105 protein-coding genes, 1 tRNA gene and 1 pseudogene are annotated in these 114,862 nt (G+C 59.1%); 62 read left to right on the top strand and 45 right to left on the bottom strand.

The genetic code is table 11. From position 1 onward, the window contains the following. Positions 1–68 precede the first annotated feature (68 nt). The 9 genes from queF to ACJ8PN_RS13825 form a co-directional block, all read right to left on the bottom strand. Entirely contained in the window at positions 69–908 is an 840-nt protein-coding gene (gene queF, locus ACJ8PN_RS13865; RefSeq protein WP_442535041.1) for an NADPH-dependent 7-cyano-7-deazaguanine reductase QueF, read from the bottom strand. Next, complete coding sequence (locus ACJ8PN_RS13860; RefSeq protein ID WP_004937338.1) at positions 886–1,782, bottom strand: queuosine precursor transporter; 897 nt, start codon at positions 1,780–1,782, stop codon at positions 886–888. Before ACJ8PN_RS13860 ends, queF begins: the two co-directional genes overlap by 23 nt. Further along, positions 1,783–2,397, bottom strand: coding sequence for a helix-turn-helix domain-containing protein (locus ACJ8PN_RS13855; protein ID WP_171454767.1), 615 nt, complete (start codon positions 2,395–2,397; stop codon positions 1,783–1,785). Positions 2,398–2,925: 528 nt separating this feature from the next. Further along, complete coding sequence (locus ACJ8PN_RS13850) at positions 2,926–4,227, bottom strand: cytosine permease (protein ID WP_004937343.1); 1,302 nt, start codon at positions 4,225–4,227, stop codon at positions 2,926–2,928. 20 nt (positions 4,228–4,247) lie between these two features. Further along, the gene (locus tag ACJ8PN_RS13845; protein ID WP_004937346.1) at positions 4,248–4,937 is read right to left on the bottom strand and encodes a helix-turn-helix transcriptional regulator; all 690 of its coding nucleotides are present in this window, start codon (positions 4,935–4,937) and stop codon (positions 4,248–4,250) included. A 27-nt stretch (positions 4,938–4,964) separates the two neighbouring features. Next, positions 4,965–5,375: a GNAT family N-acetyltransferase gene (locus ACJ8PN_RS13840; protein WP_004937348.1), complete on the bottom strand. Its 411-nt coding sequence runs from the start codon at positions 5,373–5,375 to the stop codon at positions 4,965–4,967. A 427-nt stretch (positions 5,376–5,802) separates the two neighbouring features. Beyond that, positions 5,803–6,717, bottom strand: a complete 915-nt coding sequence (locus tag ACJ8PN_RS13835; RefSeq protein WP_171454766.1) for an alpha/beta hydrolase — start codon at positions 6,715–6,717, stop codon at positions 5,803–5,805. Positions 6,718–7,353: 636 nt separating this feature from the next. Further along, entirely contained in the window at positions 7,354–8,238 is an 885-nt protein-coding gene (locus ACJ8PN_RS13830; RefSeq protein ID WP_171454765.1) for an ATP-grasp fold amidoligase family protein, read from the bottom strand. Between the two features lie 50 nt (positions 8,239–8,288). Continuing rightward, entirely contained in the window at positions 8,289–9,584 is a 1,296-nt protein-coding gene (locus ACJ8PN_RS13825) for a lysine N(6)-hydroxylase/L-ornithine N(5)-oxygenase family protein (protein ID WP_171454764.1), read from the bottom strand. An 854-nt stretch (positions 9,585–10,438) separates the two neighbouring features. On the opposite strand from ACJ8PN_RS13825, the gene ACJ8PN_RS13820 reads away from it, so the two are divergent. Then, complete coding sequence (locus tag ACJ8PN_RS13820) at positions 10,439–11,200, top strand: winged helix-turn-helix domain-containing protein (protein WP_442535011.1); 762 nt, start codon at positions 10,439–10,441, stop codon at positions 11,198–11,200. Continuing rightward, on the top strand, positions 11,190–11,675 hold the full coding sequence (locus ACJ8PN_RS13815) for a hypothetical protein (protein WP_171454762.1): 486 nt from the start codon (positions 11,190–11,192) through the stop codon (positions 11,673–11,675). Before ACJ8PN_RS13820 ends, ACJ8PN_RS13815 begins: the two co-directional genes overlap by 11 nt. A 131-nt stretch (positions 11,676–11,806) precedes the next feature. Here ACJ8PN_RS13815 and ACJ8PN_RS13810 read toward each other — a convergent pair whose 3' ends face one another. Next, positions 11,807–12,637 (bottom strand): winged helix-turn-helix domain-containing protein, encoded by an 831-nt coding sequence (locus tag ACJ8PN_RS13810; protein WP_253718499.1) that lies wholly within the window; start codon positions 12,635–12,637, stop codon positions 11,807–11,809. A gap of 422 nt (positions 12,638–13,059) precedes the next feature. Between ACJ8PN_RS13810 and ACJ8PN_RS13805 the strand changes: the two genes are divergently transcribed. From ACJ8PN_RS13805 to ACJ8PN_RS13760, 10 genes and pseudogenes are all read left to right on the top strand, one after another. After that, entirely contained in the window at positions 13,060–13,602 is a 543-nt protein-coding gene (locus tag ACJ8PN_RS13805; protein WP_171454760.1) for a fimbrial protein, read from the top strand. Between the two features lie 91 nt (positions 13,603–13,693). Next, a complete protein-coding gene (locus tag ACJ8PN_RS13800) occupies positions 13,694–14,236 on the top strand; it encodes a fimbrial protein (RefSeq protein WP_171454759.1) in 543 nt (180 codons plus the stop codon). Positions 14,237–14,282: 46 nt separating this feature from the next. Then, positions 14,283–16,849 (top strand): annotated as a pseudogene (locus ACJ8PN_RS13795) (outer membrane usher protein). Positions 16,850–16,851: 2 nt separating this feature from the next. Next, positions 16,852–17,607: a fimbria/pilus periplasmic chaperone gene (locus tag ACJ8PN_RS13790; RefSeq protein ID WP_171454757.1), complete on the top strand. Its 756-nt coding sequence runs from the start codon at positions 16,852–16,854 to the stop codon at positions 17,605–17,607. A gap of 81 nt (positions 17,608–17,688) precedes the next feature. Then, positions 17,689–18,195 (top strand): fimbrial protein, encoded by a 507-nt coding sequence (locus ACJ8PN_RS13785; protein ID WP_253718498.1) that lies wholly within the window; start codon positions 17,689–17,691, stop codon positions 18,193–18,195. Between the two features lie 57 nt (positions 18,196–18,252). Further along, positions 18,253–18,678, top strand: a complete 426-nt coding sequence (locus tag ACJ8PN_RS13780; RefSeq protein ID WP_171454756.1) for a type 1 fimbrial protein — start codon at positions 18,253–18,255, stop codon at positions 18,676–18,678. Positions 18,679–18,689: 11 nt separating this feature from the next. Continuing rightward, positions 18,690–19,178 carry a fimbrial protein gene (locus tag ACJ8PN_RS13775; RefSeq protein ID WP_253718497.1) on the top strand — a complete coding sequence of 163 codons (489 nt, stop codon included), beginning with the start codon at positions 18,690–18,692 and terminating at the stop codon, positions 19,176–19,178. Between the two features lie 39 nt (positions 19,179–19,217). Next, the gene (locus ACJ8PN_RS13770) at positions 19,218–19,733 is read left to right on the top strand and encodes a fimbrial protein (RefSeq protein WP_253718496.1); all 516 of its coding nucleotides are present in this window, start codon (positions 19,218–19,220) and stop codon (positions 19,731–19,733) included. Positions 19,734–19,786: 53 nt separating this feature from the next. Next, complete coding sequence (locus ACJ8PN_RS13765; RefSeq protein ID WP_253718495.1) at positions 19,787–20,758, top strand: fimbrial protein; 972 nt, start codon at positions 19,787–19,789, stop codon at positions 20,756–20,758. Between the two features lie 191 nt (positions 20,759–20,949). After that, complete coding sequence (locus ACJ8PN_RS13760) at positions 20,950–21,522, top strand: helix-turn-helix transcriptional regulator (protein ID WP_171454754.1); 573 nt, start codon at positions 20,950–20,952, stop codon at positions 21,520–21,522. A gap of 684 nt (positions 21,523–22,206) precedes the next feature. Here the strand turns inward: ACJ8PN_RS13760 and ACJ8PN_RS13755 are convergent. After that, positions 22,207–22,282 (bottom strand) — tRNA-Phe (locus ACJ8PN_RS13755). 704 nt (positions 22,283–22,986) lie between these two features. Between ACJ8PN_RS13755 and speF the strand changes: the two genes are divergently transcribed. Next, on the top strand, positions 22,987–25,152 hold the full coding sequence (gene speF / locus ACJ8PN_RS13750; protein ID WP_351108401.1) for an ornithine decarboxylase SpeF: 2,166 nt from the start codon (positions 22,987–22,989) through the stop codon (positions 25,150–25,152). Positions 25,153–25,200: 48 nt separating this feature from the next. On the opposite strand, the gene mltC is transcribed toward speF, so the two are convergent. From mltC to mutY, 3 genes are all read right to left on the bottom strand, one after another. Then, positions 25,201–26,277: a membrane-bound lytic murein transglycosylase MltC gene (gene mltC, locus ACJ8PN_RS13745; RefSeq protein WP_004937402.1), complete on the bottom strand. Its 1,077-nt coding sequence runs from the start codon at positions 26,275–26,277 to the stop codon at positions 25,201–25,203. Positions 26,278–26,340: 63 nt separating this feature from the next. After that, positions 26,341–26,613 carry an oxidative damage protection protein gene (locus ACJ8PN_RS13740; protein ID WP_004937404.1) on the bottom strand — a complete coding sequence of 91 codons (273 nt, stop codon included), beginning with the start codon at positions 26,611–26,613 and terminating at the stop codon, positions 26,341–26,343. Next, on the bottom strand, positions 26,610–27,710 hold the full coding sequence (gene mutY / locus ACJ8PN_RS13735; RefSeq protein WP_239043869.1) for an A/G-specific adenine glycosylase: 1,101 nt from the start codon (positions 27,708–27,710) through the stop codon (positions 26,610–26,612). Before mutY ends, ACJ8PN_RS13740 begins: the two co-directional genes overlap by 4 nt. 177 nt (positions 27,711–27,887) lie before the next feature. Here mutY and trmB point away from each other — a divergent pair, with 177 nt between their 5' ends. The 5 genes from trmB (at position 27,888) to ACJ8PN_RS13710 (ending at position 31,240) form a co-directional block, all read left to right on the top strand. Beyond that, positions 27,888–28,607 (top strand): tRNA (guanosine(46)-N7)-methyltransferase TrmB, encoded by a 720-nt coding sequence (gene trmB / locus ACJ8PN_RS13730; RefSeq protein WP_004937410.1) that lies wholly within the window; start codon positions 27,888–27,890, stop codon positions 28,605–28,607. After that, positions 28,607–28,933, top strand: coding sequence for a YggL family protein (locus tag ACJ8PN_RS13725; RefSeq protein WP_004937412.1), 327 nt, complete (start codon positions 28,607–28,609; stop codon positions 28,931–28,933). Before trmB ends, ACJ8PN_RS13725 begins: the two co-directional genes overlap by 1 nt. Before the next feature lie 95 nt (positions 28,934–29,028). Then, the gene (gene glsB / locus ACJ8PN_RS13720) at positions 29,029–29,952 is read left to right on the top strand and encodes a glutaminase B (protein ID WP_004937414.1); all 924 of its coding nucleotides are present in this window, start codon (positions 29,029–29,031) and stop codon (positions 29,950–29,952) included. A gap of 30 nt (positions 29,953–29,982) precedes the next feature. After that, the gene (locus ACJ8PN_RS13715) at positions 29,983–30,705 is read left to right on the top strand and encodes a DUF2884 domain-containing protein (RefSeq protein WP_015379052.1); all 723 of its coding nucleotides are present in this window, start codon (positions 29,983–29,985) and stop codon (positions 30,703–30,705) included. A gap of 100 nt (positions 30,706–30,805) precedes the next feature. After that, positions 30,806–31,240, top strand: a complete 435-nt coding sequence (locus ACJ8PN_RS13710; RefSeq protein ID WP_351108317.1) for a DUF29 domain-containing protein — start codon at positions 30,806–30,808, stop codon at positions 31,238–31,240. A gap of 37 nt (positions 31,241–31,277) precedes the next feature. On the opposite strand, the gene hemW is transcribed toward ACJ8PN_RS13710, so the two are convergent. The 6 genes from hemW to ACJ8PN_RS13680 form a co-directional block, all read right to left on the bottom strand. After that, entirely contained in the window at positions 31,278–32,420 is a 1,143-nt protein-coding gene (gene hemW / locus ACJ8PN_RS13705; RefSeq protein ID WP_088381924.1) for a radical SAM family heme chaperone HemW, read from the bottom strand. After that, positions 32,413–33,006 (bottom strand): XTP/dITP diphosphatase, encoded by a 594-nt coding sequence (locus ACJ8PN_RS13700; protein ID WP_171454752.1) that lies wholly within the window; start codon positions 33,004–33,006, stop codon positions 32,413–32,415. The genes hemW and ACJ8PN_RS13700 overlap by 8 nt, the downstream gene beginning before the upstream one ends. A 140-nt stretch (positions 33,007–33,146) precedes the next feature. Further along, entirely contained in the window at positions 33,147–33,440 is a 294-nt protein-coding gene (gene yggU / locus ACJ8PN_RS13695) for a DUF167 family protein YggU (protein ID WP_016930091.1), read from the bottom strand. Continuing rightward, entirely contained in the window at positions 33,437–33,991 is a 555-nt protein-coding gene (locus tag ACJ8PN_RS13690) for a YggT family protein (RefSeq protein WP_016930090.1), read from the bottom strand. The genes yggU and ACJ8PN_RS13690 overlap by 4 nt, the downstream gene beginning before the upstream one ends. Before the next feature lie 31 nt (positions 33,992–34,022). Next, positions 34,023–34,844: a pyrroline-5-carboxylate reductase gene (gene proC / locus ACJ8PN_RS13685; RefSeq protein WP_004937440.1), complete on the bottom strand. Its 822-nt coding sequence runs from the start codon at positions 34,842–34,844 to the stop codon at positions 34,023–34,025. Between the two features lie 19 nt (positions 34,845–34,863). After that, positions 34,864–35,571: a YggS family pyridoxal phosphate-dependent enzyme gene (locus ACJ8PN_RS13680; protein WP_015379048.1), complete on the bottom strand. Its 708-nt coding sequence runs from the start codon at positions 35,569–35,571 to the stop codon at positions 34,864–34,866. A gap of 20 nt (positions 35,572–35,591) precedes the next feature. Between ACJ8PN_RS13680 and ACJ8PN_RS13675 the strand changes: the two genes are divergently transcribed. Continuing rightward, positions 35,592–36,614, top strand: coding sequence for a type IV pilus twitching motility protein PilT (locus tag ACJ8PN_RS13675; RefSeq protein WP_442535010.1), 1,023 nt, complete (start codon positions 35,592–35,594; stop codon positions 36,612–36,614). Here the strand turns inward: ACJ8PN_RS13675 and ruvX are convergent. From ruvX to ACJ8PN_RS13645, 6 genes are all read right to left on the bottom strand, one after another. Beyond that, positions 36,611–37,033 (bottom strand): Holliday junction resolvase RuvX, encoded by a 423-nt coding sequence (ruvX, locus tag ACJ8PN_RS13670; protein ID WP_033632095.1) that lies wholly within the window; start codon positions 37,031–37,033, stop codon positions 36,611–36,613. The genes ACJ8PN_RS13675 and ruvX overlap by 4 nt on opposite strands. Further along, positions 37,033–37,596, bottom strand: a complete 564-nt coding sequence (locus ACJ8PN_RS13665; RefSeq protein WP_004937452.1) for a YqgE/AlgH family protein — start codon at positions 37,594–37,596, stop codon at positions 37,033–37,035. The genes ruvX and ACJ8PN_RS13665 overlap by 1 nt, the downstream gene beginning before the upstream one ends. A gap of 133 nt (positions 37,597–37,729) precedes the next feature. Next, positions 37,730–38,680, bottom strand: coding sequence for a glutathione synthase (gene gshB / locus ACJ8PN_RS13660; protein ID WP_016930084.1), 951 nt, complete (start codon positions 38,678–38,680; stop codon positions 37,730–37,732). Between the two features lie 10 nt (positions 38,681–38,690). Then, positions 38,691–39,422, bottom strand: a complete 732-nt coding sequence (gene rsmE / locus ACJ8PN_RS13655; protein ID WP_004937458.1) for a 16S rRNA (uracil(1498)-N(3))-methyltransferase — start codon at positions 39,420–39,422, stop codon at positions 38,691–38,693. Between the two features lie 69 nt (positions 39,423–39,491). Next, entirely contained in the window at positions 39,492–40,187 is a 696-nt protein-coding gene (gene endA / locus ACJ8PN_RS13650) for a deoxyribonuclease I (protein ID WP_085337148.1), read from the bottom strand. Between the two features lie 101 nt (positions 40,188–40,288). Further along, positions 40,289–40,801, bottom strand: coding sequence for a SprT family zinc-dependent metalloprotease (locus ACJ8PN_RS13645; RefSeq protein ID WP_004937462.1), 513 nt, complete (start codon positions 40,799–40,801; stop codon positions 40,289–40,291). A gap of 349 nt (positions 40,802–41,150) precedes the next feature. Here ACJ8PN_RS13645 and fumA point away from each other — a divergent pair, with 349 nt between their 5' ends. Further along, complete coding sequence (fumA, locus tag ACJ8PN_RS13640; protein WP_004937467.1) at positions 41,151–42,797, top strand: class I fumarate hydratase FumA; 1,647 nt, start codon at positions 41,151–41,153, stop codon at positions 42,795–42,797. A 151-nt stretch (positions 42,798–42,948) separates the two neighbouring features. Then, positions 42,949–43,815 carry a helix-turn-helix domain-containing protein gene (locus tag ACJ8PN_RS13635; RefSeq protein ID WP_171454747.1) on the top strand — a complete coding sequence of 289 codons (867 nt, stop codon included), beginning with the start codon at positions 42,949–42,951 and terminating at the stop codon, positions 43,813–43,815. Here the strand turns inward: ACJ8PN_RS13635 and ACJ8PN_RS13630 are convergent. Then, positions 43,739–44,791 carry an XdhC family protein gene (locus tag ACJ8PN_RS13630; protein WP_171454746.1) on the bottom strand — a complete coding sequence of 351 codons (1,053 nt, stop codon included), beginning with the start codon at positions 44,789–44,791 and terminating at the stop codon, positions 43,739–43,741. The two genes, ACJ8PN_RS13635 and ACJ8PN_RS13630, sit on opposite strands and share 77 nt — an antisense overlap. A gap of 8 nt (positions 44,792–44,799) precedes the next feature. After that, a complete protein-coding gene (locus ACJ8PN_RS13625) occupies positions 44,800–45,384 on the bottom strand; it encodes a nucleotidyltransferase family protein (protein WP_239043862.1) in 585 nt (194 codons plus the stop codon). Positions 45,385–45,592: 208 nt separating this feature from the next. Here ACJ8PN_RS13625 and ACJ8PN_RS13620 point away from each other — a divergent pair, with 208 nt between their 5' ends. Genes ACJ8PN_RS13620 through ACJ8PN_RS13610 form a run of 3 tightly spaced genes read left to right on the top strand, consistent with a single transcriptional unit; the run spans position 45,593 to position 50,165 of the window. Beyond that, positions 45,593–48,382, top strand: coding sequence for a xanthine dehydrogenase family protein molybdopterin-binding subunit (locus ACJ8PN_RS13620; protein ID WP_239043861.1), 2,790 nt, complete (start codon positions 45,593–45,595; stop codon positions 48,380–48,382). After that, the gene (locus ACJ8PN_RS13615) at positions 48,379–48,933 is read left to right on the top strand and encodes a (2Fe-2S)-binding protein (RefSeq protein ID WP_171454743.1); all 555 of its coding nucleotides are present in this window, start codon (positions 48,379–48,381) and stop codon (positions 48,931–48,933) included. The genes ACJ8PN_RS13620 and ACJ8PN_RS13615 overlap by 4 nt, the downstream gene beginning before the upstream one ends. Beyond that, positions 48,930–50,165, top strand: a complete 1,236-nt coding sequence (locus tag ACJ8PN_RS13610) for a cytochrome c (RefSeq protein WP_171454742.1) — start codon at positions 48,930–48,932, stop codon at positions 50,163–50,165. The genes ACJ8PN_RS13615 and ACJ8PN_RS13610 overlap by 4 nt, the downstream gene beginning before the upstream one ends. A 66-nt stretch (positions 50,166–50,231) precedes the next feature. Here ACJ8PN_RS13610 and ACJ8PN_RS13605 read toward each other — a convergent pair whose 3' ends face one another. Then, positions 50,232–51,608 (bottom strand): amino acid permease, encoded by a 1,377-nt coding sequence (locus ACJ8PN_RS13605; RefSeq protein ID WP_004937488.1) that lies wholly within the window; start codon positions 51,606–51,608, stop codon positions 50,232–50,234. A gap of 631 nt (positions 51,609–52,239) precedes the next feature. Between ACJ8PN_RS13605 and pdhR the strand changes: the two genes are divergently transcribed. From pdhR to yacL, 6 genes are all read left to right on the top strand, one after another. Further along, complete coding sequence (gene pdhR / locus ACJ8PN_RS13600) at positions 52,240–53,004, top strand: pyruvate dehydrogenase complex transcriptional repressor PdhR (protein WP_004937490.1); 765 nt, start codon at positions 52,240–52,242, stop codon at positions 53,002–53,004. Positions 53,005–53,169: 165 nt separating this feature from the next. Then, positions 53,170–55,833, top strand: coding sequence for a pyruvate dehydrogenase (acetyl-transferring), homodimeric type (aceE, locus tag ACJ8PN_RS13595; RefSeq protein WP_033632104.1), 2,664 nt, complete (start codon positions 53,170–53,172; stop codon positions 55,831–55,833). Positions 55,834–55,846: 13 nt separating this feature from the next. Next, positions 55,847–57,730 (top strand): pyruvate dehydrogenase complex dihydrolipoyllysine-residue acetyltransferase, encoded by a 1,884-nt coding sequence (aceF, locus tag ACJ8PN_RS13590; RefSeq protein ID WP_004937497.1) that lies wholly within the window; start codon positions 55,847–55,849, stop codon positions 57,728–57,730. A 233-nt stretch (positions 57,731–57,963) separates the two neighbouring features. Beyond that, entirely contained in the window at positions 57,964–59,388 is a 1,425-nt protein-coding gene (lpdA, locus tag ACJ8PN_RS13585) for a dihydrolipoyl dehydrogenase (RefSeq protein ID WP_004937500.1), read from the top strand. A gap of 514 nt (positions 59,389–59,902) precedes the next feature. After that, the gene (acnB, locus tag ACJ8PN_RS13580; RefSeq protein WP_043141310.1) at positions 59,903–62,500 is read left to right on the top strand and encodes a bifunctional aconitate hydratase 2/2-methylisocitrate dehydratase; all 2,598 of its coding nucleotides are present in this window, start codon (positions 59,903–59,905) and stop codon (positions 62,498–62,500) included. Positions 62,501–62,639: 139 nt separating this feature from the next. Then, positions 62,640–63,002 carry a protein YacL gene (yacL, locus tag ACJ8PN_RS13575; RefSeq protein WP_004937507.1) on the top strand — a complete coding sequence of 121 codons (363 nt, stop codon included), beginning with the start codon at positions 62,640–62,642 and terminating at the stop codon, positions 63,000–63,002. A 32-nt stretch (positions 63,003–63,034) separates the two neighbouring features. Here yacL and speD read toward each other — a convergent pair whose 3' ends face one another. The 3 genes from speD to ACJ8PN_RS13560 all read right to left on the bottom strand — a co-directional run bounded on the left by speD (position 63,035) and on the right by ACJ8PN_RS13560 (position 65,193). Next, positions 63,035–63,829, bottom strand: coding sequence for an adenosylmethionine decarboxylase (gene speD / locus ACJ8PN_RS13570; protein WP_033632106.1), 795 nt, complete (start codon positions 63,827–63,829; stop codon positions 63,035–63,037). 27 nt (positions 63,830–63,856) lie between these two features. Further along, on the bottom strand, positions 63,857–64,720 hold the full coding sequence (gene speE / locus ACJ8PN_RS13565; RefSeq protein WP_442535009.1) for a polyamine aminopropyltransferase: 864 nt from the start codon (positions 64,718–64,720) through the stop codon (positions 63,857–63,859). 125 nt (positions 64,721–64,845) lie between these two features. After that, positions 64,846–65,193, bottom strand: coding sequence for a YacC family pilotin-like protein (locus tag ACJ8PN_RS13560; RefSeq protein ID WP_004937515.1), 348 nt, complete (start codon positions 65,191–65,193; stop codon positions 64,846–64,848). Between the two features lie 217 nt (positions 65,194–65,410). Here ACJ8PN_RS13560 and cueO point away from each other — a divergent pair, with 217 nt between their 5' ends. Beyond that, a complete protein-coding gene (gene cueO / locus ACJ8PN_RS13555; RefSeq protein WP_351108338.1) occupies positions 65,411–67,078 on the top strand; it encodes a multicopper oxidase CueO in 1,668 nt (555 codons plus the stop codon). Positions 67,079–67,176: 98 nt separating this feature from the next. Then, positions 67,177–67,713, top strand: a complete 537-nt coding sequence (hpt, locus tag ACJ8PN_RS13550; RefSeq protein WP_048234659.1) for a hypoxanthine phosphoribosyltransferase — start codon at positions 67,177–67,179, stop codon at positions 67,711–67,713. 38 nt (positions 67,714–67,751) lie between these two features. Here hpt and can read toward each other — a convergent pair whose 3' ends face one another. Continuing rightward, positions 67,752–68,408 (bottom strand): carbonate dehydratase, encoded by a 657-nt coding sequence (gene can, locus ACJ8PN_RS13545; protein ID WP_015379031.1) that lies wholly within the window; start codon positions 68,406–68,408, stop codon positions 67,752–67,754. A gap of 210 nt (positions 68,409–68,618) precedes the next feature. On the opposite strand from can, the gene ACJ8PN_RS13540 reads away from it, so the two are divergent. The 3 genes from ACJ8PN_RS13540 to ACJ8PN_RS13530 all read left to right on the top strand — a co-directional run bounded on the left by ACJ8PN_RS13540 (position 68,619) and on the right by ACJ8PN_RS13530 (position 71,767). Beyond that, positions 68,619–69,542: an ABC transporter ATP-binding protein gene (locus ACJ8PN_RS13540; protein WP_021504747.1), complete on the top strand. Its 924-nt coding sequence runs from the start codon at positions 68,619–68,621 to the stop codon at positions 69,540–69,542. Beyond that, complete coding sequence (locus tag ACJ8PN_RS13535; RefSeq protein WP_004937535.1) at positions 69,539–70,309, top strand: ABC transporter permease; 771 nt, start codon at positions 69,539–69,541, stop codon at positions 70,307–70,309. The genes ACJ8PN_RS13540 and ACJ8PN_RS13535 overlap by 4 nt, the downstream gene beginning before the upstream one ends. A 177-nt stretch (positions 70,310–70,486) precedes the next feature. Then, positions 70,487–71,767, top strand: a complete 1,281-nt coding sequence (locus tag ACJ8PN_RS13530) for a polysaccharide deacetylase family protein (RefSeq protein ID WP_171454738.1) — start codon at positions 70,487–70,489, stop codon at positions 71,765–71,767. Between the two features lie 34 nt (positions 71,768–71,801). Here the strand turns inward: ACJ8PN_RS13530 and panD are convergent, their stop codons facing one another. The 3 genes from panD to panB form a co-directional block, all read right to left on the bottom strand. Then, positions 71,802–72,182 carry an aspartate 1-decarboxylase gene (gene panD, locus ACJ8PN_RS13525; RefSeq protein WP_004937544.1) on the bottom strand — a complete coding sequence of 127 codons (381 nt, stop codon included), beginning with the start codon at positions 72,180–72,182 and terminating at the stop codon, positions 71,802–71,804. 145 nt (positions 72,183–72,327) lie between these two features. Then, positions 72,328–73,182, bottom strand: a complete 855-nt coding sequence (gene panC / locus ACJ8PN_RS13520; protein ID WP_015379028.1) for a pantoate--beta-alanine ligase — start codon at positions 73,180–73,182, stop codon at positions 72,328–72,330. A gap of 23 nt (positions 73,183–73,205) precedes the next feature. Beyond that, the gene (gene panB, locus ACJ8PN_RS13515) at positions 73,206–74,000 is read right to left on the bottom strand and encodes a 3-methyl-2-oxobutanoate hydroxymethyltransferase (protein ID WP_004937548.1); all 795 of its coding nucleotides are present in this window, start codon (positions 73,998–74,000) and stop codon (positions 73,206–73,208) included. 166 nt (positions 74,001–74,166) lie between these two features. On the opposite strand from panB, the gene qseB reads away from it, so the two are divergent. Then, positions 74,167–74,829, top strand: coding sequence for a quorum sensing response regulator transcription factor QseB (gene qseB, locus ACJ8PN_RS13510; protein ID WP_004937550.1), 663 nt, complete (start codon positions 74,167–74,169; stop codon positions 74,827–74,829). Next, the gene (gene qseC / locus ACJ8PN_RS13505) at positions 74,826–76,184 is read left to right on the top strand and encodes a quorum sensing histidine kinase QseC (RefSeq protein WP_442535008.1); all 1,359 of its coding nucleotides are present in this window, start codon (positions 74,826–74,828) and stop codon (positions 76,182–76,184) included. Before qseB ends, qseC begins: the two co-directional genes overlap by 4 nt. Positions 76,185–76,189: 5 nt before the next feature. Here the strand turns inward: qseC and folK are convergent, their stop codons facing one another. From folK to thpR, 6 genes are all read right to left on the bottom strand, one after another. Continuing rightward, entirely contained in the window at positions 76,190–76,690 is a 501-nt protein-coding gene (gene folK, locus ACJ8PN_RS13500) for a 2-amino-4-hydroxy-6-hydroxymethyldihydropteridine diphosphokinase (RefSeq protein ID WP_004937558.1), read from the bottom strand. Then, on the bottom strand, positions 76,690–78,237 hold the full coding sequence (pcnB, locus tag ACJ8PN_RS13495; RefSeq protein ID WP_071591451.1) for a polynucleotide adenylyltransferase PcnB: 1,548 nt from the start codon (positions 78,235–78,237) through the stop codon (positions 76,690–76,692). The genes folK and pcnB overlap by 1 nt, the downstream gene beginning before the upstream one ends. A gap of 61 nt (positions 78,238–78,298) precedes the next feature. After that, positions 78,299–79,210 (bottom strand): tRNA glutamyl-Q(34) synthetase GluQRS, encoded by a 912-nt coding sequence (gluQRS, locus tag ACJ8PN_RS13490; protein ID WP_437189648.1) that lies wholly within the window; start codon positions 79,208–79,210, stop codon positions 78,299–78,301. A gap of 194 nt (positions 79,211–79,404) precedes the next feature. Beyond that, on the bottom strand, positions 79,405–79,860 hold the full coding sequence (dksA, locus tag ACJ8PN_RS13485) for an RNA polymerase-binding protein DksA (protein WP_004937569.1): 456 nt from the start codon (positions 79,858–79,860) through the stop codon (positions 79,405–79,407). 183 nt (positions 79,861–80,043) lie between these two features. Continuing rightward, positions 80,044–80,751, bottom strand: coding sequence for a DNA/RNA nuclease SfsA (sfsA, locus tag ACJ8PN_RS13480; RefSeq protein WP_351108353.1), 708 nt, complete (start codon positions 80,749–80,751; stop codon positions 80,044–80,046). Next, on the bottom strand, positions 80,748–81,290 hold the full coding sequence (thpR, locus tag ACJ8PN_RS13475) for an RNA 2',3'-cyclic phosphodiesterase (protein WP_004937575.1): 543 nt from the start codon (positions 81,288–81,290) through the stop codon (positions 80,748–80,750). The genes sfsA and thpR overlap by 4 nt, the downstream gene beginning before the upstream one ends. Positions 81,291–81,480: 190 nt before the next feature. Between thpR and hrpB the strand changes: the two genes are divergently transcribed. From hrpB to ACJ8PN_RS13440, 7 genes are all read left to right on the top strand, one after another. Then, positions 81,481–83,919, top strand: coding sequence for an ATP-dependent helicase HrpB (gene hrpB / locus ACJ8PN_RS13470; RefSeq protein ID WP_442535007.1), 2,439 nt, complete (start codon positions 81,481–81,483; stop codon positions 83,917–83,919). A 118-nt stretch (positions 83,920–84,037) separates the two neighbouring features. Further along, the gene (gene mrcB / locus ACJ8PN_RS13465) at positions 84,038–86,539 is read left to right on the top strand and encodes a bifunctional glycosyl transferase/transpeptidase (protein WP_016930056.1); all 2,502 of its coding nucleotides are present in this window, start codon (positions 84,038–84,040) and stop codon (positions 86,537–86,539) included. A 251-nt stretch (positions 86,540–86,790) separates the two neighbouring features. Then, positions 86,791–88,989, top strand: coding sequence for a ferrichrome porin FhuA (gene fhuA / locus ACJ8PN_RS13460; RefSeq protein ID WP_171454732.1), 2,199 nt, complete (start codon positions 86,791–86,793; stop codon positions 88,987–88,989). A 47-nt stretch (positions 88,990–89,036) separates the two neighbouring features. Next, entirely contained in the window at positions 89,037–89,834 is a 798-nt protein-coding gene (gene fhuC / locus ACJ8PN_RS13455) for a Fe3+-hydroxamate ABC transporter ATP-binding protein FhuC (protein WP_442535006.1), read from the top strand. Further along, a complete protein-coding gene (gene fhuD, locus ACJ8PN_RS13450; RefSeq protein ID WP_442535005.1) occupies positions 89,834–90,742 on the top strand; it encodes a Fe(3+)-hydroxamate ABC transporter substrate-binding protein FhuD in 909 nt (302 codons plus the stop codon). The genes fhuC and fhuD overlap by 1 nt, the downstream gene beginning before the upstream one ends. Further along, positions 90,739–92,727, top strand: a complete 1,989-nt coding sequence (gene fhuB / locus ACJ8PN_RS13445; RefSeq protein ID WP_171454729.1) for a Fe(3+)-hydroxamate ABC transporter permease FhuB — start codon at positions 90,739–90,741, stop codon at positions 92,725–92,727. Before fhuD ends, fhuB begins: the two co-directional genes overlap by 4 nt. Before the next feature lie 312 nt (positions 92,728–93,039). After that, positions 93,040–93,192, top strand: a complete 153-nt coding sequence (locus tag ACJ8PN_RS13440) for a Hok/Gef family protein (RefSeq protein WP_171455108.1) — start codon at positions 93,040–93,042, stop codon at positions 93,190–93,192. 124 nt (positions 93,193–93,316) lie between these two features. Here the strand turns inward: ACJ8PN_RS13440 and metK are convergent, their stop codons facing one another. Further along, on the bottom strand, positions 93,317–94,471 hold the full coding sequence (gene metK, locus ACJ8PN_RS13435; protein WP_171454728.1) for a methionine adenosyltransferase: 1,155 nt from the start codon (positions 94,469–94,471) through the stop codon (positions 93,317–93,319). Between the two features lie 908 nt (positions 94,472–95,379). Here metK and speA point away from each other — a divergent pair. The 3 genes from speA (at position 95,380) to ACJ8PN_RS13420 (ending at position 98,960) form a co-directional block, all read left to right on the top strand. Then, positions 95,380–97,356 (top strand): biosynthetic arginine decarboxylase, encoded by a 1,977-nt coding sequence (gene speA / locus ACJ8PN_RS13430; protein ID WP_004937600.1) that lies wholly within the window; start codon positions 95,380–95,382, stop codon positions 97,354–97,356. Positions 97,357–97,550: 194 nt separating this feature from the next. Then, a complete protein-coding gene (gene speB, locus ACJ8PN_RS13425; RefSeq protein WP_004937606.1) occupies positions 97,551–98,471 on the top strand; it encodes an agmatinase in 921 nt (306 codons plus the stop codon). A gap of 333 nt (positions 98,472–98,804) precedes the next feature. After that, positions 98,805–98,960 carry a Hok/Gef family protein gene (locus tag ACJ8PN_RS13420; RefSeq protein WP_442535004.1) on the top strand — a complete coding sequence of 52 codons (156 nt, stop codon included), beginning with the start codon at positions 98,805–98,807 and terminating at the stop codon, positions 98,958–98,960. 110 nt (positions 98,961–99,070) lie between these two features. On the opposite strand, the gene ACJ8PN_RS13415 is transcribed toward ACJ8PN_RS13420, so the two are convergent. Further along, on the bottom strand, positions 99,071–100,312 hold the full coding sequence (locus ACJ8PN_RS13415) for an MFS transporter (RefSeq protein ID WP_351108368.1): 1,242 nt from the start codon (positions 100,310–100,312) through the stop codon (positions 99,071–99,073). A 397-nt stretch (positions 100,313–100,709) separates the two neighbouring features. Between ACJ8PN_RS13415 and ACJ8PN_RS13410 the strand changes: the two genes are divergently transcribed. The 14 genes from ACJ8PN_RS13410 (at position 100,710) to ACJ8PN_RS13345 (ending at position 113,680) form a co-directional block, all read left to right on the top strand. Beyond that, positions 100,710–101,027 (top strand): non-heme iron oxygenase ferredoxin subunit, encoded by a 318-nt coding sequence (locus tag ACJ8PN_RS13410; protein ID WP_004937614.1) that lies wholly within the window; start codon positions 100,710–100,712, stop codon positions 101,025–101,027. 2 nt (positions 101,028–101,029) lie between these two features. Then, positions 101,030–101,338, top strand: coding sequence for a recombinase-like helix-turn-helix domain-containing protein (locus ACJ8PN_RS13405; RefSeq protein WP_004937617.1), 309 nt, complete (start codon positions 101,030–101,032; stop codon positions 101,336–101,338). Between the two features lie 20 nt (positions 101,339–101,358). Beyond that, positions 101,359–102,402, top strand: a complete 1,044-nt coding sequence (locus ACJ8PN_RS13400; protein WP_033632121.1) for an aromatic ring-hydroxylating oxygenase subunit alpha — start codon at positions 101,359–101,361, stop codon at positions 102,400–102,402. Then, positions 102,399–103,154 (top strand): SDR family oxidoreductase, encoded by a 756-nt coding sequence (locus ACJ8PN_RS13395; RefSeq protein WP_015379012.1) that lies wholly within the window; start codon positions 102,399–102,401, stop codon positions 103,152–103,154. Before ACJ8PN_RS13400 ends, ACJ8PN_RS13395 begins: the two co-directional genes overlap by 4 nt. A gap of 37 nt (positions 103,155–103,191) precedes the next feature. Continuing rightward, positions 103,192–103,986 (top strand): IclR family transcriptional regulator, encoded by a 795-nt coding sequence (locus ACJ8PN_RS13390; protein ID WP_004937625.1) that lies wholly within the window; start codon positions 103,192–103,194, stop codon positions 103,984–103,986. Positions 103,987–104,095: 109 nt separating this feature from the next. After that, positions 104,096–105,037 carry a VOC family protein gene (locus ACJ8PN_RS13385; RefSeq protein ID WP_171454726.1) on the top strand — a complete coding sequence of 314 codons (942 nt, stop codon included), beginning with the start codon at positions 104,096–104,098 and terminating at the stop codon, positions 105,035–105,037. Continuing rightward, the gene (locus ACJ8PN_RS13380; RefSeq protein WP_171454725.1) at positions 105,034–106,245 is read left to right on the top strand and encodes an NAD(P)/FAD-dependent oxidoreductase; all 1,212 of its coding nucleotides are present in this window, start codon (positions 105,034–105,036) and stop codon (positions 106,243–106,245) included. The genes ACJ8PN_RS13385 and ACJ8PN_RS13380 overlap by 4 nt, the downstream gene beginning before the upstream one ends. Before the next feature lie 23 nt (positions 106,246–106,268). Continuing rightward, positions 106,269–107,525, top strand: a complete 1,257-nt coding sequence (locus ACJ8PN_RS13375) for an MFS transporter (RefSeq protein ID WP_016930045.1) — start codon at positions 106,269–106,271, stop codon at positions 107,523–107,525. A gap of 32 nt (positions 107,526–107,557) precedes the next feature. After that, on the top strand, positions 107,558–108,082 hold the full coding sequence (locus ACJ8PN_RS13370; RefSeq protein ID WP_004937634.1) for a cupin domain-containing protein: 525 nt from the start codon (positions 107,558–107,560) through the stop codon (positions 108,080–108,082). Continuing rightward, positions 108,082–108,900 (top strand): alpha/beta fold hydrolase, encoded by an 819-nt coding sequence (locus ACJ8PN_RS13365; protein ID WP_351108374.1) that lies wholly within the window; start codon positions 108,082–108,084, stop codon positions 108,898–108,900. Before ACJ8PN_RS13370 ends, ACJ8PN_RS13365 begins: the two co-directional genes overlap by 1 nt. After that, positions 108,897–109,691 carry an SDR family oxidoreductase gene (locus ACJ8PN_RS13360; protein ID WP_351108377.1) on the top strand — a complete coding sequence of 265 codons (795 nt, stop codon included), beginning with the start codon at positions 108,897–108,899 and terminating at the stop codon, positions 109,689–109,691. Before ACJ8PN_RS13365 ends, ACJ8PN_RS13360 begins: the two co-directional genes overlap by 4 nt. Before the next feature lie 15 nt (positions 109,692–109,706). Next, positions 109,707–110,501, top strand: a complete 795-nt coding sequence (locus tag ACJ8PN_RS13355) for an aspartate dehydrogenase (protein WP_004937643.1) — start codon at positions 109,707–109,709, stop codon at positions 110,499–110,501. Positions 110,502–110,517: 16 nt separating this feature from the next. After that, a complete protein-coding gene (locus tag ACJ8PN_RS13350) occupies positions 110,518–111,987 on the top strand; it encodes an aldehyde dehydrogenase (protein WP_442535003.1) in 1,470 nt (489 codons plus the stop codon). A gap of 52 nt (positions 111,988–112,039) precedes the next feature. Next, on the top strand, positions 112,040–113,680 hold the full coding sequence (locus tag ACJ8PN_RS13345; protein ID WP_442535040.1) for a thiamine pyrophosphate-binding protein: 1,641 nt from the start codon (positions 112,040–112,042) through the stop codon (positions 113,678–113,680). Positions 113,681–113,722: 42 nt separating this feature from the next. Here the strand turns inward: ACJ8PN_RS13345 and ACJ8PN_RS13340 are convergent, their stop codons facing one another. Next, on the bottom strand, positions 113,723–114,475 hold the full coding sequence (locus ACJ8PN_RS13340; RefSeq protein ID WP_351108386.1) for a M48 family metallopeptidase: 753 nt from the start codon (positions 114,473–114,475) through the stop codon (positions 113,723–113,725). A gap of 238 nt (positions 114,476–114,713) precedes the next feature. Here ACJ8PN_RS13340 and ACJ8PN_RS13335 point away from each other — a divergent pair. Further along, positions 114,714–114,862, top strand: a 149-nt coding sequence (locus ACJ8PN_RS13335; protein ID WP_197665176.1) for a hypothetical protein, incomplete at its 3' end; no start/stop codon positions are given.

The following is a 114,862-nucleotide window of genomic DNA, read 5'->3' as shown; positions in this document are numbered from 1 at the left end:
CGAAAAATAACAGGGAGATGAAAGCGAGAGAAACAATGCTCCCTGGCGGGAGCATTGGGGGACGAGGCTTACTGTCTGATCAGGCGGCCGAGCGTCGGCGCCGTTTCGAAATCGCTGCGGAAGGGGTTGATGTCCAGGCCGCCGCGGCGGGTGTAGCGCGCAAACACGCTGAGTTTTTCCGGGCGGCAGCTCTGCTTGATGTCGTTGAAAATGCGCTCGACGCACTGCTCGTGGAATTCGTTGTGCTGGCGGAAGGAGATCAGGTAACGCAGCAGGCTTTCACGATCGATTTGGCGGCCTTCATAGCGGATCACCACGCTGCCCCAGTCCGGCTGATTGGTGACCAGGCAGTTGGATTTCAACAGATTGGAAGACAGCGTCTCCGCTACGTGCTCCCCTTGATCGGCCGCGCCGCTCAGGTATTCCGGTTTGAAGGCGAAGTCGTCGACCGCGATATCCAGATCGTCGATGTTGATGCCCGGCAGACGATCGATCTGCGCCGGATAACCTTCCAGACCCGGATAGAGCTTGACGCTGACCTGGCCGTTGGCCGCCTGCGACAGATCCTTCTGCATGGCGGCGCTCACCTGTTCCACGCTGTCGAAGCGCGTTTGGTTGAAGCTGTTGAGATACAGCTTGAACGATTTGGATTCGATCAGGTTCGACGAGGAATGCGGGAAGGTAAATTCGCCGATGCCCACCACCGGCTTGCCCTTGGCGTTGAGCCAGGACAGCTCGAAGGCGGTCCAGAGATCAAAGCCGCTGAACGGCAGTTGCCGCTCGTCCACGCCGATCAGATCGCGGCCGCGGGCACGCGGCAAGGCTTCGAGCAATGCGGGAGCATATTGATCCGGATAATCGGAGTTCGCGCCAAGATGGGTGATTTTATCTTGCTTTTGGATATGCATATTCATTGCCCTTTGCTTGTTCGGTATTGATGTAGCGATTAAACAGACTGCGGGTGGCGTAGATCGGCCCGACGCCCAGCAGGGCGTAAACCACCTTGATCAGGAACTGCGACAGGATCATGGTTTTGATGATGTCCCAGCTCAGCACGTTATAGAACGCCAGCGTACAGAACACCACGCTGTCGATGGCCGAAGCCACTACGGTGCTGGTGATCACGCGCACAAACAGGTAGCGGGAATTGGTCAACTCTTTGATTTTGCAGAGCAGGTAGGAGTTGACGTTTTCGGAGATCAGATAGGCCGCCGATGAAGCCACCAGCACCGCCATGATGCTGTGCACGATGCCGTTGTAGGTCTCGCTGTACTCCCACTGCGGAATGCTCGGCACCAGCGTCGTTACCCAAACGCCCAGGACGAAGGTCAGATTGGCGATAAACGAGATGATGATGGTGCGCCTGGCCAGCCGTAAGCCATAGAATTCGTTGAGGATATCCACCAGAATGAACGTGAGCGGGTAAATGAAGATCGCCGGCGGCGTGATGAGATTCAGCACCGGGATTTGGATCGGCTTGACGCCGCACAGCGTTGAGAAAATATAAATCACGCTGAGCGCCACGGTAATAATCAGGTAGGCGTACCAGGATCGTTCATGGCGATCGCTGAGCTCGTAGGCGGTTTTTTGTTGGTTGTCACCATAGAGTTTACGGTACAGCGCCTGCAGCTCATGCCGGCTTAAATCTTCTGATATTTCGCTGTCGGCCAGCTCATTCAGCCCCATGGTGATGGTTTTGCCGGTGGCCAATACCATGACATTGGCCGCGATGGTGCCATGCCGGGTGAAGCCCAACAGCTTGAACTTCTGATTCGGTTCCATTTATAGCCTTTCTCCAACGATGTAACCCAGGAATTGCACGGTGTCCTGAGGGCGTTTGTCCATGCTTTCGCTGTCTTTGTCGTCAACCACAAAGAAGCCGCTTTTTCCCGAGTGATACAGCAAAGGCGAATCGCAAATCAGTGCCGGCGGGCGTTTGATGATGATGACTTCGCCGGGAATAAATGACCCTTTAATTTCGGTCTCTATTTTCATTGCCAACATGTTCGACTCATCGCCGAAGAAATAAGTCAAAGGGAACTCAGTGACCAGTTGCCCGATCTTGCGCTGCGAGACGGCCAGATAGCGCGACTGCGGGATTACCGGAATGGCGGAAGGGTTCTTGTTGCCTTCGGTGGACAGCGTTTCGTTAAGCAGCTCCAGCTTTTCCAGATCGTAATCTTCGATCTCTTCACAGGAGACACCGAAGAAATCGGAGATCCGATTCACGGTGGATTGCTGAACGTTGTTCACTCTTCCGTCAAGAATTTTGTAGAGAGTCGTGCGCGTCAGGCCGCTACGATTGGAAAAGGAAGCCTTGGTTTCACCGCGGGTACGCATCAGATATTCAATATTTTTAATGATGTTGATTTTGCGCTGTGCGTTGGTGGTTTTCATTGGCTGTCCTTACAAACATTACGCAGGCTTCACTATATCTTACGCATTGGCGTTGTCCAGATAAAAAGGCGCAGGCGAGCAGGTAACGAACTGATTATTAGCAGTAATTATTGTTTTCCGTCAGCCGTTTAGCGCAATGATATCAGCGGAGGCGGTCTGATTCCTCTGCGCGAAAGATAAAGCCGTGCAAATCAATTGATTAGGTTTTTCTTATGGAAAAGTGAACACAAAAGCCGGTTTTATGTTTACTTTTATGTTGACCAAAGCCGATTTCATGGGCTACTGTTCATGCAAGCTGAAGTTTCTCTTTACGATCAAAACACGGAAGCCGACGGTTTTTATAATAAAAAGCTCAGAGGGGCGTTGCCACACTCTGAGCATAATGGATAGCTTGCTACCGACACCAGGGACCTTAACCACCATGGCCGTTTGTCTGCGCGATCGGCTCATTCTTTTGCATTGAATCCCCTTTTCGAGCGCCTAACACTCCCCCGTTACCGGAGGAGTGCATTACCGCGTTCACGAAAATCAGAGCGATTTCTGTGATGCCAGCGGTTTTTGCGCCCGGCTGAAGACCAGTTTAAGCAGCCAATACAGCAGGCTGGCAGCGACCAGAGAATTGATGGTTGGTACGCCCCATTCGGTCGCCAGGCCAACGGCGCCGCCGGCGATGCTGGCGACGATCGCCGCCCAGCCGATAGTTGGCGTTTCGTTCGGCAGCTGGCCGGTCCGGCGGCTCTCATCCAGGATCTTACGGTGGCTGCGCAGCAGATAATAGTCCACCAGCATGATGCCGATAATCGGCGGGAAGACCACGCCAAGCACCGTCAGGAAGTCGACAAAGCGGTCAAGAATGCCCAGCACCGACAGGGTGGTGCCCAGAATACCGATCACCAGCGTAGTGTAGGTGTACTTCAGCTTCTTGCCGGTGATGCCTTCCACCGCATTGACGATGCCCAGCGAAGAAGAGTACAGGTTGAGATCGTTGACGCGCAGGGTGGAGAACACCACCACCAGCAAACCGGCGCCGCCGGCCGCTTGCGACATGATGGTGACCACATCCGCGGTGCCCAGGGTTTTGGCGATCAGGATCGCCAGGCCGTTCACCACGAACTCGCCGGCGATAATGGTGAAGAGCGTGACGCCGAGCACGTGCTTGCCGTTTTTGGAGTAACGGGTCAGATCGGGGGTCATCAGGCTGGCCACGATGGCGCCGCCGACGACGATGGTGATGCCGGCGCTGATGGTCAGCGGTTCACCCGGCGGCGCCAGCTGGATGATCTCCTGCAGGTTATGGCCGGAAAGCGCGGTCACCGAAATATAGGCCACCAGCATGATGAACATCGGCACCGCGATACGGGCGGCGATGCGCAGCGCCTTGAAGCCGAACGCCACCAGGATGGTCAATAGCGTGCCCGAGAGCCCGGCAGCCAGGCCGAAGCCCAGCTTATTGCCGAGCGCGAAGTCGAGCGACTTGGCGAAAATGGCGTTCTGAATGCCGAACCAACCCAGCAGGCTGACGGCAACCACCACGCCTATCAGCACCGAGCCCAGACGGCCGAAGCCGCACCAGCGCGCCAGCAGGCTGCCGGAAATGCCTTCGCGCATGCCCGCCAGCCCCAGGCCGTAGGTCACCACGCCGAAGATCAGGCTGCCGACGAAGATGGCGGTGAAGGCGTCAATCAGCGTCATGGAATTGCCGAGTACGGCGCCGAGCATGAACTGGTCCAGTGCGGTCAGCATGCCCATATGCACGATGGCCACGCTTAAAAACGAAACTCGTTTATCCTGCGGCACCCGGGTGAGCGGATAATCTTCGATCTTTATCACGGTGAGATCTTCCTTGCGGTTCAAATAAACTGAATGCCTTTGGTTATCAGGCGATCGGGAATGTAGTTATCCAGATTGGCGTATTTGCAGTATTCCTCAAATTGCTGCTGAGTATGCACGTTGGCCTTCTGGTAAATGTTATAAATGCGGTTTTCGATGGTCTTATTGCTGACATTATAGATTTTGGCGATCTCTTTCACCGTAAATCGTTGCAGCATAAGGAAAATAACATCGAGTTCGGCACGGGTGAACAGCTCGTTATTGACTTCGGTGGTCAACACGCTGGGTTTTTGCTGATTGATGTACTTCAGCGGCGACAGGCTGTTCATCGGCTTGGCGTTCCAGATCACGCCAATCACCTGTTTGTCATCGTTGTACACCGGCAGCTTTTCGCTGATAAACGGCGTCAGGCTGTCTTTGCCGTACCAGTAGTGCGTTTCTATGACCGTGACCCGATCGCGCGCCGCTTCGGTCATCTTGTCATGCTCGATAAAGTCGGCGGCGGAGTCGGCCCAGTCGGCGGGGAACTCGTGGTCATATTTGCCGGCGACGTCGAAATTCAGCGGCGTATTGGTATAGAGATAAGCGGCGCGGTTCATATAGAGGTGGCGGGACAGGTGGTCTTTGATGCCCCAGGGTTCGCTCAGGTGCTCCATCATGGTGATGAGGCCCTTAAAATAAGATTCATTATTTTTATGTGATGAACCCATACCCACCTCTGTGCCGCTCAGGCCGCGTTACAGGCTTTTAGCCAGATAATGGCGGGTGTGGCGATGCGCATAGTCGCCCAGCTCGCCGTAGACCCGGTAGCCCAATTTTTCGTAGAAGCCTCTGGCCTGGAAATCGAAGGTATCGACATAGGCCATATGGCAACCGCGCTTGCGGGCTTCTTCTTCGGCCAACTCCATCAATTGGCGGCCATAACCGCTTTTGCGGCATTGATCGCCAACCCACAGATACTGCACTTCCAGGCCGCCCCACCAGGTGCGCGCGACCAGGCCGCCGACGATCTGCTGGTTGTCGTCGGTAACGGTCAGGAACAGCGGGTGAATGTCTACGGGCTGGGTTTTGTGATTGTGCGCCCAAAGGCTGTCTATAACGAACTCTTCATCCTGCGGGTTGGGTTTGTCGGTGATATTAATATTCATTTTTAATATAATTCCCTGATTTAATTATTCAAAACTGAACTAGGCGCTTTCGCCCCAACCGCTTCTAATATCACTTTCGTTAATGTATTTCAAGGGTGGTTTTCACCCTTTTCCGCCTGGTGAACGGGCGCTTATGATAGGCGCCACAGGGAGAAGAAAATAGTGAAACAGGCGGTATTAAAACGCTGAAATGCCCTGCTTACACCATCTTTTCCTACTTGCGCCTCACCAGGGCCCCACCGGGAAAACTGCAGTACTGTATGGCTCCACCGGATAGAGCAAGCTCACTTGCCGACGGGGGAGCCACTTTGTTTTTTGACGCGCCCGCCCGCGGCCACCGTTCTCTGTCTCAGATATTAAACACTCTTCTTATCAGAAGATATGCGCCGCAGATGAAAATGTGGCCGATACCTTCTGAGCCGCGAATTCAGTCTTCTGCGATGACGCTTCCCAGCGCCGGCTCGATGGTCGCGCCCAGCATGGCGCCGTGCCCTAAGGCGGGCCATTCCCGATAGCCGACGGTGAAACCGTCGAGCTGCGCCAGCTGTTCGGCCAGCAAATGCGTTGCGTCCGCCGGCAGAGCGGGGCTCTTTACACCGGGCGGGGCCGCGCGATCGCGTTCCGCCAGGCCAACCCACAGTTGCAGCCTTATCGCCGGCGCCGCGCGCCGTTCCGTCATCCGCTGCGCTTCTTGCAGGATCATGCCGTTGCCCCACCACAGCGAGGGTTCCACGGCGATATAGCGCTGAAAGGCTGCAGGATGGGTAAACAACGTGTGCAGAACGAAGAGCCCGCCGTAGGAGTGCCCCCACAGCGTCTGCCGCTGCGGATCGACCGCCAGTCTGGCGGCGATCGCCGGTTTGATCCGAGTTTCAATCAATTGCAGGAACGCATCCGCGCCCCCGCCAGCCCGCGGCGGTGTCTTCATGCCTGCCGGCAGAGGGAGCGTATAGTCGTAGGCGCGGCCGGCGGCATCGATGCGCAGATCGTTGTCATAGCCGATCATGACCAGCACCGGCGGCCGCTTCGCCGCTGCCAATTTGGCCAGTAAGGCGGCGTTTAACTCCATCAGCACCGCGTTGCCGTCGAGGAAATAAACCGTTGGATAGCCGCCCGGCTCAGGCGCCCGATGCGGTTGGGCGATGCGAACGCGGTAATGCCGTCGGCCATCGGCGGAGGTGAAGCGCAGGTCGCTGAAGCGGTAATCCGCAGAATCGCTATCGGCTACGGTAGTGCCGATCTTGCGTTCCAAATCGGGCCTGGCCAGCACGGAACCCGGCAGCCAAAGGCCGATGGCGAGCGCCAGAAGCGCAGAGATAACATGCCGGTTGGACAAAAACATGCGGGTTAACACCTTCGGAAAAAGGCCGATAGTAGCATCCGTTCGCGCCCGGAAAAAACCTACCTTTAGGGCGGACATTCCGGCCGCGAATGGCGGCCAAAACCCGGAAGGGGGCCGCCAGTTGCTTTGCCGGGTTAATAGCAACTCATTGTTATTATTGGTAAGTCAGGAATAAGGGAGATTGCAATTAATTAGAAATGGTTATGGTTTTTATGGGGGAAATGGCGAATAGCGGGGGAAACACACGGTTATCAACGATTTTTAGCAAAAAAAGCCCTATAAAATAGGGCAAAGACACACAACAACACCAGGGAAACTTTCCGGTATCTTATATTATAGCTTCCTATACATATAGAACATTTTATTATAAATATGTAAGTGATTCTTATTGATCATTCAATGCCATTATTTTTCAAATGGTTATGTGGTCCGGCTGAGGTGTTGCGCCTGGGGCGGTTGCGGGCTATCAGGGATAGGTGGCGGGGTTTTTCTGTAACGGCGGTATGAACAAGCGAGATCATTGGCCCGATACCTTCAGGGCAATACCGGCCGGCAGGCTGCGAACATACCGGCCGGTATTCCTCCTCGCGCTGGGCACTGCGCCGCCCGATCTTCCCTGCGGGCGTCCGGTGAAAATCAGTGCTGCTGCAGCGTCAGCATCTTGCCAAGCAAAATATCGGTCGGCGGCAAAATATCCGTATCCAGTCCGGCGGAGGGGGTAAAGGTTAGCTCGCCAAAAATGATGTGGCCTTGCGAGATGTAGAAATCAACGCGAACAAACTCAAAGGGCGCCGACAAGCGAGTGGCGTACTCAAACAGTTCATCGTATCCCTCAGGCTTCACGAAAGCGTCTATCTCCTCCTGGCTCAATGCCAGACAGTCCTCGCTATAGCAAAGGAACTTGAATTCTTTGTCGAAGAAGTAATATTTTGGCGTCCCGGTATCCCTGCCGACGCACAGCAAGGTGCAGTAAGGCACACCGCGGAAACAATAGATTTTATAGTCTTCAGGCCCGTGACCATTGGCCGATTCGATATATTTTTCCCCAATGATCTTTTTTTGTATCCCTTTGTAGTTGAGTTCTACATAGGTTTTCCAGTAATCGTCTTTCATCCATCCATCGATCAGATGAGAGGCGCTTTTAATGTTCAACGATTGTTTATTTTGGCAAATTAAATTATACCCTGAACCGTGGTTTCCCTTAATGACAAATTTATCAGGTAGCGTTTCCCACGGTATTTCCTGCACCGAATCACAGGAAAAATACAACTCATTAAGAATCTCTTCGCATCCCTTTTCTTTGATGTACTCTCTCACCGCATATTTATCTGCACATTGAGTCACTAATGCGTTATTACTGTAGTCATTCAACTTAAGATGATTTATTTTTTCATTCCAGGTTGAGGGCGACTGTAAATTCAGCGGTTTGCCAAATGCCCTTTTGTATATCAATCTGGCCTTGAACTCGGGGGCTAATACGGCCAGTTGATTTAGAATAAACTTCTTGAATTGTCTCTTCATATACGTAATTCCATCAAAGCATAGTGACAATGATTAAGACGTTCTTGTATTTAAAACGCGGGCGGTACGCTTTCACTGCGCCATTGAATGGCTGTCGGCGTTGTTCCCAGATCAAATGGCTTGTGGTCTAACGCCCGATTAAGAATGCGGGCCGATCGCCAGGCCATCAGGCTCAGCTGAGGATCGGCAATGCCGTGATTATGCATACTGGCGTTCATCGCAAATAAGCAGTTCTCCGCTGGGCCTTCCCACTCAAAGGTAAAGTCCGGGGCTATGCGGTATTCGCCGTCCGCAGTCTTTAACAACCGGTGGGCCAAAGGCTCAAGAAACTCAGGCGTCGCCGATTGATAACCGGTGGCAAAGATCACCACGTCCGCCTTGAAGGTTTCCTGGCCGTGATCGAGATGATGACGCGTTTCGAGCTGGTAGGCGTTATCCAGCGTGTGTTTCACGGCCGTCAGCGAACGGCTGGGCAGCAGGCGCACCCATAATTTCTCGCGCAGGACGTCGAAGCGGTGGTACATGGCGCGATAAATCGCCAGCAGCGACTCACTGGTGATGCCATCTGAGGTCATCTTCTGTTCGGCCAGCATATGCCGCTTGGCCGCGCTGTCCAGTGAGTAAAAGCTCTCGACGTAATCGGGCGTGAAGTATTCGTTGGCAAAAGCAGCCTCATCGAGCGCATTGTAGTTATTGCGGCGCGATATCCAGTCGAGCTGCGCCGGCTGCCCCCATTCCCCTTTAAACATATTCAGGAACAGATCTGCGCCGCTCTGGCCGCCGCCGACGATCGCCACGCGTTTGCCGGTCAGATCGGGGTTGCGCAGCATCATTTCGCTGGCATGGAAACAGCGATCGCTTTGCGTCGTCACGCAATCCGGCAACTTTATTTTCTTGCCTATGCCAATGCTGACGTGTTTGGCGTGGAAGACCTTATTCGAGGTGGTCACCACGAACTGGCGCTGCCGATCGTCAAATTCGACTCGCTGAACGTCTTGATTGAATGCCAATGATCCCATCCCGGCGGCGGCCCAGGTGAGGTAATCGGCGAACTCTTCGCGCGATGCGGTGCGCTGCTCCGTCGTCAGGAAACGATAAAATTTTCTGTTTTTTACCAGATAGTTGAGAAAGCTGTAGCGATTGGTTGGGGCAACCGCGCTCACTAAATCTTTTAAAAAGTTGGTCTGCATACTGCAATCCGCCAGGATCATCCCTGGGTGCCAGGAGAAATGAGGTTTGCGTTCAAGGAATTGTCCCGTAAATCCCTCTATTTCACTTCCTAAGGCTGCCAGGCTAAGATTCGACGGGCCAAGGCCAATACCGATGATATCCAAACGCTGATTCATTAATAAGCTCCAGTATAATGAGAATAATACCCAGAAATACGACTGCAGATAGGGTGGCTTATAGCAACCAGGCTGCCTTTTTCTTATAAGTAAGCTTCACGAATTAAATGTAATTAAAGGTGCATGGGCCCAAATACCGCATTACTTAAATGCAAAGGCTACGGGCGTATTTTTCCATGAAAACCCCAATGAAAGCTTGCGTGTGTCTATAATTAACTCGGTTAGGTATAAATCCGATAAAGTCTTATTTGTCATTCCATGAAAACGCCAACCCAGGGAAAAGAAAAGTCGCTGGGTTTTCATCAGTTGTTCTCGTGTCGACGCTGGCCTGCGCTCGTCTTATGTCTCTGGGATCAAGTATTCGCTGCTTAGAATAGCCCTAAAATGCGTCCTGGGAAGGTGAAATAACATGATATTAGAAGCAAAGGGTGTTTTGAAAATATGAAATTAAAAGTGAAATTATGAAATCAGCGCATCATAATTTGTTTTTTACAATATAATTCAAAGTGTTGAGTTGTTATTCGTAATGGCGTGGCGAGCCAGTGAGCTGGGGTTTTTCCTGCTGCAGTGAGCCTCTTCCTTCGCTGTATCCCTTCTGAATCCTAAGCATTCCCTCCCTGCGGGCACTCATCGATTGAGCAAAAATTGCTCATGTTGTATGCAAAATGCGCTGTTCGTTTAGTGGACACCGGCTCAATGCCGGCGGAAGGTCAGAGAGGCTGGCCGTCACGCTCGACGTGGTTACGTTGTGAGAAAGACTTGCCTACCCGCGTGGCGGTTAATTGTTCGTGTGATAGGAAGATTCTTATGTTTCAGCTATAATCCGCGCCAGGAGTAGGTCTAAGAGAGCGATTATGAGGTTCTTAATCAATAACCGAATTATCTTCGATGAGGATAACTCGACGCTGGCGTTGGCGGAGGAGAGCCTCGATCCGGTGACGCTCACCACGATAGCCAATCGTCTGCTCGCGCTGTTGGTAAAAAATAACGGCATCTTGATTAGCCGGGACTTTATTTTTTCCACCGTCTGGGACGATCATGGCAAAACGGCCTCGAACAGTAACCTGAACAACTATATCGCCAGCCTGCGACGGACGTTCGCCGGCCTGGGCGAGAGCGAGATCTTGGTTACCGTACCGCGACAGGGGTTCATGTTTAGCGCCGCCAGCATCACTTCAGCCGCAGACGGCCTGCCCGTGGTGGGGACTGACACGGTGCGGCCCGCGTTGCCGAAAAAACGCCGTTGGGAGCGGGCTGTGCCTTGGGGAACCGGATTTTTGGTCGGTGTGGCGCTGCTGTTGGCTGGCATCGAGTTATTTTATGAACATTACGACACGGCCTATCAACGCCAAATCGCCAATTATAAATCATGCCGCGTTGATACGCTGAACGCTAATGCCCGAGTGGACGAGCAATACGTCGCCAGCGCCTTGAATATGCTTAAACAACGCGGTTTTGATTGCGATGTACCGGCATCGGTTTACTTTTACCAACTGAAGTACGATGACCAAAACAACAAAAAGCAAGTCAACTTCCTGTCTTATTGTCCGCCGTCTCGGGGGAAAAATGTAGACTCGCGCTGCGAAGCTGCGTATGAGGTGATCAATGAGGGTTAATATACACTACGGCGTCTATGCGGCACTTTCGCTGTGCGCCATTCTGGCTATCGGTATTTTTGGCTATGTGCTTTTTGCTGAGCGTGATATTCCCGAGTGCAGCGCTTCGTTATCGGTAAAGCGCATATTGCCGTTTGAAACTGTGCAAAGCGTAACGCATATCAATATCACGCGCTCGGGTTGGCGCCGCGCGACGATCATCATCAATGGCCATGCATACAGCGGCGGTAAGAAACAGGTGGTCGCCAGAGTCTTGGAGGCGAAATATAGCTATTCGCGGGGTTACTATTACATTACCGTTGAAAAAAAAACCCGCCAACATACCGATACTTTTTTGCCCGATGAGGCGAAAAAATTTTTGCTGGGCGTCGACAAACAGTTTTATGTTTTGAAGATAGGGCAATTGAATGATGGCAATTTTGTGATGTACAACGGCCGGATGCCGGAGTTGTTGTGTTCTGCAACCCGAAAGTAACTTGCACATCCCATAACGAGAGCATTATGGGATGCGGTTGGTGATGGCGTAAAAGCAAATGGTAAAGGCATGCTTGTGTTCATGGGCGAACATCTTGCTGTTTTAGGCAGAAAAAAACGGTATTTACTTATTCATGGAATATAAATCACTTCACATGATTCTTGTCCGCTGTTTTCCCGGCAGGATACAAGCATTTTCTCTGTCTGCCGGCGGTTATCCGGTATAACCTTGTTATAGTAATAAACGCTGGTTTTCCTCTGGCAGTTGACATACGGCTGAACGACCTCCGCTAAGTTATCTTCATGCAGTCCCATATTGTAAATCCTGCAACTATCCAGTTGCGCATGGCTGAGCGTATTCTCACGGCCTAAGGACGGGACATTAATCAGTATCAAAAGTGTGGCGCTGAGCAACGAAAAAAACGTCAGGACATTTTTCCTCGAACAGTATCGTAACCAATACGATAACTTATCCCCGCTACCTCTCCCTCTTTTCGCCGCATGGTGATCGGATTGTTCTAATTGCGCGGTGTTTTGCAACGTGTCTTGCAACATATCCATTTCCGTCATGACATGACGGGTAACCTTCTTGGCGACGAACTTAAACCCTTGTCTTGGATAAGTGATTATCAACTCATCCTCGCCAAACAGTGATAAGTGGCGGCGCAAGAGCGAGATATAGTTATTTAAGTTGCTGTTTGTTCCTTTTAGCCCTCTTTCCTCCCAGACCTCTTCAAGTAACTGTTGGCGCTTAACCAGCATACCGTTGTTTCTGACGAAAATAGACAACAGGCGGCATGTAGTGGCAACCAGCGGTTGTACCTGCTGAGGGGCATCGACATCTTCAAGGGTTCCTTCATATTCATTGAATTTAACCCTTCCATTAATAATGAAAATCATAGGAATCCTCTCATTTTTGTTTCGAGGTGGATTTTGCGTCGAGAGGTTCGTTTTTTCAATCATTCGAATTATCTGCGTTTTGCAATTTTCCTTGTATTAGTCACTAAATGATAATTTAGACATAATTAAAGTTTTATGTAGATGTAAATTTCTCACAACTATTTGTCATTTTTAGATGTGTCTTGTAATTATCGGTGTTTTTTAAGTTTTTTATTCTGTATTTTTGTTGTTATGTAAAATAATGTTTTGTTTGTCTTGGGTGGGCGGTAAATTATGTTCATCCCGGCGATGGCGCCGTTCATCGATACGGGGATAACAGATAGGGTAATTCAATTTTTGAATGTGTTGGTGGTGAGTTATAAGCAAGGGCTATTCGGCTCCGAGTGCTTAAAAACCGGAACGCGTAGTCTCTGCTTTAGCCGACCGTTACCCTTTTCCATCTTTATCGTCGGTACTAACTCGTACAATTAAGGATAATTGGTTATATGAAACTGAATAAAATTATGCTGGCTGCCGCAATGGCGTTTGGTGTTTCTTCTCTGGCACACGCCGCCGATCAGGGGCACGGTAAAGTGACCTTTAGCGGCTCGATCATCGACGCACCTTGCTCTATCGCGCCAGAGTCTCTGGATCAGACTGTTGAGCTGGGCGCCATTTCCAATGTGGCGCTGAAAAACGGCGGTAAATCCACACCGCGTAACTTCCAGATCAAGCTGGAAAACTGCGAGCTGACCACCGCCGCGCCAGGCAAAAACAACACCGTTTCGCTGACCTTCTCCGGTTCAGCGTCGGAAGCGGACAGCAAGCTGCTGGGCATCACCGGTACCGCTAAAGGGGCTGGCATCGCCATCACCGACGGCGCCGGTACCAACATCGAACTGGGCAAGGCTTCTAAAGCACGTGAGCTGCAGAATGGCGCCAACACCCTGAGTTTCGCCGCTTACTTGCAGGGCAGCAGCGCGTCCAATGCGACGATCGTTCCAGGTGAATTCCAGTCCGTTGCCGACTTTACCCTGGCTTACCAGTAATTCGTTAGCCTAACGAAATACGCATAATTATCGGCATGTGGGGCAACCCGCATGCCATTTACAGGGAATCGTTATTTCACGGGAAGAGATAATGAAGCATCAGATAACAAAGTTAGGGGCGTTTTGCCTATTGTCGGTGCCGTTTTTCTTTGTGTCGCAGGCTATTGCTGCTTCGCAGGGCGAGGGGCGCGTCAATATGCAAGGGGCCATTAATGATGCAGCTTGTGCGATCGCTATGGAAAGCCGTGAACAGATTATCGATATGGAGGTTATATCTCTTTCAGATATTGCTCGGAATGGGCAAGGGAAAAATATCTCTTTCAGTATCAAATTAGTGAATTGTGTCTTAGGGAGGGCAGGTAAAACCTTACCTGGATGGAAGCAATTTCAGGTGACTTTTGATGGCCATGCCGATGGAGAGATGTTTGGCATTCGCGGAGAAGCCTCCGGCGTGGCGTTAAAGATAAGCGATGATGACGGCAATATCGCCAGGCCCGGTATGCCGTTGCCGTTAATGAATATTTCTCTGGAGAGTTATCGGTTGAATTACGTCATAAACCTCATGGCGAATCGTCAACCACTAACGGCAGGAAGTTATTTTTCATCGGTTAGATTCAAAATGGATTATTACTGAATCGGTCGACTATTTCAGGGAAGTTAAAAGATAGAAGGTTTGGAACATGATGTTTTTGCCTGCTGTAAGATCATTTCGTTTATCAATCTTGAGTACCTGGGTGGCGTTGTGCTGCTTTGGTTTCACCTCTGCTGCCGGCGCTCAGGAAGAAATCCAGTTCAATATTGATGTGCTGGACGTGAACGATCGCAAAAACATCGATTTGAGCCAGTTCTCACGCAGCGGTTACATCATGCCGGGCCTCTATGGTATGGCAGTGAATCTGAATAAAAATAATTTGCCGGAACAACAGGTACCGTTTTACGCACCGGAAGACGATCCTGGCGGCAGTCGTGCCTGTATTACCAAAGGGCTGGTCGCGCAGTTGGGGCTGAAAGAGGAGATGAAAAAGGGGCTGACCTGGTGGCATCAAGGCGAGTGCCTTGACGAAAGCAGCCTGAAGGGGATGGAGGTTCGCGGTGATTTGGCCACCTCGTTGCTATATATCAGTATTCCTCAGGCCTACCTTGAATACACCTCGGACGATTGGGATCCGCCAGCACGTTGGGACGAGGGCATTGCGGGGGGCGTACTAGATTATTCCCTCAATGGACAAGCACAGCAGCAACTGCGCGGGGGAGAACGGAGCTATAACGTCAGTGGTAACGGGACGGCGGGCGTTAACTTGGGGGCATGGCGAGTACGCGCCGACTGGCAGGGGCAATTCAACCATCAGAGCGATGGCGGGGTAAATACGAGTAAGCGGTTGGATTGGAGCCGTTATTACGTTTATCGGGCGCTGTCGGACATGGGGGCGAAATTAACCATCGGTGAAGATTATCTGGATTCCGGCTTGTTCGACGGTTTTCGTTTTGGTGGTCTGAATTTACGTTCGGACGATAGCATGTTGCCGCCTAATTTACGTGGTTACGCGCCGGAAGTGGTCGGTGTGGCAAAAAGCAACGCCAGAGTAACTATCAGCCAGCAGGGAAGGGTGCTGTATGAGACCCAGGTAGCGGCCGGCCCATTCCGCATTCAGGATATCAGCGATGCGATATCCGGAGAGCTGAACGTACGGGTAGAGGAACAGGATGGCAGCGTGCAGGAATTTCAAATGAACACTGCCAACATACCTTATCTGATGCGCCCAGGTTTGATTCGTTACAAACTGGCCGCCGGAAAGCCATCCGATATCGATCACCGTTATTACGGGCCGATGTTCGGCACCGGTGAGTTTTCCTGGGGAGTGAGTAACGGTTGGTCGCTCTACGGTGGTGCGTTGCTGGGGGGGACTATAACGCGCTGGCGTTGGGGGTTGGACGTGATTTGATGGCTCTGGGGGCTCTATCGTTCGATGCCACCCAGTCGAAGGCGAAAATACCGCAAAACGGCGCAGTACAAAATAAAGAAACATTAAGCGGCGGTTCGTATCGCCTTAGTTATTCGAAAACTTTCGATGAGCTGGACAGCCAGGTGACCTTTGCCGGGTATCGCTTCTCGGAGCGAAGTTTCATGACCATGGGTGAGTTTCTGAATGCGCAGACATTTGGGGTACGGGCTGGTAACAGCAAAGAGATGTACACCATCACTTATAACCAGCAACTGAGGGACCTGGGGCTGAGCGCTTATCTTAACTACAGTCACCAAACCTATTGGAACCGGCCAACCAATGATCGTTATAACCTGACGCTTTCACGTTATTTCGATATCGGGCGTGTCAAGAACCTGAGTTTATCGATGTCGGCGTATCGCAATCGCTACAACGATACCAATGATGACGGCATGTACCTGTCGCTGTCAGTACCGTGGGGCAATGGTGCCAACGTTAGTTACAACGCGGCGTTCGATCGCAACAGTAACACCCAACGCGTGAGTTACTACGATCGCCTCGACGAGCGCAGCAACTATCAGTTGAGCGTCGGCGGCTCACGCAGTGGTGCCAACCTGAGCGGTTACTACAGCCGCGATAGCGATGTGGCACACGTTAACGCCAACGTCAGTTATCAGCAGGATCGTTACAGCGCGGTCGGGCTGTCGGCTCAGGGCGGTATGACATTTACCGCCGAAGGGGGAGCGTTGCACCGGAACAATATGCCAGGCGGTACCCGATTGTTGTTGGATACCGATGGCGTGGCCGGGATACCCGTACGCGGCTATGGAAGTTCCACGGCGAGCAATCGTTGGGGCAAAGTGGTGGTGACCGACGTCAACAGCTATTACCGCAACAAGGCCAGTATCGACCTGGATCGCCTGAACAGTAATGCAGAAGCGATCGAATCGGTGGTGCAGGCGACACTAACCGAAGGTGCTATTGGTTACCGTCATTTTGACGTGATCGCCGGGGAGAAAGCGATGGTGGTAATTAAGTTGGCTGATGGCAGCGAACCGCCATTCGGCGCCACGGTGCAGAATGCCCGCAAGCAGGAGACCGGCATCGTTAATGATGGTGGTGGCGTTTACCTGAGCGGCATCAAGGCCGGAGAAAGTATGACGGTGCACTGGAATGGCGCAGCGCAGTGTCGGGTGCAACTGCCTGAACTGCTTCCGCGAGAGATACTGAGTAACGCTTTATTGCTACCGTGCCACGCGTTGAACGCGGGTAGCGGCAATGAATCTGGAATTAAGGAGTTTTAATCATGAAACAACGCAACATTATCGGCTTATTCGCCACGCTCTCTCTACTGACAGGGGCTGTAGCCCCGACGGCAAATGCTGCTATCGCCCTGGATCGTACCCGGGTGGTTTTCAACGGTGGTACGCAATCAGTGAGCCTGAGCATCAGCAATCAGAACAAACAGTTGCCCTATCTGGCCCAAGGGTGGCTGGAAGATGAGCAGGGCAACAAGATCCAAAGTCTACTGACGGTATTGCCACCGGTACAACGTATCGAACCGGGCAAGCCGAGTCAGGTTAGGATCCAGGCATTACCGGCGGCTAAACAGCTGCCGCAGGATCGCGAGACGCTGTACTACTTCAACCTGCGCGAGATCCCGCCAAAGAGTAATAAACCGAACTCGCTGCAAATAGCGTTGCAGACACGTATCAAGCTGTTTTATCGCCCGGAAGCGATCGCCTCGGAAAGAAATGCGGCACCGTGGCAGGAGCAATTGACGCTGACTAAACAAGGCGACAAATACGTAGTGAATAATCCTACGCCGTATTACGTCACCATTGTCGATGCCGCCAATCGCAAAGGGGCTGCAGGCTTGCAAAGTTTCGAGCCGTTTATGGTCCCCCCTAAAGGGAGTTCGCTGCTGACGGTGAGCGCCGCCAGCGTAGGCAGTAATCCGGTACTGACGTACATCAATGACTACGGTGGTCGGCCGCAGCTGAGTTTTAGCTGCAACGGTAACGTGTGCACTGTGATGGCGGAGAAAAAATCTGACCGGTAAAGCGTGATGACACATGCTCGACACTGCACCGTTGGCAATGAGTAAGGAGGATAAGTGAAGCACTGGCGATGGAGGGTGGCCGTGGCGTTGATTACCGGGATGGCAGCACATGGCGCAGCGGCTGCGGAGGATAATCTGTTGTTACATGGGGCGTTGGTAGAAGAGCCGTGTGTGTTAAAACCTGGAGATGAAGATATTCGACTGGATTTCGGGGGGATCATTGACAAGTACTTATATCGCTATGGCCGTACTCAGGCTAAACCGTTCAACCTGACGCTGCAGGATTGCGATGTTAGTTTGGGCAAAACGGTAACGATTAGCTTTAGAGGTACGGAAAGCAAGGCGCTGCCTGGCCTGCTGGCACTCAATGGCGACAGCCGGACCAGCGGCATCGCTTTGGGGATAGAAACGGTAGCGGGTAAGCCGATACCGTTGAATAAATCGGGTCGGGGGTATGTCTTGGTTAACGGGGATAACAGCTTGCAGCTGCAAGTCTATATCCAGGCTGAGGCAGAGGCGATAGCGAAAAAAACGATCGAACCCGGTGAGTTTGCCGCCGTCGCTACCTTTGGGCTGCAGTATGAGTAACGGCATGACGCGGTCATTCCGTCTTGGTGATGTCAGTGACTCAAAAAAGGAAAGGGTATGGCTGGGAAAAAAGTAAAGGGGTACGACTGGGCTTATCTCCGTCTCGAAGCGCTCTATTACGCGAATTTGGCCGGAGTGGCATTAATGTTACCCCTCAGCCTTGCGGTCCTGCTGTGGTTGTTGCCAGCCGTACAGGCGGCAAATAACTGGGACGTTGAGGGCGATAATGGTGTGTTGTATATCGAAGGGGCCTTGGTGGAAAGCGCCTGTCGGTTGGAGATGGACAGCGATATACAGAATATTCGGCTGGGTGAAATTGGCACCGGACGGTTGCTGCGAGCGGGAGAGCGTGGCGAGCCGCTGCAACTGTTGCCGGGGAATAATTATGTGCTGTCTTATCGGGTGAGCACGGAGCGCACTCGGGCGCCGCTGAAAGCAGGGGCATATTCGGCGATTGTGGATTTCAGATTGACCTATGACTGATGGGGGAGGCGATGGGCAGAAAACTGCGTAAAGTGGCATGGCTGCTGGTACTGTCAATGATGCCAATCAGCTCTCTTCAAGCGCATACCGAAATTCGCTTCAGTGGGGTCGTCACCGTGCCATTGCCTTGCGTGATTAGCGGTAAACAAGCAATAGAAACCCATTTTGGCGATGCGTTGGTGACGACCCAGGTGAACGGCGATAATTATCTGAAAACGGTGAGTTACGATCTGATATGTCGCAATAATAGTTCGAACTCGCTGCGCATGAAGATTCAGGGCAATGCCGCTGATTTCAATCCGCAAGCGCTGCAGACGAATATGCATGATTTGGGTATTGAACTGCGTGCCGATGGCCAGCCATTGCTGCTGAATGCCTGGTTCAATTTTACCTATCCCGAGCTGCCCAAGCTGCAGGCAGTGCCGATAAAACGCCTTGGCAGCACGCTGCCAACCGGCTCGTTCTTAGCGACGGCAACGATGCTGGTGGATTATCAGTAGCCGAGGCATAAGTCATTTTTTCATTTAAGGAGGCTACCCATGTGTTTGCGCTGGAGCATGAATTTGGTGAAATGGCGAAATGGCGCGCTGATTGGGTTGCTGCTGACGTACGGTGATACGTTACACGCTGCGGCTATCGCCGATATGGTTTTTTCCGGGACGTTGAACATCGCACCGGCATGCACTATCAACCATGGGCAAAAGGTAGAAGTGGATTTTGGTACGGGGGTTGGCGTGAATAAAGTGAATGGCCAGGATAATTTGCGGACGATTGGCTACAACGTTACCTGTGAACCAGGGGGGCACGGGATGGCTCTGTGGCTGACGCTTTCCGGGCCGGTCAGCAGCTTTGATAAACATGCTTTGCAAACTAATATCGCGGATTTGGCTATTCGTATTTTACGTGATGGTGAGCCGCTTGAATTAAATAAGCGCATCAATATCGCCATCACTAATCCGCCGGTGTTGCAGGCGGTGCCGGTGAAAAGGGCCAGCGTGGAGTTGAAGTCAGGAGCCTTTAGCGTAACGGCAACGTTATTAGCGGATTATCTCTAGTGAGGCGAGTGGTCATTAAATTTACTCATGGTGAATGTTAATCAGGGTTCAATATGATGCGAAAAATTCATTTCCCCAGTGTTTTTCTGGGTGTGTTTCTGTTTTTATTGGCGGGTGAGACGCAAGCCTTTACCTGTAAAACAGCCGACGGTAGTATTATTCCTCCTGGCGGCTCTGGTGATCCTGTTCCGGTTAGAGTAAAAATTGGGCCTAACTTAAGTGATGGGAAAAATGAAATAGGTAATATCGGTCAGGTTAGCTGTAAAAGCGATATTGCTAATTGGATAGATTACCTGTATGCAGCCTCTGTCATGCTGACGTCTCCAAGTCTGGAGTTTGGCAGAGTTGGTATTACGATTAATGGTGTAGATTATGATTTGTCATCTCCTTCTCTCGACAGTATTAAGGTGTTGGAAGTGACGGGGTTGAAGACGGTTAGTGTTCCCGTACAGTTGTATTTGAAGATAAATAGGAAGGGGCCGTCTAGAGATATAAAGATATCAAAGGGAGAAACATTTGCCATCATAAATTTTTATCAGAAAAACGATCAAAAAGGCTGCCCTAATTGCGGATTTTATCGGTGGAGCTTGATTGCGGATAATGACGCTTATTTTACTACGACAACATGTACGATTAATAACGGCAAGCCGATTGACGTCGATTTCGGCCGTATTGGGCAAGACAACTTCACTGAGAATGTGAGTAATGCTGTATTTAAGAAAGAACAGAGTATTTCCTATCATTGCCCTGATTCTAATGCTACGCAAGATATCCTGGTGAGATTGGTTAGCGATGTTAGCGGATTTTCACCCACTGCCATTAAAACCAGTAATGCGGATGTTGGTGTTGTCATGATGTATAACGGTAACATTGTTAAGCCATTTGAAACATTTAAATCCAGAATTCAAAATGGCATGGGAAGTGATACGCTGACCTTTGTGCCGATCAAAAGTGGTGTCTCTGCGGACAAAATCGCTACCGGGCCGTTTTCCGGTTCGGCAACACTGATATTCAGCTCTCCCTGAGGTGGATAATATCATGGCAGAGAAATACTGACGGAAAAAACCTTGCATAAAATTATATTTTATTTCTATTCGTAAAGATTAGGCATTGCCGCTAGCGATGAACATCTTCAGAAAGTTACCCACCCTCTGGGGATGTTGTCATTTAATCCTAAAAAAGAGGAAGCAAGACCGTAATTCACGGGGGATGAATCATGAAACCATTGAATATTATCATTGATGACGAGAATCTTTATTTTGCTGCAGGTTTGCAATTTAGTATCGCGGAGTATGCACGAATCAATGGCGTGGCTGTGAGTTTTATCACGATGGAGGAAGAAGGCGGGGGGGATGTAATTTTTGCCTCGGAAGTACGACGCATACAGCATTGGTGTACGCCATGGCGTAAGGGAAACATAGGACAGATCGTGCTCATCAAAGGGCGTGTAGTTGGCCGCCGGGAAGATAGGGTTGATGTGTTATATCGGACGGGAGCAATAGATGAACTTTTCATTATCTTGGATAGACTTTTTTCTGAACGGCTCGAAGGTAGGCAATGGAATACACCACAATGGACATTTACACAGCGAGAAAGTCAGGTGATTAATTGCTTGCAGCGTGGGTTTGACCAATCCCAGACCGCCCAAATAATAGGTGTTAGTGTTAAAACGGTACATAGTCACAAACGCTCGATAATGGGAAAGTTGATGTTGACAAGGCAACACGATTTTATATATTGGTTGTTGGCACAAAAAATAGAGAAATATAAGGTGGTGTCGAAAGGGTAATCCATATTTATCTAATGCTTGTTCATTGTGTTTTGTGGTGATCTTTTTTTAGTTGCGCGGGGGGGAGTGAATTTTGTTTTTTTGAAGTTTTCTTTTTTCTGCTGAGTATCTATTCATTTGTGTGTCATGCTAGGCATATCAGGAAAAAACGACTGATTATACAAAAAATTTTCAGCAACATGTTGTAATGCTGTGATTTAACGGTTATTAAAAAAACAAGATTCTATATTGCTTATATCATTCTTTCTTCTTGAACCCACATTTTTCATGGTGAGGCCTTTAGGTCGAATAATCGAACGCAGTTCGATGGAGAGCCCTGTCCCTGAAAAGCAAAAACCCAGCCATAGGCTGGGTTCTCTAAAAATGGTGCCCGGACTCGGACAACCGGCGCTGGCGCCGCGTTGAACAGCGCTTTAGCGCTGGCCCGCAGGATGAGGCCTCTGGCCGAATAATCGAACGCAGTTCGATGGAGAGTCCGTACCCCAGAAAGCGAAAAACCCGCCATAGGCGGGTTCTTCTGAATATGGTGCCCGGACTCGGACAACCGGCGCTGGCGCCGCGTTGAACAGCGCTTCAGCGCTGGCCCGCAGGGTGAGGCCTTTGGCCGAATAATCGAACGCAGTTCGATGGAGAGTCCGTACCCCAGAAAGCGAAAAACCCGCCATAGGCGGGTTCTTCTGAATATGGTGCCCGGACTCGGAATCGAACCAAGGACACGGGGATTTTCAATCCCCTGCTCTACCGACTGAGCTATCCGGGCAACGGGGCGCATTAAACCGTATTGGCCGGATGGCGTCAATCGCTTTCTGTCACAAAGCCGATCGGTTGCTCTATTTTCAGGCAGCAAGCCCGGAGGGGCGGGGGACGGGGAGATATTCGCATTCAATAAATATGCATATAAAACGTGTATTTATACCACCTTAAAACGCGCGATTTTTAGCTTTTCAATTAAATAACAATGAATTATGCTTTAATTAATGGGCGTTCAATCAAGGCGATTCTCGCTTGAACCCTGCAACGAATCATGCAATCATTACGCAAATTTTAGCACTCTCCGTTCCCTGACGGTGTTTCCGCTTCTTATAAGCCAGAGGGTTATTGGCATGACTGGTTTTGTTGCTCAAGCGCTGCTGCGCACCAGACATCTGACGCCGCCACCGTTCCGCCGTTGTTTCCTCCGTACGTCATCCGCCCGAATACGCCTGCCGGCCATGCGGTAAGGCCGCCTGACGCTCGCTGTTAGGCATGCGTAAAGCCAGCGCTGCGGCCCTGATTTTACTGATGCCTGTCGGACGCTGCCAAGACCAGTTCCCCGATAGCCGCCTGATGATCCCCGATCATGAGCCGGTCACGCACGCCGCTTATGCTGCCGTGCCCGGGTATCGCTTTTACCGGGATAACCGCGTTATCTCATTACCGTGCCGGTGGCACACCCTCATCCTTCACCGTTTGAGAGTCAGCATGATGAAAGAATTGAAAATCGCGACCAGCGCCAGCCTGGTCGCCACCATTGAGACGCTGCGCCAGATCGTGCGCGTAGAGCAGACGGACTATACCGACGTGGCGGCGGCGGTGGTGTCGGTCGCCGACGTGAACGCAGGCATTCTGGCGCGCTTGCAGGCGACGGGGTTCGACATTCCGACCTTCGTGGCGGTGGAAGGGGACGAGCATCTCTCGCCGGACTATCTGCCGTTTGTCAGTGGGGTTTTCGCGCTGCTGGCCGGCGCCAGCAAGCCATTCTACATGGCGCAGCTGGAGGCCGCCGCCGACGCCTACGAGCAGGCGCTGCTGCCGCCGTTCTTCAAAACGCTGAAGACCTACGTCGAGATGGAAAACTCAACCTTCGCCTGCCCGGGGCATCAGGGCGGCGAGTTCTTCCGCAAACACCCGGCCGGCCGGCAGTTTTTCGATTTCTACGGCGAGACCCTGTTCCGTTCCGATATGTGCAACGCCGACGTCAAGCTGGGCGATTTGCTGATCCACGAAGGCTCGGCCAAGGATGCGCAAAAGCACGCGGCGCGGGTGTTCAACGCCGATAAAACCTACTTCGTGCTCAACGGCACCTCGGCGGCCAACAAGGTGGTGACCAACGCGCTGCTGACCCGCGGCGATCTGGTACTGTTCGATCGCAACAACCACAAATCCAACCACCACGGGGCGCTGATCCAGGCCGGCGCCACGCCGATCTATCTGGAAACCGCCCGCAACCCGTTCGGCTTTATCGGCGGCATCGATGCGCACTGCTTCGACGAACGCTATCTGCGCGAGCAGATCCGCGAAGTGGCGCCGGAGAAAGCCGCGGCGGCGCGGCCGTTCCGGCTGGCGATCATTCAGCTCGGCACTTACGACGGCACGATTTACAACGCTCGCCAGGTGATCGACACCATCGGCCACCTGTGCGATTACATTCTGTTCGACTCCGCCTGGGTGGGCTACGAAGGCTTTATTCCGATGCTGAAAGAGTGCTCGCCGCTGCTGCTGGAGCTGGACGAGCACGATCCGGGCATTTTCGTCACCCAGTCGGTACATAAACAGCAGGCAGGGTTCTCGCAGACCTCGCAGATCCATAAGAAAGACGACCATATCAAAGGGCAAAAGCGCCACTGCAACCACAAGCACCTGAACAACGCGTTCATGCTGCATGCGTCGACCAGCCCGTTCTATCCGCTGTTCGCCGCGCTGGACGTCAACGCCAAGATGCACGCCGGCCCCGCCGGGCGCCGCATGTGGATGGACTGCGTCAAGCTGGGCATCGAGACGCGCAAACAGCTGCTCACGCGCTGCTCGCAGCTGAAGCCGTTTATTCCGCTGCAGGTGGCGGGCAAAGACTGGCAGGATCACGATACCGATCTGATCGCCAACGACGCGCGCTTCTTCACCTTCGTGCCGGGGGAGACGTGGCACGGCTTCGAAGGCTATGCCCAGGATCAGTATCTGGTGGATCCGTGCAAGCTGCTGCTGACCACGCCGGGGATTGACGCCGCGACCGGCCAATACACCGAGTTCGGCGTGCCGGCCACCATTCTGGCCAACTTCCTGCGCGAGAACGGCATCGTGCCGGAGAAGTGCGATCTCAACTCGATCCTGTTCCTGCTGACCCCGGCGGAGAACCCGGCCAAGATGGAACAGCTGGTGGAGATGCTGGCGCAGTTCGAACGCTATGTCGAAGAGGATGCGCCGCTGAGCGTGGTGCTGCCGACGGTGTACCGCAAGAACGAGCAGCGTTACCGCGGCTACAGCATTCGCCGGCTGTGTCAGGAGATGCACGATCTGTACGTCAGCTTTGACGTTAAGCAGCTGCAAAAGGAGATGTTCCGTCAGGAGCATTTCCCGCCGGTGGTGATGAACCCGCAGGACGCCAACGTGGAGTTTATCCGCGACAACGTCGAGCTGGTGCCGATCGGCCAGGCGGAAGGGCGCATCGCGGCGGAAGGGGCCCTGCCGTATCCGCCGGGCGTGCTGTGCGTGGTGCCGGGCGAAGTGTGGGGCGGCGCGGTGCAGCGCTACTTCCTGGCGTTAGAAGAGGGCATCAACCGCCTGCCGGGCTTCTCGCCGGAGCTGCAGGGGGTCTATATCGAGAAAAAAGATCACGGCTGGAAGCGCATCTTTGGCTATATGATCAAGCAGTAAAAAAAGGGCCGGTTCGTACCGGCCCTTCTCCTATCCACGCGGGAAGCGCTACTTTCTGCGGTAGCTCTTCTGCGCGGTATTCACTTTCACCAGATAGCGGCGCGACTCGGCGGCCGGGTGCTTGGTGGTCAGCGTTTGGTACACGTCGCCCGGCTGCATGCCGTTGATGATGCCCACCGCGCGCGTCCTGTCGCTGGAGAACACCCGTAGCACGCTGCCGGCGCCGCCGTTGTAGGCGGTGATCACCGCATAGCGGCGCGAGGTCGGGTTCTGAATGCCGCCCAGGTAGTTGTTCTGCAGGATCGCCAGGTAGGCGGTGCCGGTGTCGATGTTGTTCTCCGGATCGAACAGGTAGCTGCGGCTCGGGGTGCCCCATTTGCCGCGCATCTGGAACACATCCTTACCGGCGGTGTGCTGCACCACCTGCATCAGGCCCAGCGCGTCCGAACCGCTCACCGCATACGGGTTGAAGCTCGATTCGGTCTGCATGATCGCCAGAATCAGCGACTCGTCCACGCCGTATTTTTCCGACGCCTTGCGCACCATCGGCAGGTATTTGTGCGCACGTTTGTCCAGGTGGTTCGGCACCAGCTGGATGGTGACCGAGTAGATGACGTGCAGGCCGGAGGTGCGTTTTTGCAGCTTGGTCTGCAGCAGGTAATCGGCAAAGTGCGCCGCGCGCCATTCCCAGCGGATCGGCGCGCCTTTGTTATCCAGCACCTGGCCGTACAGGAACGGCTCTTTGCTGATCTGGATATCGTTGGCGTCGGAATAGAGATCGATGGAACCCGGATCGTCACCCATCAGCAGCGTGCTGATGATCGCCTGGCGCAGGTGCGCGGCCGGATCGGTGGTGGCGATGGTTTCGATGGTGATGGCACCGGTGTCGAAGTTGATGTGGCTGCGGGTTTGGTATTGGTCGGTATATTTGACGTAGTCTTTCGGCCCGGCGATCAGAACTTCGTTCAGACCCCAGATGTTCTCGATGTTGTGAGCGAATTGCCCCATCAGAATGTCGAAGCCGTTGGTGTCTTTGATCCAGGCTTCGTTGATTTCTTCACTTTTTTTGCCGGAACAGGAGATCAGCAAAGGCGCTATTACGAGCAAAGCTAAAATTTTCTTCATCTTAAAGCCGTTTGGAAGAAGTATAAGAGGATTGAAGCGGGCCAGCGCCTGGCCCCAACAGCGTTATTCGCTCGGCGGCGTATAGCCTTCGATGTGCACGTCGTGCCCTTCGAACAGGAACTTGATCATTTCCTCTTCCAGCAGTTTGCGATCATCCACGTTCATCATGTTCAGCTTCTTCTCGTTGATCAGCATGGTCTGCTTCTTCATCCACTCGCCCCAGGCTTCCTTGGAGATCTCGTTGTAGATGCGCTTGCCGACGTCGCCGGGATAAAGCTGGAAGTCCTGGCCCTCGGCGTCGCGCTGCAGGAAAGTACAAAAAATGGTGCGGCTCATGCTAATTCCTCGTCGATGGCGCTATCGCCATATAAGTTTTGTTGGATCGGGGGCTGCTTCGCCAGCTGTTGCAACAGGCGATCCACCGGCGCTGCCAGCCCGACCGACGGCGGCTGCGCTAAGTTATACCAGAGACCCGCGCCCTCATCCATGCCGCTGCCCGCCGCGCCGAGCGACAGCCACATCGGCACGATATCGAGATGGAAATGGCTGAACGTGTGGCGAAACGCGGTCAGCTGTTCCAGGCGCTTGCCTTTCAGACCGCGCTGCTGCAGCCAGAGTTCCAAATCCACGCGCGCGCTGAACTGTGGGAAGCAGAACAGGCCGCCCCACAGGCCCACCGCCGGGCGCTGCTCCAGCCACACGCGGTCGCCGTGCTGCAGCAATAAGAAGTAGGCGGTTTTTTCCGGCAGGGTCTGTTTGGGTTTCTTGCCGGGGTAGTTGGCCCAGCTGTGATTGGCATAAGACAGGCAGCCAACGTTGAGCGGGCAGAGTTCACACTTGGGCTTGGAACGAGTGCAGACCATGGCGCCCAGATCCATCATCGCCTGGTTGAACTGGCCGACGCCCTGCGCCGGGGTGACCTCTTCGCTGATTTTCCACAGCCGGTTTTCGACTTCTTTCTTGCCCGGCCAGCCTTCCACCGCGTAGCAGCGAGCCAGCACGCGCTTCACGTTGCCGTCGAGGATCGGATAGTGTTGGCCCAGCGCCAACGACAGCACCGCGCCGGCGGTGGAGCGGCCGACGCCCGGTAAATCGGCGATTTCTGCGAAGGTTGTCGGGAACTCGCCGCCGTGCTGTGCGACAATGGTCTGCGCCGCCTTGTGCAGGTTGCGGGCGCGGGCGTAATAGCCGAGGCCGGTCCACAGATGCAGCACTTCGTCCAGCGGAGCCTCCGCCAGCGCGCGCACGTTGGGAAAACGGGCCATAAAGCGCTGAAAATAAGGAATGACGGTGGCAACCTGAGTCTGTTGCAACATCACCTCGGAGAGCCATACTTGATAGGCGGTTTTCTCCAGCTGCCACGGCAGGGTCTTGCGACCGTAGCGTTGGTACCAGTCAAGCACCACCTGTGCGAATTGTTGTGCTTGCATCATGAGCAGCGTCGTTATCCGGCAGAAAATGAAGCGAGATTGCAGCATAGAGTCATGATGCTGTAAACCGGAACTTTCCGACGCCGCACGGCGGGTACAGAAGATGAACACTTGCTAAACCAATGTATCTTTGCATAATGCGCGTTTCCCTAATTGGCAGCCAAACAGACAGAAAGCACTATGATTAATGACGTCATCTCCCCGGAATTTGATGAGAACGGCCGCGCGATGCGCCGTATCCGCAGTTTTGTCCGCCGCCAGGGGCGGCTGACCAAAGGCCAGCAGCACGCGCTGGAGAACTATTGGCCGGTGATGGGCGTGGAGTATCAGGCTGACGCTGTCGATCTCGCCGCGCTGTTCGGCCGCGAAGCGCCGACGGTGCTGGAGATCGGTTTTGGCATGGGCGCCTCGCTAGTGACCATGGCGGGCAACAATCCGCAGCAGAACTTTTTAGGGATCGAAGTGCACTCGCCGGGCGTGGGCGCCTGCCTGGCCGACGCCCACGAGGCGAAGCTGAGCAACCTGCGCGTGATGTGCCACGATGCGGTTGAAGTGCTGGAAAACATGATCCCGGACGGCTCGCTGGACATGGTGCAGCTGTTCTTCCCCGATCCGTGGCACAAGGCGCGCCACAACAAGCGCCGCATCGTGCAAACGCCGTTTGTCGAACTGGTACTGCGCAAGCTGAAGACCGGCGGCGTCTTCCACATGGCTACCGATTGGCAACCTTATGCGGAACATATGTTAGAGGTTATGAACGGGGTCGCAGGCTACCGTAATCTTTCCAGCGATAATGATTACGTGCCGCGTCCGGATTCGCGCCCGCTGACGAAATTTGAATTACGCGGCCAGCGCCTGGGACATGGCGTTTGGGACTTGATGTTTGAGAGGAAAGAATAATGGCTAAGAACCGCAGTCGTCGTTTACGTAAAAAGTTGCACATTGAAGAATTTCAGGAGCTGGGTTTCTCCGTAGCCTGGCGCTTTGCCGAAGGCACGTCGGTGGAAGACATCGACAGCACGCTGGATACCTTCATCGATGAAGTGATCGAGCCGAACGGCCTGGCGTTTGATGGCAGCGGCTACCTGCAATGGGAAGGTCTGATCTGCCTGCAGAAGATCGGCCACTGCACCGACGAGCATCGCGAACTGGTGAAAAACTGGCTGGAAGCGCGCAAACTGACCGACGTTAAGGTCAGCGATCTGTTCGATATCTGGTGGGATTGATCGCGCTTGCCCGATGAGCGCGGCTTCGCGCCGCGCCGTTTTATTGATCTCAGGTGCCTTAACGGCGCCTTTGTTTTGCCCGGAGTGTGACCGAGGTGGTAACAACATTGGATAACGCGTTGCTGGAAGAGATCCTGCAACAGGTGCGCCCGCTGATTGGCCAGGGGAAAGTGGCCGACTACATCCCGGCGTTGGCGGAAGTGCCCGCCGACCGGTTGGCGATCGCCGTGTGTACGGTGGACGGTGAACTGTTCCAGGCCGGCGACGCCGCGGAGCGCTTCTCCATCCAGTCGATCTCCAAAGTGCTGAGCCTGACGCTGGCGCTGACGCGCTATCAGGAGCCTGAGATCTGGCGGCGCGTGGGCAAAGAGCCTTCCGGCCTGCCGTTCAATTCGCTGCTGCAGCTGGAGATGGAGCAGGGCAAACCGCGCAATCCGTTTATCAACCCCGGCGCGCTGGTGGTGTGCGACATGCTGCAAACCCGGCTCAGCGCCCCCAAACAGCGCATGCTGGAGGTGGTGCGTCAGCTGGCCGGCGAAGACGATCTGGCCTATGACCTGCGGGTGGCGCGTTCCGAATTCGAACACTCCGATCGCAATGCGGCCATCGCCTATCTGATGAAGTCGTTCGGCAACTTCGAAAACGACGTGATCACCGTGCTGCAAACCTATTTCCATTACTGCGCGCTGCGCATGAGCTGCGTGGAGCTGGCGCGCAGCTTCGTCTATCTGGCCAATCACGGCCGCGATCTCAGCGGCGAGGCGGTGATCAGCCCGCTGCAGGCCCGGCAGATCAACGCCCTGATGATGACCAGCGGCATGTACGACGGCGCCGGCGAATTCGCCTATCGGGTGGGAATGCCGGGCAAGTCCGGCGTGGGCGGCGGCATCGTGGCCATCGTGCCGGACGAGCTGTCGATCGTCGTCTGGTCGCCGGAGCTGGATGCTTCCGGCAACTCGCTGGCGGGAACTGCGGCGCTGGAACTGTTGTCTCAACGTATCGGTCGTTCGATTTTTTAATCCCAGTCTGGATGGGAGTCAGGAGAAGCTATGTTGAAGAAAACCGGGTTAGCCTTACTGCTGCTGGCGGCGACTGCCGCGCAGGCCCACGCCGAGTACCAATGCAGCGTTAAACCCCAGGACGATGTGATCATCAGCCCGCAGAGCGTGCAGGTGAAAGGCGCCAGCGGCGACCTGCAAATTTCGCCGGATGGCGACGTGATCCGCAACGGCCAGGCGCTGAGCCTGAACGATAGCCAGCGGCAGAAAGCCTTCAGTTACCAGAGCGCCTTGCGCAAGCAGCTGCCGTGGATCGACGACGGCGCGCAGAAACACCTGGAGAAAGCCCGCGCAGCGCTGGATAAAGTGATCGTCAAAGAGCTGGGCAGCAACAGCAACGTGCGCAACCGGCTGACCACCCTGAACGGCCAACTGAAACAGCAGATGAACCGCATCATCGAGCACCGCAGCGACGGCCTGACCTTCCACCACAAGGCGATCGACCAGGTGGAACAGGATGGCCGCAACATCGTGCAGCAGAGCATGGGCGGCGTGCTGCAGGACAGCCTGAACGAAATGGGCGTCAAACAGGCCGCCAACAGCGGCGGTAACCCGCTGCAGGCGATCATGGGCAACCTGGGCGGCTTGCAGAAGGCGATTCAGAACGAATGGAACAATCAGGAGCAGGACTTCCAGAACTTCGGCCATGATGTGTGCAACCGCGTCACCGCACTGGAAACCCAGCGCAAGGATCTGCTGAAAGCGTTGAAATGATTTAAGAACCTTCTCGGTAGTCTGTTTTTTGACCTTCCGAAGCTTATCTGACAGACTGGTCAAACTACGTACAAATTTATGGATGTTTACGGAGGACGCTATGAGCCATACACGCTACGAAACCGATGTTGTTGCCTGGGCAAATGAACAGGCCGCTCTTTTGCGCTCCGGAAAATTGTCTGAGATCGATATTGAAAAGATCGCCGAGGAGATTGAGGACGTTGGGAAGAGCGAGCAAAGGGAACTTGCTAGCCGGATGACGGTGCTGATTGCACATTTGCTTAAATGGAAATATCAGCCGGCCAGGCGCGGAACCAGCTGGGAGAGAACGATTAAAGCGCAGCGTAAAGAGGTGCTTTACAGCTTGAAAGAGTCGCCGAGCCTAAAAGGTAAACTGGGCGATGCTGATTGGCTGGATGTCGTTTGGTCGAAGGCCGTTGCGCTCGCTACGGCCGAAACTGGGCTGGATGTACATCCGGAAAACGGCATCTGGGAAACTCAGCAGATTCTGTCTCAGACGTTTTACCCGGATTAATACCAATAAAAAAGCGCTGATTATTCAGCGCTTTTTTTTACTCGTCGTCCGCCAGGAACAGTTCCAGCAGCGAGTTGAGGAACAGTTTGCCCTTCTCGGTGATCTGCCAGTGCTCTGCGGTTTCTTCCAGATAGCCTTTGGCCAGCGCCTCGTCCAACTGAGGGCGAATGACGCTTTCCGCCAGCCCGGTGTAGTTGACGAAGTCGGCGCGCGGCGCGGCTTCCAGCAAGCGGAAGCGGTTCATGAAGAACTCGAACGGCCGATCCGCCGCCGCCACCTCATGCTGCTTGTCCATGTAGTCGCCGCGCATAAAGCCGCGTGGGTGCTTGGTCTTGGCGGTGCGCAGGATGCGTCCGTCGCTGAAGGTCACCTTGCCGTGCGCGCCGCAGCCGATCCCCAGATAGTCGCCGAAGCGCCAGTAGTTGAGATTGTGCTGGCATTGGTAGCCCGGCTTGGCGTAGGCCGAGGTTTCATACTGCTGATAGCCGGCGGCGCTCAGCAACTGGTGGCCACGCTCGAAGATGTCCCACAGCGCATCGTCGTCCGGCAAAACCGGCGGGCGCGAGCTGAACAGGGTGTTCGGCTCGATGGTCAGCTGATACCACGACAGGTGCGGTGGATTGAGGGCGATCGCCTGGCGCAGATCGTCCAGCGCCTCTTCCAGCGATTGGTCCGGCAGGCCGTGCATCAAATCGAGGTTGAAGCTGCGCAGGCCAAGATCGGTCGCCAGCGTCGCCGCGCGTTTGGCCTCTTCCGGGCCGTGGATGCGCCCCAGGCGGTTCAGCTTCTCGGCGCTGAAGCTTTGCACCCCGATGGAGATGCGGTTGACGCCGGCGCGCTGGTAGCCGCTGAAGCGATCGGCCTCCACGGTGCCGGGGTTGGCCTCCATGGTGATTTCGGCGTCGTCGGCGACGCGAATGCGCGCCCGCACGCCGTCCAGCAAGGCCTGCATTGCCTCGGCGCTCAGCAGGCTGGGGGTGCCGCCGCCGATAAAGATAGTGCTGATTTCCCGGCCGCCGGCCAGCGGCAGGTCGGCATCCAGATCCGCCAACAGATGATCGACGTACTCCTGATGCGGCACGTCGCCCTTCAGCGCATGGGAGTTGAAGTCGCAGTACGGGCATTTCTGCACGCACCACGGGATGTGGATGTAGAGACTCAGCGGGGGCAGCTTAAGCATTGCGCATGGCTTCCAACATCAGCTTCAGCGCCTTGCCGCGGTGCGAAATCGCCCGCTTCTCGTCGCGGCTCAGCTCGGCGGCGGTGCGGCCCAGCGCCGGCACGTAGAAGACCGGATCGTAACCGAAACCGCCTTCACCGGCGGCCTGTTCGGTGATTTCGCCGGCCCAACTGCCGTGGAACACCAGCGGCGTCGGGTCTGCCGCATGGCGCAGATAGACCAGCACGCAGTGGAATTGCGCGCCTCGCCGGCCCGGCGCCACGTCTTTCAACGCCGCCAGCAGCTTGTCGAGGTTCTGCCGATCGTCGGCATCTTCACCGGCATAGCGCGCGGAGTAGATGCCCGGCGCGCCGCCCAGCGCGTCCACTGCCAGGCCGGAGTCGTCGGCGATCGCCGGCAGGCCGGTGACCTGCGCCGCATGACGCGCTTTCAGGATGGCGTTTTCGATAAACGTCAGGCCCGTTTCTTCGGCGGACTCCACGCCCAGATCGGTTTGTGCGACCACGTCCAGGCCGAAATCGGCCAACAGGTCGGCGAGTTCGCGCACTTTGCCCGGGTTACCGGTGGCAAGAACGACTTTTTGCATAAGTGACTACCTTGAAAATTATTCGATGATACTCTGCGTATCTGAAGCCGCAGCCGCGTTGGCTGCACGCTCTCACCCCAGTCACTGGAGTGACCCAGCTCCTGGGGACTCAAGCCCTTGCCGCCTTGCTGCGGCTCCAGCTACTTTGTGTATAGCGCTGCGACCACGGCGGGGATCTGTTGCGGATTCACGATGCGTAACTGTTTATGCCGCCCCAGTTCGCCTTTCTCGATGGTGACGTTGCTTTTCGCCACTTTGAACTGCTTGGCGATAAACTTGATCAAATGGGCGTTGGCTTGGCCGTCGACCGGCGGGGCGGTGATGGCGACTTTCAGTTCGTCGCCATGCAAGCCGATAATTTGGTCGCGGCTGGCTTTCGGCTGAATATATAGCCTGATCGCCAGCCCGTCCAGCACCGGAGTGACTGCACTCACAGCAGGAACCAGATCTCACCGAACAGATCCATGCCCAGGTAGTTGATCAAATAGAGGATCAGGATCACCACCATGGCGGAAAAGTCGATGCCGCCCATCGCCGGGATGATGCGACGGATCGGCGCCATCAAGGGTTCGGTCAGTTGGTACATCACGTAGTCGATCGGGCTGCGACCCTGGCTTATCCAGCTCATCAGCGCACGAATGATCATCACCCAGAAGATCAGGTAGCCAGCGGACTTCACCAGCGAGATCAGGCCGAACAGCAGGTTATACGGGCTGAGCGACATCGCGCCGCCCTGAATCAGCAGCAGCAGCGGGTACTTGATGGTCATCAGCAGGAACGCCAGCAGCAGCGAAGCGCTGTCGATGGGCCCCAGTGACGGGATGATGCGGCGCAGTGGGCCGACCACCGGCTGGGTGATCTTCACCACAAACTGTGAGAACGGGTTGTAAAAATCGGTGCGCGCCCACTGCATCCAAATGCGCAGCAACAGCACCATCACGTACAGATCAATAACGGTCTTGACCAGGAAAGTCAGCGTTAGCATGAAGTGGTCCTTCTCCTTAACTCGCGGTTATTTAAAATAATTTTTCCATCTCTTGGGCGCGGGAAACGGCGGCCTGCATCGCTTGCGCCACGGTTTCCGGCAGTTGGCGTTCGTTGAACACCCGCAGCGCTTCGGCGGTGGTGCCGCCTTTGGAGGTCACCTGCTCGCGCAGCGTGCCCAGCGGCGTATCCGGGTTGGCTTCCACCAATGCGGCGGCGCCGGAAGCGGCCTGTTGTACCAGATCGCGCGCGGTCTGGCTGTCGAAGCCCATGCGCTCGGCCTCTTTTTGCATCGCTTCCATAAACAGGAAGAAATAGGCCGGGGCGCTGCCCGCGGCGGCGATCACGCCGTTGATGCCATTTTCGTCATCGACCCAGCAAACTTTACCGACCGACGCCATTAAATCGCCGGTGTAATCGCGATCCCGCTGGCTGACCTGCGCCGGCGCGTACAGCCCGCTCATGCCCTTGCCGACCAGCGACGGAGTGTTGGGCATGATGCGCACGATGTCCAGCTTGTCGCCGAGCAGCTGATAGAAACGGCTGACCTGAATACCGGCGGCGATCGACAGCACCAGCTTGCCGCTGAAATCGACCTGTTCGCGCAGCGGCTGACACACGTCGGCCATCATCTGCGGTTTGACCGCCAGCACCACCACCTCGGCTTCACGCGCGCAGGCGACGTTGTCGCCGCTGCTGACGATGCCGTAGTCTGCAGCCAGCGCATCACGGTTTTTCGGCGAAGGGGCGCAGACGCTGATGGATTTGGCCGGATAGCCGCCCGCCACCAGGCCGGCGATGATTGCACGCGCCATGTTGCCGGCGCCGATAAAGGTAATCTTGCGATGTTGCATCAAATCCCTCGTCTGTGTGTCAGGCCTGCGAGTAGTCGCGGGCGCCAAAAATTGCGGTGCCGATGCGCACCAGGGTGCTGCCGGCGGCGATCGCCGCCGCCATATCGTCCGTCATGCCCATCGACAGCGTATCGGCCTGCGGATAACGCTGACGCAGGGCGAGAAATGCGTCGTTCATCCGGCTGAATACCGCCAGCTGCCGCTGATAATCCGCTTCCGGCGCCGGAATAGCCATCAGGCCGCGCAGCGTCAGGTTCGGCAGCGCGGCGATCGCTTCGGCCAACGCCGGCAGCTCGGCCAACGCAATGCCGGATTTGCTTTGCTCGTCGCTGATGTTGATTTGAATCAGAACGTTGAGCGGCGGCATGTCGGCCGGGCGCTGATCGCTCAAGCGCTGGGCGATGCGCAGCCGATCCACGGTATGGCACCAGGCGAAGTGTTCCGCCACCAGCCGACTCTTATTGGATTGCAGCGGGCCGATAAAGTGCCACACCAACTCGCCGCTTTGCGGCGACTCGGCGAAATGCCGGATCTTGTCTACCCCTTCCTGCACGTAGTTCTCGCCGAAGGCGCGCTGGCCGGCGGCGATGGCTTCTTCGATCGCCGCCACAGGTTTGGTTTTGCTGACGGCAAGCAGGGCAACTTCTTCTGGCGCCCGCGCGCAATTTCGCGCGGCGGCCGCAATGCGGTTTCTGACATCCTGCAGGTTCTGTTGGATAGTGCTCATTATTGACCCGGGAGAGTGATATGGATATCGATGAATTCGTGGCCCTTAGTGTAAAGCATAATGCTTCCGATCTGCACCTTTGTGCCGGTCATCCGCCGATGTTGCGCATCGACGGTGAACTGCAGCCGCTGGCGGCGGCGCCAACGCTGACGGCGCAAGGCGTGCAGGCCCTTTGCAACGGATTGCTGAATGCGCAGCAGCGCGAGAGCCTGCGGCGGTTGGGGCAGGTCGATCTGGCGCTGCACAGGCCGAGCGGGGAGCGGCTGCGGGCCAACGTTTTTCAGCAAAGCGCGGGGATTTCTCTCGCGTTGCGGCGTATCGCCGGGCAATCGCCTTCGCTTGCCGAGCTGGCGGCGCCGGCCATCGTCCCGGCGCTGCTGCGGTGCGCCGACGGATTGATCCTGGTCACCGGCGCCACCGGCAGCGGCAAGTCCACCACGCTGGCGGCGATGATCGACGAGATCAACCGGCACCAGCCGCGGCACGTTTTGACGCTGGAGGATCCGATCGAATTCCTGCACCGCAGCCGGCGATCGCTGATCCAGCAGCGGGAGATCGGCCGTGACAGCCACAGCTTCGATGCGGCGTTGCGCGCCGCGCTGCGCGAAGATCCGGATGTGATCCTGCTGGGTGAGCTGCGCGATATTGCCACCATCCGGCTGGCGCTCACCGCGGCGGAGACCGGGCATCTGGTGCTGGCGACGCTGCACACCCGCAGCGCGCCGCAGGCGGTGGAACGGCTGGTGGACGTGTTTCCGGCGGAAGAGAAACCCTATGTGCGCGCCCAGCTGGCCGGCAGCCTGCAAGCGGTGATCGCGCAAAAGCTGATGAGGCGCCCTGGCGGCGGACGCGTGGCGATCTTTGAAGTGCTGACGGCGACGGCGGCGGTCAGCAACCTGATCCGCGAAGGGAAAACCCATCAGTTGGCGAGCGTGTTGCAAACCGGCGCGCAGTCCGGCATGCAAACCTTTGAGCAGGGTTTGCAGCAGCGGATCGACGCCGGTGTGTTGGGGGAGTGCGCGGGGGAGGGGACGGGCGTTTAGCCCAGCTGCCGTTCGAACCAGCTTTCGAGGATCACCACCGCGGAGGCGGAATCCACGCTGCCTTTATCAAGGGCGCGGAAGCCGCCGCGATCGAACAGGTTGGCGCGCGCTTCCACGGTGCTCAGGCGCTCGTCTTGCAGCTCGATCTGGATGCCGAAGCGACCGTGCAGGCGGTTGGCGAACTTGCGCGCCTGGGCGGTAACGGGCTGTTCGGTGCCGTCCATGTTCAGCGGCAGGCCGACCACCACCAAATCCGGCTGCCACTCTTTCAGCAGCTTTTCGATTTTCAGCCAGTCCGGCGAACCGTCCTGCGCTTTGAAAGCCGGCAGGGCGCGGGCGCTGCCGGTCAACTCCTGGCCGATGGCCGCGCCGATGCTTTTGGTGCCAAAGTCGAAGGCGATAATGGTGCGGTTGCTCATCAGGCGTGTCCTGCGTGGTTGGCGATGCTGCGAATATCGATGCCCAGAAGGTTCCCCGCCTCGCGCCAGCGGCTGGCGATCGGCGTGCGGAACAGAATGTCGGTGTTGGCTTCGATGGTCAGCCAGGCGTTTTCCAACACTTCCTGCTCCAACTGGCCCTTTTCCCAACCCGCATAGCCCAGCGCCACCAGCACGTCGTCCGGTTGCTCTGGCGTGCCGAGCGTTTCCAGCACGTCTTTCGAGGTGGTGATCATGGTGTTGGGCGAAATTTGAATGCTGGCGCCGAAGCCGTGGCGCGGCGTATGCAGGATAAACCCGCGATCGTCCGCCAGAGGCCCGCCGGCGAACACCGGTTTGTCCAGGCTGATGGCCGGATCGCGCGCAGGCGGCATGATCTTCAGCTTGCTCAGCACCGTGGCTACCGTGAATTGCTCCACCGGTTTATTGATCACCAAACCCATGGCGCCTTCTTCATTGTGCTCGCAGATATAAATCACCGAGCGTTTGAAGCGAGGATCCTGCAGCGTTGGCATGGCGATCAGAAAATGGTGCTGTAAATTCATGGCGTTAGTATAAGGTAATCAATGGGTGAGAAAATAAACAGCCGCCAGTATGCGGCTATACCCGCCGCCTTTCAAGGCGCGCTTTGGCGGGCGCGATGAAGAACAGCGGGCGGCATGCCGCCCGCATTGCGCATTATTTCGCCGCCAGGCGCTTTTCAATGGCGTCCATCAGCATGCCGGTAATCGAAATCGGGAATGCCGCCTCGATCTCGCGCGCGCAGGTTGGGCTGGTGACGTTGATCTCGGTCAGGCGATCGCCGATCACGTCCAGGCCGACGAAGATCAGCCCTTTCTCTTTCAGCGTCGGGGCGACGGCGCGGGCGATTTTCCAGTCGCTTTCGCTCAACGGGCGCGCTTCGCCGCGGCCGCCGGCCGCCAGGTTGCCGCGGGTCTCGCCCTGCGCCGGAATGCGCGCCAGGCAGTAAGGCACCGGCTCGCCGTCCACCACCAGGATGCGCTTGTCGCCGTCCTTGATCGCCGGCAGGAAGTTCTGCGCCATGCAGAAACGGCTGCCGTGTTCGGTCAGGGTTTCGATGATCACTGACAGGTTAGGATCGTCCTGCTTCACGCGGAAGATAGACGCGCCGCCCATGCCGTCCAGCGGCTTCAGGATGATGTCGCCGTGCTGCTGGTGGAATTTGCGGATGTGCGCGGCGCTGCGGCTGACCAGCGTATCCGGCGTCAGTTCCGAGAACCAGGCGGTGAACAGCTTCTCGTTGCAGTCGCGCAGGCTTTGCGGCTTGTTGACCACCAGCGTGCCTTTAACTTCGGCGCGTTCCAGAATGTAGGTCGCGTAGATATATTCGGTATCGAACGGCGGATCCTTGCGCATCAGGATCACGTCCAGCTCGTGCAGCGCCAGATCCTGCTCGGCGCCGAAGCTGAACCAGCTCTCCTTGTCTTCCTTCACGCTCAGCAGGCGGGTGCGGGCGCGCCCGTCGCCGGCATGCAGATAGAGATCGTTCATCTCCATGTAGTGCAATTCGTAACCGCGGCGCTGCGCTTCGAGCAGCATGGCGAAGCTGGTGTCTTTCTTGATGTTGATGGAATCGATAGGATCCATCACGATGCCGAGCTTAATCATCTTTTCTCCTTTAACCCAGGTCGCCGAAGCGGACCTGCAGAGCGGTAATGGCGGTGAGCGCTGTGGTTTCGGTACGCAGAACGCGTGGTCCCAGCAGAATATCAGTAAATCCGTGGTCGGTGGTCATGGCGATTTCGTCGGCGGACAAACCGCCTTCCGGGCCGATCAACAGGCGAACATGATCCACCGGCTGCGGCAGCGTGTTGATGCTGTGGCTGGCGCGCGGGTGCAGGTTGAGTTTCAGGCTGCCGTCCTGCTCGGCGCACCAGGCCTCCAGCGACATCGCCTCGCGGATTTCGGGAATGCGGTTGCGGCCGCACTGTTCGCAGGCGGCGATGGCGATCTTTTGCCATTGCTGGATTTTCTTCGCCAGACGCTCGCCGTCCAACTTCACGCCGCAGCGCTCGGAAAACAGCGGGGTGATGACGTTGACGCCCAGCTCGATGGATTTCTGGATGGTGAACTCCATCTTCTCGCCGCGCGAGATCACCTGGCCCAGATGCAGGTTGAGCGGCGATTCGATGTCATCCACGCGGCCGTCGCCGAGGCGCACCAGCACGCTCTTTTTGTCCACCCGGATTATTTCGGCGTCGAACACCTGGTTGCTGCCATCGAACAGTTGCAGCGCCTGGCCGGCGCTCATGCGCAGCACGCGCCCGACGTGGTTGGCGGCGTCCTCGCTGAGGGCGATCTCCGCCCGGTCGGTCAACGGCTGCGGATGGTAAATGCGGGGTATGCGCATGGGTAGTCTGATCCTGACGAAACGGCGCCGCAGGTTGGCGGCGCCATGAAAGATAAAGGCTATAGTAGGTTAGCTTTTCCGCTGCTGACAAGCCTGTTGAATATAGGGGTTGTGGTTGCCCTGCACCTTGGCGATACGTGCTTCGCGCTGACATTCCCATTGGCTCACCGGATATTGCCGGTTCCACACCTCGAACAGCTGGGTTTGCTGGCGTGACAGCCGCAGCTGGTAGCGATCGCGCATGTAGAAGTAGGTGCGGGCAATGGCGCCGCGGGCGCGGGCGGGCGGCTCCGCCTGTTTATTCTTGAAGTCCACCTTCATTGGGCACTGCCCGTACTGGCCCGCGCCGCCGTTCCATTGGCTGTACATGAAGTTGTTGCGGTCGCCGTTCACTTCGCCGATCGCCGGCTGCAGGTTGTGCAGATCGGTTTCTATCTGGCGATAGGTGGCGTCCTTGTTGCAGTTTTTGCGCCCGCCGTCTTGCCAGCACTGCAGCTGGTGGCCGAACTGCCAGGCCGGCACCACGTGTTCCCACTCGATGCGCTGCGCGCGTTGGGCGTTCTTACGCACCTGATAGCCGCAGCCGGCGAGATCGGGAATGCCCTTCTTGCCTTGCCACTCGATGCGGCAGCCGCAGTAAAAACTGCCCGGCGCATCCTGGTTAATCTTGGCCGCCGCCGCTTTGGCCTGAGAGAAGTTATTGATGCCGTGCGCCTGTGCGGCGCCTGCGGCGAAAACCGCCATAAACAAAATTCTGCGAAGCATATTCCAAAACAGCTCAAAATTGGAAAAGCAGGCAGGGTAACGGAACTTGTCGGCAGTGGCAAATGGCGATATTTACTTGTTTTAACGTATAAATCGTTTAACTAAAGGTTCTCGCTAGCAAGAAATTTCAGTTTTTCGCCGCACCGGCGGCAGCGGTATTCGCTTTCGCCGCGCAGCACGCGGTTATGGCGGCGAATGGTGAGCTGGTGCTGCCCGCAGCCGCAGCGATAGGGGAAGGTTTTGCTTTGCACCGAGGCGGTTTCGAAACGATGAGTGCGGCTGGCGGGCGTCAGCAGCACGCTTTCCATCATCCAGCGCCATTCGCGGCCGTGCGGCGCTACCCGGCCGAATTGGCGAAACACCAGCAGGTGCGCCAGTTCGTGCGGCACCACTTCATCGATAAACGGCTGTTGGTTTTCCAGCAGCAGCACCGGGTTCAGACGGATTTCCCAGCTTTGCAGCCAGGCGGTGCCCGCGCTGGTGCCGCGTTGCTGATAGACGATGCTGGGTTCGGGGAACTCGACGGCAAAATGCTGGCGGGCCAACTGCAGCTTTTCTCGCAGGCAGCGCATCACCGCTTGTTGCAGCGCGATGGGGATTCTCGGTTTGTTCATTGCGGCTAGCTTAAGCAATGGCGCGGCGGCTGACAATATGCCCCGGCGCAAATCGCATCCGGCGCTTTTTCACCACATTGATAAGACGATCGCCGCCGATGGATTGTAATCAATGTGTTAACTGCGGGATAATAAAGCGTGCATGATGAGTCTGTACCCGCAGTTCTCACCGAGCAAGGTTGAAACGCCGCCTGTGGCAATCCCTTACGCAAATAGCGGTTATTTTGCGATTTAGCGCAATAACTGACTGATTAAAAATACGTAAGGTGGAGGCAGTTTTTTGACAAGGCGCCGCGTCGCGCGCCGCGAGTGTGAATTTAACGCAGCTGATGTTGCAAGTGAGAGATCAATGTCGAATAAACCGTTCCACTATCAAGATCCGTTCCCGCTGAAGAAAGACGATACCGAATACTACCTGCTGAGCCGCGACCACGTTTCCGTGAGCGAATTTGAAGGCCAGGAAATTCTGAAAGTTGCCCCTGAAGCGTTAACCCTGCTTGCCCAGCATGCGTTCCACGACGCCTCGTTCATGCTGCGCCCGGCGCACCAACAGCAGGTGGCCGATATCCTCAAAGATCCGGACGCCAGCGAAAATGACAAGTACGTTGCGCTGCAATTTCTGCGTAACTCAGAAATCGCCGCCAAGGGTATTTTACCGACCTGCCAGGACACCGGCACGGCGATCATCGTCGGCAAAAAGGGCCAGCGCGTCTGGACCGGCGGCGGCGATGAAGAGGCGCTGTCGCGCGGGGTGTATAACACCTACATCGAAGAGAACCTGCGCTATTCGCAGAACGCCGCGCTGGATATGTACAAAGAGGTCAATACCGGCAGCAACCTGCCGGCGCAGATCGATCTCTACAGCGTGGACGGCGAAGAGTACAAATTCCTGTGCATCGCCAAGGGCGGCGGCTCCGCCAACAAAACCTATCTGTATCAGGAAACCAAGGCGCTGCTGTCGCCGGGCAAGCTGAAAAACTACCTGGTCGACAAGATGCGCACGCTGGGCACCGCGGCCTGCCCGCCGTATCACGTGGCGTTCGTCATCGGCGGCACCTCGGCGGAAGCGACGCTGAAAACCGTCAAACTGGCCTCGACCAAGTATTACGATGGCCTGCCGACGGAAGGCAACGAGCATGGTCAGGCGTTCCGCGATCTGGAACTCGAAGCGGAACTGCTGCAAGAAGCGCAGAACCTGGGGCTGGGCGCACAGTTTGGCGGCAAATACTTCGCACATGATATCCGCGTAGTGCGCCTGCCGCGCCACGGCGCCTCCTGCCCGGTCGGCATGGGCGTCTCCTGCTCGGCGGACCGCAACATCAAAGGCAAGATCAACCGCGACGGCATCTGGCTGGAAAAACTGGAGCACAATCCGGGTAAATTCATTCCTCAGGAGCTGCGCCAGGCCGGGGAGGGCGAGGCGATCAAGGTCGATCTCAACCGCCCGATGGCCGAGATCCTCAAACAGCTGTCGCAGTACCCGGTTTCCACCCGCCTGTCGCTGAGCGGCACCATCATCGTTGGCCGCGATATCGCGCACGCCAAGCTGAAAGAGCGTCTGGATCGCGGTGAAGGCTTGCCGCAGTACGTCAAGGATCACCCGATCTACTACGCCGGCCCGGCTAAAACGCCGGAAGGCTATGCATCCGGTTCCTTGGGGCCAACCACCGCCGGGCGTATGGATTCCTACGTCGACCTGCTGCAATCTCACGGCGGCAGCATGATCATGCTGGCGAAAGGCAACCGCAGCCAGCAGGTGACGGATGCCTGCCACAAGCACGGCGGCTTCTACCTCGGCAGCATCGGCGGCCCGGCGGCGGTGCTGGCGCAGCAGAGCATCAAGAGCCTGGAGTGCGTGGAGTACCCTGAGCTGGGCATGGAAGCGATCTGGAAAATCGAAGTGGAAGATTTCCCGGCGTTTATCCTGGTGGATGACAAAGGCAATGACTTCTTCCAGAAGATCCAGGCCGGTCAGTGTTCCAGCTGCCTGAAATAATCGCCGCTCCCCTCCACCGCCCGCGGGCGGTGGAGGGGATTGTGTAAAGTCCTGTAGCTTGCTGGACGTCGAGTTTTAACCTGTATACCCTACGCGAATAGCACTAAAATTCGACTAATGGAATATCGGCAACATAAGGTTCGGCAAGCACATGGGCACGCAGGAAAGTCACATCAGGGAGTTACTGGTCTGGATTGAAGATAACCTGACCAATCCGCTGTCGTTGGATATCGTTTCCGCCAAGTCAGGCTATACGAAATGGTACCTGCAGCGCATGTTCAAGAAGCAGACCGGATTATCGTTAGCTTCCTACATTCGCGCTCGCCGCCTCTACATCGCCGCCTTCGCCTTGCGTTTCACGCAGAAGAGCATCCTTGATATTTCGGTCGAGTATCAATTCGATAACCAGCAGACGTTCTCGCGCTGTTTCAAGAAACATTTCGCCGAATCGCCCAGCGTGTATCGTCATGCCCGCAAACAGGACTTCAGCAATCTGGTGCGTTCGCTGGCGGCCAGCCAGCCCGGCGATATTCAGGTCGAACGCGTCAGTATCGCCAGAGGGCAGTACGCCTTTCACGGCAAACAGTACGCTTATCACCTGGATATCGAAAAGTTGGATAAGTCGCATCTGCCGCAGCGCAGCGCGCTGCGGGCGCAGTTCTACACTTTGTTGGGCGAGCGTCCGGCGCAAACCTATTCATTTACCCAACTGGTGCCGGACGGCGAGCGGGTCAGGGTCGACTATACCCTGGGCGTGACGGCGGACTACCCGCTGCGTGAAGGCGTGGCGCTGGAGCCGCTGCCGGACATCCACGGCGAGTTTTGCCGTTTTCGCTATTCCGGCAAGCCGGTGGCGCTCAATGATCACATCATTCAAATCTACACGCAGGTGCTGCCCGAAATGGGGCTGGCCCGCGGCGACGGGCCGGACATGACGGTGTTCAGCTATTCGCTGAGCGGGAAAGAGGAGCTGCACCTGGAGCTGCAGCATCTGGTGCCGGTGGTGCCGCTGCACTGATCCCGTCGGCGGCCGGCAGCCGGTTTTTTTGCTGCACGATCGCCGCCATCACCGCCAGGGCGATTTCCGCCGGGGTTTTGCTGCCGAGCGGCAGGCCGATCGGCGCATGGATGCGTTCCAGCTCCTGCGGCGTGAACTCGGCGATCTGCTGCAACCGCTGGCGCCGGCGCGCGCTGTTTCTGAGCGAGCCCATGGCGCCGATATAAAATGCCGGGGTGTGGATCGCTTCCATCAGCGTCAGATCGTCCATACGCGGATCGTGGGTCAGCGCCACGACGGCGGTATTGGCGTGGCAGCCCCCCTCTTCGATGAACTTGGCCGGAAATTGGCGCAGCAGCGTCACGCCGGGCTTCAGCTCGGCGGCGAAGTTGTCCAGCGCCTCCGGGCGGTTCTCGCACACCAGCACCTCAAACCCCAGCGCCACGGCGAAATCGGCGCAGTACAGCGCCACGCTGGACAGCCCGGCGATCAGCAGGCGCGGCGCGGCCGCGATGTGCAGGGTAATCTGCTCGAGCCGGCGTTCGACCTGAGTGGCGCTGGTGAAGTGGCTTTGCTCGAGGCTGTGGCAGGCGTTGGGCAGCGTCAGGCGTTTGAGCAACGCGTGATGCCCTTCCAGCGCGCCGGCGATGCGCTGCAGGTAAGCGACGCTGGCTTCTCCCGCCGGCAGATACTCGATCAGCACGTCCAGCACGCCGCCGCACGGCAGCGCCACGTTGGGCGTCATACCGCCTTCGCCATAACGGATCACCTGGCTGGCCGCCTGATACTCCCCGGCGGCCACGCGCCGCAGAAAGTCCTCCTCCACGCACCCGCCCGACAATGAGCCGCTGTAGCGGCCGTCACGGGTCGCCGCCATCAACGCGCCCGGCGAGCGCGGCGAAGAGCCATAGGTGCTGAGCACGGTGCATAACCAAACCGGCTGTTGTTGCAGCCAGCTTATCGCCTGGCTGACCACGGTGACATCAAGATGTTGCATAGGTGAATTTACTCGCTGGCCGGGAGTTGCGATGGAAGATCAATATCCCGCACGACGCCGGGGTGCTCAAGCGGCAGCAGGTGGACTGCCGCGCCTTGCAGCAGTTCACGCGCGCCATTATCGCCGCGCAGTTGGCAAAGTGGTTTGCGCAATCGGGCGGAAAAGCCGACCGGGTGACCGGGCTGTTGCGCATAACAGGGGCGCACGATCGGGTGCTGCCGTAAGGCATCCGCCACCTGTCGGAAAACGTCGGCGCCGACGAATGGCATATCGGCCAGGTGGATCAGCCAGCCCTGCCAGTGCGGCGTGGCCGCAACGCCCGCGGCGATCGAGTCGCCTAGGCCCGCGCTGGCGAGCAGGGTGGCCGGCACCTGGTTGGCGGCGCAGGCTGCCAGCACCGGCAGATTATCCGGCCGGGTCACCACCTGTACCGGCAGGCCGGAGGCCAGCGCCTGGCATAGGGTGTGCTCGAACAGCGAACGCCGCTCGCCCGCCGCATCGGCAAACCCGGCGTTCAATTTGTTGCCCTGGCCGCCGGCCTGAATAAAGCGCTCTCCGCGTCCGGCGGCGGTAATGACAATGCCCGTGGTCATGGTTGAAGTCCGCGTTTGCGCAAATTATTTATTAGCCTACAAACTACCTGTGTTTTGTAAATGTTTTTTTGTTGAAAACAGCCTGTTAATCATCACATAATTTTAGTTATAAGCATATGCTTATGACGTCTACGGCAAGGTCGTCAGCGTTTGCGCAACAACACCGCGAACAAAAACCAATTACAAGAAAGACGTGAAGGACTTATTTATGAGCAATTTCAACCCGTCGCGGCGTCGCTTTATCAAAAGCGCCGTGATTGCGGGGGTCTCCGTGTACCTCGCCCCCCTGTACAGCCGCGCCTACGCCGCGCTGTTCGAGCAAAAAATCCTCCAGTCACCCAACTGGGATCCGCAGGCCAAGCGCGTCCGTTTCCGCATCGACGGCCGCGCCAAGGTTATGGGGCAGAAGGTGTTCGCGCGCGATATCCGCGCGGTGGACATGCCGCACTGGCCGCAGAAACAGGCGCACGCCTTCATTCTGCGCGTGACCAAAGCCGACCGGCTGTTCGAGGGGGTCGATCTGTCGCTGTTGGGGGACGATCTGCAGCCCGATCGCCTGGTGACGGCGGAAGATCTGGCGCGCGATGGCCTGGCCTTTCCGGCGTTCTACGGTGACGACATGCTGCTGCCGAACGGCAAAACCCCGGCCTATCTCGGCCAGGCGGTGGCGATCCTGATCTATCACGACTTCGCCCGTTTCCGCTTCGCCAAGGACAAGCTGAAATTCCGTGAGGAAACCATCAAATACGGCGCGGTCACCGGCCCGCTGGAGCGCGATCCCTGGGGCAGTTTCCGTTACGTGCGGGTGGGGGGAGAACAGCCGTTCGACGACGATCGCTTCTCCAGCCTGAAGGACACGCCGATCTTCCCTGTGTCGATGAAAAAACACCTGCCGGTGTGGCCGGAAGGGCGCGAGGGCGGCAAGCTGGATCAGGAAGGCATGCGCTATGCAGGGATGATCGCCGACGAGTTGGCGAATCCGCCGGCCGACTGGCTGGTAATGTCGCGCCGCTACACCACGCAGTCGATCGACACCTCGGCGCTGGAGCCGGACAACGCCAATGGCTGGTTCGACGCGCAGACGCAAACCCTGCATCTGGTGGTGCCGACTCAGTCGCCGCAGGAAGTGGCCGACGAGATGCCGCGCATGCTGGCCAAGCGCAATCCGCCGGTGAAACAGCTGATCCTGCACCCGTGCTACACCGTGGGCTACGGCTCGAAAGACCACTACAACTTCCCGTATTACGGCGCGGTGGCGGCGATGTACGGCGACGGCCACCCGGTGCGCCTGGCCAATGACCGTTTCGAGCAGTTCCAGACGGCGCTGAAGCGCCATGCGTTCGACATGAACTACCGCATCGCGGTGAATAAGCAGACCGGCGTCATGCAGTCGTTCCTCGGTGACATGACGGCGGACGGCGGCGGCCGCAGCAACTTCACCCCTTCGGTGGTGATGGTCGGCGCGACCGCCGCCCAGTCGATTTACTACTTCCCGAAAAGCGATCTGTCGTCGGTCGGGCTGGCCTCACGCGCCATCGACGCCGGCTCGGCGCGCGGTTACGGCACGCTACAGAGCATGGCCGCCACCGAGATGATGGTGGATGAGCTGGCCGCCGAGCTGAAGATCGACCCGATCGAGTTTCGCCTGCGCAACGTGCTGAAATCCGGCATGAAAAACACCCAGGGGGCGATCCCGGCCGGTGCGATCCGCGCTGATGAAGTGCTGGAGAAGGCGGCGAAGCACGAGATGTGGCTCAAGCGCGCCGAACGCAAGGCCGAGTTTGAGAGCCGCCATCCCGGCAAGCGCTATGGCGTCGGCTTCGGCTGCGTGCAGAAAGACTTCGGCACCGGGGCGGAAACCTCGTTCGCCCGGGTGGAGCTGAGCGAAGATGGCCGCATCACGCTGCATCACAGCGGCGCGGAGATGGGCACCGGCATGTCGACCTCGCAGTCGGTATTGTGCGCGCAGTGGCTGGGCAAACCGGCTGACGAAGCCCACTTCTCGGTCACCGACTGGTCGGTATTGCCGATGGTCACCAGCGGCGATCCTTACCTGATGTCGCAGGAAGAGCAGGATAAGCTGCAAACCAACCCCAACTGGACGCCGAGCTACTGTTCGCCGTCGAGCGCCAGCAACTCGGCCTATTACTTCTCGCACAGCACCCGCGAAGCGGCGCGCCTGATCTTCGATCACGGCCTGTGGCCGGCGGCGATGGCGCTGTGGCAGGCCGGTATCGGCGGCGGCCAGGCGGCGCCGCTGGTGGTGCGGCGCGAAGATGCGCGTTGGGTCGAAGGCGGCCTGACGGCGGCGGGCATGTCGGTGCTGAGCCTCGAGCTGCTGGCCAAGACGGCTTATCAGATGGGCGGCGTCACCGGCGCGGCGGTGCACGTGTTCAACCGCTGGCAGTGGGCGGAGGCCGATTTCACGTTGAACGGCAAAAGCGAACGCCTGCCGATCGACGGCATGGCGCTGCGCAACGCCGGCGGCGAATTCAAACCGCTGGCGCGCGGGCAGGTCTATTATCCGCCGACCCAGCGCAACAATGCGGCGGTGACCTACTACAGCGCCGTCGGCACGCTGGCGGAAGTGGCGGTGGATATCGCCACCGGCCAGGTGGAGTTGCTGAATCACCACTCGATCATGGAGTGCGGCAACCTGATCGTGCCGGAACTGGTTTCCGGCCAGCTGCAGGGCGGGCTGGCGATGGGCATCGGCCATGCGCTGCACGAATATTTACCGCTGTACGAAGACGGCCCGGGCAACGGCACCTGGAACTTCAACCGTTACCACCTGCCGCGCGCCAGCGACGTGGCGGTGTGGAAACAGAGCGGCGACATCCTGCCGGCGCTGTCGGAAACCGATCCGCCGAAAGGCATGGCGGAAGTGGTGATGATCCCGATCGTGGCCGCACTGGTCAACGCCATTGCCGACGCCACCGGCCACCGTTTCCGTGATTTGCCCGTTCGTGCAGAAAATATTCGTGAGGTATTACAATGAGCATTAAAACCCAGCCGATTTCCCTGACCATCAACGAGAAACAGTACGGCCCGATCGAGGTGCCGGAAGGCTTGATGATGATCGATTTCCTGCACGAGTATCTCGATTTGACCGGTTCGCGCCTCGGTTGTGGGCAGGGCATTTGCCACGCCTGCGTGGCGATTGTCGATCACCCGAGCGGCACCAGCGAAGAGGTGCGTACCTGCATCACCGGCGCGCATTTCTTCAACGGCAAGAAAGTGCGCACCGTCGAAGGCCACGCCAGGCTGGACGAACAGGGGGAGGTGGTTGAGCTGTCGCCGATCCAGCAGGCGTTTCTGGAGCACTACAGCTTCCAGTGCGGCTACTGCACGCCGGGCTTCGTCAACGCCGCCACCATTTTCGTGGAAAAGCTCAAGCGTGAGCCGATTGCCCGCGATCAGCTGGAGAACGCCATCGAGCAGGCGCTGGACAGCCACATCTGCCGCTGCACCGGCTACGTGCGCTACTACGAAGCGGTGCGCGACGTGGTGCTGAAAACGCCGGGCCTGCTGAAGGAGACGGCGCAATGAAAAAACGTCTCGCAGTGTTGATTGTGCTGGTGGCGATCGTGGTGATCGCGCTGCTGTGGTGGCGGGAAAACCGCCGTTACGACGGCCCGGTGCAGCAGGTGACCGCCAGCGCCGAACAGATCGCCCGCGGCCGCTATCTGGCGCAGGCCGCCGACTGCGCCGCCTGCCATACCGCCAGCGGTGGGGCGCCGTTGGCCGGCGGCTATCCGCTGGACACGCCGTTCGGCACGATTTACGGCAGCAACCTGACGCCGTCGGCCGACCACGGCATCGGGCGCTGGAGCAAGGACGACTTCTTCCTGGCGCTGACGCAGGGCGTGGCGCCGGGCGGGCGGCACCTGTACCCGGCGATGCCTTACACCTCGTACAAGGGCATTTCGCGCCAGGACGCCGACGACATCTACGCTTACCTGATGACGCGCCCGGCGGTGGACGTGGCCATTCCGGCCAACGAGATGCCATTCCCGTTCAACCAGCGCATGGCGCTGATCGGCTGGAATCTGCTGTTCCGCAGCCAGGATCCGTTGCCGGCCAGCTCGCAGGGCAGCTCGCCGCAATGGCAGCGCGGCCGCTATCTGGCCGATGTGCTGGGCCACTGTGGCGAATGCCACACGCCGCGCGGCGCGCTGGGGCAGATGGATCTCGGCAAACCGATGCAGGGCGGCGATCTCGGCCGCTTCATGGCGCCGGACATTACGCCGCACGGTCTGGCGCAGCGCGGCTGGACGCCGCAGGACGTCAGCCGCTTCCTCAGCACCGGCCTTGCGCCGCAGGGTTCGGCCTTCAGTGAGATGCACATGGTGGTGGATCTCAGCACCCGTCATTTGACGCCGGAAGATCATCAGGCGCTGGCGCTGTATCTGATGGGCGAGCAGCCGCCGGCGGCGGTGCCGGTGAAAATGGGGCAGGGCAGCGATGCCGGGCGCATGACCTATCTGGATCAGTGCGCCGGCTGCCATGCGCGCGAAGGCGAGGGCAAACCGCACGTCGCACCGGCGATGCGCGATAACGCCACGCTGCGCCAGGCGGACGGCAAGAACCTGATCGTGTCGGTGCTGGACGGCCTGCCGGCCCAGCAGTTCCCGAACGGTGAAAGCATGCAGAGCATGCCGGGCTTCGGCGAGCGTCTGAGCGATGCTGACGTGGCGGCGCTGGTGAATTACCTGCGGGTGACCTGGGGCGGTTTGCCGGCGGACGTCACCGCCGAGCAGGTGAAAGCGCTGCGCAAGTAAGCGGCGTTCAGGCAAAAAAATGGCCCGCATCTGCGGGCCTTTTTGTTTACTGCGCGGTCACGGGATTCAACGGCTGGTGACGCCGTCGACGCGTTGGCTGCGCTGTTTGATGGCGTAACCGACGGCCAGGATCGCCACCCACACCGGGATCAGCAGCACCGAGATTTGAATACCCGGCGTCAGGTACATGATCACCAGGATACCGGCCATGAACAGCAGGCACAGGTAGTTGCTGAACGGATACCAGAACGCTTTGAACTTCGGCACCACGCCCTCGCGGTTTTTGGCGGCGCGGAATTTCAGGTGCGCCAGGCTGATCATCGCCCAGTTGATCACCAGCGCCGACACCACCAGCGCCATCAGCAGTTCGAAGGCGCGGCCCGGGATCAGGTAGTTAATCAGCACGCACAGCGCGGTAGCGAGGGCGGAGATGCCGATAGCCACCACCGGCACGCCGCGGCCGTCGACCTTCAGCAGGCTTTTCGGGCCGTTGCCTTGTTGCGCCAGGCCGTACAGCATGCGGCTGTTGCAGTAGACGCAGCTGTTGTAGACCGACAGCGCGGCGGTGAGCACCACGATGTTCAGCACGGTCGCCACCAGGTTGCTGTTCAGCGCGTGGAAGATCAGCACGAACGGGCTGCCGCCTTCGACCACTTTGCCCCACGGGTACAGCGACAGCAGAATGGCCAGTGAACCGATATAGAAGATCAGGATGCGGTAGATCACCTGATTGGTGGCTTTCGGAATGCTTTTTTGCGGGTTGTCGGCTTCGGCGGCGGTGATGCCGACCAGCTCGAGGCCGCCGAAGGAGAACATGATCACCGCCATCGCCATCACCAGGCCCATGACGCCGTTCGGGAAGAACCCGCCCTGCGCCCACAGGTTGGTGACGGTGGCTTCCGGGCCGCCCATGCCGCTGAACAGCAGGTAGGCGCCGAACACGATCATGCCGATAATCGCCACCACTTTGATGATGGCGAACCAGAACTCCATCTCGCCGTAAACTTTGACGTTGGCCAGGTTGATGGCGTTGATCGCCAGGAAGAATACCGCGGCGGAAACCCAGGTGGGGATCTCCGGCCACCAGTACTGCACATAGATGCCGACCGCGGTCAGCTCCGCCATCGCCACCAGGACATACAGCACCCAGTAGTTCCAGCCGGAGGCGAAGCCGGCGAAGTTGCCCCAGTATTTGTAGGCGAAGTGGCTGAAGGAACCGGCGACCGGCTCTTCCACCACCATTTCTCCCAACTGGCGCATGATCAGAAACGCGATGAAGCCGCCGATGGCGTAGCCGAGGAGCACTGACGGGCCGGCCATTTTTATTGTTTGAGCGATACCGAGAAATAACCCGGTGCCGATTGCGCCACCTAAGGCGATGAGCTGAATATGGCGGTTTTTCAGGCCGCGCTTCAGCTGGTCACCATGCTGTTGACCATCCATCAATCTAACCCTCTGTCGTTGTGAATGCCCACCTGCCTGTAAAGCAGTGGTTACGATGTGTGTTTTGTTTTATTTACGGCGTTATAGCTATTAATTCAACGGCGCCGCTACCGTTTGGCAGAGAATAATGTTATGCGCGTCGGTTTGCACCTGCTTTGTCGTGTGAGTGATTAAGATTGCAGCAGTTTAGGAAACAAAATGCGGGTTGTGTGACGGCAGGGGGGATTCAGTGCATGAAATAAGCAACAAATCACATAATGCGCAAAAATAACGTAGATCTGAACGGTGGGGTGCGTTCAAATAATGAACGAATCGCCGTTGCGCTGCTCGCCAAATAGCCATTCATTAAAGCGTAATAACCATGCAATAAAACTCGGGCAAAAAGTTTGCACTCTGCCTTGCGTAAGGTTTGGTAAAAGTTAAATCCCCAACCCGCCGCGTAAATGGTAATACCATCACGGCGTTACCGGTTTGCAGCGGGGTTTTCAGCGGGGTGTTAAAATGTGCGGGTAACCTGATTTCGATCAAGGCCCGTATGGACAGGAGGTGAATACTTTGTTACTTTACCGTCACGTTTTTGAAATTGGTATTACCAATTGACTCCGCGCCATTCGCAGAGAAGAATTCACTCATGGCCTACAGCAAAATCCGCCAACCCAAGTTGTCAGATGTTATCGAGCAACAGCTCGAATACCTGATCCTCGAGGGGACACTGCGCCCAGGCGAAAAACTGCCTCCGGAGCGCGAGCTGGCGAAACAATTTGATGTCTCCCGTCCTTCTCTGAGAGAGGCCATTCAGCGCCTTGAAGCGAAAGGGCTGCTCCTGCGCCGTCAGGGCGGCGGCACCTTCGTGCAAACTAATCTGTGGCAGAGCTTCAGCGATCCGCTGGCCGAGCTGCTGGCCGACCATCCCGAATCACAGTTCGATCTGCTGGAAACCCGTCACGCGCTGGAAGGCATTGCCGCCTATTACGCGGCGCTGCGCGGCACCGATGAAGATCTGGCGCGCATCCGCGACTGCCACATCGTGATTCAACAGGCTCAAGACAGCGGCGATCTCGACGCCGAAGCCGATGCGGTCATGCAGTATCAAATCGCCGTGACCGAAGCCGCTCACAACGTTGTGTTACTTCACCTGCTACGCTGCATGGGGCCGATGCTGGAACAGAACGTGCGTCAGAACTTTGAATTGCTCTACTCGCGCCGTGAGATGTTGGCAAAAGTGAGCAGCCACCGCGCCGGAATTTTTGAGGCGATTGTGGCACGCGAGCCGGAAAAGGCCCGTGAAGCCTCGCATCGCCACTTGGCGTTTATCGAGGAAATCTTGCTGGATCTCAGCCGGGAGCATACTCGGCGCGAGAGATCGCTGCGGCGTCTCCAGCAACGCAAGGATTAAGAGCTGTCCTCTTCAGGGTACACCAGCCTGCGGGGGTTAAGTTCGAGGTACTTAGTTAAGTACTTAAGCGGCAACTAAACTGATGGGCCTGTCTTCGTGTGTTTTTTCACAGAGCACAGGAAGACAGGCTCCAAACAAACCATTAGACAGATAAGGAATACCACCATGTCAGAACGTTTAAACAATGACGTGGATCCGATCGAAACCCGCGACTGGCTGCAGGCGATCGAATCGGTCATCCGTGAAGAGGGTGTTGAGCGAGCTCAGTTTCTGATTGATCAGGTATTGGGAGAAGCCCGCAAAGGCGGCGTTAACGTTGCGGCCGGTGCTGCTGCGCACAACTACGTCAACACCATCGCGGTAGAAGACGAACCGGCTTACCCAGGCAACCTGGATCTGGAACGCCGCATTCGCTCTGCGATCCGTTGGAACGCGATCATGACCGTTCTGCGCGCATCCAAGAAAGACCTGGAGCTGGGCGGCCACATGGCTTCCTTCCAGTCTTCCGCGACCTTCTATGAAGTCTGCTTTAACCACTTCTTCCGCGCACGCAACGAGAAAGACGGCGGCGACCTGGTCTACTTCCAGGGCCACATCTCTCCGGGCGTTTACGCGCGCGCCTTCCTTGAAGGCCGCCTGACCGAAGAACAGATGAACAACTTCCGTCAGGAAGTGCACGGCAACGGTCTGTCCTCTTACCCGCATCCTAAGCTGATGCCGGAATTCTGGCAGTTCCCGACCGTATCCATGGGCCTGGGCCCAATCAGCGCCATCTATCAGGCGAAGTTCCTGAAATACCTGGAACACCGCGGCCTGAAAGACACCTCTGAGCAGACCGTTTACGCCTTCCTGGGCGACGGCGAGATGGATGAGCCGGAATCCAAAGGCGCCATCACCATCGCCACCCGCGAGAAGCTGGACAACCTGGTGTTCGTCATCAACTGCAACCTGCAGCGCCTGGACGGCCCGGTCACCGGTAACGGCAAGATCATCAACGAACTGGAAGGCATCTTCTCCGGCGCAGGCTGGCAGGTGCTGAAAGTGATCTGGGGCGGCCGTTGGGACGAGCTGCTGCGCAAAGACACCAGCGGTAAACTGGTTCAGCTGATGAACGAGACCCTGGACGGCGACTACCAGACCTTCAAATCCAAAGACGGCGCTTACGTGCGCGAGCACTTCTTCGGCCGTTACCCGGAAACCGCGGCGCTGGTCAAAGACATGACCGACGACGAAATCTGGGCGCTGAACCGTGGTGGTCACGATCCGAAGAAAATCTTCGCTGCACTGAAAAAAGCGCAGGACACCAAAGGCAAACCGACCGTTATCCTGGCCCACACCATCAAAGGTTACGGCATGGGTGAAACCGCGGAAGGTAAAAACATCGCTCACCAGGTGAAGAAAATGAACATGGAAGGGGTTCACCACTTCCGCGATCGTTTCAACGTGCCGGTTGCCGATGCTGACATCGAAAAACTGCCGTACATCACCTTCGAGAAAGATTCCGAAGAGTACAAATACCTGCACGAACGTCGTCAGGCGCTGAAAGGCTACGTGCCTACCCGTCTGCCGGAGTTCACCCAGAAGCTGGAAATGCCGGCGTTGGAAGATTTCAGCTCGCTGCTGGAAGAGCAGAACAAAGAGATCTCCACCACTATCGCCTTCGTGCGTGCCCTGAACGTGATGCTGAAGAACAAGTCGATCAAAGATCGCCTGGTGCCAATCATCGCCGACGAAGCGCGTACCTTCGGTATGGAAGGTCTGTTCCGCCAGATCGGTATCTACAGCCCGAACGGCCAGCAGTACACCCCGCAGGACCGTGAGCAGGTTGCTTACTACAAAGAAGACGAGAAAGGCCAAATCCTGCAGGAAGGCATCAACGAACTGGGCGCAGCCTCTTCCTGGCTGGCCGCAGCGACCTCCTACAGCACCAACGATCTGCCGATGATTCCGTTCTACATCTACTACTCGATGTTCGGTTTCCAACGTATCGGCGACCTGTGCTGGGCAGCGGGCGACCAACAGGCGCGCGGCTTCCTGATCGGCGGGACCTCGGGCCGTACTACCCTGAACGGCGAAGGTCTGCAGCACGAAGATGGCCACAGCCACATTCAGTCTCTGACCATCCCTAACTGCATCTCTTACGATCCGGCTTACGCGTACGAAGTGGCGGTGATCATGCACGACGGTCTGGTGCGCATGTATGGCGACAACCCGGAAAACGTGTACTACTACCTGACCACGCTGAACGAAAACTACCACATGCCTGCGATGCCGCAGGGTGCGGAAGAAGGTATCCGCAAGGGTATCTACAAGCTGGAAACGCTGGAAGGCAGCAAAGGCAAGGTGCAGCTGCTGGGCTCCGGCGCCATCCTGCGCCACGTGCGCGAAGCTGCGCAAATCCTGGCGAAGGACTACGGCGTGGGTTCCGACACCTACAGTGTGACCTCGTTCACCGAACTGGCGCGCGACGGCCAGGATTGCGAGCGCTGGAACATGCTGCACCCAACCGAAGCGCCACGCGTGCCTTACATCGCTCAGGTGATGAACGACGCGCCGGCGGTAGCCTCTACCGACTACATGAAACTGTTCGCCGAACAGGTTCGTACTTATGTGCCGGCCAGCGATTATCGCGTACTGGGCACCGACGGCTTCGGCCGTTCGGACAGCCGCGAAAACCTGCGTCACCACTTCGAAGTCGATGCGTCCTACGTGGTGGTTGCTGCTCTGGGTGAACTGGCTAAACGCGGTGAGATCGAAGCTTCTGTGGTTGCTGACGCAATCAAGAAATTCGACATCAACCCGGAAAAAGTTAACCCGCGTCTGGCCTAAGAGGTACTGAATAATGTCTATCGAAATCAACGTACCGGACATCGGTGCAGATGAAGTCGAAATCACCGAGATTCTGGTGAAGGTCGGCGATAAAGTTGAAGCGGAACAATCGCTGATTACCGTGGAAGGCGACAAGGCTTCCATGGAAGTGCCCTCCCCGCAGGCGGGCGTGGTGAAAGAGATCAAAGTGGCGGTCGGCGATAAAACCGAAACCGGCAAACTGATCATGATCTTCGAAGCGGCAGGCGCAGCGGAAGCTGCTCCGGCGGCGAAAGCGGAAGAAAAACCGGCGGCAGCAGCTGCTGCTCCGGCTGCCGCTGCGGCCAAAGACGTTGCCGTGCCGGACATCGGCGCCGACGAAGTCGAAGTGACCGAGATCCTGGTGAAAGTGGGCGACAAGGTGGAAGCCGAGCAGTCCCTGATCACCGTGGAAGGCGACAAGGCTTCCATGGAAGTCCCTGCGCCGTTCGCGGGCACCGTGAAAGAGATCAAGATCGCGACCGGCGACAAAGTGAAAACCGGTTCCCTGATCATGGTGTTCGAAGTGGCCGGCGCCGCTTCCGCTGCTGCTCCGGCTGCGGCTGAAGCACCGGCTGCCGCTGCAGCGCCTGCTGCCTCTGCGGCCAAAGACGTCGCCGTGCCGGACATCGGTGGTGACGAAGTCGAAGTGACCGAAGTGATGGTCAAGGTAGGCGACAAGGTTGCCGCCGAGCAGTCTCTGATCACCGTGGAAGGCGACAAGGCCTCTATGGAAGTGCCAGCGCCGTTCGCGGGCACCGTGAAAGAGATCAAGATCGCGACCGGCGACAAAGTGAAAACCGGCTCCCTGATCATGGTGTTCGAAGTGGAAGGCGCTGCGCCTGCCGCTGCCGCCGCGCCAGCCGCTAAAGCGGACGCTGCGCCGGCGCCGGCCGCCGCTAAAGCCGCCGCGCCGGCTGCGAAGGCTGAAGACAAAGGCGAGTTCGCCGAGAACGCGGCCTACGTGCACGCGACTCCGGTCATTCGTCGTCTGGCGCGTGAATTCGGCGTTAACCTGGCGAAAGTGAAAGGCACCGGTCGTAAAGGCCGCATCCTGCGCGAAGACGTTCAGGCTTACGTGAAAGACGCGGTGAAACGCGCTGAAGCGGCACCGGCTGCTGCCGGCGGCGGTCTGCCAGGCATGCTGCCATGGCCGAAAGTGGACTTCAGCAAGTTCGGCGAGATCGAAGAAGTCGAAATGGGCCGCATCCAGAAGATCTCTGGCGCGAACCTGAGCCGCAACTGGGTGATGATCCCGCACGTGACTCACTTCGACAAAACCGACATCACCGATCTGGAAGCGTTCCGCAAGCAGCAGAACGAAGAAGCGGCCAAGCGCAAGCTGGACGTGAAGTTCACGCCTGTCGTGTTCATCATGAAAGCCGTCGCTGCCGCTCTGGAGCAGATGCCGCGCTTCAACAGCTCGCTGTCCGAAGATGGCCAGAAGCTGACGCTGAAGAAATACATCAACATCGGCGTGGCGGTAGATACCCCGAACGGCCTGGTGGTTCCGGTGTTCAAGGACGTGAACAAGAAGAGCATCACCGAGCTGTCTCGCGAGCTGATGACCATCTCCAAGAAAGCGCGCGACGGCAAGCTGACCGCGGGCGAGATGCAGGGCGGCTGCTTCACCATCTCCAGCCTGGGCGGTATCGGGACGACTCACTTCGCGCCGATCGTCAACGCGCCGGAAGTGGCTATCCTGGGCGTCTCCAAGTCTGCGATGGAGCCGGTCTGGAACGGTAAAGAGTTCATGCCGCGCCTGATGATGCCGATGTCGCTGTCCTTCGACCACCGCGTTATCGACGGTGCCGATGGTGCGCGCTTCATCACCATCATCAACAACATGTTGTCCGACATTCGCCGTCTGGTGATGTAATGCAAAAGGGGCGCAGCATGCTGCGCCCCTGACGATTCTGTAGCAGTTTTGTCGGATTTTGCATAACTCGACAAAATTGTTGAGACACGGGTCACTCGAACACGCTTTGCAGATTATTAACAATTCTGTAAACTGCTCGCGGTGTAAGCGTCCCGGTGGATGAAGGGCGTTATGAGATCGATTAGCAATAAAAATGACGTCTGACCCGCCGGACAATCAATTAAGAGGTCATGATGAGTACTGAAATTAAAACTCAGGTCGTGGTACTTGGGGCGGGCCCGGCAGGTTACTCTGCAGCCTTTCGTTGCGCTGACTTAGGTCTTGAAACCGTTCTGGTTGAACGTTATTCCACTCTGGGCGGGGTTTGCCTGAACGTGGGATGTATCCCTTCCAAAGCACTGCTGCACGTTGCCAAAGTGATCGAAGAAGCCAAAGCGCTGGCCGAACACGGCATCGTTTTCGGCGAGCCGAAAACCGACATCGACAAAGTGCGCGTCTGGAAAGAAAAAGTCATCACTCAGCTGACCGGCGGTCTGGCTGGCATGGCCAAAGGCCGTAAAGTGAAAGTGGTCAACGGCCTGGGCAAGTTCACCGGCGCTAACACCCTGGTTGTGGAAGGCGAAAACGGCCCAACCACCATCAACTTCGACAATGCCATCATCGCCGCAGGTTCTCGTCCGATCCAACTGCCATTCATTCCTCATGAAGATCCACGCGTGTGGGATTCTACCGATGCGCTGGAACTGAAAACCGTCCCAGAGCGTCTGCTGGTTATGGGCGGCGGCATCATCGGCCTGGAAATGGGCACCGTATACCATGCGCTGGGTTCACAGATCGACGTGGTTGAAATGTTCGATCAGGTTATCCCGGCGGCAGATAAAGACGTGGTGAAAGTCTTCACCAAACGTATCAGCAAGCAGTTCAACCTGATGCTGGAAACCAAAGTGACCGCGGTAGAAGCCAAAGAAGACGGCATCTACGTCACGATGGAAGGTAAAAAAGCGCCGGCAGAACCACAGCGTTACGACGCGGTGCTGGTGGCGATCGGCCGCGTGCCGAACGGCAAACTGCTGGATGCCGGCAAAGCCGGTGTTGAAGTTGACGAGCGTGGCTTCATCAACGTCGACAAACAGCTGCGCACCAACGTGCCGCACATCTTCGCCATCGGCGACATCGTCGGTCAGCCGATGCTGGCGCACAAAGGCGTGCACGAAGGCCACGTCGCCGCAGAAGTTATCGCCGGCATGAAGCACTACTTCGATCCGAAAGTGATCCCATCCATCGCTTACACCGAGCCGGAAGTGGCATGGGTGGGTCTGACCGAGAAAGAAGCGAAAGAGAAAGGCATCAGCTACGAAACCTCCACCTTCCCGTGGGCGGCTTCCGGCCGTGCGATCGCTTCCGATTGTGCAGACGGCATGACCAAACTGATCTTCGACAAAGAAACTCACCGCATCATCGGTGGCGCGATTGTCGGCACCAACGGCGGCGAGCTGCTGGGTGAAATCGGTCTGGCTATCGAGATGGGCTGCGACGCGGAAGACATCGCGCTGACCATCCACGCTCACCCGACCCTGCACGAATCCGTGGGCCTGGCGGCGGAAATCTATGAAGGCAGCATCACCGACCTGCCTAACCCGAAAGCCAAGAAGAAGTAATTTTGCTGGCTTGACCGGTTAACAAGCGGCTCCTGAAAAGGGGCCGTTTTTTTTTGCTCAGATGCAGAACGCGATTTTTTGTGGCCGCTGCGCCAAATTCCGATCCTCATGCTTATATCCATTCTAACTATATGGATATAATGTCCTGCTAGTCCGGCAGCCGATTACGCTGCGCTCAACGATTCAGCAAAGATTTAATGTTGCTTTTATGTGAACGAATTAACAACCGTTTCAAATCCTGATATGCTGGCTGAGCGGAACCGGGCACTGTACCTTACAGTCCAGGACATCGACAGCAGTGCCCCGTCAGGATAGATGGCATCAATATCGCCGTGCGCTCTACCCATCAGTCTTTCATGCTGTAACGCTGTTTGACCGTGCTTGTTTGCCCCAATCACCGTTTCGGGGCCTTTACGGGCCGATCGCCTAGCCACAGAGTGAAACCCAAAGGGTATAAACCCGGTTTGCATATACGCCAGGCACAATAAATGACAATGAGAGCGAGGAGAACGTCGTGCTAGAAGAATACCGTAAGCACGTAGCCGAGCGTGCTGCTGAGGGCATCGCCCCTAAGCCGCTAGACGCCACCCAAATGGCCGCGCTGGTCGAACTACTGAAGAATCCGCCAAAAGGCGAAGAAGAATTCCTGTTAGACCTGCTGATTAACCGTGTTCCACCGGGCGTCGACGAAGCCGCCTACGTCAAAGCAGGTTTCCTGGCGGCCATCGCCAAAGGTGAAGCGACATCCCCCCTGGTTACCCCCGAGAAAGCCATTGAACTGTTAGGCACCATGCAGGGCGGCTATAACATTCACCCGCTGATCGAAGCGCTGGACAACGAAAAGCTGGCGCCGATCGCCGCCAAAGCGCTGTCCCACACGCTGCTGATGTTCGACAACTTCTACGATGTGGAAGAGAAGGCGAAAGCCGGCAACGCGCACGCCAAGCAGATCATGCAGTCCTGGGCCGATGCCGAATGGTACCTGTCGCGCCCGGAGCTGGCGGAAAAGATCACCGTCACCGTGTTCAAAGTGACCGGCGAAACCAACACCGATGACCTGTCCCCGGCGCCGGACGCCTGGTCGCGCCCGGACATCCCGCTGCACGCGCTGGCGATGCTGAAAAACGAACGTGAAGGCATCGTACCGGATCAGCCTGGCAGCGTCGGCCCGATCAAACAGATCGAGCTGCTGAACAAGAAAGGCTTCCCGCTGGCCTACGTCGGCGACGTGGTCGGCACCGGTTCCTCCCGTAAATCCGCCACCAACTCGGTGCTGTGGTTTATGGGCGACGACATCCCGCACGTGCCGAACAAGCGCGGCGGCGGCGTGGTGCTGGGCGGCAAGATTGCGCCTATCTTCTTCAACACCATGGAAGATGCCGGCGCCTTGCCGATCGAAGTGGACGTGTCCGAGCTGAACATGGGCGACGTGATCGACGTTTACCCGTACAAAGGTGAAGTGCGCAACCACGAGACCGGCGCGCTGATTGCCAACTTCGAGCTGAAAACCGACGTGCTGCTGGATGAAGTGCGCGCCGGCGGCCGTATCCCGCTGATCATCGGCCGCGGCCTGACCACCAAGGCGCGCGAAGCGCTGGGTCTGCCGCACAGCGACGTGTTCCGCATCGCCAAACCGGTAGCCGCCAGCAGCAAAGGCTTCTCGCTGGCGCAGAAAATGGTCGGCCGCGCCTGCGGCGTCGCCGGCATTCGCCCTGGCGAATACTGCGAACCGAAGATGACCTCCGTCGGCTCTCAGGACACCACCGGCCCGATGACCCGCGATGAGCTGAAAGACCTAGCCTGCCTCGGCTTCTCCGCCGATCTGGTCATGCAGTCGTTCTGCCACACCGCTGCGTACCCGAAACCGGTCGACGTGACCACGCACCACACGCTGCCTGATTTCATCATGAACCGCGGCGGCGTCTCGCTGCGCCCGGGCGACGGCGTGATCCACTCCTGGCTGAACCGCATGCTGCTGCCTGACACCGTCGGCACCGGCGGCGATTCCCACACCCGCTTCCCGATCGGCATCTCCTTCCCGGCCGGTTCCGGCCTGGTGGCGTTTGCCGCCGCGACCGGCGTCATGCCGCTGGATATGCCTGAGTCGGTGCTGGTGCGCTTCAAAGGCAAAATGCAGCCGGGCATCACCCTGCGCGATTTGGTGCACGCCATCCCTTACTACGCGATCCAGCAAGGTCTGCTGACCGTCGAGAAGAAGGGCAAGAAAAACATCTTCTCCGGCCGCATTCTGGAGATCGAAGGCCTGCCGGATCTGAAGGTCGAGCAGGCGTTTGAGCTGACCGATGCGTCCGCCGAACGTTCCGCCGCCGGTTGTACCATCAAGCTGGACAAGGCGCCGATCGAAGAGTACCTGAACTCCAACATCGTGCTGCTGAAGTGGATGATCTCCGAAGGCTACGGCGATCGCCGTACGCTGGAGCGCCGTATTCAGGGCATGGAAAAATGGCTGGCGGATCCGCAACTGCTGGAAGGCGATGCGGATGCGGAATACGCAGCGGTGATCGACATCGATCTGAACGAGATCAAAGAGCCGATCCTGTGCGCACCGAACGATCCTGACGACGCACGCCTGCTGTCCGACGTGGCCAACAGCAAAATCGATGAAGTGTTCATCGGTTCTTGCATGACCAACATCGGCCACTTCCGTGCGGCCGGCAAGCTGCTGGATCAGCACAAGGGCCAGCTGCCGACCCGTCTGTGGGTGGCGCCGCCAACCAAGATGGATGCGGCTCAGCTGACCGAAGAAGGCTACTACAGCGTCTTCGGCAAGAGCGGCGCGCGTATCGAGATCCCGGGCTGCTCGCTGTGCATGGGCAACCAGGCGCGCGTGGCGGACGGCGCGACGGTGGTTTCTACCTCAACCCGTAACTTCCCGAACCGTCTGGGCACCGGTGCCAACGTCTATCTGGCGTCTGCCGAACTGGCCGCGGTAGCGTCCCTGCTGGGCCGCCTGCCGACGCCGGACGAGTACCAGACCTATATGGCGCAGGTCGACAAGACGGCGGCGGATACCTACCGCTACCTGAACTTTGACCAGCTGGGGCAGTACACCGAAAAAGCCGACGGTGTGATCTTCCAAACCGCCGTGTAAGCCGCTATATTGCGCAACTGTTTAACGGGAGGCCTTGGCCTCCCGTTTTATTTTGCTCAGTTGCCAACTTTGCGAGCGCTCACTGAGTTAGTCCGCCATTTATGTTTACACTAAGAAAAAGGGCTCAGGAGGGCATGCTATGGATTACGAATTTCTGCGTGACGTCACCGGTCAGGTGATCGTCAGATTTTCGATGGGGCATGAAGCGATTGGCCACTGGATCAACGAAGAAGTCAAAGGCGATTTCAACCTGCTGGACCGCATTGAAGCCGGTGCGGCCGAGGTCAAAGGCAGCGAGCGTCAATGGCAGCTGGAAGGCCATGAATATACGCTGCTGATGGATGGTGAAGAAGTGATGATCCGCGCCAATCAGTTGGAGTTCGAGGGCGATGAAATGGAAGAGGGGATGAACTATTACGACGAAGAAAGCCTCTCATTCTGCGGCGTTGAGGATTTCCTGCTGGTGTTGAAAGCCTATCGTTCTTTCATGCTGAAGTACTAAGCATCAGGGCGCGGCGTGCCGCGCCCTTTCCATCACAGATGCGGAATATTGCGGCCGTAATAGATTTCCTGCATCTCTTTCCATAACAGATCGGTGATCTGCTTGCGCTCGGCGGCGCTCAACGCCTCCGGTTGCGCGTTAAACAGGTAGTGCTTCAGATCGAAATCCTTCAGCAACATCTTGGTATGGAAGATATTTTCCTGGTAAACGTTCACGTCCATCATGTGGTACAGCGCCTTGATGTCTTCCGACATAAAGTTCTGGATCGAATTGATCTCATGATCGATGTAATGTTTCACGCCGTTCACGTCGCGGGTAAAACCACGCACGCGATAGTCCATGGTGACGATGTCGGATTCCAGCTGGTGAATTAAATAGTTCAGCGCCTTGAGGGGCGAAATGACGCCGCAGGTCGAAACCTCGATATCGGCGCGGAAGGTGCACAGCCCGCCTTCCGGATGGCTTTCCGGGTAGGTGTGTACGCAGATATGGCTTTTGTCCAGGTGCGCGACGACCGTATTTGGCAGCGGACCGGGGTGTTCCGACGTATCGACGTCTTTCGGATCGATCGGCTCTTCGCTGACCAGGATGGTGACGCTGGCGCCCTGCGGCTCGTAGTCCTGACGCGCGATGTTCAGAATATTGGCGCCGATGATCGAGCAGGTTTCGCTCAGGATCTCGGTTAACCGGTTGGCGTTATATTGTTCGTCTATGTAGGCGATATAGCCATCGCGATCGTCCGCGGTTTTGGCGTAACAAATATCGTAAATACAAAAACTCAGGCTCTTGGTCAGGTTGTTGAAGCCGTGCAGTTTTAGCTTATGCAATTTGGGCCACCTCCTTTATCTTCTCGCTTAACGTGTTACGTTCAGGGCATTGAGCAAATATTGCGGCAGGGCAAAGCTGCCGACGTGAATTGCCGGGTTGTAATAACGGCAGTGTAGACCGCTTTGGTTAAAGCGCTGTTGCAGGGCAGGCAGATCGCGCTGGCGCAGCACCGGGTCCTGGCTCGCCCAGGCAAAGGTCATGATGCCGCCGTAATAGGTCGGGATCGCCGCCTGATAGAAGCTGACGTCGCTAAAGTAGCGGCTCAGTTTGGCGTGGCTGTTGATCGCCTCGTCCTGCTGCAGGAAACAGACACCGTTCTGCGCGACGAAAATGCCGCCCTCATTCAGGCAGCGGGCGCAGCCTTCATAAAACGCCGAGGTGAACAGGCTTTCGCCGGGGCCGATCGGATCGGTGCAGTCGGAGATGATCACATCGAACGTTTCGTCGGTTTGATTCACGAAGTTGACGCCGTCGTCGATCACCAACTTGAAGCGCGGATCGTCATAGGCGCCGGCGCTGTGGTTGGGCAGGTACTGGCGGCAGAACTCGACGACGCCGGCGTCGATCTCGACCATGGTGATCTGCTCCACGCCTGGGTGCCGGCTGACTTCGCGCAGCATGCCGCCGTCGCCGCCGCCGATGATCAGCACTTTCTTCGCCCGGCCATGCGCCAGCAGCGGCACGTGGGTCAGCATTTCGTGATAGATGAACTCGTCACGTTCGGTGGTTTGCACCACGCCGTCGAGCGCCATCACGCGCCCCAGCTCCGGGTTCTCGAAGATCACCAGATCCTGATGATCGGTCTTCTCGCGGTACAGCACCTTCTCTACCGAGAAGTACTGGCCGAAGCCCGTATGCAGCGTTTCGTACCAAATTTCTTTCTGGGTCATGTGCGGGAAACTCCGTAATAACAGCCATGAAAAATCGGCGCAACATCATAGCTAACTCTGCCTGGCGATGCACGGTTGAATTTCAGACAGAGAGAGCGTTAAGCGGATGGGAGAAGGGGAAAGAATTAATTGGCGTAGGCCAGCAGGCTCAACGAGTCGCGCGCCAGCGATTTGCACTTCTTGGGCGTTGGAATGGCGATGCCGCTGAGATCGCGATAGCTGTCTTCGCCCAGCGCCTTCATATTGAAACTGTTGTAGTTGCTCAAATCCCAGCGGTTTTGTTGCGCGAAATAGACAATGGCGCGTTTGATTTGCGCGTTTGGCAAATCGTTGTAGCCGCAATCATTTTTCAAATAAATAAATACCGCCGTCAGATCGGCCAGATCTTCCGCCTCGGATTCATTCAGCGCCAGACTGGCGTTGGAGAAGCCCAGCATCGCCAGCAACAGCATCGATAACGTTGTTTTTTTCATCATGAAATAGGCCTGTTTGTCGTCTGCTGACGTTACCACACTTGTCTGTAAAGGCACCAAATTTTATTGCCGGCGGGCCGGCGTCGCGCTTGCCAGTCACACTCTCTTGATTGTGAGGCATAGCTTAAAATACCGCCAGGAAAGGCTTGACCTTCCGCCTGGGGGAAGGTTTAGGCTGGCGGCATTGAGTTATGTCACTGAGAAAAGGGAGTCAGCGATGTTACGCCGTGATTTTATTAAATTAACTGCCGCGCTGGGCGCGGCGAGCGCATTGCCGTTATGGAGCCGAGCCGCCTGGGCGGCCGATAGGCCGGCCCTGCCGGTACCGCCGCTGTTGACGCCGGACGCGCAGGGAAAGATTGCGCTGGCGCTGCAGGCGGGGGAAACCCGCTGGTTGCCCGGCGCCGTCACCAAAACCTGGGGATTCAACGGCGCGCTGCTCGGGCCGGCGGTGAAGCTGCAGCGTGGCCAGCCGGTGACGGTCGATATTAAAAACCGCTTGGCGGAGGCCAGTACCGTCCACTGGCACGGCCTGGAAATTCCCGGCGACGTCGATGGCGGCCCGCAGGCGCTGATCCATCCCGGCGCGACGCGCACGGTGAATTTCACCGTTGATCAACCGGCAGCCACCTGCTGGTTCCACCCGCATACACACGGTAAAACCGGCAGCCAGGTGATGATGGGGCTGGCGGGGCTGGTGCTGCTGGAAGACGACGAAAGCGCCAAACTGCCGCTGCCGAAAACCTGGGGGCAGGATGATATTCCGGTGATCCTGCAGGATAAGCGGCTGGGCAAAGACGCGCAGATCGAATACCGCCTGGACGTGATGAGCGCGGCGGTGGGCTGGTTTGGCGATCGCATGTTCACCAACGGCGCGCAGTATCCTCAACATCTGGCGCCGCGCGGCTGGCTGCGTCTACGTTTCCTCAACGGTTGTAACGCCCGCTCGCTGAATCTGGCGGCCAGTGACAACCGTCCGTTGTACGTTATCGCCAGCGACGGCGGTTTCCTGGCGGAGCCGGTGAAGCTGACCGAGCTGCCGATGCTGATGGGCGAACGCTTTGAAGTACTGGTCGATGCCTCGGATGGGAAAGCATTCGATATCGTGACGTTGCCGGTGAAGCAGATGGGCATGACGTTGGCGCCGTTCGATCAACCGCTGCCGGTGCTGCGCATTGAGCCCTCGCTGGCGCAGGGCATTAAAGCCATGCCGGATAGCCTGGTGAAGCTGCCGACATTACCTGCTATCACCGGTATCCAGGAGCGCTGGCTACAGCTGATGATGGATCCGCAGCTGGATATGCTGGGCATGCAGGCGCTGATGGATCGCTATGGCCACCAGGCGATGGCCGGCATGAGCATGAATCATGGCGCGACGGGTGGCGCAGACATGCAAGGCATGGATCACGGTAACATGAAAGGCATGGAGAAGGGCGGCATGCAGGGCATGGATCACGGCAACATGAAAGGCATGGATCATGGCAAGATGGCCGGGATGGATCACGGCGGCGCGCAGGGCAAAGCCAAACCGTTCGACTTTAGCCATGGCAACATGATCAACGGCAAGGCCTTCGACATGACCAAGCCGATGTTCGCCGCCAAACGCGGCCAGTATGAGAAATGGACCATTTCCGGTGAGGGTGACATGATGTTGCATCCGTTCCACATTCACGGCACCCAGTTCCGTATCTTGTCGGAAAACGGTAAACCGCCGGCGGCGCATCGCAGCGGCTGGAAGGACACGGTGCGCGTCGAAGGGTGGCGCAGCGAAGTGCTGGTGCGCTTCGATCATCCGGCAAGCAGCGAACATGCGTATATGGCCCACTGCCACCTGCTGGAGCACGAAGATACCGGCATGATGATGGGCTTTACCGTTGACGAATGATCGCGGCCCGGCGCTCATGTGGCGGCGCGCTCGCGTCGCCACCGGCGAAAGGCTATGCTAAACTCTGCGCCTTTCTTCCGGCAACTGACCTGAATACTATGAAACACACTGTAGACGTAATGATTTCCGAGCAGGAAGTTAAGACCCGTATCGCCGAACTTGGCCGCCAGATCACCGAGCATTACCGCGACAGCGGCAGCGACATGGTGCTGGTCGGGCTGCTGCGCGGCTCCTTCATGTTCATGGCCGATCTCTGCCGTGCGATCGACGTGCCGCACGAAGTCGACTTTATGACCGCCTCCAGCTACGGCAGCGGCATGTCCACCACCCGTGACGTGAAGATCCTCAAGGATCTGGACGAAGACATTCGCGGCAAAGACGTGCTGATCGTGGAAGACATCATCGATTCCGGTAACACGCTGAACAAAGTGCGCGAGATTTTGGCGCTGCGCGGGCCGAAGTCGCTGGCGATTTGCACCTTGCTGGACAAACCTGAGCGCCGTGAAGTGCAGGTGCCGGTTGAATATGTCGGCTTCTCGATCCCGGATGAGTTCGTGGTGGGGTATGGCATCGACTACGCTCAGCGTTATCGTCACCTGCCGTACGTCGGCAAAGTGGTGCTGCTGGACGAGTAATTGGATGTGGGGCGCGGCAAGCCGCGCCCGCGGCGGGGTTATACGCCTTTATCCTGCTTCAGTTTGGCTATCGCTTTGCGGTAGCCCATCTCCAGGCTCTCGCGGCTGGTCGCCAGCACTTCCATATCGCGCAGGCGGCCGTCCTGAATGCCGTACACCCAACCGTGGATCATCACCTTCTGGCCGCGCTTCCAGGCCGATTGCATGATGGTGGAGTGGCCCAGGTTGTACACCTGTTCAATGACGTTGATCTCGCACAGCATGTCGAAACGCTGTTCCGGCGGCAGCTCGCCCAGCAGCGAGCTGTGCTTGTACCACAGATCGCGAATGTGCAGCAGCCAGTTGTCGATCAAACCCAGCTCCGGGTTTTCCACCGCCGCCTGCACGCCGCCGCAGCCCAGGTGGCCGCAGATGATGATGTGTTCGACTTCCAGCACATCTACCGCATATTGCACCACCGACAGGCAGTTAAGATCGGTGTGGATAACGAGGTTCGCCACGTTGCGATGGACGAACAGTTCACCCGGCTCGAGGCCGGTCAGGCGTTCTGCGGGAACGCGGCTGTCAGAGCAACCAATCCATAAGAAGCGGGGCTTTTGCGCCTGGGCTAAACGTTCAAAAAAATCCGGGTCTTCCTGACTGATATTGGCCGACCAGGCCTGGTTGTTGGCGATAAGCTCTTCGATTTCTTTCATGGAGGTGATTGACCCGTAACGGACAGATTGCGTTGGGGTAATATAGGGTAAGCGTCACAATTTGGAAATCGGAACAGTGGTGCAGCCTCATTTAGCGCACGGATTCGACGCAGTGAAAACGTCGCCGATGCTAGGATTATCGTTAGTGTTTCAAGCCTCGCAAACAGGGGAGTGGCGGCATACTCATCGTTATAAGGTACTATTTTACATATGAATTATGCACTGGAATTAGCGCAGCTGACCAAGACTTACGCCGGTGGCGTCAAGGCGCTGCGCGGCATCGACCTGAGCGTCGAAGCGGGGGACTTTTATGCCCTGCTGGGGCCAAACGGCGCCGGAAAGTCCACCACCATCGGCATCATCAGCTCGCTGGTGAACAAAACGGCCGGCAGCGTACGGGTATTCGGTTACGACATCGATAAAGACATCGTCAACGCCAAGCGCCAGCTCGGCCTGGTGCCGCAGGAGTTCAACTTCAATCCGTTTGAGACCGTGTTGCAGATCGTGGTGAACCAGGCGGGTTACTACGGCGTCACGCGGCGTGAAGCGATGGCGCGCGCCGAAAAATACCTCAATCAGCTGGATCTGTGGGGCAAGCGCAACGAGCGCGCCCGCATGCTGTCCGGCGGCATGAAGCGCCGCCTGATGATCGCCCGCGCGCTGATGCATCAGCCGAAGCTGCTGATTCTCGATGAGCCGACCGCCGGGGTGGATATTGAGCTGCGTCGCTCGATGTGGGGCTTCCTGAAAGATCTGAACGCCCAGGGCACCACCATTATCCTCACCACCCACTATCTGGAAGAGGCGGAAATGCTGTGCCGCAACATCGGCATCATCCAGAACGGGGAACTGGTGGAAAACACCTCGATGAAGGGGCTGCTGGCCAAGCTGAAGTCGGAAACCTTCATCCTCGATCTGGCGGCGAAGAGCCCGCTGCCGAAGCTGGACGGTTACCACAGCCGCCTGACGGATACCTCGACGCTGGAAGTGGAGGTGATGCGCGAGCAAGGGCTGAACGGCCTGTTCGCCCAGCTGAGCGCGCAGGGCGTGCAGGTGCTGAGCATGCGCAATAAGGCGAACCGCCTGGAAGAGCTGTTTGTCACCCTGGTTAACGGCAATGGAGAGAAAGCATGACGCGGTTGTATTGGGTGGCCTTACAGAGCATCTGGGCCAAAGAGGTAAACCGGTTCGCGCGCATCTGGATCCAGACCCTGGTGCCGCCGGTGATCACCATGACGCTGTACTTCATCATCTTCGGTAACCTGATCGGCTCACGCATCGGCGATATGCACGGCTTCAGCTACATGCAGTTCATCGTGCCCGGCCTTATCATGATGGCGGTCATCACCAACTCCTATGCCAACGTCGCCTCGTCGTTCTTCAGCGCCAAGTTTCAGCGCAACATTGAGGAACTGCTGGTGGCGCCGGTGCCGACCCACGTGGTGATCGCCGGCTATGTCGGCGGCGGCGTGGCGCGCGGCATCTGCGTCGGCGTGCTGGTGACTATCATCTCACTGTTCTTCGTGCCGCTGCAGGTGCACGCCTGGTGGGTGATTGCGCTGACGCTGCTGCTGACGGCGATCCTGTTCTCGCTGGCGGGGCTGATCAATGCGGTGTTCGCCACTACTTTCGACGACATCAGCCTGATCCCGACCTTCGTGCTGACGCCGCTGACTTACCTGGGCGGGGTGTTCTACTCGCTGTCGCTGCTGCCGCCATTCTGGCAGGCGGTGTCCAAGCTGAACCCCATCGTTTATATGATCAGCGGCTTCCGCTACGGTTTCCTCGGCATCAACGACGTGCCGCTGGCGTTCACCATGGCGGTGTTGGTGGCGTTTATCGCGGTGTTTTACCTGCTGTCCTGGTACCTGATCGAGCGTGGCCGCGGCCTGCGCAGCTGATCGTATCGCGCCCTCGCTTTCCCGGCGGGGGCGTTTTTCTTGATTTGGCGCAGGCGGCGCGTAAATCAATAGAATTGCTCAAATAACCGCTAGTTCCCCGCTGTTCAAATCGTGCTATGCTGGCGCTCCACATTTCCTCCACTTTTGTCATTACGCACTCGTAAGCAGAACATCATCATGCGGTCTCGATACACGTTAACGGCTGGGTTGCTCGGCATTCTGATGTCGTTGGTTTCCCCTGTGAGCCTGGCTAGTCTGCTGTCGGAAGACAGCGCGGTTAAATCTGAATACATGGAAGCGCAGCGCGATAGCGAAGTCTATGCGTTGGTGGGCGAGCATGTGATCCCGGTAGGGGAAGTGAAGCGCGGGCAACTGATCCAGGTCTTCCCGGCGGATGCGGAATACTACGAATTCAAATTCGGGCACGGTACCGGCTTTATCGATAAAGACGACGTGCGTGAATTGAAGAAGTCGCGCAAGGTGCAAGACGATCTGGGCGAGCTGAACAAACCGCTGACCAACCAGAATCTGATCACGCAAAAAACGATCGACGTATACACCGCAGCGGATAAGGACAGCGAGGTATTGGGCACGCTGGAAGGCAACCTGCGCTATCCGATCATCGGCAAGCTGAAGGATCGCCTGAACAACACCTGGTACGAGGTCAACATCGGCGAGCGGCTGGGGTTCATTAATGAGTTGGACTGCGAGATCGATAACGGCATACCGGTGCTGACTTACCACCACCTGCTGAAAAACGAAGAGAACAAACGCTTCCGCCACACCTCGACCACCACTTCAGACGTGGCGTTCAGCAACCAGATGACCTACCTGAAGCAGGCGGGCTACGACACCATTTCGCTGTACCAGCTGGAAGCCTACCTGAAAAATCAGATCAACCTGCCGGGCAAGGCGGTTGTGCTGACCTTCGACGACGGGCTGAAATCGGTGTATCGCTACGCTTACCCGGTGCTGAAGGATTACGGTTTCCGCGCCACGGCGTTCATCATCTCTTCGCGCATCAAACGCCATCCGCAGAAATGGAACCCGGACTCGCTGCAGTTCATGAGCGTCTCGGAGCTCAAGCAGATTCAGGACGTGTTCGACGTGCAGTCGCATACCCATTTCCTGCACCGCACCGACGGTAATCGCCAGCCGATTTTGCTGAGCCGTTCGCTGCACAATATCGAGTTTGATTTTGAGCGCTCACGCCGCGCGCTGTCGCAGTTCAATCCGCACGTGCTGTATCTGTCTTACCCGTTCGGCGGCTATAACCAACGGGCGATTCAGGCGGCGCAGGACGCCGGTTTCCATTTGGCGGTGACCACGGTGCAGGGCAAGGTAAAGCCGGGGGATAACCCCTATACGCTAAAGCGGCTGTATATTCTGCGCACCGACTCGATCCAGACCATGGCGGATCGGATAGCCAACAAGCCGGGCACGGTGGTGGTGCAATAAGGAAGAACGGGCGCGCAAGGCGCCCGTTTTATTGTCAGGCGACCTGAACCGGCACGGCTTTCGCCTTGCGCTGCAGGTTGTTGTCACCTTCGAAATAGGCGACTTTCGGGTGGTGTTGGCGGGCGTCGGCGTCGGTCATTTGCACATAGGAGCAGATGATCAGTTTGTCGCCGACGCAGGCGCAGCGTGCGGCGGCGCCGTTGACCGAAATGATGCGCGAACCGCGCTCGGCGGCGATGGCGTAGGTGGAGAAGCGCTGGCCGTTATCCACGTTGTAAATATCGATCGCTTCATATTCCAGAATGCCGGCGGCCTCCAGGAAATCCTGGTCGATGGCGCAGGATCCTTCATAGTGCAAGTCAGCCTGAGTGACTTTGACGCGATGCAGCTTGCCTTGCAGCATAGTACGTATCATAGCTTTACCTAACTGAATATCGGCCTTCACAGGCGCTGGGGTTGAACATCTCTCCTGCATCCCTGCAATCTCTATCGTCACCGATTGCTCCGCCATTGTCTACCAATGGTCAGGTCTTCTGGGTGACGACAGTATAAAAAACGGCTTACAGCGTCAGGTCGACCTGCTGGTTGTCGATAAGACGCGCCTTGCCCAGCCAGGCTGCCATCAGCACCACCGCTCGCTGGCTGTCCACCGTCAGCGGCTGCAGGCTGTCGGCGTCGCGAATAAACAGCTCATCCGGCGTAAAGCCGGCGGCGCGCAGCTGCTCGGCGGTCTGCTCCAGCAGCGCTTCGATCTGGCGCTCGCCATTGGCCAGCTGTTGCGCCAGCGCGTTCATGATCTTGCTTAGCTGCGGCGCTACCTTGCGCTCTTCGGCGGTCAGGTAGCCGTTGCGCGAGCTGAGGGCCAGGCCGTCTTTGGCGCGCACGGTCGGCACGCCGACGATATCGATGTCGTAACCCATGTCCGCCACCATTTTGCGGATCAGCGCCAGCTGTTGGTAATCCTTCTCGCCGAAACAGGCCAAATCAGGCTGCACCAGGTTGAACAGCTTGCTGACGATGGTGGAAACGCCGCGGAAGTGGCCCGGCCGGCTGGCGCCTTCCAGGATGGTGGAGATGCCCGGCACGTCGACGTAGGTCTGTTGCTCCAGGCCCTGCGGATAAACCGCGGCCGGGGCCGGCGCAAACACCAGATCGACGCCGCGGCGGGTCAGCTTCTCGCTGTCTTCCTGCAGCGTGCGCGGGTAGCGCGCCAGATCGTCCGGCCGATCGAACTGCATCGGGTTAACGAAGATGCTCACCACCACCACGTCGGCGCGGGCGCGCGCTTCATCGACCAGCGTCATGTGGCCGTCGTGCAGGTTGCCCATGGTCGGCACCAGCGCGATGCGTTTGCCTTCCTGGCGCCAGCGGCGGATCTGCTGACGCAGCATCGGCAGGGTTTCGATAATAATCATTGGGTGACTCCTGGAACCATCGCTTAGTTAAAAGAGTGTTCAGCCGCCGGGTAGAGGCCTTGCTCCACTTCCTGAATGTAGTGCTGCACCGCCGTGCGGATATCGCCGCTCTGCGCCAGGAAGTTCTTGGCGAACTTCGGCGTGTGGCCGCCGGTGATGCCGAAGGCGTCGTGCATCACCAGGATCTGGCCGTCGGTGCCGTTGCCGGCGCCGATGCCGATGACCGGAATGGACAGCGCTTCGGTGATCTGGCGCGCCAGCTCGGTCGGCACGCATTCCAGCACCAGCAGCTGAATGCCGGCCAGTTCCAGATTCTGCGCGTCCTGCAACAGCTGCTTGGCGGCCAGTTCGTCGCGCCCTTGCACCTTATAACCGCCGAACACGTTGACCGACTGCGGCGTCAGGCCCAGGTGGCCGCATACCGGCACCGCGCGTTCGGCGAGCATTTTCACCGTGTCGCACAACCAGCTGCCGCCTTCCAGTTTCACCATGTTGGCGCCGGCGCGCATCAGCTCGGCGGCGTTGGCGAAGGTTTGTTCGGGGGTGGCGTAACTCATGAACGGCAGATCGGCCAGCAGCAGGCAGGCCGGCGCGCCGCGGCGCACGGCGCGCGTGTGGTAGGCCACGTCGGCGACGGTGACCGGCAGCGTGGAGTCGTGGCCCTGCAGCGTCATGCCCAGCGAATCGCCCACCAACAGGACTTTGATGCCTTGTTCTTCAAACAGTTTGGCAAAGCTGGCATCGTAGGCGGTAAGGGTAGCAAACTTGCGTTGCTCCTGTTTCCACTGGCGCAAGTGGGTCACGGTGGTGGGTTTCATCACAACGTCTCCTGAAACGGGCCGTGCGGCGTACGCAGGCCCAGGCTGCAAAAAAGTGCAGTCATTCTACTGTAACCCGATCGGGGTGGGTAGCGCGGATCGCCATGCTTAAGCGGTTCTTAAGAACCTTGTGGTGCAATGGCGCCAAGACTCAAAAGGGATACTCATGCGAATTCTGTTGATCGAAGATGACAAACTGATCGGGGACGGCATCAAGGCCGGGCTGACCAAACTCGGCTTCAATCTGGACTGGTTCACCGACGGCGCCGTCGGCAAAAATGCGCTGGACAGCGCGCCGTACGACGCGGTGATCCTCGATCTCAGCCTGCCGGGCCTCGACGGCCTGGATCTGCTGCGCCAGTGGCGCCAGGCCGGGCAGGACGTGCCGGTGCTGATCCTCACCGCCCGCGATGCGCTGGAGCAGCGGGTCAGCGGGCTGCAAAGCGGTGCCGACGATTATCTGTGCAAGCCGTTCGCGCTGGCCGAAGTGGCGGCGCGCCTGCAGGCGCTGATCCGCCGTCGCCACGGCCAACTGATGCCGCAGCTGACGCATGGCAACGTGGTGTTCGACAGCGCCACCCGCAGCGTGAGCTGCAACGGTGAGCCGGTGACGCTGACGCCGCGCGAATTGGCGGTACTGGAGCTGTTTCTGCACAACAAAGGGCGCGTGCTGGCGCGGCCGTTGATTCAGGAGAAACTGTACAACTGGGACGACGAAGTGAGCAGTAACGCGGTGGAGGTGCATATTCACCACCTGCGGCGCAAGCTGGGTAACGGCTTCATCCGTACCATCCACGGCGTGGGTTACACGCTGGGGGATGCGCCGTGAAGCGTCTCAGCCTGCGGCTGCGCCTGATCCTGATCTTCAGCCTGCTGGCGCTGCTGACCTGGTGCACCGCCAGCGTGGTGGCCTGGGTGATGTCGCGCAACACCATCAACGAAGTGTTCGACACCCAGCAGATGCTGTTCGCCAAGCGGCTGGCGACCGCCAACCTCGGCGATCTGTTGGCCGATGAAAGCGCGCGCAGCCTGCCGAAAACCAAGAAGCTGGTGCATCACGGCCAGCGCGGCGAGCAGGACGACGACGCGCTGGCGTTCGCCATCTTCGATCGCCAGGGCAAGATGCTGCTCAACGACGGCGAGAACGGCGCCGACTTCCTGTTTGACGGGGAGCGTGAGGGTTTTACCGACGGCGAGCGCAAAGGCGATGACGACAGCTGGCGCCTGGTGTGGCTGACCAGCCCGGACGGGCGCTACCGCATCGTGGTCGGCCAGGAGTGGGATTACCGGCGCGATATGGCGCTGGGCATGGTGACCGGCCAACTGGTGCCCTGGCTGGTGACGCTGCCGGTGCTGATGCTGCTGATCGCGCTGATGGTCGGGCGCGAGCTGCGGCCATTGCGCACGGTAGCCGCCGGTTTGCGCCGGCGCGCGCCCGATGATGCGACGCCGCTGGACGCGCGCCAGGTGCCGACCGAGGTGCGCCCGCTGGTGGATGCGCTCAATGCGCTGTTTGCCCGCATCAATGCGTTGCTGGTGCGGGAGCGACGCTTCACCTCCGATGCCGCGCACGAATTGCGCAGCCCGCTGGCAGCATTGCGGGTGCAGACCGAAGTGGTGCAGTTGGCGGGGGACGATGCGCCGATGCGCGAGCACGCGCTGGACAACCTGACGGTCGGCATCGATCGCGCCACCCGGCTGGTGGATCAGCTGTTGACGCTGTCGCGGCTGGATTCGCTGTCGGATCTGGCCGAACTGGCGCCGATAGACTGGAACAATCTGGTGACGATGACCCTGGCGGAACAGGACCGGCAGGCGCATGCGGCGGGCGTGACGCTACGCTATGAACATCGGGGAAAGCCGCCGCCGCGTCAGGGAGAAACCTTGCTGCTGTCGCTGCTGTTGCGCAATCTGCTGGACAACGCGGTGCGCTACACCCCGCAGGGCGGCGTCGTCACCGTGACGTTGAGCGAACGTTCGCTGACGGTGGAGGACGACGGTCCGGGTGTCACCACGGAGCATCTGGCACGGCTCGGAGAGCGCTTCTATCGCCCGCCGGGACAGGAGCAAACCGGCAGCGGGCTGGGGCTCTCGATCGTACAGCGTATTGCCGGCTTGCATGGTTTACAGGTCAGTTTCGCCAATCGCCCGGCGGGGGGATTTGTCGCGCGGTTGGCGCTGTAGGCGGGTCAGGATTTCGGTTTTGGCGAGTGCCACAGCGCCATGCCGTTTTCCGGCACGCGCTTGAGGCAGCTGGCGAGCGGTTCGCCATCGGGGAAAATCAGATCGGGGGCGATTTCTGCCAGCGGGTAGAGCATGAATTCGCGCTCTTTCAGGCCATAATGCGGCACCGTCAGGCGATCGGTATGGATCACCTTGTCGCCGTACAGCATGATGTCCAGATCGAGCGTGCGCGGCCCCCAGCGTTCATCCTTGCGCACGCGTCCCTGATTGCGTTCTATCGCCTGGGTATGGTCGAGCAGCTGTTCGGGCGGCAACAGGGTATCCAGTGCCACCACCGCATTGAGAAAGTCCGGCTGGTTTTGCGGCCCCAGCGGCTTGGTGCGGTAAAACGAAGAACAGGTGACCAGCCGGGTGCGCGGGAGATGCTCCAGCGCCTCCAGCGCGGCGTTAACCTGTTGCAGCGGCTGCGCCAGGTTGCTGCCCAGCGCGATATAAACGCGGATCATTATGCCCCTTCTTTACGCGGTGCCCGGCGGCGAGGGCGGCGTTGGCGCGCGCGGCGCGGCGCCGGATCGTCACCCAGGGTGCTCAGCATGGCTTTCTGCCGCGCCGGCGTGGCGTCCTGGAACTCGCCCCACCACTCGGCCAGACGCAACATTTCCTGATTGTCTTCCACTTCCGCACGCAGCGCCAGCAAATCATAGGCGGCGCGGAATTTCGGATGCTCCATCAGTTTGTGCGCGCGTTTGCCCTGGCGGCGGGACAGGCGCAGCTGCAGCTGCCAGATATCGCGCACCAGCGTGGTGATGCGTTTCGGGATGGCCAGCGAGCGGCACTGCTCGTCGAGCACGTCGTTCATCGCCAGCGCGAAGGCGTCGTAGTAGGCCAGGCCGCTTTCCTGCGCCAGCTTCTGCGCGTGCTCCAGCAGCGGGTACCACAGCATGGCGGCGAACAGGAACGCCGGGTTGACGCGCATGTCGTTCTGCAGACGGTGATCGGTGTTCTTCAGCACCTGCACCAGAATGCGCTCCATCGGCGTATCGTGGTTCGGCGTGAAGTTACGGGCGATCAGCGGGAACAGCGGTTGGAACAGCTGGTATTCGCACAGCTTCAGGTAGGTCTGGAAACCGTAACCCGCCTGCAGCAGCTTGAGGGATTCTTCGAACAGGCGCGCCGGCGGGATCTCATGCAGCAGCGAGGCCAGGCGCGGGATCGGCTCGGCGGTCTCTTCGCTGATGCGCATGTCCAGCTTGGCGGCGAAGCGCACCGCGCGCAGCATGCGCACCGGATCTTCGCGGTAGCGGGTTTCCGGATCGCCGATCAGGCGGATCACGCCTTGCTTCAGATCGTTCAGGCCGCCGACGTAATCGCGCAGGGTGAAATCCGCCACGCCGTAGTACAGGCTGTTGATGGTGAAATCACGGCGCTGGGCGTCTTCCTCGATCGAACCGAAGATATTGTCGCGCAGCAACATGCCGTTTTGCGCCTGCTGGGAGGAATTCTTGTCGGATTCCTGATTCTGTTCGTGGTGACCGCGGAAGGTGGCCACTTCGATGATCTCCGGCCCGAACATCACGTGCGCCAAGCGGAAACGGCGGCCGACCAGGCGGCAGTTGCGGAACAGCTTGCGCACTTGCTCCGGCGTGGCGTTGGTGGTGATGTCGAAGTCTTTCGGCTTTTTGCCGAGCAACAGATCGCGCACCCCGCCGCCGACCAGATAAGCCTCGTAGCCGGACTTGTTCAGGCGATAAAGCACTTTCAGCGCATTTTCGCTGATGTCTTTACGGGAGATCGAGTGCTGTTCGCGCGGGATCACGGTCATCGAGTCGTTGCTCTCGGCGATAGGAAAAGGCGGACGCTTACGCGGCGTTGAGCGGCGGGCAGGGGCGTTGCTGCCGTTATCGGCGGCGCGCGGCTGCGGCGCAGGGCGGCTTGGCGCCGCGGCACGCTCTTCGCGGACTACGTTTTTATCGCCGGCCGCCGCGTCGTCGCGGGGCAGCTTGTCATCGCGGGTCAGTACCTTACGACAGAAGTTGGCTACTCGGGTAAAAATGGTACACCTCGATAGTGACTGATAAAAATGGAGCTAACAAAAAATAGCGGCTAATCATAGCTCACCATGGCTCCTTTGAGAATGCCGGCGTGTTTTCATCCAGAGAGATAGCCTCCTGACGCGGCACGTTTTCCAACCGCCAGTGTTCGATCGCCCAGCTCAATAATAATGGCAGGTCAAGATCTTGCCAGCTTTCCGGCAGCGGTTGGCGCAGAAATTTCAGCGCGGCGATCAGCACCGGCCGCGGATCGCCGGCGGGCAACGCCGGCGCATGATTTTGCTTCGACAGCTTGATGCCGTTGGCGCCCAGAGCCAGCGGCAGATGCACATAGGCGGGTACCGGCGCCTGCAGCTGGCGGTAGAGGGCAATTTGGCGCACCGTCGGTTCGATCAGATCGGCGCCGCGGACAATCTCGGTCACGCCCTGAAAATGGTCGTCGATCACCACCGCCAGGTTGTAGGCGAACAGCCCATCGCGGCGGCGAATGATAAAGTCCTCCCCCGCCAGCGCCGGATCGGCGTGCAATTCTCCCTGCAGGCGATCGTGGAACCGGTAAACGGGGGCGGTCTGACGCAAGCGGATAGCGGCACCCTGCGGGCCGAGCTGCAAATCGCGGCAGTGGCCGTCGTACAATCCGCCGATTTGCTGGATGCGGCTGCGGGTGCAGGTGCAGTAATAGCTGAGCCCCTGGCGCTGCAACAGATCCAGCGCGGCGCGATAGGCGTCGTGACGTTGGGATTGATAGATGACCTGGCCGTCCCAGTGGAGACCATAATGTTCCAGCGCGGACAGGATGCGAGCGGCGGCGCCGGGGACTTCACGCGGCGGGTCGATATCTTCGATGCGAACCAGCCACTGCCCGCGTTGGGCGCGAGCCTGAAGGTAGCTTCCCAGAGCGGCAATCAGCGAACCGAAATGCAGATCCCCGGAAGGCGATGGGGCAAAGCGCCCCACATAATGACTTTCTTGCATATCAGAGGGGAGAGGTTCCCTTTTCTCTGTGCGGCGCACGGGATGCGCACGCCGCAGCGGTAACATACTCGTTATGCTTGAAACTGCATCTGTGTTAGCTGCGCCTGCTTACCCGAATCACTTACTTGAGTAAGCTCATCGGGATGCGCATTCTTGCCGCCTTGATGCAGCTCCAATCATTTAGAGTAGCGGTATTAGCCGGCCATCTGCTTTTCGCGGATCTCAGCCAGCGTCTTGCAGTCGATGCACAGATCGGCGGTCGGACGCGCTTCGAGGCGACGAATACCGATCTCCACGCCACAAGATTCGCAGTAGCCGAAATCATCGTCTTCCACTTTCTTCAGCGTTTTCTCGATCTTTTTGATCAGTTTGCGTTCACGGTCACGGTTACGCAGTTCAAGGCTGAACTCTTCTTCCTGAGTGGCACGGTCGGCCGGATCAGGGAAGTTGGCTGCCTCTTCTTGCATATGCGATACAGTACGGTCCACTTCGTCCCTGAGCTGGTTGCGCCACGCTTCAAGAATGCGCTTGAAATGCGACAACTGGGCGTCGTTCATGTACTCTTCGCCCGGCTTCTCTTGGTACGGCTCCACCCCAGCGATGGCGAGAATGCTCAAGGACGAGGTTTTACGGTTTTGCCCTTCTTGCATGTTGCTTCTCCTACATACACACGCACTATCGAATCCCCAATGCGGGGGAAAAACAGGCCGCTATAAATAACAGAAGGAAGGTAGGTTGGCAATTATTCCTGTCGCCCGCTTGACAATCGTGTGAAGGAGGGCGTATTTGGCGATCGTGCTGGCCGGTTGTCTATTTATAGGGACCCGACTGCGCTAATCGATAAAAAACGGCAGCTTATCGCAGAGATAAATACCGTCAGGTGATAACTTTGCCCCGTAGCAAACCACTTCCACTCCCAACTGCCGGACCTGTGCCAACAGCGCCGCATAGCGCTCATCTATATGATGTGCCGGTGCGACCTGCTCAATACCGCTGTGTAACACGGCAAAGAACAACACCGCCCGTTGCCCGCTTTCAACCACGCTGAGCAACTCACGCAGGTGCTTTTGCCCTCTGAGCGTTACCGCATCAGGAAAGTAACCACGTTGTTGTTGCAGTAATGTGACTGACTTAACTTCAATATAGCAGTTAACCCGATTTTCTGCCTGTAATAACAAATCGATACGGCTGTTTTCACCGCCGTATTTCACCTCGCCGCTGATTTTACTGTAACCGGATAATTCATTGATTAAATTATGTTCAACTGACTCGCGCACCAGCGCGTTGGCGCGCAGGGTATTGACGCAGATCCAGTGCCCCTGTTGGGTATGGGTCAGCTCCCAACTGTGGGCGTATTTGCGCTTGGGATTGTCCGAGGTGGAGTACCAAACGGTGTCGCCGGGCGTGGCGCAGCCGGTCATTGCGCCGGTATTGGCGCAGTGCAGCGTAAAGGTTTCCCCTTCCGGGGTGATCACGTCCGCCAGAAAGCGTTTGTAACGTTTGATCAGCGTGGCGGAACGCAGCGGTGGAGAGAAAATCATGCGGATGCCTGTTTGGCCAGCGGCCACTGTTCGAGGTGTTGATAGCGGGTGCGGCCGTTTTCGAACACCGACTCATATAAGGAAAAGGCGTCGGCGCTGAACGCCCAGCCCGGCGTCGCCGGCGGGAGCGCCACCGGCTGGGTGGCGGCGCGCAGCAGCGTGATGTGCGGATGGAACGGCAGCGCGCTTTGATGGCAGCCGCTGCGTGCGGCCTGCGAACGCAGCAGCTCGGCCAGCTGCAGCAGCCCGCGCGGCGCGCGGCGGGTGCCGAGCCAGACCACGCCGGGGCGCGGCCAATGGCCGAGATCGTCGAGCCGCATGCTGAACCCGGGTTGTACGATGCGGCCGGCCAGTTTGCGCAGCGCCAGCTCTTTCTGCGCGCTGACCTCGCCGAGAAACGCCAGCGTCAGGTGCAAATTGGCCGCCGCCACCGGCCGGCCGGCCTCCGGCGCAAACGCCTCGGCGCGCCAGCGGACCACCTGCTGTTGCAGGGCGTCAGGCAAGGACAGGGCGAAAAACAGGCGGCGCGAATTGGACATAAGGACTCGGCAAATGCATGACAAAACGGTCGGGAACAGCGGTAAACGTTACTGGCAGCGGCCCCGCGAGCGGCGCGGCGCACGAATGAGCTCCGTACTATAGCTAACGACGCCGCAGTTTGAAAGGCTACGGGGACAAAGCTAATGCTACACTGTACGCCGTTTAACGCTAACCACTACGGAGAATTCAGTGTCTTCATTGCCCGTCAGCGCGGTGCTCGATGAGTTGCTGGCTGCGCTGCAGTCTGCCCCGCAGGTGCTGTTGCACGCCCCGACCGGCGCCGGTAAATCCACCTGGTTGCCGCTGCAGATCCTGGCTAAGGCCGGGTTGCCGGGGCGCATTATCATGTTGGAGCCGCGGCGGCTGGCGGCGAAAAATGTCGCCTATCGCCTGGCGCAGCAACTGGGGGAGGAGCCTGGTCAGACCGTGGGCTACCGCATGCGCGCCGAAAGCAAAAGCGGGCCGCAAACCCGACTGGAAGTGGTGACGGAAGGCATTCTCACCCGCATGCTGCAGCAGGATGCCGAGCTGCAGGGTGTGTCGTTGGTGATCCTCGATGAGTTCCATGAACGCAGCCTGCAGGCCGATTTGGCGCTGGCGTTGCTGCTCGACGTGCAGCAAGGGCTGCGCGACGATCTGAAGCTGCTGATCATGTCGGCCACCTTGGATAACGCTCGCCTGTCGCAGTTGCTGCCGGAAGCGCCGGTAGTGGTGTCTGAGGGGCGCAGTTTCCCGGTTGAACGCCTGTATCAGCCGTTGGCCAGCCATCAGCGGCTGGAGGACGGCGTAGCGGCGGCGGTGAAGCGGTTGCTGGCCGAACAGCCGGGATCTTTGCTGCTGTTCCTGCCGGGCGTGGCGGAGATCAATCGGGTGCTGGAGCGATTGAGCGGCGAGGTGGCGAGCGATACCGATCTTTGCCCGCTGTATGGTGCCTTGCCTCTGGCGCAACAGCAAAAAGCGATTCAGCCGGCGGCGCCTAGCCGCCGCAAGGTGGTGCTGGCGACCAACATCGCCGAAACCAGCCTGACGATCGAGGGCATTCGGCTGGTGGTGGACAGCGGCCTGGAGCGCGTGGCGCGTTACGACGTGCGCAACGGTTTGACGCGGCTGGCGACGCAGCGCATCAGTCAGGCCTCGATGGTGCAGCGTGCCGGGCGCGCCGGGCGCCTGGAGCCGGGCCTTTGCTGGCATCTGTTCGCCAAAGAACAGGCGGAACGCGCGGCGGAACATGCCGAACCGGATATTTTACAGAGCGATCTCACCGGCTTCTGGCTCGAATTGTTGCAGTGGGGTTGCTACGATCCGGCGCAGCTGACCTGGCTTGATGCGCCTCCGGCGGCGGCATTGGCGGCGGCCAGGGCGTTGTTGCGCCGGTTGGGGGCTACGGATGACGGCGACAAACTCACCGCGCCGGGGCGCCAGATGGCCGCGTTGGGATGCGAGCCGCGGCTGGCGGCGATGCTGGTCGCCGGCGCGACGCTGAGCGCCGACGGCCTGGCGACGGCGGCGTTGTTGGCGGCGTTGCTGGAAGAACCGCCGCGCGGTGGGCAGATGGATATCGGTTATTGGCTGAGCCGCCCGCAAGCGAACTGGCGGCAGCGTGCCGCGCAGTTGGCCAAACGCCTGCCGCAACGTGCGGGGCAAGTCGACGTCGAGTTGGCACCGCACCTGTTGGCGTCGGCATTTGCCGATCGCATCGCCCAGCGCCGTGGTCAGGACGGCCGCTACTTGCTGGCTAACGGCATGGGGGCGGCGATGAACCAGGATGAGGCGCTGTCGCGCGCGCCCTGGCTGATCGCCCCCAGCCTGTTGCAGGGCCACAACAGCCCCGATGCGCGTATCCTGTTGGCGTTGCCGGTGGACATCGAAGCGCTGGCGGCGCAGCTGCCGACGATGGTCATGCAGCGCACGGCGGTGGAATGGGATGAAGAGAAGGGCACGCTGCGCGCCTGGAAGCGCCAGCAGATCGGCCGTCTGACGCTGCGTGCCCAGCCGCTGGCCAAACCGGCGGACGAAGAGCTGCAGCAGGCGCTGCTCGATTGGGTGCGCGCGCAGGGGCTGGCGGTGCTCAACTGGGAGGGCGCCGCCGAACAATTGCGGGTGCGCCTGCAGTGCGCGCAAGCCTGGCTGCCGGAGGCGGAGTGGCCGGCGATGGATGAAGAGCCGCTGCTGGCGGCGCTGGATCAGTGGCTGCTGCCGTCGCTGAACGGCGTGCGCGATCTGCGTGGCTTGAAGCAGGTCAACCTCGCCGAGGCGTTGTCCCGCCTGCTGGACTGGCAGCAAAAGCAGCGGCTGGATAATGCGCTACCCACTCATTACACTGTGCCGACCGGCAGCCGCCTGCCGATCCGTTATGAGGCCGGCAAACCGCCGGCGCTGGCGGTGCGTTTGCAGGAGATGTTCGGCGAGCAGCGCAGCCCGATGTTGGCGGAGGGTCGCATCCCGGTGGTGCTTGAGTTACTCTCACCGGCGCACCGGCCGTTGCAAATCACCGGCGATCTGGCGGCCTTCTGGCAAGGCGCCTACCGCGAGGTGCAAAAAGAGATGAAGGGCCGCTACCCGAAACACGTGTGGCCGGACGATCCGGCCACGGCGGTACCGACGCGCCGAACGAAGAAATATCAGTAGGTCGCGATCATTCAAGGTTTGGAATTCAGATGTTTCTTCTGGTCAGCGCTGCGGCGTCGGCACAGATTAAGCGACTAATCATGGCCGGCAGTGTCGGCAAGCTCGGAGAACAACAGCCATGGCTGGGGATGACCGCGAGCCCATCGGGCGCAAAGGAAAACAACCAAAAAGCACCGCGTCGCGCAAGCCGCCGCGCCGTCGCCGAGACGACGATTATGACGATTACGAAGAAGACGAGTATGACGATGATGAGTATGAAGAGGAGGAGGAACGCATGCCGCGTAAGGTAAAAGCGACTCCGCCGCGTAAAAAACGCCGCTGGCTCGGCCTGATTATCAAACTGATCCTGGTGCTCGCCGTCCTGTTGGCGATCTACGGCGTCTACCTGGACTCGCAGATCCGCAGCCGCATCGACGGCAAAGTCTGGCAATTGCCGGCGGCGGTGTACGGTCGCATGGTCAACCTGGAACCGGGCATGCCGTACAGCAAGAAGGAGATGGTCAACCTGCTGGAAGGCATGCAGTACCGTCAGGTCAGCCGCATGACGCGTCCGGGCGAGTTTACCGTACAGGCCAACAGCATCGAGATGCTGCGCCGCCCGTTCGACTTCCCGGATGGTAAAGAAGGGCAGATCCGCGCCCGCCTCGATTTCCAGAACAACCGCCTGGCGAAGATCGAAAACCTGGACAGCGGCCGCAGCTTCGGCTTCTTCCGCCTCGATCCGCGTCTTATCACCATGCTGCAGTCGCCGAACGGTGAACAGCGCCTGTTCGTGCCGCGCTCCGGTTTCCCGGATCTGTTGGTGGATACGCTGATCGCCACGGAAGACCGCCACTTCTATGAGCATGACGGCATCAGCCCGTACTCCATCGGCCGCGCGGTGCTGGCCAACCTGACCGCCGGCCGTGCGGTGCAGGGCGGCAGTACCCTGACACAGCAGCTGGTGAAGAACCTGTTCCTGACCAACGAACGTTCGCTGTGGCGTAAGGCCAACGAAGCCTATATGGCGCTGTTGGTCGATTACCGTTACAGCAAGGATCGCATTCTGGAGCTGTATCTGAACGAGGTGTATCTCGGCCAGAGCGGCAGCGACCAGATCCGCGGCTTCCCGCTGGCCAGCCTGTATTACTTCGGCCGCCCGGTGGACGAGCTGAGCCTCGATCAGCAGGCGTTGCTGGTCGGCATGGTCAAGGGCGCGTCGCTGTACAACCCGTGGCGTAACCCGAAACTGGCGCTGGAACGCCGCAACCTGGTGCTCAAACTGCTGCAGAACCAGGGCGTGATCGACGGCGAGCTGTATGACATGCTGAGCGCGCGTCCGCTGGGCGTACAGCCGAAAGGCGGCGTCATTACGCCACAGCCGGCGTTTATGCAGATGGTGCGTCAGGAACTGCAAACCAGGCTGGGCGATAAAGTGAATGACCTGTCCGGGGTGAAAATCTTCACCACGCTGGATCCGGTGTCGCAAGACGCGGCGGAAAAAGCGGTCGAAGACGGCATCCCGGCGCTGCGCGCCGCGCGTCACCTGCAGGATCTGGAAGCGGCGATGGTGATCGTCGATCGCTTCAGCGGTGAAGTGCGCGCCATGGTCGGCGGCGCCAACCCGCAGTTCGCCGGTTTCAACCGCGCCATGCAGGCGCGCCGTCTGGTCGGCTCGTTGGCCAAGCCGCCGACGTATCTGACCGCGCTGTCCGAACCGGATAAATACCGCCTCAACACCTGGCTGGCGGATGCGCCGCTGTCGCTGAAACAGCCGAACGGCGCCGTCTGGCAGCCGAACAACTATGATCGCAAATTCCGCGGTCAGGTGATGCTGGTGGATGCGTTGGCCAACTCGCTGAACGTGCCGACGGTGAACCTCGGCCTGTCGGTCGGGCTGGATCAGATCAGCGCCACGCTGCAACGCCTGGGGATCCCGAAAGCGGAGATCAACCCGGTGCCTTCGATGCTGCTGGGGGCGATCGGCCTGACGCCGATGGAAGTGGCGCAGGAGTACCAGACCATCGCCAGCGGCGGTAACCGTGCGCCGCTGTCGGCGGTGCGTTCGGTGATCGCCGAAGACGGCACGGTGCTGTACCAGAGCTTCCCGCAGGCGGAGCGTATGGTGCCGGCGCAGGCCGCTTACCTGACGCTGTACGCGATGCAGCAGGGCGTGGCGCGCGGGACCTCCCGCTCGCTGTCGGTGAAGTTCCCGAACTACAACCTGGCGGCGAAAACCGGTACCACCAACGATCTGCGCGACAGCTGGTTCGCCGGCATCGACGGCAAGGAAGTGGCGATCGCCTGGGTCGGGCGCGATAACAACGGCCCGGCCAAGCTGACCGGCGCCAACGGCGCGTTGACCCTGTATCGTCGCTATCTGGAAAACCAGACGCCGCTGCCGCTGATGCTGCAGCCGCCGGAAGGCATTAACCAGATGAGCATCGACTCCGCCGGCAACTTTATCTGCGGCGGCGGCAGCTGGCGCACCATCCCGGTCTGGACCGACAATCCGCAGGGATTGTGTCAGGCCAGCCAGGCGGCGGTGCAACAACAGCAGCAACAGCAACAACCGGCGGCGGGTGAGCAAAAAGATGGCGATGGCGTCGCCGGCTGGATCAAGGATATGTTCGGTCAGTAATCGATGCCGGGGCGCCCGCCCCGGTGAAAATTTTTGCTTTGTTATTAAGCCCGTAACCTTGGTTGCGGGCTTTTTTATTTTTCCGCTCGTTTTATTTCCCTGTTAACTGTAAGGCTAAGCGCCTAATCCTTAACCTATTTGCCCTATGAATTCGGCTTGCAGTTTAATTTGGCTTCTGCATAAAATGCGACGCTTATAATAATTATTATCGTTTACATTCGTCATTTAATAATTCATCAGAGAAATCAACCATGCTGACCAAGCGTCTTTCATCATCCGCGGCCAAGCAGAGCCGTCTCCCCGTCAGTGCGTTAGCGATCACCGTCGCCGCGGCGCTGGGCACGCTGGCGATGCCGGCTTTTTCCGCCGACGCCAAGCCGGCCGCCAAGGAAGACACGATTACCGTTGTGGGCAGCAGCAACACCGCCCAGCAGGAAAGCGCCTGGGGGCCGGTCGGCACCTATGTCGCCAAGCGCAGCGCCACCGGCACCAAAACCGATACGCCGATCGAGAAGAACCCGCAGTCCGTTTCCGTGGTAACGCGTGAAGAGATGGATATGCGCCAGCCGGATACGGTGAAGGGCGCGCTGGCCTATGCGCCGGGCGTATTCGCCAGCCGCGGCAGCTCCACGACCTATGACGCGGTGGCAATCCGCGGCTTCCCGGCTACCAACACCACCCAGTATCTGGATGGCCTGCGGCTGCTGGGCGACAACTACAGCGAAGCGTCCATCGATCCTTATTTCCTCGAGCGCGCCGAGTTGCTGCGCGGCCCGGTCTCGGTGCTGTACGGCAAAAGCAACCCCGGCGGTTTGGTCGCCCTGGTCAGCAAGCGGCCAACCACCGAGCCGCTGCGCGAAATCCAGTTCAAGATGGGCACCGATAACCTGTTCCAGACCGGTTTCGATTTCAGCGACGCGCTGGACGATCAGGGCATCTATTCCTATCGCCTGACCGGCCTGGCGAAAGACAGCGATGCGCAGCAAAACATGAGCAAAGAGAAGCGCTATGCGATCGCGCCGTCCTTTAGCTGGCGCCCGGATGACAAGACCAACTTCACGCTGCTGGCCAACATTCAAAACGATCCCTATACCGGTTATTACGGCTGGCTGCCGAAGCAGGGCACGCTGATCCCGTTGCCGGACGGCAGCAAACTGCCGACCGATTTCAACGAAGGCGAAGCCAGCAACTATACCTCCCGCAAGCAGCGGATGATCGGGTACAGTTTCGAACACGCCTTCAACGATACCTGGGCGGTGCGCCAGAACTTGCGCTATCTGCAGTTGGACACCGATATGAAGAGCATTTATGGCAGTGGCGTTTCTGCTGCGACGCCGACGACGATCAATCGCGCCTATGTTCAGTCGAAAGAGCACCTGAACAATTTCTCGGTGGATACTCAGGCGCAGGCGAAGGTGAAAACCGGCGATATCGACCACACGCTGTTGTTCGGCGTGGACTACATGCGCATGCGTAACGATATCAATGCCGCATTTGGCACAGCGGACGGGCTGAGCATGACCCATCCGCAATACGGGAATGACGCGGTCAACATCAACTTCCCCTACCATTATCTGAACCGTCAGGAGCAAACCGGCCTGTATGTGCAGGAGCAAGGGGAGTGGAATCAGTGGCTGCTGACGCTGGGCGGGCGCTATGACTGGGCGAAGACTTCCGCTTATAACCGCGATACGAGTTCGACGAGCCAGCAGACCGACCGGCAGTTCACCTGGCGCGGAGGCCTGAACTATCTGTTCGACAACGGCGTGACGCCGTATTTCAGCTACAGCGAGTCGTTTGAGCCGAATTTGGGCACGACGCAAGGGGGCAGTACGTTCAAACCTTCGATCGGCAAGCAGTATGAAGCCGGTGTGAAATACGTGCCGAAGGATCGCCCAATCGTGCTGACCGGCGCGCTGTACCAACTGACCAAGAACAACAACCTGACGCCGGATCCGGATAACGCGCAGTTCAGCGTGCAGAGCGGCGAGATCCGTTCGCGCGGCGTGGAGCTGGAAGCCAAGGCGGCGTTGAATGCCAACGTCAACCTGATCGCCTCCTATACCTATACCGATGCGAAGTACACCAAGGACAATACCTATCAGGGCAAACCGACCGTCGAGGTGCCGAAACATATGGCGTCGCTGTGGGCGGATTATACCTTCCACGAAACGGCGGTGAGCGGCCTGACGCTGGGTTCCGGCGTGCGTTACGTCGGCTCCAGCTCGAGCTTCAACAGCGATAACTCCACCTTCAAGGTGCCGGACTACACGCTGGTGGACGCGACCATTAAATACGATCTGGCGCGCTTTGGCCTGCCGGGTTCGTCCGTGGGCGTCAACATCAACAACCTGTTCGACAAGACCTACGTGTCGAGCTGCTACCGCGACTACGCCTGCTACTGGGGCGCAGAACGCCAGGTGGTCGCCACCGCAACCTTCCGTTTCTAACCGGATAGCCGGGGCGGCGCCGCGTCGCCCCGGACAAAGCAGGATCTATGCAGGACAAACTTCTTAATCCCGGCGCGACCTTCGCGCTGGATAACGCCAGTTTCGCTGTCCCCGGCCGGGTGCTGCTGCAACCGCTGTCGCTCAGTTTTCCCCAGGGCAAAGTCTGCGGCCTGATCGGCCATAACGGTTCCGGTAAATCCACCCTGTTGAAACTGCTCGGGCGGCACCATGCGCCCAGCGGCGGTCTGGTCTTGCTTAATCGGCAGCCGTTGGCGCAGTGGGACAGCAAATCCTTCGCCCGCCAGGTGGCCTACCTGCCGCAGCAGTTGCCGGCGGCGGAAGGCATGACGGTGCGCGAGCTGGTGGCCGTCGGCCGTTATCCGTGGCATGGCGCGCTGGGGCGTTTTGGCGCCAACGATCGTCAACAGGTGGAAGAGGCCATCGAGCTGGTGGGCTTGAAGCCGTTCGCCAACCGGCTGGTGGACAGCCTGTCCGGCGGCGAGCGCCAACGCGCCTGGCTGGCGATGATGGTGGCGCAGGACAGCCGCTGCCTGCTGCTCGACGAACCGACCTCGGCGCTGGATATCGCGCACCAGGTCGAGGTGCTGGCGCTGATCCAGCGCCTGAGCCGCGAACGCGATCTCACGGTGATCGCCGTACTGCACGACATCAACATGGCGGCGCGCTACTGCGACCATTTGGTGGCGCTGCGCGGCGGTGAAATGATCGCCCAGGGCGGCCCGTTGGAGCTGATGCAGGGGCCGGTGCTGGAGCAAATTTACGGTATTCCTATGGGCACGTTGCCGCATCCGAGCGGCGGCGCGCCGGTGAGTTTTGTCTACTGATGTCCTCTGCATTCACTTCTTCTCACGATCCGCTGCGCCGCCGTTTGTTGATGGCGCTGGCTCTGTCGCCGCTGTTGGGTTCGTTGCCCGGCCGAGCGGCGGATGCGCCGCCGGATATCGCGCGCGTTGCGGCGCTGGAATGGTTGCCGATCGAGCTGCTGTTGGCATTGGGCGTGACGCCGCTGGCGGTGGCCGATGTGCATAACTACAACCTGTGGGTGGCGGAGCCGACGCTGCCGGCGACGGTGGTCGACGTCGGCCAGCGCACCGAACCGAACCTCGAACTGCTGCAGCAGCTTCGGCCTTCGCTGGTGTTGCTGTCGCAAGGCTATGGCCCGACGCCGCGCAAAATCCAACCCATCGCGCCAACCATGAGCTTCGGCTTCAACGACGGCAGCGGCAAACCGCTGACCGTCGCCCGCCAGTCGCTGCTCGCGCTGGGCCAGCGGTTGGGCATAGAAAGCCGGGCGGTAAACCACCTGGCGCAGTTCGACAGCTTTATGCAGGACGCGCGTCAGCGCCTGCAAAGCTACACCCGGCAACCGCTGCTGTTGTTTTCGCTGATCGACACGCGCCATGCGCTGATCATCGGCCAGAAAAGTCTGTTCCAGGAAGCGATGGATCAACTCGGCATTCGCAATGCCTGGCAGGAGCCAACCGATTTTTGGGGCACGGCGGTGGTGGGGATTGAACGGTTGGCCACGGTGCGTAACGCCCGGGTCATTTATCTCGATCACGGTAATCAGGCGATGATGGACAAGGTCCGCGCGACGCCGCTGTGGCAGTCGTTGCCCTTCGTGCGGCAAAACCAGCTGCGGCAGGTGCCGGCGGTGTGGTTCTATGGTGCTACGCTGTCGACGATGCGTTTCTGCCGTCTGTTGGCGCAAGCTCAGGAGAGTGCGTCATGAATGCGGGCATCCGGAAATTGCCGCTGACGCTGATCCTGCTGTTGCTGGCGGCGGCAGGCGGTTTGACGATATATAACCTGGTGCAGCAGCTGCCGCCGGCGCAATGGGCGCGGGCGCTGAGCGCGCCGGACATCGACGACGTGCGGCAAATGCTGTTCCATTACAGCCTGCTGCCGCGGTTGACGGTGTCGCTGTTGGCCGGCGCCGGTCTGGGGTTGGTTGGCGTGCTGTTCCAGCAGGTGTTGCGCAATCCGTTGGCGGAACCGTCGACGCTCGGCGTGGCCGCCGGCGCGCAGCTCGGCCTGACCATCGCCACGCTGTGGGTGCTGCCGGGGGGCGAGTTCACCCGCCAGTTGGCCGCTATGGTGGGGGCGATTGTGGTGGGCGGGCTGGTGTTCGGCGTCGCCTGGGGCAAGCGAATGTCGCCGGTGACGCTGATTCTGGCCGGGCTGGTGCTGGGGTTGTATTGCGGCGCGGTCAACAGCCTGCTGGCGCTGTTTCATTACGATCAGCTGCAGGGCATGTTCCTGTGGGGCACCGGCGCGCTGAACCAACAGGATTGGAGCGCGGTGCAGTTTATCCTGCCGCGTTTGCTGGTGGCCAGTGCGCTGGCGGCGCTATTGCTGCGCCCGCTGACGCTGCTGGGGCTGGACGACGGCGTGGCGCGCAACCTGGGCCTGGGGCTGTCGATGGCGCGCTTCTGCGCTCTGGGACTGGCCATCATCTTCAGCGCCATGCTGGTGAGCGCGGTGGGCGTTATCGGCTTTATCGGTCTGTTTGCGCCGCTGATGGCGAAGATGCTGGGCGCGCGCCGTCTGGCGCACCGCATGATGCTGGCGCCGTTGCTGGGGGCGCTGTTGCTGTGGCTGACCGATCAGGTGATGCTCGGGGTCACGCAGGTGTGGCGCGAGATCCCGACCGGTGCGGCCACCGCGCTGTTCGGCGCGCCGCTGCTGCTGTGGCTGTTGCCGCGTTTGCGCAGCGCCGCCACGCCGCCGCCGATGAACCTGGGCGACAAGGTGCCTGCCGAGCGCGGGAATCTGCCCGGCTGGATCCTGCTGGGTGGCCTCGTATTGCTGATCGGCCTGACGCTGGCGCTGATGCTGGGCAAAAACGCCGGCGACTGGCACTGGAGCCTGGGGGCGGAGCTGGACTCCCTGCTGCCGTGGCGCTGGCCGCGGGTGCTGTCGGCGTTGGCTGCGGGCATGATGCTGGCGGTCGCCGGCACGCTGATCCAGAAGCTGACCGGCAACCCGATGGCCAGCCCGGAAGTGTTGGGCATCAGCTCCGGCGCCGCTTTTGGCGTCGTGATGATGCTGTTTATGGTGCCGGGCGACGCCTTCGTTTGGCTGCTGCCCGCCGGCAGTCTGGGGGCGGCCGTTACGCTGCTGATCATCATGATCGCCGCCGGCCGCGGCGGTTTCTCGACGGAACGCATGTTGCTCGCCGGTATCGCGCTCAGCACCGCCTTTACCACCGTCATCTTCCTGCTGTTGGCCAGCGGCGATCCGCGTATGGGGGGCTTGCTGACCTGGCTCTCCGGCTCGACCTATTCAGTGGAGCCGGCGCAGGCGCTGCGCACCGCGCTGGTGGCCGCCGGCCTGATGGTATTGGCGCCGCTGTGCCGCCGTTGGCTGACCATCCTGCCGCTCGGCGGCGCTACCGCTCGTTCGGTGGGGATCGCCTTGACACCTGCGCGATTGACCATCCTGTTGCTGGCCGCCACGCTGACCGCCATGGCGACCCTGACCGTGGGGCCGCTGAGCTTTGTCGGGCTGATGGCGCCGCATATGGCGCGCATGCTGGGCTTCCGCCGCGCGCTGCCGCAGATGGTGATCGCCGCGCTGCTGGGCGGCTTGCTGATGGTGTTTGCCGACTGGTGCGGGCGGATGCTGCTGTTCCCGTACCAGATCCCCGCCGGGTTACTGGCGACCTTCATCGGTGCGCCGTACTTCGTTTATCTGTTGCGTAAGCAGACGTCGTAATCGGCATCTCGGCCGTGCTTTTTCTGCCATCAAAGGCTCAGCGTCGCTGAGCCTTTTTTTATTTTTCATGGTGTTGTAAGGCGCTGCGAGCGGTTGCGCAAAAATGATATTGCGTGCGAAAAGGAACACGAGGCGTGGTGGTGAGATGAATATACTGCGGGCGGGTGCTCTGGAGCTTTGTCTCTGGAGCCCGAGCGAAAGATACAAAGAGAAAAGCCCCGAGTCGATATTCATCAACCCGAGGCCTACTCTAACGCACGACAACGTTAAGTTAGCCTCTTACCCGCCGCGAGGCAAGGAGAAGAAGGCATGATGCCGAACAAACGGAGCCTGTTAAAATTGGTGGTTATTTGTACCACGGTAATATCACTGGCATGGATAACCCGCAGCTCGCTGTGTGAGCTGCGGATCCGATCGGGCACTACGGAGGTTGCGGCCATTTTGGCTTACGAATCCGAACGGTAAGGCAACCCGGCGGCGGGGGCTTTGCCTCCGCTTGCTGGCAGTCGATGCGTTGATCCGGGAGCACCCATCCGCTCAAAAAAAACGGCGAGCCTTGGCTCGCCGTTTTTCATGTTGATCTCGGAGCTTATTTCAGGCCGGCGGCATCGCGCAGCAGCTCAGCTTTGTCGGTCGCTTCCCACGGGAAGTGCTCGCGGCCGAAGTGGCCGTAGGCGGCGGTTTCGCGGTAGATCGGCTGCAGCAGATCCATCATCTGGATCAGGCCGTATGGGCGCAGATCGAAGAATTCGCGCACCAGCAGCGTCAGCTGTTCGGTTGGCACTTTCTCGGTACCGAAGGTTTCCACCATGATGGAAGTCGGTTCCGCTACGCCGATAGCGTAAGAAACCTGGATCTCGCAGCGATCGGCCAGGCCGGCGGCGACGATGTTTTTCGCCACGTAGCGCGCCGCGTAAGCCGCGGAACGGTCAACCTTGGACGGATCCTTACCGGAGAAGGCGCCGCCGCCGTGGCGAGCCATGCCGCCGTAGGTGTCGACGATGATCTTACGGCCGGTGAGGCCGCAGTCGCCCATCGGGCCGCCGATAACGAAACGGCCGGTCGGGTTGATGTGGTATTTGGTGCCCGCCGTCAGCCATTCCGCCGGCAGTACCGGCTTGATGATCTCTTCCATCACCGCTTCTTGCAGATCTTTCAGCGCGATCTCTTCGGAATGCTGGGTGGACAGAACGACGGCGTCGATGCCGACGATTTTGCCGTCGTCGTATTGGAAGGTCACCTGGCTCTTCGCGTCCGGGCGCAGCCACGGCAGGGTGCCGTTTTTACGCACTTCGGACTGGCGCTGCACCAGACGGTGTGCGTAGGTCACCGGAGCCGGCATCAGCACGTCGGTTTCGTTGGTGGCGTAGCCAAACATCAAGCCCTGATCGCCGGCGCCCTGCTCGAGAGGATCGGTACGGTCAACGCCCTGATTGATATCCGGTGATTGCTTGCCGATAGCGCTCAATACTGCGCAGGAGTTGGCGTCAAAGCCCATGTCCGAATGAACGTAGCCGATCTCGCGCACGGTCTTGCGGGTGATCTCTTCGATATCGACCCAGGCACTGGTGGTGATTTCACCGCCGACCAGGACCATGCCGGTTTTCACGTAGGTTTCGCAGGCGACGCGCGCCTTCGGATCTTGTTCCAGGATGGCGTCGAGGACGGCATCGGAGATCTGGTCGGCGATTTTATCTGGATGTCCTTCGGAGACGGATTCGGACGTGAAGAGGTGTTTAGCCATTGTGTTCTTTACCTTGCATAAGACGGGTTAGAAATTACTGCACAGCGCTGGAGATCCGGCATCGAAGCGAAGGGTCTTCCGCTGATGGCGCGAGATGCATCCTGCAACGCCCCTCAGGCAAAGCCGTTAAGCAGTTTATCAGTTAACCAGTATAGATGGATTAACATCTGGACGTCTATTTTAGGTCAGGGTTTAGCCAGATTGCCAGTAATTTTTTGCGCTTTCGCTCTTTTGCGCAAACGGGTTGGCGCCATTTTCATCGCTTGAAACAGTGTTCGGCGAATTTTCATTTTGCTTTTTCACCTGCTTACCGGTATAAACTGCGCGCGCGGTTCATTTGCTGCACAGTACGGCGGTCTGGCGTGGGGGAAGGTACGATAAACTTCCGCTTTGCATTCGCCGGCATTGCGCTATTATCCGTCGCGGGCGTTCGCCGTGGCGCCGCCGCTTCATCGAACGGTCACGTTCTTACACTATTTTAGAGGCTGGGTCGTTCACTCCGAACGGCGCGCGTGGAGGTGGTTGGATTAATGATCCGTTGTCTACCGGTTGTTGGTTCCCAACAGCAGTGCCGTTCTGGCGCACATTCTTCTGCTATTTCCCGTCTTGTCTCTCTGTCACTTGCCAGGTGCGATAAACACTTGGTCGCTACTCAGGATTCTCGGGCCGGCTAACGGTCGTCTGAAGAACTGAACAAGGGTAGCCTGCAGCCTTCCTGTGGGATGTTTCTTGGCCCGATTCACGAGGTTTGAACAGGGTGTCTTACAATTATATGAGTGATAAACCGATCGCTGACCGCGAACGGCAGTTCTCTTCGCTGCCGCCGGCGCGGCTTGTTGGGTTGTTCTCGCGGGTTGTAGCTGCGATAGTGGCTGGCGGTTTCGTCAGTACGGAATGTGAGGCGAACCATGTCTGATGATCTGTTGATTCACCGTCCGCCGGTTGCGGGCGAGTCTTTATCTTTGCGCTCCATGCAGGAGGTTGCCATGAATGATCGTAATGCCAGCAAGATGCTGCGTACTTATAACGTCGCCTACTGGGGCAACAATTACTATGACGTCAACGAGCTGGGCCATATCAGCGTGTGCCCGGATCCGGATGTCCCGCAGGCGCGCGTCGATCTGGCAGAACTGGTGAAAACGCGCCAGCAAGACGGCCAACGTCTGCCGGCGCTGTTCTGCTTCCCGCAGATCCTTCAGCATCGCCTGCGTTCGATCAACGCCGCGTTCAAACGCGCGCGCGAGTCCTTCGGTTACCAGGGCGGCTATTTCCTGGTGTATCCGATCAAGGTGAACCAACATCGCCGCGTGATTGAATCGCTGGTGAATTCCGGCGAACCGCTGGGGCTGGAAGCCGGCTCCAAGGCCGAGCTGATGGCGGTGCTGGCACATGCCGGCATGACCCGCTCGGTGATCGTCTGTAACGGTTATAAAGATCGTGAATACATTCGCCTGGCGCTGATCGGGGAAAAACTGGGGCACAAGGTGTACCTGGTGATCGAGAAGATGTCCGAGATCAACCTGGTGCTGGAAGAAGCTGAACGCTTGAACGTCATACCACGCCTGGGCGTGCGTGCGCGTCTGGCGTCGCAAGGCTCCGGCAAATGGCAGTCGAGCGGCGGCGAAAAATCCAAATTCGGTCTGGCGGCGGTACAGGTGCTGAAATTGGTGGAGACCCTGCGCGAAGCGGGCCGTCTCGACAGCCTGCAGTTGCTGCACTTCCACCTGGGCTCGCAGCTGGCCAACATTCGCGATATCGCCACCGGCGTGCGCGAATCGGCGCGTTTCTACGTTGAACTGCACAAGCTGGGCGTCAACATTCAGTGCTTCGACGTGGGCGGCGGTTTGGGCGTCGACTACGAAGGCACCCGCTCGCAGTCCGATTGCTCGGTCAACTACGGCCTGAACGAATACGCCAACAACGTGATTTGGGGCATCGGCGACGCCTGTAACGAACACGGCCTGCCGCACCCGACGGTGATCACCGAGTCCGGCCGCGCCGTGACCGCGCACCATACGGTGCTGGTCTCCAACGTGATCGGCGTAGAGCGCAACGAATTCAGCGAACCGCAGCCGCCGGAAGCCGACGCGCCGCGCGCGCTGGAAAGCATGTGGGAAACCTGGCTGGAAATGAACGAGCCGGAGAACCGCCGCTCGCTGCGCGAATGGCTGCACGACAGCCAGATGGATCTGCACGACGTGCATACCCAATACGCGCACGGCATGCTGGACCTGACCAAGCGCGCCTGGGCCGAGCAGCTGTATCTGAACATCTGCAACAAGATCCAGCAGCAGCTCGATCCGAGCAACCGCGCGCATCGCCCGATCATCGATGAGCTGCAAGAGCGTATGGCGGACAAGTTCTACGTCAACTTCTCGCTGTTCCAGTCGATGCCGGATGCCTGGGGCATCGACCAGCTGTTCCCGGTGCTGCCGCTGGAAGGGCTGGATAAGCCGCCGGAAGGCCGTGCGGTGCTGCTCGACATCACCTGCGATTCCGACGGCACTATCGACCATTACGTCGACGGCGACGGCGTGGCGACCACCATGCCGATGCCGCCGTACGATCCGGAGAACCCGCCGGCGCTGGGCTTCTTCATGGTCGGCGCGTACCAGGAGATCCTCGGCAACATGCACAACCTGTTCGGCGACACCGCCTCGGTTGACGTGTACGTGTTCCCGGACGGCAGCGTCGAGACCGAGCTGTCCGACGAGGGCGACACCGTGGCGGACATGCTGGAGTACGTGCAGCTCGATCCGAGCGCGCTGCTGTCCAAATTCCGCGATCAGGTCAAAGAAACCGATCTGGACAGCGAGCTGCAGGCGCAGTTCCTGGAAGAGTTTGAGGCCGGCCTGTACGGCTACACGTATCTGGAAGACGAGTAACCGCCCTCTTCAGGGGGGCGATATCGGCCCCCTTGAAGCATGAGCAAAATGCGGCCATAATCTGCTGCATCGGTAGCACCGAAACACACATCGAATAAATCCCTTTCTCGTCGGGCTAACGACGCGGGAGGGATTTTTTTTTGTAACGGCCCGGCGTCTGCGCCCGGCAACTTGTTGAACTACGAGGGTTTACTATGAGCACCTTAGGCCATCAGTCCGATAATTCATTAGTGTCCAACGCCTTTGGTTTCCTGCGCTTTCCGCTGAACTTCATGCCTTACGACAGCGATGCAGAGTGGGTCATCACCGGCATTCCGTTTGACATGGCGACCTCCGGCCGCGCCGGCGGCCGTCATGGCCCGGCGGCCATTCGTCAGGTGTCCACCAACCTGGCCTGGGAAGGCAATCGTTGGCCGTGGAGCTTCGATCTGCGCGATCGCCTGAATGTGGTTGACTGCGGCGACATCGTGTTCAACTTCGGCGATGCGCAGGACATGAGCGACAAGCTGCAGGCGCACGCGGAGAAACTGCTGAAGGCCGGTAAGCGCATGCTCTCGTTCGGTGGCGACCACTTTGTCACCCTGCCGCTGCTGCGCGCGCACGCCAAGCATTTCGGCAAGCTGGCGCTGGTGCACTTCGATGCCCATACCGATACCTACGCCAACGGCAGCAAGTTCGACCACGGCACCATGTTCTACCATGCGCCGAACGAAGGCCTGATCGATCCACATCACTCGGTGCAGATCGGCATTCGCACCGAGTTCGATCATGACAACGGCTTTACCGTACTGGACGCCGCGCAGGTGAACGATCGCAGCGTGGACGACCTGCTGACGCAGATCAAAGGCATCGTCGGCGATATGCCGGTGTACCTGACCTTCGACATCGACTGTCTGGATCCGGCGTTCGCACCGGGCACCGGCACGCCGGTGATCGGCGGCCTGACCTCCGATCGCGCGCTGAAACTGGTGCGTGGCATGCAGTCGCTGAACATCGTCGGCATGGACGTAGTGGAAGTGGCGCCGGCTTATGACCAGTCCGAGATCACCGCGCTGGCCGCGGCGACGTTGGGTCTGGAGATGCTGTACCTGCAGGCGGCCAAGAAACACGCCTGACGCCAGGCCTCGCCTCGCTGAAAAAGCGGCTCCCATCGAATTGGGGCCGCTTTTTTTTATTTCGTTTGTCGCCATCCGCGCGGCGATTTTCAGTCTGTTGCAACGCCTTTGCGCAAGCCTGCTCAGAAATGAAATTGAGTCAGTAAAAAGGAACCGCGACAACGGAGAGGATGAATATACTGCGCGCGGGTGCTCTGGATCTTTGTGTCTGGAGCCTGCGTGAAAGGTACAAAGAGAAAAGCCCCGAGTCGATATTCATCAACCCGAGGCCTACTCTAACGCCAGCAACGTTAAGTTAGCCTCTTACCCGCCGCGAGGCAAGGAGAAGAAGGCATGATGCCGAACAAACGGGGCCTGTTAAAATTGGTGGTTATTTATGCCACGGTAATATCACTGGCATGGATAACCCGCAGCTCGCTGTGTGAGCTGCGGATCCGATCGGGCACTACGGAGGTTGCGGCCATTTTTGCTTACGAATCCGAACGGTAAGGCAACCTGGCGACGGGGGATGTCCCCCGTCTGCTGGTTGGTGGCGTCCAGATCCCTGAGCACCCACTCACAGCATTCGGTTTCTCGCCACAGAGGAGAGAGAAACGGGTTTATGCCCGCTTCACCTGCCGCGCCAGCAACATACGGCTAAACAGCGCGCCGCCCGCCAGCAGCGTCAGCAGCTGTGAGGCAATCAGCACCGCAAAGCCCGAGGACACCTTGCCCTGGCTGGCCATCACCATGCCCATCGCCATCGGCACGAACGCCGAGAACAGATTGCCGATACCGTTAATCAGCCCATAGGCGCTGCCGACCGCCTCCGGCCGCGCATAATGCTGCAGCAGCGTGGGGATTGCCGCGCCCTGCGCGCCCCAACAGGCGTTGGCCGCCAGCAGGAAGAAGGCGATCCAGCCAAGCTGATGGCTGTTCATTACGCCATAGATGCACAGTGCGGTCGCCGCGCCGCCAAAGACGAAGATCAGCGGCGCCTGATAAGGACGGATGCGATCGAGCAACGCGCCGCCGAGGTATTTGGAGGCGATACTGACGATGAAAGGCAGCGCGGCCATCCAGCCCATTTGCTTGATGGAGAACCCCTTTTCATCGGTCAGGTAAGCCGGCAGCCAGGCGCTGGAGCCCCACAGGTAACTGAGCGTGGCGATCTCGATCAGCAGGATCCAGCCGAGCATCGGCGTGCGCCAGGCCAGCGCAAAGGTGTGCCAGACGCGGCTTAGCACCGGTTGCGGATCGGCAGGGCGTGAAGATGAAGATAAGGCGAGCGGATGAACGAACAACCGCACCAGCGCCAGGCCCAGCAGCAGGTTGAGCAGCGCCAGCAGGTGAAACGACATCGCCCAGCCGAAATGCGCCATCAGAAAACTCACCAGCGGAAAGCCGAGCACCAGCCCCAACGAGACGCCCAGCGCGCTGACCGCGTTGGGCTTGCCACGCTCGTCGGCGGCGAAATGATCGCTGATGTACATGGTTTTCAGCGAGAACAGCGGCCCTTCGCTGACGCCAAGCAGCGCGCGCACCACGCACAGCAACAGCAGCGATCCCGCCAGCGGCGAGGCGGCGGTGAGCATCGCCCACAGCACCACGCTCAGCGTCAGCGCGCGGCGGTAACCCATCAGCGTTTCCAGAAACGGTGTGAGCAACATGGCGGACAGGCCGTAACCGAGTAAAAACACCGTCATCAGCGTGCCCTGGTGAGCGCGGTCACCGCCGAGTTGAAAGTGTTGCAGGAAGTCGGGATTGACCAACATCACGGCGATATTAACTCGATCCGCATAGGCGATAACGATCAGAAACAGCAGGGCGATCACCCCAAACCAGCGTTGACGTTGTTGCACGGCGCGTTCCTCAGTGCGAGCGGTTGACGAATTCAGGCAGCAGTAAACTCACCCGAGGATGCCATTTGGCGCAAACGCGGGGATGGGGCTGATTGATGTAAATTTATTGTTATCAAATAGGGTGTAAAAGACAGAGAGAAAACACTTTTACGCGCAATACGCCGCCGGGATCAACGCATTTTTTGCCATAAATTAGCGAGGGAGCGCACAACTGACATAGGTTTTTCATATCGGTGCATGATTTCGTGATCTTTCCCGCATTTGTCATTTTTAAACAACCTTTCATTAACATTTGCCGTTCCGCTCGCTTGACGAAAGTTTCGCCAGACTTATAGTGGCTGTATTAAATAAGAAACTGAGTTTCATATATGAAACAATCAGATAGAGGATAAAAGCAATGAGCTGGAAGAATGTGTGCGAAGTGTCTCAGGTGAAAGAAGATTTTCCTTTCTCCGGCAAAGTGGAAGGAAAGGAGATCGGGGTGTACCTGCTCGACGGTAACTACTACGCGCTGGAAGACGTCTGCCCGCATGCTTATGCCTTGCTCAGCCAGGGGTTTGTAGACGACGGCAAGGTTGAGTGCCCGCTGCACGAAGCGCTGTTTGACGTGCGTACCGGCCAGTGCCTGCGCGAGCCGGGCGGCCGCGATCTGCAAACCTATCCCACCCGGGTGGTCGACAACCAAATCCAGATCACCTTTATCGCGGAGGAGTAATCATGCAGCACATCACCGATTTCAATCCCTGGCTGCCGGACACCCAACAGGTGACGCCGGCCCGCGAAGGCGGCAACGGTCAAATCCATCAGCCGGGCCAGTTCCGCAATGTCATCTGGCAAAACCGCGCCCGGGTGCCGGACGGCTTCGAAACCGCCCTGGTGGCGGCGCTGGAAACGATCTTCGATCAGGGGGCGGAAGAGCTGGAGCAGATCGTCAGCGCGTTGAATCAGCGTCGTCTGTTCGATCGTAGCGGCCAGCCGTGGAATGAGGCGACGTTCCGCGAATTCCTTCACGTTAACGGTTTCTGAGCGACACCCGGGAGAAGACAATGACAGCAAACACAACATCCTCCGAACAGAGCTTGCAGGACTATCTTGACCAGGGGCTGCGCGGCATGTGGTATCCGGTGCTGGCCAGCTGGGAAGTGGGCAACAACCCGGTCGGCATCACCCGCCTGGAGCAGCAAATCGTGGTGTGGCGCGACGCTGAAGGCCAGATCCACGCGCTGGAAGACCGCTGCCCGCATCGTGGCGCGCGGCTTTCCATGGGGTGGAACCTCGGCGATCGCATCGCCTGTTGGTATCACGGGGTGGAAGTCGGCGGCGACGGGACGGTGAAAGACGTGCCGGCGGTGGATCGCTGCCCGCTGGTGGGGCAAAAATGCCTGCGATCTTACCCGGCCAAAGAAGCCTATGGCGCGGTGTTCCTCTATTTCGGCGTGACGGCGGATGAAGCGCCGGCGGAGCTGACTTTCCCGCAAGAGCTGGCGGACGAAGCGTCGTACAGTCATTTTCTGTGCACCGCCAGCTGGAACTGCAACTACCAGTACGCCCTGGAAAACGTGATGGATCCGATGCACGGCACCTACCTGCACTCCTCTTCACACTCGATGGCGGAAGGTGATCGCAAGGCGGACATGGCGCTGGAGCCGACCGACAGCGGCTTCATCTTCAAGAAAAACGGCCAGATCGGCGTCAACTTCGACTGGGTGGAATTCGGCAACAGCGGCGCGTATTGGATGCGCCTGTCGATCCCGTACAAGAAGCGCTTCGGGCCGGGCGGTCACTTCTGGATCATCGGCATGGTGGTGCCGGAGGACAAGGATCACTGCCGGGTATTCTTCTGGCGCATCCGTAAGGTCAAAGACTGGCAGCGCGACATGTGGCGCTTCATGTACCGCAACCGCCTGGAATCGTTGCATTGGGACGTGCTCGAGCAGGATCGCATCGTGCTTGAGAACATGGCGCCTAACGCCCGCGGCCGCGAATATCTGTACCAGCACGACGTCGGTCTTTCTCGCCTGCGCCGCCTGATGCAGAAAGAGGCGCAAAAACAGCTGGCGACGCTGCGTGAGCGGGAGGCGGCGCAGTGAACGGCCTGCTGAACGGTAAACGCATCGTGGTCACCGGCGCGGCGCGCGGCCTGGGCTACAGCTTCGCCGCCGCCATCGCCGCTGCCGGCGCGCAGGTGGTGATGTGCGACATTTTGGCGGATGAGCTGGCGGCGAGCGGCGCCGCGCTGCGCGAGCAGGGCGCTCAGGTGGAAACGCAGACGATCGATCTGGCGTCACCGGATTCGATCCGTTCGGCATTCGAGAAGATCGCTGCCGGCGGCGGGATCGACGGCCTGGTGAACAACGCGGCGCTGGCGACCGGCGTCGGCGGCAAAACCATGATGGAATACGATATCGAACTGTGGGATCGGGTGATGCAGGTCAACGTGCGCGGCACCTGGCTGGTGAGCCAGGCGGCGGTGCCGCTGCTGGCGCGCAACCCGCACGCCAAGATCGTCAATGTGGCGTCGGACACCGCGCTGTGGGGCGCGCCGCGCCTGATGGCCTATGTTGCCAGTAAAGGCGCGCTGATCGCGATGACCAGATCGATGGCGCGTGAGCTGGGTCCGCAGGGGATATGCGTCAACGCCATCGCGCCGGGCCTGACGCGGGTGGAAGCTACCGAGTATGTCCCCGCCGAGCGCCACCAGCTGTACGAGCAGGGGCGCGCGTTGGCCGGGGCGCAGCACCCGGACGATGTGAACGGTACGGTGCTTTATCTGCTGTCGCCGCTGGCGGATTTCGTCACCGGTCAACTGCTGCCGGTCAACGGCGGCTTCGTATTCAACTGACGGCCCGCAGGGCAGGCGCACAGCGCAGGAGCGAGAGATGGCGGACGAGCAAGCATGTAAATATCTGATCCCGGGGCTGGATCGCGGGTTGCAGTTGCTGCTGGCGTTTGGCGAGCAGCATAAGGAGATGACCTTCGCCGAGTTGCATCGCCTGGTCGATATGCCGAAGGCCACCGCTTATCGCGTGGTGCAGACGCTCGAACACCTAGGCTTTCTGGAGCGCAATCCGCGCACCAACACCTTTGCGCTCGGCATCAAGGTGCTGCGCCTCGGCTTCGAATATATCGCGTCGCTGGACGTGGCGCAGGCCGGCCAGCCGGTGATCGAGCAGCTGCGCGATCGCAGCCAGTGCAGCAGCCATTTGGCGATCCGCGACGGGCGTGACGTGATCTATATCGCCCGCGTCAGCGCCGCCGGTTCGCAGATCAATCAGGTCAGCGTCGGCACCCGCTTGCCGGTGCACCAAACCTCGCTCGGCCGCATGTTGTTGACCAGCGCGACTCGCAGCGAGTTCGAACAACTGTATCCGGACGCGCAGCTGCCGGGCAATGCGCCGGGCACCCCGGCGGATCGCGAAACGCTGTGGCAGATGGTGCAGCAAGACAAGGCGCGCGGCTATGTGATCGGCGAATCGTTCTTCCGCCACGGCATCTCCTCGATCGTCTACCCGATCTTCAACCGCGAGCAGCGGGTCGAGGCGGTGGTCAGCATTATGGTGCCGTCCGATGAGATCCCGAAAGCGGATCGCGAGCGGCTGCGCATGGAAGTGCGCGACGCGGCGGAGAAAATTTCCGGCTTCCTCGGCGCGCCGCCGCAGGCCAACGTCGGCTAACCGACAGGACCGACTCTTTTACTCAGGCAGGGATAAGGCCCGTAGCAAACAGGGGCCGGGGTTCACTCATGCCTGAAAACCGTATGCAGCGAGAACGTGAGGCTGAACAATGAGCGTAATCGGAATCGAAAAACTGGAATTTGGCGTCGAAGATCTGCCAACCTGCGAAAAATTCATGCAAGACTTCGGCCTGCAGCCCGCCACGCAACATTGGGGCGAAGCGCAGCGCGAATTCACTACCCTGAGTGGGGCGCGGGTTGTCCTGCATCCGCGGCAAAGCGCGGCGCTGCCTGCGGCGTTTGAAGGCGGTTCCACCCTCCGCCGCATGACCTGGGGCGTGGCCTCGCCCGCCGATCTGGCGCGCCTGCAGCCGCGTTTGGCGCTGATGCCCGGCTTCCGCCAGGTGGGAGAAGAGCTGGAGTGCCTCGATCCCAACGGCATGACGCTGCGCTTCGTCGTCAGCCGCCAGCAGGCGGTCGAGGTGCCGGTCACGCCGATCAACCAATGGGGCGACGTGCGCCGCATCGATCAACCCAGCCCGGTCTATTCGCAGGCGCAGCCGATCAACATTGGCCACGTGGTGTTCTTCGTTGAAGATCTGGCGGCGACCGAGCGTTTCTACCGCGAGCTGTTGGATTTCCAGGTTTCCGATCGCTATATCGATCGCGCCGTCTTCCTGCGCACCCAGGCGCGCGGCGGCCACCATAACCTGTTCCTGCTGAAGCTGCCGAACCGCCCACGCGGCCTGAACCACGTGGCGTTCACCGTGCGCGATATCCACGAAGTGATCGGCGGCGGCATTGCCATGAACAAAGAGCAGTGGAGCACCTTTATCGGCCCCGGCCGTCACCCGATCTCCTCGGCCTATTTCTGGTACGTCAACAGCCCGACCGGCGGCGCGTTCGAGTACTACACCAACGACGATTATCTGACGGAAAACTGGCAGCCGCGCGAGCTGGAACATTCGCTGGTCTCCTTCACCGAATGGGCGGTAGAGGGCGGCATCGATCACGACACGCGCCGCCAGCATAAAAAGGCGGAGGCGTTATGAGCCGGCCGGAGCAGATGGGCATCGTCATCGTCGGCGGCGGCCAGGCCGGCGGTTGGGCGGCCAAGACGCTGCGCGACCGGGGTTACAGCGGCCGGCTGACGGTTGTCAGCGACGAACCCTACGATTTTTACGAGCGGCCACCGCTGTCGAAAGCGGCGCTGCTGGATGCCGCGGCGCCCCTCAGCCGGCTGTTCAGCGAACAGACGGTGGCGGAGCTGAATATCGACTGGCGCCGCCCGCTGCGCGCCGAATCCATCGACGCTGAACAGCAAATCGTTACGCTCAGCGACGGGCAGCGGCTGCAGTTCGAGCAGTTGCTGATCGCCACCGGCGGGCGGCCGCGTTTGCCGAGCGCTGCCTGGGTGCAGCACCCGCGCGTGATGACGCTGCGTTCCTGGGACGATGCGGCCCGGTTGCGGCAGGGGCTGCAGGGCTGCCGTCGCCTGGCTATCGTCGGCGGTGGTTGGATCGGGCTGGAGATCGCCGCTTCCGCGCGGCGTCTCGGCGCCGAGGTGACGGTGTTTGAACGCCAGCCAGCGCTGTGCATGCGCAGCGTCGGCGCCGATGTCTCACAGGCGTTGCTCGAACTGCATCGTCGGCAGGGCGTCACGGTGCTGTGCGGCTGCGGTGAGATCTCGCTGGAAGATCGCGACGGCGCTGCCTGGATCGGCAGTGAAGCCAGCGATCCGCAAGCCTTCGATCTGGTAGTGGTGGGGATCGGCGTCGAGCTGAATCTCGAACTGGCGCGCAGCGCCGGGCTGGCGATCGAGTCCGGCATTGTGGTCGACGGCCAGGGGCGCACCAGCCATCCGGCGATCTTCGCCGCGGGCGATGTGGCGCGTCACCCGACGCTTGGCCTGTGCCTGCAGTCCTGGGCCTACGCGCAAAATCAGGCCATCAGCACCGCCTGCGCGATGCTCGACGCCTTCGCCGCCCCGTATGACGACGTGGCCTGGCTGTGGTCGGATCAATATGACGTCAATATCCAGATCCTCGGCGTGCCGAGCGGCGGTGTGCACCATGTGGTGCGCCGCACGCCGCAGTCGCAGGTGTTCTTCACGCTGAACGCCGATCGGCAGCTGGTGCAGATGGTGGCGTTCAACGACGCGCGCACCATCAAGCTCGGCAAGCGTTGGTTGGCGAGTGGCCGGGTGCTGGATCCGCAGCAACTGGCGGATGCGGAGTTTTCTTTGATGGCGTTGAAATAACGCCCGAACCTCGGGAGCGTTTTATGACTACGCAAGACATTGACGCCCGCGCTGGACGGGCGGGGGAAACCGTTGCCGAAAATCCGCAGCAGCGGGTGCGCTGGTCGGTGCCGATCGCGCTGTTTGCCTGCGTGCTGCTGGCGTTTTTCGACAAGATCAGCATCGCGGCGCTGTTTTCCGACGCCGAGTTTCAGCAGGCGTTGGGCATCGGTTTTGACCCGGCGCGGCTGGGCTTGCTGATGAGCGCGTTTCTGTTCTCCTACGGCATTTCCTCCATGCTGCTCAGCGGCATCGGCGATCGGCTTAATCCGGTCAAGGTATTGATTGGCATGATGGTGGTGTGGGGCGTGCTGATGGTGTTGATGGGGCTGGTGCGTTCCTATCACGCCATGATGACGCTGCGCATCCTGCTCGGCATCGCCGAAGGGCCGCTGCTGCCGATGGCCTACGCCATTATTCGTCAGGCCTTCCCGCCGCAGCTGCAGGCGCGCGCCACCATGCTGTGGTTGCTCGGCACGCCGCTGGGGGCCGCGCTCGGCTTCCCGGTCACCCTGTACATCCTCAATACCTTCGACTGGCAGGCCACCTTCTTCTTTATGGCGTTTCTGACGCTGCCGGTGATGTTGCTGGTGCTGTTCGGCATGCGTCATCTGAACGTCTCGCGTCCGGCGGCGGCGGCCAAACCGGCGGTGTCCGAACGCAAACAGCACCGCCGCGAGCTGTTGCGCAGCCCGCATTTCTGGATGATCTGCCTGTTCAACATCGCCTTCCTGACCTATCTGTGGGGCATGAACGGCTGGCTGCCGAGCTATCTGATCAAGGGCAAAGGCATTCATCTGGAACATGCCGGTTACCTCTCTTCGCTGCCGTTCATCGCCATGCTGCTCGGCGAAGTGCTGGGCGCCTGGCTGTCGGACAAGCTGGATCGCCGCGCGTTGGCCTGCTTCCTGTCGCTGTGCGGCGCCGGCCTCGGTCTGGCGGTGGTGCTGCACCTGCAGGGTACCTACAGCGTGATCGCCGCCATGGCCTTCAGCACCTTTATGTGGGGCGCCGGCGCGCCGAATATTTTCGCGCTGTTGGCGAAGGCCACCAGCAGCAAGGTGAGCGCCACCGCCGGCGGCATCTTCAACGGGTTGGGTAATTTTGCCGGTGCGCTGGCGCCGGTGCTGATGGGGGCGCTGATCGCCGCCACCGGCAATATGGATAACGGCCTGCTGTTCCTGGTGGTGATGGCTTTCGTCGGCTGCCTCATTCTGCTGCCGTTGCTGAGAAAGTACTGATTAATCAATCGATTCAACAGAGGAGTGACAACATGTCTCAGGTTGAGAACAAAGCCGGCGTCAAGCCGCAGGATCTGTCGATGGAAAACTGGGTGGAGTCGCGCATCGCCCGTTTCGAGGGCCGCAAATATGACTGGAACGCGCTGAAATTCCAGGCCGACTTCGACCCGAAATACCGCCGTGCGCAGATGCGCTACATCGGCACCGGCGCCACCGGCGTGGCCAGCGATGCCAACACCATTCCGGCAGGCAACTTCACCTTCTCCACCATGGTGCTGCCGTCGAAGTGCGAGGGCCCGCTGCACCTGCACGACGACGTGGAAGAAGTGTTTTTCATGCTGAAAGGCAGCATCACGCTGATGATTCAGGATGGCGAAGAGTATTACGAAACCAGGCTGAAAGAGCGCGATCTGATCTCGGTGCCGGCGGGGGTGTATCGCGGCCTGTTCAACCACGGCGAGGAAGAGGCGCTGATGTGCGTGATGCTCGGCACCGCCAAGCCGGAGATCCCGACCTATCCGGCGGATCACCCGCTGTCCAAAGTGAAGCGCAACTGATGAACGGCCTGGCGCAACGCCAACGGGCGCGCTGCGGGGCGTACACCCTGAGCTGGCGCGAGGCCGGGCAGGGGCGGCCGGTGGTGTTGCTGCATGGCATCAGCTCCGGATCCGCCTCGTGGATCAAACAGTTCAACGATAACGGCCTGACGGACGGCCACCGTCTGGTGGCATGGGATGCGCCGGGCTACGGCGGCAGCCTGCCGTTGGCGGATCCGCAGGCCGATGCCGCCGGTTATGCGGCGGCGTTGGCGGCGCTGATTGATGAGCTGCAGCTGGTGCAGCCGCTGATCGTCGGCCATTCGCTGGGGGCGCTGATCGGCAGCGCCTATGCCGCCGGCTATCCGGATGGGCTGTGCGGGCTGGTGTTGGCGGATCCGGCGCAGGGCTATGCTACGGCGCCGGAGGAAAAGCGTCGGCAGGTGTACGGCCAGCGCCAGCAGATGATGGAGACGCTGGGGCCGGTGGGCTACGGCGAGCAGCGGGCGGCGGCCTTGCTGCGTGAAGGGGCGGATCCGCAGGATATCGCCTGGGTGCGCAACGGCATGCAGCAGCTCGATCCCGACGGTTTTCTGAGTGCCGCCTGGATGCTGGCCAACGATGATATCGGCCGCTATCTGGCGCGCTATCGCGGGCCGCTGGAAGTGTGGTGCGGCGAACAGGATCGCATTACGCCACCGGAGAAGGCGGCCGAGCTGGCGGGTGAACAGGACGCGGCGCTGCGTCTGATCGCCGCCGCCGGTCATGCCAGCTACCTCGATGCGCCGGCGTGTTTCAACCGCTATCTGCGGGACTTTACGGGAGCAATCCAACGATGAATTTTCAGCTTGAGGATCGGGTGGCGGTGGTGACCGGCGGCTCGTCGGGCATCGGTTTAGAAACCCTGAAGCTGCTGCTGGCCGAAGGGGCGAAGGTGGCGTTCTGCGGCCGCGATCCGGACAAACTGGCCGGCGCGGAGGCCAGCCTGCGCGCGGACTTCCCGCAGGCGGAGATCCTGGCGCTGCGCTGCGACGTGCTGGATGCGCAGCAGGTGGCGCAGTTCGCCGCTCAGGTGACGGCGCGTTTCGGCGGCGTGGATCTGCTGATCAACAACGCCGGTCAGGGCTTCGTCGCCCACTTTGACCAGACGCCGCGCGAGGCCTGGCTGCATGAGGCCGAGCTGAAGCTGTTCGGCGTGATCAACCCGGTGCAGGCGTTCTTACCGGCGCTGGAACGATCGGCGATCGCGTCTATCACCTGCGTCAACTCGCTGCTGGCGCTGCAGCCGGAAGAACACATGATCGCCACCTCGGCGGCGCGTGCCGCGCTGCTCAACATGACGCTGACGCTGTCGAAAGAGCTGGTGGGCAAAGGCATTCGCGTTAACTCGATCTTGCTGGGGATGGTGGAGTCGGGCCAGTGGCGCCGCCGTTTCGACGATCGCAGCGATAAAGATCAAAGCTGGGAGCAGTGGACGGCGGCGATCGCCGAACGCCGCGGCATCCCGATGAAACGCCTCGGCAAGCCGCAGGAGCCGGCGCAGGCGCTGTTGTTCCTCGCTTCGCCGCTGGCTTCCTTTACCACCGGCGCGGCGCTGGACGTTTCCGGCGGCTTTAACCGCCATGTGTAGCAGGGGCCGAGAAAGATGAAGAAGATCATGATGATTGGCTACGGCGCAATGGCGAAGGAAGTGATCGCCCGTCTGCCGGAAGGCGTGGAGGTTGGCTGGATCCTGGCGCGCGCAGCTCATCATGCGGCGATCGCCGAGGCCTTCGGCGGGCGGGTGCAGGCGCTGACCCATCCGGAGCAGTGTTCGCAGCGGCCGGATTTGGTGCTGGAGTGCGCCAGCCAGCAGGCGGTGGCGGAGTTTGGCGAGGCGGTGCTGCAGCGCGGTTGGCCGCTGGCGGTGATCTCGACCGGCGCACTGGCGGACGCCGCATTGCAACAGCGGCTGCAGCAGGTTTGCCGCAGCCATCACGGGCAACTGATCGTGCTGTCCGGCGCGGTGGCAGGGATGGACGGGCTGGCGTCGGCGCGTGAAGGCGGGTTGGAGAGCGTGACCTATCAGGCCAGCAAGAGCCCGGCCAGCTGGCGCGGCAGCCCGGCGGAGCAACTGATCGACCTCGATGCGGTGCGCGAGGCGCAGGTATTTTTTGAAGGCTCGGCGCGCGAAGCGGCGCGTTTGTTCCCGGCCAATGCCAACGTGGCGGCCACTATTGCGCTCAACGGTCTGGGGATGGACGCCACCCGGGTGCGTCTGCAGGTCGATCCCGCCACCCGGCGCAATACCCATCGCCTGCAGGTGTGCGGCGACTTTGGCGAGTTTCACATTGAGCTGAGCGGTAACCCGTTGGCGAGCAATCCCAAAACATCAACCCTGGCGGCGCTGAGCGCGGTACAAGCCTGCCGCCGTCTGGTGGACGGCGGTTTTATTGCCTGAACGGCAGGAGCGGAGCATGGAACGATTGAATATTTTTGTCGCCGGGCGCTGGCGTGAAGGGCGTGGCGAAGAGATGGCTTCGGTATTCCCGGCCGATGGCAGCGTCAACGTGCGGCTGCGCGCCGCTAACGTCGAGGACGTGAACGAGGCGGTGGAAGCGGCGGAACGCGCCTGGCGCGCGCCGGAGTGGCGCGGGCTGGTGCCGCACCAACGCGCCTCGATTCTCTACCGCGTCAGCAACCTGATCCTGGCGCAGCAGGAACAGCTGGCCGAGCTACAGACCCGCGACAACGGCAAACCGCTGGCGGAAACCCGCGGCCTGGTGGCCAGCGCGGCGGCGACCGCGCGCTATTTCGCCGCCGCCTGCGAGGTGTTGGAAGGCGAGCTGCCGACCCCGCGCAGCGCCGAGGTGATGACCCTCAGCCAGTATCAACCGATGGGAGTGATCGCCGCCATTACGCCGTGGAACTCACCGATCGCCAGCGAAATGCAGAAGGTGGCGCCGGCGCTGGCGGCGGGCAACGCGGTGGTGCTCAAACCGGCCGAAGCCACGCCGCTGATGGCGCTGAAGCTGGCCGAGTTGTTCGAACAGGCGGGGCTGCCGGCCGGGCTGCTCAGCGTGTTGCCGGGCAAAGGTTCGGTGATCGGCGAGGCGTTGGCGCGCCATCCGCTGGTGAAGAAGATTTCCTTTACCGGCGGGACCAGCACCGGGCGCCATTTGGCGCACATCGCCGCCGACAAGCTGATCCCCACCTCGCTGGAGCTGGGAGGCAAATCGCCGACCATCGTGCTGGAGGACGCCGATCTGGAACAGGCGGCGCGCGGCATCTGCTACGGCATTTTCAGCTCTGCCGGCCAGGCGTGCATCGCCGGCTCGCGCCTGTTCGTACACCGTTCGCTGTATCAGCCGCTGCTGGCGCGCTTGACCGAACTGACGGCGGGGCTGCGCATCGGCAACCCGCTGGTGCCGGGCGTGCATCTTGGCCCGCTGATCAGCGCCAAACATCGGCAAAGCGTGGCGGACTACGTGGCGCTGGCGCGGCAGGAGGGCGGCCGGGTGGTCATCGGCGGCGAAGCGCCGGCCGATCCGCAACTGGCGCGCGGCAGCTATTACCTGCCGACCATTATTGAAGGCTTGAACAACGACGCCCGCGTGTGCCAGGAAGAGATCTTCGGCCCGGTGCTGGTGGCGCTGCCGTTCGACGACGAGCAACAGCTGATCGAACAGGCCAACGACTCGGTGTATGGCCTGGCGGCCGGCATCTGGAGCCGCGACTTCCCTCGCGCGATGGCGCTGGCGGAGCGGTTGGAAACCGGCACCGTCTGGGTCAATACCTACAAAACGTTCTCGATTTCCACGCCGTTCGGCGGTTTCAAGGAGAGCGGGTTGGGCCGCGAAAAGGGCCTGAACGGCATCAAGGCCTACATGCAGCAGAAAAGCGTGTATCTGGCGCTGAGCCATCAGGTGAACCGCTGGAGCGACTAGGCCGACACCTCTACGCATAACCCTAATAACGATTACCCTAAGAAGGCAGATGATGAGCGATAAAATCACGGTTGGCGAGGCGATAGCCCGGACTCTGGAACAGTACGCGGTGTCGGCGATGTACGGCATCATTTCGATTCATAATCTGCCGATCGCCGATGCGGTGGGGCAGCGCGATAAAATTCGCTTCGTGCCGGCGCGCGGCGAAGCGGGCGCGGTCACCATGGCCGACGCGCACGGGCGTTTCTCCGGCCTGGGCGTGGCGTTGACCAGCACCGGCGCCGGCGCCGGCAACGCGGTGGGGGCGATGATTGAGGCGCTCAACGCCAACACGCCGCTGTTGCATATCACCGGCCAGGTGGAAAAAGCCTATCTGGACGCCGACGCCGGTTTTATTCATGAAACCCGCGATCAGCTCGGCTTCCTGCGCGCCTGCTCCAAGCGCGCTTACCGTGTCAATTCGCCGGAGCAGGCGGTGGCGGTGATCCAGCGAGCGATCCTGGATGCGCAAACCGTGCCCTGCGGCCCGGTGGCGGTCGAGATCCCGATCGATATTCAAAGCAGCCCGGTGTCCCGCTCGGTGCTGGCCGAACCGTTGGCGCCGGCACCGCTGCCGAAGGCGGACGATGCGGCGGTGGAACGGATGCATCAACGGCTGAAACAGGCCAAGCGTCCGCTGTTATGGTTGGGCGGCGGTGCCTTGGCCTGCGGCGACGCGGTGCGCAAGCTGGCGGACGCCGGCGTGGCGGTGATCTCCAGCACCCACGGGCGCGGCATTCTGCCGGACAGCCATCCGCGCAGCCTGCGGGCGTTCCATAACTCACCGAGCATCGATGCGATCCTGACGCAGTGCGATCTGACGCTGGTGGCCGGTTCGCGCCTGCGCAGTAATGAAACCCGTACCTGGACGCTGCCGTTGCCGCGCCCGCTGGTGCAGATTGACATCGATCCGGCGGCGGCCAACCGCAACTACCTGGCCGATGAGCAGATCAACGGCGACTGCGCGGCGCTGCTGGCGGCGCTGGCGGCGCGGTTGGCCCCCGGCGAAAAGGTCAACGCCGAGTGGGATGCCGAAATCGGGGGGGCGGTGCAGCAGGCGGAGAGCGCGCTGCGCCAGCAGTCCGGTGAATACGCCAAACTCAATGACGCCATCGACGCCGCACTGCCCCAGGACGGGCTGTTGGTGCGCGATATCACCGTTTCCGGCAGCGTCTGGGGCAGCCGTCTGTTCCGTGCCATCTCGCCGCTGTGCAACATTCACTCGCTGGCCGGCGCTATCGGCATGGGGCTGCCGATGGCGATCGGCACCGCGATTGCCAACCCGCAGCGCAAGGTGGTGGGGCTGGTGGGCGATGGCGGTTTGGCGCTGGGCCTGGGGGAGCTGGCGACCATGGCGCAGGAACAGGTGAACATCACTCTGCTGATCATGAACGATGGCGGTTATGGCGTAATGCGTGGCATTCAGGACAAGTATTTCGCCGGGCGCCAGTATTACAACGAGCTGCATACGCCGGCCTTTACCCAGATCGCCGAAGCGATGGGGTTGAAAGCCTGGAAGGTGGACGCGGCGTCGCAGTTCAACGGCGTGCTGGCCGAGGCGATCAATTACCCGGGGCCGTCGGTGGTCGAGGTGGACATGAAGCAGGTCGGGCCGCTGACCTTCGCCGGGCCGCCGCAGAAAACCCTGTATTGAGACGATAAAAAAACGCCCGGCGGTTGCCGGGCGTTCTCGTGGTTATTTCTCTGCCGCGATGCGATCGCGAATGTGCTGCGCACGCGCTTGGGAAGACGGGTGATCGTCGAACATGCTGCTCTGACGACCGGCTTCCATTTGGGCCAGTTTTTCGAAGCTGGTGGCCAGGCCGTTCGGATCGATGCCGCGTTTTTTCAGCAGATCGAACGAGTAATCATCCGCTTCGCTTTCCTGCTTCTGCGAGAACTGGGCGCTGACCAGCTTCTCGCCGATATCCGCCAGCTGCGACTGCGACAGCGAGCCGATGACGCCGCCGGCGGAGGATGCCGCGGTGCGCAGCGCCACGGTGCCGTAAGCCACCTGCATCGCTTTACGGGTGTGGCCCAGCGCCACGTGGCCCATTTCGTGGCCCAGCACGCCTTCCACTTCGTTGTCGTTCATGATGTCCATCAGGCCGCTGTAGACGCGAATGCAGCCGTTGGCCATCGCCCAGGCGTTGACGTCTTTGGTCACGTAGACCTTGTAGTTGGCCGGGGTGCCGTTGATGTTGTCGCCCAGCGCCGCAGCGATTTTGTTGAGGCGCTTGGCATAGGTGCTGTCGGCCGGCGCGATTTGTGCCTTGCTGTCCATCTCGGTGCAGGATTTATCACTCAGGGCCTTAACGTCGTTGTTGCTCAGGGTCGCCGCCTGGAACGCCTGCGCACCGGACTGCATCAGGGTTTCGGTATTCAGGTTTTGACAGCCGGTTGCCAGGGTGGCAATGCCCAACGCAATCAAAGAGGTACGAATTTTCATAACGCCATCTTCCTGTGAAGGTAACAAGGTAAAAGAGTCATTTTGCCTGGAGGAAATCTTGTCGCAAGAGCCTAGTGTACGCCAGCCGGAGCGAGAATAGTGTTATTCCGAAAAAGCGTCCAATCGTGCTAATAAGTGGTGAACTCGCTCTCATTTGGCATTAGGGATTGCCGTTGTGATGTGGAGTCTGAGAAAATAGGGAACTTGACTGCTTTTTTTATCCGACCTGGAGTAAAACATGTCCTCTCGTAAAGAGCTTGCCAACGCCATCCGCGCACTCAGCATGGACGCCGTACAAAAAGCAAATTCCGGCCACCCGGGGGCCCCTATGGGCATGGCGGACATCGCCGAAGTCCTGTGGCGTGACTACCTCAACCACAACCCGAC

The organism is Serratia sp. CY76391, from assembly GCF_052166695.1.
Taxonomy (GTDB): Bacteria; Pseudomonadota; Gammaproteobacteria; order Enterobacterales; family Enterobacteriaceae; genus Serratia; species Serratia nematodiphila.
The sequence above is the reverse complement of the archived record's forward strand: the minus strand, read 5'-3'. Positions and strand labels throughout refer to the sequence as shown.

Excerpts from the sequence above, each read along its gene's own strand:
- aceF (WP_004937497.1), top strand. The coding sequence starts at position 55,847 with ATGTCTATCGAAATCAACGTACCGGACATCGGTGCAGATGAAGTCGAA.
- ACJ8PN_RS13390 (WP_004937625.1), top strand. The coding sequence starts at position 103,192 with ATGGCGGACGAGCAAGCATGTAAATATCTGATCCCGGGGCTGGATCGC.
- trmB (WP_004937410.1), top strand. The coding sequence starts at position 27,888 with ATGATTAATGACGTCATCTCCCCGGAATTTGATGAGAACGGCCGCGCG.
- ACJ8PN_RS13775 (WP_253718497.1), top strand. The coding sequence starts at position 18,690 with ATGGGCAGAAAACTGCGTAAAGTGGCATGGCTGCTGGTACTGTCAATG.
- panB (WP_004937548.1), bottom strand. The coding sequence starts at position 74,000 with ATGAAACCCACCACCGTGACCCACTTGCGCCAGTGGAAACAGGAGCAA.
- ACJ8PN_RS13780 (WP_171454756.1), top strand. The coding sequence starts at position 18,253 with ATGGCTGGGAAAAAAGTAAAGGGGTACGACTGGGCTTATCTCCGTCTC.
- ACJ8PN_RS13410 (WP_004937614.1), top strand. The coding sequence starts at position 100,710 with ATGAGCTGGAAGAATGTGTGCGAAGTGTCTCAGGTGAAAGAAGATTTT.
- ACJ8PN_RS13385 (WP_171454726.1), top strand. The coding sequence starts at position 104,096 with ATGAGCGTAATCGGAATCGAAAAACTGGAATTTGGCGTCGAAGATCTG.
- ACJ8PN_RS13830 (WP_171454765.1), bottom strand. The coding sequence starts at position 8,238 with ATGAAGAGACAATTCAAGAAGTTTATTCTAAATCAACTGGCCGTATTA.
- ACJ8PN_RS13790 (WP_171454757.1), top strand. The coding sequence starts at position 16,852 with ATGAAACAACGCAACATTATCGGCTTATTCGCCACGCTCTCTCTACTG.
- ACJ8PN_RS13530 (WP_171454738.1), top strand. The coding sequence starts at position 70,487 with ATGCGGTCTCGATACACGTTAACGGCTGGGTTGCTCGGCATTCTGATG.
- ACJ8PN_RS13625 (WP_239043862.1), bottom strand. The coding sequence starts at position 45,384 with ATGACCACGGGCATTGTCATTACCGCCGCCGGACGCGGAGAGCGCTTT.
- rsmE (WP_004937458.1), bottom strand. The coding sequence starts at position 39,422 with ATGCGCATACCCCGCATTTACCATCCGCAGCCGTTGACCGACCGGGCG.
- fhuC (WP_442535006.1), top strand. The coding sequence starts at position 89,037 with ATGCAGGACAAACTTCTTAATCCCGGCGCGACCTTCGCGCTGGATAAC.
- ACJ8PN_RS13630 (WP_171454746.1), bottom strand. The coding sequence starts at position 44,791 with ATGCAACATCTTGATGTCACCGTGGTCAGCCAGGCGATAAGCTGGCTG.
- ACJ8PN_RS13690 (WP_016930090.1), bottom strand. The coding sequence starts at position 33,991 with ATGCTAACGCTGACTTTCCTGGTCAAGACCGTTATTGATCTGTACGTG.
- cueO (WP_351108338.1), top strand. The coding sequence starts at position 65,411 with ATGTTACGCCGTGATTTTATTAAATTAACTGCCGCGCTGGGCGCGGCG.
- ACJ8PN_RS13370 (WP_004937634.1), top strand. The coding sequence starts at position 107,558 with ATGTCTCAGGTTGAGAACAAAGCCGGCGTCAAGCCGCAGGATCTGTCG.
- ACJ8PN_RS13715 (WP_015379052.1), top strand. The coding sequence starts at position 29,983 with ATGTTGAAGAAAACCGGGTTAGCCTTACTGCTGCTGGCGGCGACTGCC.
- queF (WP_442535041.1), bottom strand. The coding sequence starts at position 908 with ATGCATATCCAAAAGCAAGATAAAATCACCCATCTTGGCGCGAACTCC.
- ACJ8PN_RS13420 (WP_442535004.1), top strand. The coding sequence starts at position 98,805 with ATGATGCCGAACAAACGGGGCCTGTTAAAATTGGTGGTTATTTATGCC.
- ACJ8PN_RS13825 (WP_171454764.1), bottom strand. The coding sequence starts at position 9,584 with ATGAATCAGCGTTTGGATATCATCGGTATTGGCCTTGGCCCGTCGAAT.
- ACJ8PN_RS13765 (WP_253718495.1), top strand. The coding sequence starts at position 19,787 with ATGATGCGAAAAATTCATTTCCCCAGTGTTTTTCTGGGTGTGTTTCTG.
- fumA (WP_004937467.1), top strand. The coding sequence starts at position 41,151 with ATGTCGAATAAACCGTTCCACTATCAAGATCCGTTCCCGCTGAAGAAA.
- ACJ8PN_RS13440 (WP_171455108.1), top strand. The coding sequence starts at position 93,040 with ATGCCGAACAAACGGAGCCTGTTAAAATTGGTGGTTATTTGTACCACG.
- ACJ8PN_RS13675 (WP_442535010.1), top strand. The coding sequence starts at position 35,592 with ATGGATATCGATGAATTCGTGGCCCTTAGTGTAAAGCATAATGCTTCC.
- ACJ8PN_RS13380 (WP_171454725.1), top strand. The coding sequence starts at position 105,034 with ATGAGCCGGCCGGAGCAGATGGGCATCGTCATCGTCGGCGGCGGCCAG.
- ACJ8PN_RS13770 (WP_253718496.1), top strand. The coding sequence starts at position 19,218 with ATGTGTTTGCGCTGGAGCATGAATTTGGTGAAATGGCGAAATGGCGCG.
- yacL (WP_004937507.1), top strand. The coding sequence starts at position 62,640 with ATGGATTACGAATTTCTGCGTGACGTCACCGGTCAGGTGATCGTCAGA.
- ACJ8PN_RS13635 (WP_171454747.1), top strand. The coding sequence starts at position 42,949 with ATGGGCACGCAGGAAAGTCACATCAGGGAGTTACTGGTCTGGATTGAA.
- ACJ8PN_RS13710 (WP_351108317.1), top strand. The coding sequence starts at position 30,806 with ATGAGCCATACACGCTACGAAACCGATGTTGTTGCCTGGGCAAATGAA.
- fhuD (WP_442535005.1), top strand. The coding sequence starts at position 89,834 with ATGTCCTCTGCATTCACTTCTTCTCACGATCCGCTGCGCCGCCGTTTG.
- speB (WP_004937606.1), top strand. The coding sequence starts at position 97,551 with ATGAGCACCTTAGGCCATCAGTCCGATAATTCATTAGTGTCCAACGCC.
- ACJ8PN_RS13560 (WP_004937515.1), bottom strand. The coding sequence starts at position 65,193 with ATGAAAAAAACAACGTTATCGATGCTGTTGCTGGCGATGCTGGGCTTC.
- hemW (WP_088381924.1), bottom strand. The coding sequence starts at position 32,420 with ATGCTTAAGCTGCCCCCGCTGAGTCTCTACATCCACATCCCGTGGTGC.
- mrcB (WP_016930056.1), top strand. The coding sequence starts at position 84,038 with ATGGCTGGGGATGACCGCGAGCCCATCGGGCGCAAAGGAAAACAACCA.
- ACJ8PN_RS13405 (WP_004937617.1), top strand. The coding sequence starts at position 101,030 with ATGCAGCACATCACCGATTTCAATCCCTGGCTGCCGGACACCCAACAG.
- ACJ8PN_RS13845 (WP_004937346.1), bottom strand. The coding sequence starts at position 4,937 with ATGGGTTCATCACATAAAAATAATGAATCTTATTTTAAGGGCCTCATC.
- panC (WP_015379028.1), bottom strand. The coding sequence starts at position 73,182 with ATGATTATTATCGAAACCCTGCCGATGCTGCGTCAGCAGATCCGCCGC.
- hpt (WP_048234659.1), top strand. The coding sequence starts at position 67,177 with ATGAAACACACTGTAGACGTAATGATTTCCGAGCAGGAAGTTAAGACC.
- ACJ8PN_RS13535 (WP_004937535.1), top strand. The coding sequence starts at position 69,539 with ATGACGCGGTTGTATTGGGTGGCCTTACAGAGCATCTGGGCCAAAGAG.
- qseB (WP_004937550.1), top strand. The coding sequence starts at position 74,167 with ATGCGAATTCTGTTGATCGAAGATGACAAACTGATCGGGGACGGCATC.
- ACJ8PN_RS13375 (WP_016930045.1), top strand. The coding sequence starts at position 106,269 with ATGACTACGCAAGACATTGACGCCCGCGCTGGACGGGCGGGGGAAACC.
- endA (WP_085337148.1), bottom strand. The coding sequence starts at position 40,187 with ATGCTTCGCAGAATTTTGTTTATGGCGGTTTTCGCCGCAGGCGCCGCA.
- ACJ8PN_RS13360 (WP_351108377.1), top strand. The coding sequence starts at position 108,897 with ATGAATTTTCAGCTTGAGGATCGGGTGGCGGTGGTGACCGGCGGCTCG.
- ACJ8PN_RS13810 (WP_253718499.1), bottom strand. The coding sequence starts at position 12,637 with ATGATTGAAAAAACGAACCTCTCGACGCAAAATCCACCTCGAAACAAA.
- ACJ8PN_RS13365 (WP_351108374.1), top strand. The coding sequence starts at position 108,082 with ATGAACGGCCTGGCGCAACGCCAACGGGCGCGCTGCGGGGCGTACACC.
- ruvX (WP_033632095.1), bottom strand. The coding sequence starts at position 37,033 with ATGAGCAACCGCACCATTATCGCCTTCGACTTTGGCACCAAAAGCATC.
- proC (WP_004937440.1), bottom strand. The coding sequence starts at position 34,844 with ATGCAACATCGCAAGATTACCTTTATCGGCGCCGGCAACATGGCGCGT.
- panD (WP_004937544.1), bottom strand. The coding sequence starts at position 72,182 with ATGATACGTACTATGCTGCAAGGCAAGCTGCATCGCGTCAAAGTCACT.
- ACJ8PN_RS13805 (WP_171454760.1), top strand. The coding sequence starts at position 13,060 with ATGAAACTGAATAAAATTATGCTGGCTGCCGCAATGGCGTTTGGTGTT.
- ACJ8PN_RS13680 (WP_015379048.1), bottom strand. The coding sequence starts at position 35,571 with ATGAGCACTATCCAACAGAACCTGCAGGATGTCAGAAACCGCATTGCG.
- ACJ8PN_RS13840 (WP_004937348.1), bottom strand. The coding sequence starts at position 5,375 with ATGAATATTAATATCACCGACAAACCCAACCCGCAGGATGAAGAGTTC.
- ACJ8PN_RS13820 (WP_442535011.1), top strand. The coding sequence starts at position 10,439 with ATGAGGTTCTTAATCAATAACCGAATTATCTTCGATGAGGATAACTCG.
- folK (WP_004937558.1), bottom strand. The coding sequence starts at position 76,690 with ATGATCCGCGTTTATATCGCGCTGGGCAGCAACCTGGCGCAGCCGCTG.
- fhuB (WP_171454729.1), top strand. The coding sequence starts at position 90,739 with ATGAATGCGGGCATCCGGAAATTGCCGCTGACGCTGATCCTGCTGTTG.
- ACJ8PN_RS13605 (WP_004937488.1), bottom strand. The coding sequence starts at position 51,608 with ATGGATGGTCAACAGCATGGTGACCAGCTGAAGCGCGGCCTGAAAAAC.
- fhuA (WP_171454732.1), top strand. The coding sequence starts at position 86,791 with ATGCTGACCAAGCGTCTTTCATCATCCGCGGCCAAGCAGAGCCGTCTC.
- ACJ8PN_RS13645 (WP_004937462.1), bottom strand. The coding sequence starts at position 40,801 with ATGAACAAACCGAGAATCCCCATCGCGCTGCAACAAGCGGTGATGCGC.
- gshB (WP_016930084.1), bottom strand. The coding sequence starts at position 38,680 with ATGATTAAGCTCGGCATCGTGATGGATCCTATCGATTCCATCAACATC.
- lpdA (WP_004937500.1), top strand. The coding sequence starts at position 57,964 with ATGAGTACTGAAATTAAAACTCAGGTCGTGGTACTTGGGGCGGGCCCG.
- ACJ8PN_RS13860 (WP_004937338.1), bottom strand. The coding sequence starts at position 1,782 with ATGGAACCGAATCAGAAGTTCAAGCTGTTGGGCTTCACCCGGCATGGC.
- speA (WP_004937600.1), top strand. The coding sequence starts at position 95,380 with ATGTCTGATGATCTGTTGATTCACCGTCCGCCGGTTGCGGGCGAGTCT.
- pdhR (WP_004937490.1), top strand. The coding sequence starts at position 52,240 with ATGGCCTACAGCAAAATCCGCCAACCCAAGTTGTCAGATGTTATCGAG.
- ACJ8PN_RS13615 (WP_171454743.1), top strand. The coding sequence starts at position 48,379 with ATGAGCATTAAAACCCAGCCGATTTCCCTGACCATCAACGAGAAACAG.
- thpR (WP_004937575.1), bottom strand. The coding sequence starts at position 81,290 with ATGTCCAATTCGCGCCGCCTGTTTTTCGCCCTGTCCTTGCCTGACGCC.
- ACJ8PN_RS13355 (WP_004937643.1), top strand. The coding sequence starts at position 109,707 with ATGAAGAAGATCATGATGATTGGCTACGGCGCAATGGCGAAGGAAGTG.
- mltC (WP_004937402.1), bottom strand. The coding sequence starts at position 26,277 with ATGAAGAAAATTTTAGCTTTGCTCGTAATAGCGCCTTTGCTGATCTCC.
- ACJ8PN_RS13540 (WP_021504747.1), top strand. The coding sequence starts at position 68,619 with ATGAATTATGCACTGGAATTAGCGCAGCTGACCAAGACTTACGCCGGT.
- dksA (WP_004937569.1), bottom strand. The coding sequence starts at position 79,860 with ATGCAAGAAGGGCAAAACCGTAAAACCTCGTCCTTGAGCATTCTCGCC.
- metK (WP_171454728.1), bottom strand. The coding sequence starts at position 94,471 with ATGGCTAAACACCTCTTCACGTCCGAATCCGTCTCCGAAGGACATCCA.
- ACJ8PN_RS13400 (WP_033632121.1), top strand. The coding sequence starts at position 101,359 with ATGACAGCAAACACAACATCCTCCGAACAGAGCTTGCAGGACTATCTT.
- ACJ8PN_RS13700 (WP_171454752.1), bottom strand. The coding sequence starts at position 33,006 with ATGCAAAAAGTCGTTCTTGCCACCGGTAACCCGGGCAAAGTGCGCGAA.
- ACJ8PN_RS13815 (WP_171454762.1), top strand. The coding sequence starts at position 11,190 with ATGAGGGTTAATATACACTACGGCGTCTATGCGGCACTTTCGCTGTGC.
- ACJ8PN_RS13725 (WP_004937412.1), top strand. The coding sequence starts at position 28,607 with ATGGCTAAGAACCGCAGTCGTCGTTTACGTAAAAAGTTGCACATTGAA.
- mutY (WP_239043869.1), bottom strand. The coding sequence starts at position 27,710 with ATGATGCAAGCACAACAATTCGCACAGGTGGTGCTTGACTGGTACCAA.
- aceE (WP_033632104.1), top strand. The coding sequence starts at position 53,170 with ATGTCAGAACGTTTAAACAATGACGTGGATCCGATCGAAACCCGCGAC.
- ACJ8PN_RS13740 (WP_004937404.1), bottom strand. The coding sequence starts at position 26,613 with ATGAGCCGCACCATTTTTTGTACTTTCCTGCAGCGCGACGCCGAGGGC.
- speE (WP_442535009.1), bottom strand. The coding sequence starts at position 64,720 with ATGACCCAGAAAGAAATTTGGTACGAAACGCTGCATACGGGCTTCGGC.
- ACJ8PN_RS13610 (WP_171454742.1), top strand. The coding sequence starts at position 48,930 with ATGAAAAAACGTCTCGCAGTGTTGATTGTGCTGGTGGCGATCGTGGTG.
- ACJ8PN_RS13855 (WP_171454767.1), bottom strand. The coding sequence starts at position 2,397 with ATGAAAACCACCAACGCACAGCGCAAAATCAACATCATTAAAAATATT.
- sfsA (WP_351108353.1), bottom strand. The coding sequence starts at position 80,751 with ATGATTTTCTCTCCACCGCTGCGTTCCGCCACGCTGATCAAACGTTAC.
- gluQRS (WP_437189648.1), bottom strand. The coding sequence starts at position 79,210 with ATGCAAGAAAGTCATTATGTGGGGCGCTTTGCCCCATCGCCTTCCGGG.
- ACJ8PN_RS13340 (WP_351108386.1), bottom strand. The coding sequence starts at position 114,475 with ATGAAAATTCGTACCTCTTTGATTGCGTTGGGCATTGCCACCCTGGCA.
- speF (WP_351108401.1), top strand. The coding sequence starts at position 22,987 with ATGAAAGAATTGAAAATCGCGACCAGCGCCAGCCTGGTCGCCACCATT.
- ACJ8PN_RS13800 (WP_171454759.1), top strand. The coding sequence starts at position 13,694 with ATGAAGCATCAGATAACAAAGTTAGGGGCGTTTTGCCTATTGTCGGTG.
- ACJ8PN_RS13620 (WP_239043861.1), top strand. The coding sequence starts at position 45,593 with ATGAGCAATTTCAACCCGTCGCGGCGTCGCTTTATCAAAAGCGCCGTG.
- can (WP_015379031.1), bottom strand. The coding sequence starts at position 68,408 with ATGAAAGAAATCGAAGAGCTTATCGCCAACAACCAGGCCTGGTCGGCC.
- ACJ8PN_RS13345 (WP_442535040.1), top strand. The coding sequence starts at position 112,040 with ATGAGCGATAAAATCACGGTTGGCGAGGCGATAGCCCGGACTCTGGAA.
- ACJ8PN_RS13665 (WP_004937452.1), bottom strand. The coding sequence starts at position 37,596 with ATGAATTTACAGCACCATTTTCTGATCGCCATGCCAACGCTGCAGGAT.
- ACJ8PN_RS13835 (WP_171454766.1), bottom strand. The coding sequence starts at position 6,717 with ATGTTTTTGTCCAACCGGCATGTTATCTCTGCGCTTCTGGCGCTCGCC.
- ACJ8PN_RS13350 (WP_442535003.1), top strand. The coding sequence starts at position 110,518 with ATGGAACGATTGAATATTTTTGTCGCCGGGCGCTGGCGTGAAGGGCGT.
- ACJ8PN_RS13760 (WP_171454754.1), top strand. The coding sequence starts at position 20,950 with ATGAAACCATTGAATATTATCATTGATGACGAGAATCTTTATTTTGCT.